Here is a 113,523-nt window from a genome sequence, read left to right as displayed (position 1 = left end):
CCCGTCCACTTCGGCCACCAGAAGTAGAAGCCGGCGAACATCGCGAACACGACCGTGCCGAAGACGACGTAGTGGAAGTGGGCGACGACGAAGTACGAGTCGGAGAGGTGGAAGTCCAGCGGCGGCGAGGCGAGGATGACGCCGGTGAGGCCGCCGAAGACGAACGAGACGAGGAAGCCGAGCGAGAACACCATGGGCGTCTCGAACGTGACCGAGCCGCGCCAGAGCGTGCCGATCCAGTTGAAGATCTTCACGCCGGTGGGAACCGCGATCAGCATCGTCATCAGCGCGAAGAAGGGCAGGAGCACGGAACCCGTGACGTACATGTGGTGGGCCCACACCGACACCGACAGGGCCGCGATCGCGATCGTCGCGTAGACCAGGGTCTTGTATCCGAAGATCGGCTTGCGGCTGAACACCGGGAAGATCTCGGAGACGATGCCGAAGAACGGCAGGGCGATGATGTACACCTCGGGGTGGCCGAAGAACCAGAAGAGGTGCTGCCACAGGAGCACGCCGCCGTTGGCCGGGTCGTAGATGTGCGCACCGAGCACGCGGTCGGCCGCGGCCGCCAGGATCGCCGCGGCGAGCACCGGGAAGGCCATCAGGATCAGGATGCTGGTGACCAGCGTGTTCCACGAGAAGATCGGCAGACGCCACATCGTCATGCCGGGCGCGCGCATCGTGATGATCGTCGTGATGAAGTTCACGGCGCCGAGGATCGTGCCGAAGCCGGACATGCCGAGCCCCAGCATCCAGAGGTTTCCTCCGGCACCCGGGGAGAACGTCGCGCCGGCGAGCGGCTGGTAGGCGAACCATCCGAAGGCGGCGGCGCCCTGCGGCGTGAGGAAGCCCGCGACGGCGATGACCGAACCGAAGATGAACAGCCACAGCGCGAAGGCGTTCAGACGCGGGAAGGCCACGTCGGGGGCACCGATCTGCAGCGGCAGGATCGCGTTGGCGAAGCCCGCGAACAGGGGCGTCGCGAACATCAGCAGCATGATCGTGCCGTGCATCGTGAAGAGCTGGTTGTACTGCTCCTTCGTGGGAAGGATCTGCATGCCCGGCTCGAACAGCTCCGCGCGGATGATGAGGGCCATCACGCCGCCGAGGAGGAAGAAGATCACCGAGGCGATGAGGTACATGTACCCGATCGTCTTGTGGTCAGTGGAGGTGATCCACTTGACGATGATGTTGCCCTTCTGCTCCACGCGGGTCGAGCTCATGAGCGCGGCCTGACGCGGGGGCAGAGTGGTCGGGCGAGAGGAGGTCTCACCCTGGAGAGGAAGCGTCGTCGCCATCAGTGTTCTCCCTCGGCTTCGGTGGAGGCGCCCGTACCCGGGAAGTTCTGGAGCCGGTCGTAGGCCTTGTTGATGTCACCGGTCTGTCCGGCAGCGCGCAGACCCGCCAGGTACTCCTGGTACTCGGCCGGCTCGACGACCTTCACCTTGAAGAGCATCATCGAGTGGTACTGGCCGCAGAGCTCGGCGCACTTGCCGTCGTACTCGCCGACACGCGTCGGCGTGAAGGACCAGTAGTTGTCCTTCCCGATGTACATGTCCTTCTTGTACAGGAAGTCGATGATCCAGAACGAGTGGATCACGTCGCGCGAGGTCAGCTTGAGCTTGACCGTCTCGTTGACCGGGAGGACGAGGGTCGGCAGTTCGCTGGTGATGTCGCCCTTGGCGTCGGTCTGCGCCTGGACGCCCATGGTCCAGACGGCGTCGTCGCCGGCCTGGCAGTCGGCCGTGTCGTCGTTGTACTGGAAGTCCCACGCCCACTGCTTGCCGATCGCGGTGACGCACACGTCGGGGTTGTCGTACTGGGTCTCCAGGATCGCCTGGTCACGGGCGGTGAAGGCGAAGAAGCCGAGCACGAGGATCAGCGGGACGACCGTGTAGAAGATCTCGACCGGCATGTTGTAGCGCAGCTGCACCGGCAGACCCCGCTGGCCGCGACGGCGACGGTACGCGATGGCCGCCCATCCCATGAGGGCCCAGGTGATCACACCGACGGCGAGGAGGACGATCCACGAGTTGACCCACAGCCCCGACACCATCTCGGTGTGGTTCGTGGCCTGCGTTCCATCGTCGGTGAAACCCGGCAGGAAGCCGTTCAGCTCGGTGGGAGTGCATCCCGCGAGGGCGATCGCCGAGGCGATCCCGATCGGGATGACGGCGAGCCGGAGTCGGCGTTTGACGCGCACGGTGCACCTTTCGGGGTCATGAAGGTCGAACACCGTTCAGTCTAGGGCAACCTCCCACACGATTCAGGCCATCCGCCCAGGATGTCTGCCACTATCGGAGGGGTTTTCCCGGCCTGATCTGCGCCGACGTCAGGACTCAGTGGAAGCTGTCACCGCACGCGCAGCTGCCGGCCGCGTTGGGGTTGTCGATCGTGAAACCCTGCTCCGAGATGGTGTCCTTGAAGTCGATCGTCGCGCCGTCGAGATACGGCACCGACATGTCGTCGACGATGACCTCGACACCGTCGAAGTCGACGGCCTGGTCGCCGTCGAGGAAGCGCTCGTCGAAGTAGAGCTGGTAGATGAGGCCGGAGCAGCCGCCGGGCTGCACGGCGACGCGCAGACGCAGGTCGTCGCGTCCCTCCTGCTGCAGGAGGCTCTTGACCTTGTCGGCCGCGGCATCCGTGAGCAGCACGCCGTGGGCGGCCTCGGTGGCGGTGGCGGGGGCGTTCGTGGCGATGTCGGTCATGGCACTCTCCGGAACCTCGGTGATCGAAGCCGTGATGAGACGGCGGGTCTGCTCGATTCTACGCCGCGGGAGCCGACCGGGGCCCGGTCCGGCTCAGCCCTCCGCTGCCGTCCGGCCGTCCAGTTCCTCCAGCAGCAGCGCCTCCGACACGAGCGCGTGGCGGAACGTGTCCAGGTGCAGCGACTCATTGGGGCTGTGCGCACGCGCGTGGGGGTCCTCGACGCCGGTCACCAGGATCTCGGCGCCGGGGAACTCGCGCACCAGGTCGGCGATGAACGGGATCGACCCGCCGATGCCGATGTCGACCGGCTCGACGCCGTAGCCCTCGCGCAGGGCGGTGCGCGCCGCGGTGACCGCGGAGCCGCTCGTGTCGACGAGGAAGGCGTCGCCGCAGTCGACGTCGCGGAACGTCAGCTCCGCACCGAACGGCGCGTGCGCGCGCAGATGGGCCTCCAGGGCGGCGTACGCCTCCCGTGCGGGCTGGCCGGGGGCGACGCGCATGCTGATGACCACCGAGACCTCCGGCGCCAGCGTGTTCGACGCGTTCTTCACGCTCGGCGCGTCGATGCCGGTCACCGTGATGGACGGCTTGTTCCAGATCCGGCTGAGGATCGTCCCCCGCCCGATCGGGCTCACGCCGTCGGGCAGGCCGGCCTCGTCGCGGAGCGTCTCCTCCGTGTACTCCGGCGTCGCGGCATCCCTCTCCGCCAGGCCCGCCACGGCGACGGCGCCGTCGCCGTCCCAGAGGGTCGACAGCAGCGTGATCGTGGCGAGCATCGCATCGGGCACGGCTCCGCCGAACATGCCCGAGTGCGAGGCGTGCTCGAGGGTGCGCACCGTGAGGGTGAAGCGGGCGTTGCCGCGCAACGAGACGGTGAGCGCCGGTGTGACGGCGTCCCAGTTGCCGGAATCGGCGACGACGATGACGTCGGCGCGCAGCGCGTCGGCGTTCTCGCGGAGGAACGCCGCGAACGACGCGGAGCCGGCCTCCTCCTCGCCTTCGATGAACAGGTTGACGCCGAGGTCGACGTCATCGCCCAGGACCTCCACGAGCGCACGGAGCGCACCGACGTGGGCCATGATCCCGGCCTTGTCGTCGGCGGCGCCGCGCCCGTAGAGGCGTCCGCCGCGCACCGTCGGCTCGAACGGCGCCGTCTCCCACAGCGTCTCGTCGCCCACGGGCTGCACGTCGTGGTGGGCGTAGAGCAGGATCGTGGGGCGGCCGTTGCGCGCCGCGCGGGAGGCGAGCACGGCCGGCATCCCCTCGATGCCCGTCTCGGGGACCACGGCGGTCTTGACCTCGACGCGGTCGAAGATGCCCAGGTCGTCGAGGAGCTCCTTGACGGCCTCCGCGCTGCGCGCCACCTCCGCACGATCGAAACCCGGGAAGGCGACGGAGGGGATCCGCACGAGGCGCCCCAGATCGGCGAGGGCGGCGGGGACGGCCGCTTCGGCGGCGTCGCGGACGGCGTGACGGCGGGACAGGTCCGAACTCATGCGGGTAATCTTAGGGGGCAGCTCTCGCGCATCCACGTGCGTGCGCACCACCCGTGAAGACAACGAGGATCCACATCGTGGCCAAGAACCCCGCCGCCCCCGACGCCGCCGCAGACGTCCCCACCGGTCCCGGCAAGAACCGCCCGACGCCGTCGCGCGCCGAGCGGGAGGCGGCCCGCAAGCGCCCTCTCGTCGCCGACACGAAGGAAGCGCGCGCCCGCGCGAAGGCCGAGCTCGCCACGCAGCGGGAGAAGGCGCGGATCGGCATGGCGAACGGGGAGGACCGCTATCTCCCGGCCCGCGACAAGGGCCCGCAGCGCCGGTTCGTCCGCGACGTCGTGGACGGCGGCTGGCACGCGGGCGAGCTGCTGATGCCCCTGATGCTCATCGTGATCCTGCTCAGTCTCACCCCGAACACGGCGATCGTGTACTACGGGTTCGCGGCCCTGTGGCTCTACATCCTCTTCGTCGTCATCGACATGGTGATCACCAGCATCCGGGTGAAGAAGCTCGCGCGCGCGAAGTTCGGCGACCGCATCGAGAAGGGCCTCGGCTGGTACGCGGCGATGCGCACCATCCAGATGCGCTTCATGCGTCTGCCGAAGCCGCAGGTCAAGCGCGGCGGCCGTCCCGCCTGACGTGCCGGTGCGCCCGGACCGCAGCTGGCGTCGCTGGTTCGTCGTCGCTCCGGCGCTGGCCGGGCTCGCGCTCGTCATCGTCGGCATGACGCTGGCCGCGCGGGATGCCGACGGCTTCCCGGCCTACCTCAGCGTCATCGTCGGCGGATGGGCGCTCGCCTTCGCCGCCGTCAACTCCCTGAGCGCACTCCCCCCTCGCCGGCAGTGGACGCTGCACGTGATCCTGGCCGTGTGCGCGATCGCGCTGCTGCCCACGAGCATGGCCGTGCTCGACGCGATCCGAGGCCTTCCCGAGCCGTGGCGGCGTCCCCTCTTCCAGGCGGCGCTCGGCGTCCCCCCGGCCGCCGGCTGGGTGCTCGTGACGCTGCTGGGACGGGTGTCGAGTCAGATCGACCGCAGCGCATCCCGTCGGGCGCGGGCGATGGCGACGCCCGCCTGGGGCGGAGCCGACAGCCGTCCGGAGCTCACGGTCACGGCATCCCGGCTCTCCCCGCGGCGGCTGACCGCCCTCATCGTGGGGGCTGTCGCGCTGGGCGGCGCGCTCGCGCTGACGATCGTGATCCTCGCCGAGCGGTGGGTGCTGCGCCTGCCGCCGCTGATGCTGGTCGTCCTGTTCGGCGGGCTCATCGCCCTCCCCCTCTACGCCGCGGTGCGCGCCCTCGTCAACCGCCGCCGCTCACGCCTGACCGTCCGCTGGAGCACGGGCGCGATCGAGGTGCACACGGCCGCCGGACCGCCCTGGGTGGTCCCGTTCGCGATGATCCGACGGCTCGTGTGGTGCGCACGCGGCGACATGGCGCGGCTCGAGATCCACACGGCGAGCCGGAGCGAGACCTTCCTCGTCGGGATGGTGCGCCAGGATGCCGGTGCGGCGTCCGAGCTGCCGCCGCTGCAGCACCGCATGACCCGTGCGCTCGAGCACGCGGGACTGCGCCCGCGTACCCGGCGGGAGACGGCGCGCTTCGATCGGGCGCCCGAAGGCCGGCCGAGCGTCAGCGTCGCCGACGCGCAGCCAACCCCCGGTTGATCTGACGCGCCCAGAGCGGCCCGCGATAGATGAAGCCCGTGTAGCCCTGCACGAGGTTCGCACCGGCATCCAGTCGCTCCTGCACGTCGTCCGCGGTCTCGACGCCGCCCGCCGCGATGATGCAGAAATCGTCGGGCACCGCGGCACGGACGATCCGCAGCACCTCGAGGGATCGGCGGCGCAGCGGGGCCCCGGACAGTCCTCCGGCGCCCATCGCCGCGACGGTGCGGGCATCCACGGTCAGTCCGTCCCGCGCGATGGTCGTGTTCGTGGCGACCAGTCCCGCCAGGCCGAGATCGACCGCGAGACGGGCCACGGCGGCGACCTCGTCGTCCTCGAGGTCGGGCGCGATCTTCACCAGCAGCGGCGTGGAGCCCGCGGCATCCCGCACCGCCTCGAGCAGCGGGCGGAGCGTCTCGACGGCCTGTAGGCCGCGCAGACCCGGCGTGTTCGGCGACGACACGTTGACCACGAGGTAGTCCGCCTCCCCCGCGACGAGCTTCGTGCTGGTGACGTAGTCGGCGGTGGCGTGCTCGACGTCGACGATGCGGCTCTTGCCGATGTTGGCGCCGAGGACGGTGCGCCGAGCCCGGCGCCGCGAACGCTCCAGCCGCGCGGCGGCCGCCGCGGCCCCGGCGTTGTTGAAGCCCATGCGGTTGATCAGCGCGCGGTCGGGGATGAGGCGGAACAGTCGCGGGCGCGGGTTGCCGGCCTGCGGGACCGTCGTGACGGTGCCCACCTCGACGTGCCCGAAGCCGAGCGCGTAGAGCCCCTCGCTCATGACGGCGTTCTTGTCGAAGCCGGCCGCGACACCGAACGGCGAATCGAAGACGCGCCCCAGCGCGGGCGTCCGCAGCACGGGGTCGGGCGCCGTCAGCGCCCGGACGATCGGCCGCAACGGCCACACGCCGAACGCGCGGATGACGGGGATCACGAGGTGGTGGGCACGCTCGGGATCCATGTGGGCGAACACGGTGCGGAAGATGAAGGGGTACATCGGCTCCCAGCCTAGGGCTCGCGTCCCGGCGTGCCGCGCGCGGGCGCCGTGTCTAGTCGGCGGCGTCGCGCGCGTGGTCGGCGCGCAGCTGGGCGATCGAGGCTTCGAAGTCCTCCAGCGAGTCGAACGCCTGGTAGACGCTGGCGAATCGCAGGTAGGCGACCTCGTCGAGATCGCGGAGGGGACCGAGGATGGTCAGCCCGATCTCGTTCGTGTCGATCTGCGACGCGCCGGTCTGGCGAACCGCCTCCTCGACCGCCTGAGCGAGCACCGCGAGGTCGGCCTCGGTCACGGGGCGACCCTGGCAGGCCTTGCGCACGCCCGACATGACCTTCTCACGACTGAACGGCTCGATGACCCCGGAGCGCTTGATGACGTTGAGGCTCGCGGTCTCGATGGTCGTGAACCGACCGCCGCATTGCGGGCACTGCCGGCGGCGGCGGATGCTGAGTCCGTCGTCGCTCGTGCGGGAGTCGATGACGCGCGAGTCGGCGTGTCGGCAGAAGGGACAGTGCACGAGCTACTCCCCCGCCCGCACGTCGGCGAATCGGGCCGTCACGGCTTCGCCGTGCGCCGGCAGCTCCTCGGCGACTGCGAGGGCCACGATCCCGTCGTGCACGGCGCGCAGGGCCTCACGGTCGTACGCGATCACCTGCTGCGGCCGCAGGAACGTGGATGCCGACAGCCCGGCGGCGTACCGCGCCTGACCACCGGTGGGAAGCACGTGGTTACTGCCCGCGAGATAGTCGCCGAGGCTCACGGGCGAGTTCTCGCCGACGAAGACCGCTCCCGCGTTGACGAAGTCCTCGGGCCGCGGGGCGCGCAGGTGCAGCTCGAGGTGCTCGGGGGCGTAGGCGTTGCTGAACGCGGTCGCCACCGCGAGGTCGTCGACGAGGACGACGGCGGACTGGGGGCCGTTCAGCGCCACGCGCGCGCGAGCTCCGTTGCGCGTGCGCTCGACGCGCTCGGCGACCTGCGCCCGCACGCTCTCGGCGAGCTCGGGCGACCAGGTCACGAGCACCGCGGACGCCTGCTCGTCGTGCTCGGCCTGGCTGATCAGGTCGACGGCGACGAGCGCGGCATCCGCCGACTCGTCCGCGACGATGAGGATCTCCGTCGCGCCGGCCTCGGAGTCGGTGCCGACCAGGCCGCCGACGGCGCGCTTCGCGGCGGCGACGAAGTTGTTGCCCGGGCCCGTCACGACATCCACGGGATCGAGTCCGATGCTCTCCACGCCGTACGCGTAGGCCCCGACGGCCCCGGCACCGCCGATCGCGTACACCTCCGTGACGCCCAGCAGCCGTGCCGCCGCCAGGATGTCGGGGTGCACCCGCCCGCCGAACTCGGCCTGCGGCGGCGACGCCAGCGCCACCTCGCCGACGCCGGCCACCTGCGCCGGGACGACGTTCATCACGACGCTCGACGGGTAGACCGCCTTCCCGCCGGGCACGTACACGCCGGCGCGCCGCACCGGTTGCCAGCGCTGCTCGACGCGTGCTCCCGGCCCCAGATCCGTCGTCGTGGGGGGCGGCACCTGCGCGGCGGAGGCGATGCGCACGCGGCGGATCGCCTCCTCGAGCGCACGCCGGACGGTCGGGTCGAGGTGCTCGAGCGCCTCGTCGAGGTGCGCGGCGGGCACCCGGATGTCGTGGTCGGTGACGCGGTCGAAGCGGGCAGCCTGGTCGCGCAGCGACGCCTCCCCGCGCTCGCGCACGTCCGCGACGATGTCGGAGGCGGCCTGCAGCGCCTCGGCGCGGGCGGCCTGTGCACGCGGCACGGCCGAGAGCAGCTGCGCGGTGGTCAGGTCACGACCGCGCAGATCGATGGTGCGGAGCATCCGTCCAGGCTACCCGCGTGTGACGCCGGAGACGTCGGTGAGGTAGCCGATGCGTCCGTCTTCGTGGCGCACGACGTACGTGTCGCCGCGATCCTCGATGACGAGCGCCCACGCCGTCGGTCCGATGCGGAACAGCGGGGCGCCGTTCTCATCGACGACGTCGCGCTCGACGGGGGCGAGAGCCCAGAACGCCTGCGACGCGGCGGGGGCGACGACGGTCTCGTCGAGGACGGTCGTCTCGGTGACGGGCTCGACGACACCGGTGGCGGTGCCCGCCGCCGCGTCGGCGCCGGTCTCCGCGGCGGTGGTCGGTGCGGCGGCGAAGGCGGGACGGGCGGCCGCGGGCCGCGCGACGACGGGACGCGCCGGGCGCGCGTAGCGGTGGGCCGGAACCTCGGTCCGGTAACGGAAGTCCTCCCCGACCGTGGGCAGCAACGGCGCGAACACGGTGAGTACGACCCCGGCGAGCATGAGGATGAACTCCACCCAGACGACCCAGGTGGCCAGGAAGACGCTTCCGCCGCCGAGCGAGACGAACGAGCTCCACAGGATGCCGAGCCAGACGACGGACGAGACGGTGAAGGCCACCGAGGCGAACTGGTCGATGCCGAGCGAGCCGACGCGACGGATGCCCTGCGGCGAGAGCCGGCGCAGACCGATCAGGAAGACGGCCACGGTGGGCACGCCGATCGTCAGCACCCAGTCGATGCCCGTCCAGACCGAGGGGCCCCAGCCGCGGTTGCCGTAGCTGTAGATCGGGAAGAACGAGACGACGAACGCCACCAGCCAGATCGCGCCCAGCGAGACCTCCCGCACCGAGAAGGGACCGACGCCGTACTGCGGCGACGCGGCCTCGTCGACGCCGTCGGGCCCGTCGGTGATCGCCTGGAACGCCTCGGAGAAGGTCGCGTAAGACACGTCGGGGTCGTCGTCCGACGCCGCGGGCCGGGCAGCGGGCTGCTCGTCGGACTGCGCGGCGGGCTGCTCTGCGGGCTCCGTGGCCGGCTGCTCCGCGTGCGCGGCCGTCGGCTCGTCGTCCGGGCCGGCCGCCGCAGGGACGGAGACGGTGGCGTCCTCCGTCGCGCTGTCGTCGGCGGGGTCGGGGGTGGGCTTATCGTCGGTCACGTGACGCATCCTTCCGGATCAGAACTCGACTGCGATCCTACTCGGACCGTCGCGGCGTCAGCCGAGACATTGCGGTCCGAGAAGGCCCTTCAGCTCACCGTAGAGATCGACGGTCACGCGCACCTGGGCGGGCACCTCGAACACCTTCGCCACGCCGCTCTTGTGGAGCTTGAGCGTCACCTCGGTGTCGCCCGGATGCCGCGAGAACACCTGGGCCAGTTCGGTGACGATCCGCTCGGTGGCGCGATGTTCCGGCATGAGGAGCACGAGCGAGCCGGTGGCGTCCACGGAGCCGAGATCGGGCGAGAACGCGGACTGACCGTGCAGGTTGAGGCCGTCGTCGCGCCGCGACACGCGCCCCCGCACGACGAGGATGCTGTCCGCCACGAGCATCGACTGGAACTCCGTGTAGGTCTTCCCCATGAACATCACGGTGACCTCACCGTCGAAGTCTTCGACGGTGATCATGCCGTACGGGTTGCCGCTCTGCTTCGCGACGCGGTGCTGCACGCTCGTCACGAGCCCGGCCACCGTCACGATGTCGCCGTCGTTGATGTCGTCGGAGGAGAGCAGATCGTGGATCGAGAGCGACGCGTGCTTCGCGAGCGGGATCTCCAGGCCGGCCAGCGGGTGATCGGAGACGTACAGGCCGAGCATCTCGCGCTCGAAGGCCAGCTTGTCCTTCTTCGTCCACTCGGGCCGCGGCGGCACCTTCGGCGGGACGACTTCCTCGGCGGCGTCGTAGAGACTGTCGAAGTCGAACCCGATGGCGCCCTGGGCCTCGTTGCGTTTGCGGTCGACGGCGGCCTCGACGGCATCCTCGTGCACCTCGAGCAGCGCGCGACGCGTGTCGCCCATCGAGTCGAAGGCGCCCGCCTTGATGAGCGACTCGACGGTGCGCTTGTTGGCGACGTGCATCGGCACCGTGTCGAGGAAGTGGTGGAAGCTCGAGAAGCCCTCCTCACCGCGCGCCTCGACGATGCCGTCGACGACGTTGGCGCCGACGTTGCGGACGGCACCGAGGCCGAAGCGGATGTCCTCGCCGACGGCCGCGAAGTAGCGGATCGACTCGCTCACGTCGGGCGGGAGCACCCGGATGCCCATGCGGCGGCACTCGTTGAGGTACACCGCCATCTTGTCCTTGGAGTCGCCGACGCTGGTCAGCAGGGCGGCCATGTACTCGGCCGGGTAGTGGGCCTTGAGATACGCCGTCCAGTACGAGACGAGTCCGTAGGCCGCGGAGTGCGCCTTGTTGAACGCGTAGTCGGAGAACGGCAGGAGGATGTCCCACAGCGCCTGGACGGCCGCCTCGCCGTACCCGCGCTCCTTCATGCCTCCGGAGAAGCCCTCGTACTGCTTGTCGAGCTCGGACTTCTTCTTCTTGCCCATGGCGCGACGCAGGATGTCGGCCTGTCCGAGCGAGAACCCCGCCACCTTCTGCGCGATCGCCATGACCTGCTCCTGATAGATGATCAGGCCGTAGGTGGTGTCGAGGATGTCGCGCAGCGGCTCCTCGAGCTCCGGGTGGATCGGAGTGATGGGCTGCTGGCCGTTCTTGCGCAGCGCGTAGTTGGTGTGCGAGTTCGCGCCCATGGGACCGGGGCGGTACAGCGCGATGACGGCCGAGATGTCCTCGAAGTTGTCGGGCTTCATCAGCCGCAGCAGCGCCCGCATCGGTCCGCCGTCGAGCTGGAAGACGCCGAGCGTGTCACCGCGGGTGAGCAGATCGTAGGCGTCGCGGTCGTCCAGGGTCAGGTGCTCGAGGTCGAGCTCCTCCCCGCGGTTCAGGCGGATGTTGTCGAGCGCGTCGGAGATGATCGTCAGGTTGCGAAGGCCCAGGAAGTCCATCTTGATCAGCCCGAGGGCCTCGCACGACGGATAGTCGAACTGGGTGACGATCTGGCCGTCCTGCTCGCGGCGCATGATCGGGATGATGTCCAGCAGCGGCTCGCTGGACATGATGACGCCCGCGGCGTGCACGCCCCACTGACGTTTCAGACCCTCCAGACCCAGCGCGCGATCGAACACCGTCTTGGCCTCGGGGTCGGTGTCGATGAGCGAGCGGAACTCGCTCGCCTCCTTGAAACGCGGGTGGGCGCTGTCGTACATGCCCGACAGCGGCATGTCCTTGCCCATCACCGCCGGAGGCATGGCCTTGGTCAGCCGCTCCCCCATGCTGAACGGGAAGCCGAGCACGCGGCCGGCATCCTTGAGGGCCTGCTTCGACTTGATGGTGCCGTAGGTGACGATCTGCGCGACGCGTTCGGAGCCGTACTTCGCGGTCACGTAGTCGATCACCTCGCCGCGGCGACGGTCATCGAAGTCGACGTCGAAGTCGGGCATGGAGACGCGGTCGGGGTTGAGGAAGCGCTCGAAGATGAGGCCGTGCTCGAGCGGGTCGAGGTCGGTGATGCGCATGGCGTACGCGACCATCGACCCGGCGCCCGAGCCGCGCCCCGGACCCACGCGGATGCCGTTGTCCTTGGCCCAGTTGATGAAGTCGGCGACGACGAGGAAGTAGCCCGGGAAGCCCATCTGCAGGATGATGCCGGTCTCGTACTCGGCCTGTTTGCGCACCTTGTCGGGAATGCCGCCGGGATAGCGGTAGTGCAGCCCCGCCTCGACCTCCTTGATGAGCCAGCTGTCCTCGGTCTCCCCGGCGGGGACCGGGAAGCGCGGCATGTAGTTGGCAGAGGTGTTGAACTCGACCTCGCAGCGCTCGGCGATCAGGAGCGTGTTGTCGCACGCCTCGGGGTGATCGCGGAACAGCTGTCGCATCTCGGCGGCGGTCTTGATGTAGTAGCCGTCGCCGTCGAACTTGAACCGGTTCGGGTCGTCGAGCGTCGAGCCGGACTGGACGCAGAGCAGGGCCTCGTGCGCGTCGGCCTCGTGCTGGTGTGTGTAGTGCGAGTCGTTCGTCGCGACGAGCGGGATGTCGAGGTCCTTCGCCAGCCGGATGAGGTCGGTCATCACGCGGCGCTCGATCGAGAGGCCGTGGTCCATGATCTCGGCGAAGTAGTTCTCCTTGCCGAAGATGTCCTGGAACTCCGCCGCCGCCGCGCGCGCGGCGTCGTACTGCCCGAGTCGCAGCCGGGTCTGCACCTCGCCGGAGGGGCACCCCGTCGTGGCGATGAGCCCCTTGCCGTAGGTCTGGAGCAGCTCGCGGTCCATCCGCGGCTTGAAGTAGTAGCCCTCCATGCTCGAGAGCGAGCTGAGCCGGAAGAGGTTGTGCATGCCCTCCGTGCTCTGGCTCCACATCGTCATGTGCGTGTAGGCGCCCGAGCCCGACACGTCATCGCTCTTCTGGTCGGGCGAGCCCCACGCGACGCGCGACTTGTCGCTGCGGTGGGTGCCGGGCGTGACGTAGGCCTCCAGGCCGATGATGGGCTTGACCCCCGCCGCCTTGGCGGCGTTGTAGAACTCGAACGCGGCGAAGGTGTTGCCGTGGTCGGTCACCGCGATCGCCGGCATCCCGTACTCGGCCGCCGCCTGGGTCATGGCGCCGATCTTCGCCGCCCCGTCGAGCATCGAGTATTCGCTGTGCACGTGCAGATGAACGAAGGAGTCGGTGGCCACCCATCGAGTCTACGAACACCGCCGACATCGCCGGCGGGACGCTCGGGGCTGCGCGTCAGCTCACCTCACCCTCAACCTGAGGGTGAGAGACCTAGGCTGAGCGTATGGCCACCCCCGAGTTCGTCCTGTCCCTCCGCGAGAAGATCGGCGGCGCCCCGCTGCCGCTGGTGGGAGTGACGGCGGTCGTCTTCAAGGACGAGAAGGTGCTGCTCGGAAGACGCGCCGACAACGGTGCCTGGCAGAGCGTCTCGGGCATCGTCGACCCCGGCGAGGAGCCCGCGGACGCCGCCGTCCGGGAGTGCCGCGAAGAGGCCGGTGTCACGGTGCGCGCGACGCGGCTCGCGCTCGTGCAGCAGCTGCCCCGCATCACGTACGCCAACGGCGACCAGGTCGACTACCTCGACCTCGTGTTCCGCTGCGACTGGGTCTCGGGCGAGCCCCATCCCGCCGACGGGGAGCTCACCGAGGTCGGATGGTACGGGCTGGGCGAGCTCACCGACGTGGAGCAGGCCCACGTCCGCAAGATCGCCCTCGCCCTGGCCGAGGACGATCCGGCCGCCTTCGCGGGCGGCCGCTGACCGTCACGGCCGCCGGCGCCGGAGGACCTCCTCGCGCACCTCGCGGCGGATCACCTTGCCGACGAGCGAGCGCGGCAGTGCGTCGAACTCCACGACCGCCCGCGGCACCTTGTACGCCGCCAGATGCGCCCGCGTGAACGCGCGGATCTCGTCGGCGTCGAACACCGACCCCTCCCGCATCACGACGGCCGCCGTGACCGTCTCCGAGCCGTCCGAACGGGGGATCCCCACGGCGGCCGCGTCCGCCACATCCGGATGCAGCAGCAGCGCGTTCTCCACCTCGCTCGGGCTGATGTTGAAGCCACCGCTGATGATCAGCTCCTTGAGCCGGTCGACGACGGTCACGAATCCGTCGGCATCCACGGCCACGATGTCACCGGTGCGCAGCCATCCGCCCGCCAGGAGCGCGGTCGCCGTCTCGCCGGGCTGGTTCCAGTACCCCTGGAACACCTGCGGACCGCGCACGAGCAGCTCCCCCTCCTCACCGACCTGGAGGTCGCGTGCCGGATCGGCGGGGTCGACCACGCGGATCTCGGTGCTCGGGAACGGGACGCCGACCGTTCCGGGCCGACGCCGCGGCCCCATCGGGTTGCCGAGACTGATCGGCGACGACTCCGTCATCCCGTAGCCCTCGACGATGAGACCGCCCGTGGCCTCCTCCCACCGCAGCACCGTGGACGGCGGCAGCGACATCGCCCCCGAGATCGCGTTGCGCAGGCTCGAGAGGTCGACGCCCTCGCGCGCCGTCGCCCGGGCGAGGGCGTCGTAGATCGGCGGGACGGCGGCGAGGAAGGTCGGCGGCGTCCGTCGGATCGCGTCCAGCGTCATCCCCACATCGAAGGTCGGGAACAGCACGATGCGGGCGCCGACCGACAGCGCCGTCGTGAGGCACAGCGTGAGCCCGTAGGCGTGGAAGAGCGGGAGGACCGCGTAGAACACCTCGCGCCCCGGCACGAGGTCGGGCACCCACGCGGCGGACTGCGCCGCGTTCGAGCGCAGATTGCGGTGGGTGAGGATCGCGGCCTTCGGAGTCCCCGTGGTGCCGCTGGTGAACTGGAGCGCGGCGACGTCGTCCACGGCGGGACGGGGGTGTCGCCGCGCGAGCGGACGCGACGAGGCGAGCTCCGCCCACGTGCGCACCCCCTTCGCCCGGGGACGCGCCGAGAGTGCGTTCCGCGCGTCGCGCGCCTTCTTCACCGGCAGCCGCAGCGCCAGGCGGGTGCGGCGCGGCATCGCGTCGATCATGCGCACGGCGACGATGTGGTTCGGACGGATGTCCGCGGGGAAGTCGGCGACGGTGTCCGCCACGGCATCCCACACGACCGCCACGCGCGCGTGGTGCACCTCGAACTGGTGCCGCAGCTCCGGTGCCGTGTAGCGCGGATTGTGCTCGACGACGATCGCCCCGAGGCGCTGCACCGCGTAGAACGCGACGATGTGCTGAGGGCAGTTGGGCAGGATCAGCGCCACGCGGTCGCCGGCGACCACGCCGAGTCTGCGCAGGCCCTCCGCCGCACGCGCGACCTCACGCCCCAGGTCGCGGTACGTCGTCACGGCCCCGAAGAACTCGAGCGCGGGCCGGCTCGGATGCGTGCGGACCGCCTCGTCGAGCATGTCCGGAAGGGTCTGCGTGACGGGCTCGATCTCCGACGGCACCCCCGGCGCATAGGAGGACAACCAGGGACGTTCGGAGAGAGTCACTCCTCCAGGCTAGGCACCGGCATGTACGCCGGTCGGCATGGGACCGGCGTCCGACCCCGCGTCAGCCGCGCAGCACGTCGAGCGCGTGGGCCAGGTCGGCCGGGTAGTCGCTCGAGAACGTGACCCACTCCGTCGTGGCGGGGTGCGAGAACGACAGCTCGTGCGCGTGCAGCCACTGCCGCGACAGGCCGAGCCGCGCCGAGAGGGTGGGGTCGGCCCCGTACAGCGGATCGCCGACGCAGGGATGCCGGTGCGCCGCCATGTGCACGCGGATCTGGTGGGTGCGTCCCGTCTCGAGGTGGATCTCCAGCAGCGCGGCCGACGGGAACGCCTCGAGCGTCTCGTAGTGGGTGATCGAGTCCTTGCCGTCGGGGGTCACGGCGAACTTCCACGAGTGGGAGGGATGGCGGCCGATCGGCGCATCGATCGTGCCCGCGAGGGGGTCGGGGTGGCCCTGGACGACGGCGTGGTAGATCTTGTCGACCTCGCGCTCCTTGAAGGCCCGCTTGAGCGCGGTGTACGCGCGCTCCGTCTTGGCGACGACCATGAGGCCGCTCGTACCGACGTCGAGGCGATGGACCACACCCTGGCGTTCGGCGGCGCCCGTCGTGGCGACCCGGAAGCCCGCCGCGGCCAGCGCGCCCAGGACCGTGGGCCCCTCCCAGCCGAGCGACGGATGCGCCGCGACACCGGCGGGCTTGTCGACGACCACGATCTCGTCGTCGTCGTAGACGATCCCGAGGTCGGGCACCGCGAGGGGGACGATCTCCGGCTCGCGGCGGTCTTCCCACTCGAGCTCGAGCCATCCCCCGGCGCGCAGACGATCCGATTTACCGAGCGGGCGCCCGTCCATCCGCACGCCGCCGGCTTCGGCGACCTCGGCCGCGAAGGTGCGCGAGAACCCCAGCATCTTGGCGAGGGCGGCATCCACCCGGACGCCGTCGAGACCGTCGGGGATGGGAAGGGTGCGTGACGGCATCAGTCCTCGCGCAGCCCGGTGGGCGCGTCATCCGCGTCGGACGCCGCTGGCGCGGTCGCGTCGCCGCGGCGCTCACGCGTGCCGTCGAGGCGCACGCCGACGACCACGAGCAGGGCGACACCGATCATCATCGTCACGATGAACATGTCGGCCACGTTGTAGATGGCCGGATTCATGCCGAGCCACATCCAGGGCGTGTTGATGAAGTCGACGACGTGACCGACCAGGAACCCCGGGTCGCGCAGCACGCGATCGGTGAGGTTGCCCAGGATGCCGCCGAGCAGCAGGCCGAGGACGATCGCCCAGACACGGGAGCGCACGCGCATCACCGTGAGCGAGACGATGACCAGCGCAGCGAGGGTCATCACGACGGTGAAGATCCACGTCTGACCCTCGAGGAGCGAGAACGCCGCGCCCGGATTCCTCGTCAGATAGAACTGCAGGACATCGCCCCACACCGCCACCGGTTCCTGATACGGCAGCGACGTGAGAGCCAGATGCTTGGTGAACTGGTCGGCGGCCAGCACCAGCGCCGCGAGGATCGCGACGAGGGCACCGGCCGCCGCCCTATTCAGGGTCTTGTGCTGAGGGGACGGGTCCGTCACCGGGCTCAGGAAGCCGAGACCGGCGAGGCGCCCGAGGTGGTGCCGGCGACGTCGAGGTCGCGCAGCTTGTCCTCGATGAAGCCGCGCAGCTGCGAGCGGTAGTCGCGCTCGAACTGGCGCAGCTCGCTGATGCGGCTCTCCAGCGTGACGCGCTCCGCCTCGAGGCGGGCCATCTCGTCGCGGCCCTTGGCCTCGGCCTCGGCCAGGATGGACGCGGCCTTGGACTGGGCCTCGGAGATGAGCTTGTCGCGCTGGGCCTGGCCTTCGGCAACGTGCTCGTCGTGCAGGCGCTGAGCGAGCTCGATGATGCCGGCGGATGCCGCGACGCCACCGGCGGCGGGAGCCTCCGCAGCGGGCACGGCCTCCACGACGGCGGGAGCCGGCTCCTCGACGACCGCAGCCTCGACGACCTCGGCGGGAGCGGCTTCACCGGACTCGTACGCGGCGAGCTTGGTCTTCAGCTCTTCGTTCTCGGCGATGGTCTTGCGCCACTCGACGACGATCTCGTCGAGGAAGTCATCCACCTCGTCGGGGTCGAAGCCCTCCTTGAACCGCACGTGCTGGAACTGCTTGGTGACGACGTCTTCCGGGGTCAAAGCCATGGTGTTTCCTCTTTCGGGGCTCACGACGCGGGCCGATTCGGTCGGCCCGCCATCGGCGAACCGTACTGATCAAGCATAGTCGGCGCTCGTGGGGCGTGCGACGGGGGCTACAGGCGCTCGATCACCCGGACGATCGTGAGCAGCACGAAGCAGCTGAGCATCGTCACCGGGAATCCGAGGTCGAGAGCGATGGGTCCGAGCCGCAACGGAGGGATCAGCCGACGGAAGAACCGCAGCGGCGGATCGGTCAGCGTGAAGACGGCCTCGGCGAGAACGAGCCCGAAGCCCCGCGGCCGCCACTGACGGTTGAACATCGGGATGTACTCGAGAACCAGCCTCGCCAACAGCAGGAGGATGTAGATGAGGAGAAGGACGTCGACGACGAAGGCCGCCAGGCGCACGATCTCCACGACTACTGCGAGAAGGGTGCGGACTCGGGGTCGGCGTTCGCCACCGACCCGTCACCGGAGATCGCGACGTTCTCGGGCGACAGCAGGAAGACCTTGCTGGTCACGCGCTCGATACGCCCGTACAGGCCGAGGGAGAGTCCGCTCGCGAAGTCGATCAGTCGACGCGCGTCGGCGTCGCTCATCTGCGACAGGTTGATGATCACCGGGATGCCGTCGCGGAAGTTCTCCGCGATGATCTGCGCGTCGCGGTACTGCTTGGGGTGCACCGTGAGGATCTCGCTGACGGTGCCGGCGGTCGGCTGGCGGACGACGGCGGGACGGTGCAGGGGCGTCACGGGAGCCGCCTTCTCGATCGGGCGGTCGCTCGTGCGCTCACGGCGCGCAGGCGTCTCGGCGGCGGGCTCTTCGTAGACCTCTTCCTCGTCGGCGAGGCCCAGGTACACCATGGTCTTCTTGAGCGGGTTCGACATCGCATTCCTCCGTTTGCTCGTCTGGTCTGAGGCTAGCCGCGGTCCGGTCGCGGTCCCGTGATTGCCGTGCCGATCCGCAGGTGTGTCGCGCCGGCGGCGATCGCCTCGGCGAAGTCGCCCGACATCCCGGCGGACATCCACGACGCGTCCGGGACGACGCGTCGTACGGTCTCGCCCGCCGCCGCGAGACGCGCGAACGCCGCGCCCGGCGCCTCGTCGAGGGGTGCGACGCCCATGACGCCGCGCACGCGCAGCGACGGACAGCGATCGGCGGTGTGTGCGGCGAGGGCCTCGACCTCCGACGGCGACACGCCTCCGCGGCCGGGGTCGGCGGTGAGGTTGACCTGGAGGAACACGTCGAGCGGCGCCCCCTCGGGATCGGCGGCGTGCAGCGCGTCGGCGACGCGGTCGCGGTCGACGGAGTGGACGCAGTCGGAGGCCACGCGCACCGCGCGGGCCTTCTTGGTCTGCAGCTGCCCGATGAAATGCCAGCGCAGCCCGTCCAGCGCGGAGCCCTCGAGTTCGGCGCGCTTCGCGGTGAGCTCCTGCTGGCGGTTCTCCCCCACATCGCGCACGCCGAGCGCGGCGAGATCGGTCACGAGGCGCGCCGGGTGGAACTTCGTGACGACGATCCGCGTGATCTCGCCGGGGTCGCGCCCGACCGCCCTGGCCGCGTCCGCGAGGCGGGCGTCCAGGGCGGTCAGGCGTTCGGCGAGAGAGGTCACTTCAGGAAGTCGGGGATGTCCAGGTCGTCGTCGCCGTAGACCGAGTCGTACGACTCGGCGACCGGTGCCGACACCGTGACCGGCTGCTTCTCCTCGACGGCGGCGATCTCGCGCGCGGCATCCTCCGCGGGCACGGACGGCAGCACGGGCGCCGCGGCCGCCGGGCGCGCCGCCGTGATCGGCTCGATGCGCGTCTGCGGTTCGCCCCCGTCGAAACCGGCGGCGATGACCGTGACACGGACCTCGTCGCCGAGCGTGTCGTCGATGACCGTGCCGAAGATGATGTTCGCCTCGGGGTGGGCGGCTTCCTTGACCAGCTGGGCCGCGTCGTTGATCTCGAAGATGCCGAGGTTCGATCCACCCTGGATCGAGAGCAGCACACCGTGCGCACCCTCGATCGACGCCTCCAGCAGAGGCGATTCGACGGCCAGCTCGGCGGCCTTGATCGCCCGGTCGGCTCCGCGCGCGGAGCCGATGCCCATGAGAGCGGAGCCGGCGCCCTGCATGACGCTCTTGACGTCGGCGAAGTCGAGGTTGATCAGACCCGGCGTGGTGATGAGGTCGGTGATGCCCTGCACACCGGCGAGGAGCACCTGGTCGGCGGTGGCGAACGCCTCGATCATCGAGATGCCGCGGTCGCTGATCTCCAGCAGACGGTCGTTCGGCACGACGATGAGGGTGTCGACCTCTTCCTTGAGCTTCGCGACGCCGGCCTCGGCCTGGCTCTGGCGGCGCCGACCCTCGAAGCTGAACGGCTTGGTGACGACACCGATCGTCAGCGCGCCGATCGACTTGGCGATGCGGGCGACCACGGGGGCACCGCCGGTTCCCGTCCCACCGCCCTCGCCGGCCGTCACGAAGACCATGTCGGCTCCCGCGAGAGCCTCCTCGATCTCCTCGGCGTGATCCTCGGCGGCGCGGCGGCCGACCTCAGGGTCGGCCCCGGCGCCGAGCCCGCGCGTGAGCTCGCGGCCCACGTCGAGCTTGACGTCGGCGTCGCTCATCAGCAGCGCCTGGGCGTCGGTGTTCACCGCGATGAACTCGACACCCCGCAGCCCGAGCTCGATCATCCGATTGACGGCGTTCACGCCGCCGCCGCCCACACCCACGACCTTGATCACCGCGAGGTAGTTCTGGTTCTGGCTCATGCCGGCCTCCATTGTGTCCCGAACCCTGACTGCTAAACCTTGAACCTCTAGTTGAGGTTTAAAGAATTGCTCAGTATGCAATTCCTTGATTGAAGGTATGCGGCAGCGAGGCCCGCGCCCGCCAGGCACGGGGCGTGTCGCGCAGAAACGCGTCGTGACCGCGTGTCAGCGCACGACGACGGCCGTGGCCGACGAGACGTCGTAGCTCGACACCTCGGACGGCGGCCGGGCGGCCATGATCGCCGCGAGGCTCTTGGCCTTCAGCACGGAATCGTCGGCGTTGCCCCAGACGACGGTCGTGCCGGTGCCGCCCAGGGTGAGCGTGACGTCGTTCGCCGAGGTCGCGCTCATCGCGGTGACCTGGTCGCGGATGTCGGTGGGCAGCGTACGGAAGACGGTCCCCACGGCGGTGAAGGCGGGCGAGGAGAGCCCTCCCTCCACCGAGAGCATGGGATGACCGGCGGCAGGTTGCGGGGTCGTGGAGAGCGCCACCCCGGCGGCGTCGACGAGGGTGTAGCCGGCCGACGACGGGATCGAGCCGATCGGCGTGCGCTCGACGATGCGGACGACGAGCTCGTGCGGCGGCCGGGCCTCGAGCGTGTAGGACTCGACGAGGGGGAAGGTCACGAGCGCCGCTTTGACGGCCGAGGAGTCGACGAGGGGAAGAGGCGTGCCGATCTGGCCGGCCAGCGCCTGCTCGACGGCTCCGGCGTCGAGGGTCGAGGCGCCCACGACGCTCACCTTCTCGACCGCGAAGAGCGGGCTGTACGCGGCGCCCAGCGTGCCGAGCACCAGCAGGAGGACGGCGGCGCCGACCCCGAGCCAGATCATCCGACGGCGGCGCTGACGCGCCGTGAAGCGCCGCACCTCCGCACGCAGGGCGCGCCGCCGGGCGCGTGCCGCCGACCACACGTCGCGCACGCCGATCGCATCGGCGTCCTCGGCGGCCTCGGGTGTCGACCCGGGCGTCGCCTCGGTCACCGTCGACATCGGCGCACGCTCGGACGATCCCACCCACAGCGGGGTCAGCGGGGCCGTCGCATCGGCGTCCTCCACGAGGTCGGCAGCGGCACCGGCATCCTCGCCCCGACGCGGCGGATCGACACGGCGCACGGTCGACGCGTCGACCTCATCCGCGGTCGCCTTCGCGGCGGCCGGGTCCTGCTCCGGCGCCGGCAGCGGCGTCGGCCGACGCATCGGCTATGCCTCGGCCTTCGTCGCGGACAGCGCCCCGAGCACCTGAGGGATGATCTGGTACACGTTGCCGCAGCCGAGGGTGATGACGTAGTCGCCGGCGCGCGCCACCGTCGCGGTGTAGTCGGCCGCCGCCTGCCAGTCGGGGACGAAGTGCACCTTCGCGGGGTCGCGGAACGCGCCGCTGACGAGCTCGCCGGTCACGCCGGGCACGGGGTCCTCACGGGCACCGTACACATCGAGCATGACCGTGTGATCGGCGTACTGCTCGAGGACCTCGGCGAACTCGCGATACATCTCCTGCGTGCGCGAATACGTGTGCGGCTGCTGGATCGCGATGATGCGCCCCTCGCCGACGACGGTGCGCGCGGCCGCGAGCGCCGCGGCGACCTCGGTCGGATGGTGGGCGTAGTCGTCGTAGACGCTCACCCCGCGCTCCACGCCGTGCAGCTCGAACCTCCGGACGGTGCCGCCGAATCCCTCCACCGCGCGTAGCGCCGGCTCGAGGGCGTATCCGAGCGTGAGGAGCACGGCGACCGCGCCCGCCGCGTTGATGGCGTTGTGGGCGCCCGGCACCGCCAGCCGGCCCGGAACGCTGACGCCGTCGTGCGTGAGGGTGAACGAGACCGGACCGTCGGTCACGATGTCGCTGACGCGCACGTGGGCCGCGGCATCCTCGCCGAACGTCACCACCGTGGGGTGATCGAGCGCGGCCGTCACGCGGCGGGCGCCGGCGTCGTCGGCGGAGATGACGACCGCCTCGCGGGCCGCGTCACCGAAGCGCACGAAGCCGTCGTAGAACGCGTCGCGCGACTCCCAGTGGTCGAGGTGATCGGGGTCGACGTTGGTGATGAGGGCGACGGAGGTGTCGTAGAGGAGGAACGTGCCGTCCGACTCGTCTGCCTCGATGACGAACAGCTCGTCGGATCCCGTCGCACTGGACACGCCGAGGTCGGCGATCACTCCCCCGTTGACGAACGTCGGCGCCGTGCCGAGCGCACGCAGCGCGGTGACGATCATGCCCGTGGACGTCGTCTTCCCGTGCGCGCCCGCGACGCTCACGAGGCGGCGGCCGCCGATGAGCCAGTGCAGGGCCTGCGAGCGGTGTATGACGTGGAGGCCGCGTTCCTTCGCGAGCAGGAACTCCGGGTTCTCGGGCCAGATCGCCCCGGTGTGGATGACGGTGTCGGCGTCGTCGGGCAGGTGCGCCGCGTCGTGGCCGACGTGCACGTCGGCACCGCGCGCCGCGAGGGCGCGCAGGGCGGCGCCGTCGGCGCGGTCCGAGCCCGACACGCGGATGCCGCGGTCGAGGAACATGCCGGCGAGCCCGGACATGCCCGATCCGCCGATGCCGATGAAGTGCGCGGCGGAGATGTCCTCGGGAATGGGCAGGCTGAGATCGGGTCGAATCATGGCTCGACAAGTCTAGGTCGGCTCTCCCTGGGGGGATGCTGCGGCGCGCTGCGCGGCGGTCCGGGGCCTTGACTTATTGATACATTGCATGATACAAAAGCGGGATGCAGATGGTCATCGACCCGGCATCCCCCGTCCCGCCCTTCGAGCAGCTGCGCCGCCGGCTCATCGACGCGATCGACACGGGCGAGCTCGCTCCCGGGGCCCGACTGCCCACGGTGCGACGGCTGGCGGAGGACCTCGGCCTGGCGCCCGGCACCGTGGCACGCGCCTACCGTGAGCTGGAGGCCGCCGATGTGATCGAGACCCGGGGGCGCAACGGCACGTTCGTCGCTCCGCAGGGCGATGCGGCGCTGAAGGAGGCGCAACGCGCGGCATCCGCGTTCGCCGCGCAGATCCGCGCGCTCCGCCTCGATCCCGAGCAGGCCCTCGCCCTCGCCCGCGCCGCCCTTCGCGACGCGCCGTCGACCTCCTGACACGCGTTCGTCCGTCCCGTCCTGCCGCATCGCCGACGCGATACCGGCACGAGGGGACGGGTGAGCGGGGGGGTCAGCGCAGCGCGCCGTCGAGCATCGCCATGACGTTGGCCGTGCCCGCCCGCGCCGCCGCGGAGCGTGAGGCGGCCGCCGCGCGCATCGCGCCGAGCGCGGCCCCGTCGCCCAACAGGGGCACGATCTCGGTACGCACCCGGTCGGCGGTGAACTCGGCATCCGGGATGATCCGTGCGGCGCCCGCCGCCACCGCGTCGGCGGCGTTGAGCGCCTGCTCGCCGTTGCCGACCGCGTAGGGCACGTACACGGCGGGAACACCGAGCGCCGACAGCTCGCTGACCGTCGCGGCACCGGCGCGCGACACGACGAGATCGGCCAGCGCGAGCGCCAGATCCATCCGGTCCAGGTACGGGACGATGCGGTAGTCGGGATGCCGCGGGTCGACGATCTCGTCGCGCTCCCCCGCCGCGTGCAGCAGCTGCCAGCCCGCGTCGACGATCGAGGACCACGCCTGGGCGAAGGCCTGGTTGAGTCGGCGGGCGCCGAGCGAGCCGCCGAAGACGAGGAGCACGGGCCGCGCCGGGTCGAGCCCGAAGGCCGCGGCGGCCTCCGCCCGTGCCGCGACACGATCGAGCTCGACGATCTCGCGCCGCAACGGCATCCCCACCGTCTGCGCGCCGCGCAGCGGCGTCCCGGGGAAGACGGCGCCCACCGCGGCGGCGCGCCGGGCGCCGAGGATGTTGGCGAGGCCGGGGCGGGCGTTCGCCTCGTGGACCACGTACGGGATGCCCTCCCGCCGCGCCGCCACGTACGCCGGCGCCGACGCGTACCCGCCGAAGCCCGCGACGACATCGACCCGTCGCGTCCGCAGGTGCGCGCGCACCTGGCGGACGGCGCGCGTCCACGCGGCGGGGAAGCGCACGGCGGCGAGGTCGGGACGGCGCGGGAAGGGCACCTTGTCGACGAACAGCAGCTCGTAGCCGCGCTGGGGCACGAGGCGGGCCTCCAGCCCCTCCCTCGTACCGAGGACGAGGACACGGGCCGCGGGGTCGCGCTCGCGCAGGCCGTCGGCGACGGCCAGGAGCGGGTTGACGTGGCCGGCGGTGCCCCCGCCGGCGAGCAGGTACGTCGTCGATTCCGGGGCGGTCGTCACCCGATCGAGCCTACCGTCGAGCCCTGTCAGCGGCGGCCGGGGCGGCGCTCGGCGGGCAGCGCGACCGAGGGCGCCGGAGCGACCGGGAGCGTCCGGGCGAACGAGAGCAGCACGCCGCATCCGATCAGGACGGACAGCAGCGACGTTCCGCCCTGCGACATGAACGGAAGCGGCACGCCGAGCACGGGCGCCAGCCGCAGCACCACCGCGATGTTCAGCAGCGCCTGGCCGACGATCCAGACCGTGATGCCGCCGGCGACGATGCGGATGAACGGATCGTGCGTCTTGCGGATGATGTGGAACGCGCCGACGGCGAAGAGGGTGAACAGGGCGAGCACGACGAGGCATCCGATGAGCCCCAGCTCTTCGCCGAGGATCGCGAAGATGTAGTCGTTGGACTGGGCCGGCAGCCACCCGTACTTCTCGCGGGAGTTGCCGAGTCCGAGCCCGAAGATCCCCCCGTTGGCGAGGCCCCATACGCCGTGCAGCGGCTGGTAGCACGTGGTGTCGTAGCAGGAGAGCGTGTCGACGTCGAGGAAGCTCATGATCCGCGCCATGCGGTTCGGGCTGGTCACGGCGAACACGCCGGCCGCCCCCACGACGAGGATCAGCGGGATCAGGAAGATCCGGAGCTTGACGCCGGAGAAGAACAGACACGCGAGCAGGATCACCATGAGGATCATCGCCGTGCCGAGGTCGTGGCCGGCCATGACCGTCCCGATCACGAGGGCACCGACCGGCACCACCGGGATGAAGACGTGCCGCCACAGGCCCAGGAGCGTCTGCTTGCGATAGAGGACGTACCCCAGCCACAGCGCGAGGGTCACCTTGAGGAACTCGGACGGCTGCGCCTGGAAGCCCGCGATCTGGATCCAGTTCTGGTTTCCGTCGTTGGCCACGCCGAGTCCCGGAACGAACACGAGCAGCTGGAACAGGGTCGCGAGGATGAGCCCCGGCCAGGCGACCCGTTTCCAGAAGGTCACCGGCAGCCGGCTCGCGACGAACATCAGCGGGATGCCGATGACGGCGAACACCGCCTGCTTCATCACGACCTCGAACGGGCTCTGGCCGCCGGCCAAGGCGGTCGCCATCGTCGCGGAGAGGACCATCGTCAGACCGAATCCGGTCAGCAGCAGCGCCGTCGAGGCGATCAGCAGGAACTCGCTGGGGACGGGCGCGAAGACCCTCCCCAACGAGACGCGCGCGGCGAACCCGGTGGACGCCGCGTCGTCGGCGCCGTCAGCGGCCGGACGGGTCGGCGGGGTCGTCGTGGTCATCGGCTCCCCCTGCGTCTGTCGTGCCGGTCTCGGTCGGTGTCTGCGTCGCCGCGTCGGGTGGCGTCCAGGCCTGTACGGCGCGGGCGAACCGGTGTCCACGGTCGGCGTACGAGTCGAATTGGTCGAAGGATGCCGCGGCGGGGGCGAGGAGGACCACGTCTCCGTCACGGGCGATCTCCGCCGCCGCTGCGACGACGTCCGCCATGACGTCTTCAGTCTGTGCGTGGTCCACTTCGAAGACGGGAATGGTCGGCGCGTGTCGCGCGAACGCCTCGGTGATCGGCGACCGCTCGACCCCGATCACGATGACCGCCTTCACGCCCGGGCCGCGCGCCGCGATCAGCTCGCCGATGTCGACGCCCTTCAGGTCGCCGCCGACGATCCACACGGCGCCGGGGAACGCCGCGAGCGACGACGCGGCGGCGTGGGGGTTGGTCGCCTTCGAGTCGTCGATCCAGGTGATGCCGCCGACCGTCGCGACCACTTCGATGCGGTGCGCGTCCAGGCGGAAGGCGCGCAGAGCGGAGGCGATGTCCGCGGGGGCGACGTCGAGCGACCGCGCGAGCGCCGCCGCGGCCAGGATGTTGGCGACGACGTGCGGCGCCGCCAGCCCGTGCGCGGCGAGTTCGCCGACCGTGGTCAGCTCCAGCGCGCTCGTGCGACGGTCGTCGAGGAACGCACGGTCGACCAGGATGCCGTCGACGATGCCCAGATCGCTCGGGCCGGGCACACCGAGGTCGAAACCGATGGCGCGGCATCCGTCGACGACATCGGCCTCCTCCACCATGACGCGCGTCGCGACGTCGGACTTGTTGTAGACGCAGGCCACGCGCGTGTGCTGGTAGACGACCGCCTTCGCGTCGCGGTACGCGGCGAACGACCCGTGCCACTGCAGGTGGTCGTCGGCGAGGTTGAGGCACACGCTCGCGTGCGGGGAGACGGGCTGCGTGCCCTCCTGCAGCGAGAGGTACCAGAGCTGGTGGCTCGACAGCTCGACGACCAGCGCGTCGAACCCGCCGGGATCGCGCACCGCATCGAGGATCGGGACGCCGATGTTGCCGCACGGGGCGGCGCGCAGCCCTCCCGCGACGAGCATCGATGCCGTGAGCTGCGTGGTCGTCGTCTTGCCGTTGGTCCCCGTGATGAGCAGCCACTCGGCGGGGGTGCCGTCGGGCCGCACGACCTTGTCGCGCACGCGCCAGGCCAGCTCGATGTCGCCCCACAGCGCGATGCCGTTCGCGCGGGTCCACGCGACGATCGGGTGGTGGGGCGCGAAGCCGGGCGAGGCGATGACGACCTCGGGTGCGAACTCGACGAGGGCATCCGGCACGGAGCCCAGGGATCCGAGATGCAGCCGTGCGCCGATGACGGGCAGCAGCCGTGCGTACTCCTCCGCGGCGGTCTCGCTCAGCACGAGCACGTCGGCGCCGAGCTCGGCAAGCGTGTCGGCGACGGAGAAACCGGTCACCGACAGGCCGAGCACGGCGACGCGCAGCCCACGCCAGTCCGCGTGCCAGCTGCGCAGCGCATCCAGGTCGCGCACCCCGCTCACAGCGCCGAGAGCCATTCGACGTAGAAGAGCGCGACGCCGGTGACGGCGAGCATGCCGGCGATGATCCACATCCGCACGACGATCGTGATCTCGGGCCAGCCGCGCATCTCGAGGTGGTGGTGGAACGGACTCATCAGGAAGAGGCGCTTGCCGCCCGTGGCCTTGAAGTACATGCGCTGCAGGATGACCGAGCCCGGGCCGATGATGAAGACGCCGGCGATGATGACCGACAGCAGCTCGGTGCGCGAGAGGATCGCCATCGCGGCGATCACGCCGCCGATCGCCATCGATCCCACGTCGCCCATGAAGATCTTCGCCTTCGGCGCGTTCCACCACAGGAAGCCCACGAGAGCGCCCACGAAGGATGCCGCGATGATCGTGAGATCCATCGGGTCGGGCGTCGGGTAGCAGCCGTTGACATACGCCGTGACGAGCGCCCCGCTCGCGCACCGCTGCTGGAACTGCCAGAACGTGACGAGGCTGAGGGCCGACACCGTGAAGATCCCGGATCCGGTCGCGAGGCCGTCCAGGCCGTCGGTCAGGTTGGTCGAGTTCGACCAGGCCACCGAGATGAAGGTGATCCACACGAGGTAGGCGATCCATCCGACGACGGCGCCGAGCGCGAGGAAGGACAGCATCGGGATGTCGCGGAAGAAGGAGATGTAGGGCGACGCGGGCGTCTCCCCGCGGGCGTCGGGGAAGTTCAGCGCCATGATGCCGAACGGCACCGCGACCAGCACCTGGCCGACGATCTTGCGCCACCCGGACAGACCGAGGCTGCGCTGCTGACGGACCTTCATGAAATCGTCGATGAAGCCGACCACGCCGAAGCCGACCATCATCCAGATGACCAGCAGACCGGAGATCGACGGCGGCGCTCCGCCGGTCAGCGTGCCGACGAAGTAGCCCACGATCGAGCCGACGATGAACACGATCCCACCCATCGTGGGCGTGCCGCGCTTGGTCTGATGGCTCGGGTTGTTCACGTTCTCCGGCGTGCGGATCACCTGACCCCAGCCGAGCTTCTCGAACAGCCGGATGAACAGCGGTGTGAGAAAGAGCGTGAACGCCAGGGAGATCGTCGCAGCCGCCAGCAGGGATCTCACGAGAACGATTCTCCCAGACGATCGCCGAGGTGCCGGAGCCCGGCGGAGTTCGACGACTTCACCAGCACGCGATCGCCGTCGCGCAGCTCGTGGAGGAGGTAGTCGAACGCCTCGTCGGCGGTCTCGAAGAAGACGGCCTCCCCGTCCCACGACCCCTCGCCGACGGCGGCGAGGAAGAGGCGGCGCGCGTCGCGCCCCACGACGACGATGCGCTCGATGCGCAGCCGCACCGCGAGCAGACCGACGCGGTCGTGCTCCTCGCCCGCGAACTCGCCGAGCTCGCTCATGGCGCCGAGGACGGCGACCTTCCGCTCGCCCGGGCCCGCGATCTGCGCGAGCGTGCGCAGCGCGGCCGCCATCGAGTCGGGGCTCGCGTTGTAGGCGTCGTTGATGATGCGCACGCGGTCGGAGCCGAGCGGCTGCATCCGCCAGCGCTCCGCGATCTCGAGCGTCTCCAACCGAGCGATGGCGGACGGCAGCGGCACGCCGAGCTCGCGGGCGGCCGTCAGCGCGGCCAGCGCGTTCATGACGTGGTGCTCGCCGAGAACGCGGAGCCGGAGCGGGAAGCGCTCGTCCCCGGCCACGATCGTGCACGTCGTGCCGGCGGCCGTGACCTCGACGTCCTCGGCCCGGATCTCCGCGGCGGCGCCGCGACCGAACCAGCGGACCTCGACGTCGCGCGACGCGGCGACAGCCGCCATCGTGACGACGCGAGCGTCGTCCGCGTTCAGCACCGCGACACCGCCGGGGCGGACCGCCTCGACCAGCTCGGTCTTCGCCTTCAGTGTCTCCTCGACGCCGCCGAAGCCGCCCGCGTGGGCCAGGCCCACCATCAGCACGACGCCCACGTCCGGGGAGACCAGACCGGCCAGACGCGCGATCTCGCCGGGTCCGGAGGCGCCGAACTCGCTGACGAGGAAGCGGGTCTGCGCGCGGACGCGCAGCATCGTCAGCGGCGCGCCGACCTCGTTGTTGAACGAGCCGCGCGGCGCGACGGTGTCGCCCTCGTCCTGCAGGATGCGCGCCAGCATGTTCTTGGTGGTGGTCTTGCCGTTCGAGCCGGTGATGCCGACGATCCGCAGCTCCCCGCCGGCACGGACGGAGGCCACGACCACCCTCGCGAGGTCGGAGAGGGCCGCGACGGCATCCGCGACGACGATCTGGCTGACGGGCGCGTCGACGCGTCGCTCCACGATCGCCAGCACCGCGCCGGCCTCGACGGCGGCCTCGACGAAGTGGTGGCCGTCGGTGACCTCGCCGGGTTTCGCGACGAAGATGTCACCCGCCCCGATCATGCGGGAGTCGGTGTCGACGTCGCCGTCGACGAACGTCTCAGGAGTGTCGTGGTGTGCCGGGTGCAGAGTTCCCGTCACGGCGGCGGCCACCTCGGCCAGCGTCATCCGGATCATAGGGTTGGTTCCTCACGCGCGGTGGCGCGTCGCGGTCTCGTCATTGTGTCACGGGCAGCAGAGGGGTGTCCGAGCCCGAGGGCATGACGCGGTAGTGCGTGAGCACCTGCGTCATGGCCTTCTTGAAGACGGAGCGGTTGGCCGAGGACATGGTGTTGGTCTTCGGCTCGTTGAACAGGGTCAAGACAACGTACTGCGGATCGTCCGCCGGGGCGTAACCGGCCAGGGACGTCATGTAGAGGTTGTCCTTGTACCCGCCGTTGCCGTCGGGCACCTGCGCGGTACCGGTCTTCACCGCGAGCCGATAGCCGGGGATGCGGATGTCGTCGGCGAGCGTCCCCTGTGCGTAGACGTTCTCGAGCATCTGCGACACCTCGGCGGCGGTCTCCGGCTTGATGACCTGGACGGGGTCGGGCAGATCCGGTGTCACGACCGTGCCGTCGGGCTTGGTGCACGACTCCACGAGCTGGGCCGGCATCCGCACGCCGCCGTTCGCGATCGTCTGGAAGAGGCTCGTGACCTGGGTCGGCGTGACCGTGAAGGCCTGACCGAACGTCGTCGTGTAGTAGGTCTGGTTGTCCCACGTCGACGGGTCGCGGATCTCGCCGCTCGGCTCCGCCGACCAGTCGAGCGCGGTGCCGCCGCCGACGCCGAACTTCTTCAGGTAGTCGTAGCGGACCTCGGGGCTCACGAGCGAGCCGAACTGCGACATCGCCACGTTGGACGACTCCACGAGCCCGCCGGTCAGCGTGAGGTTCTGCGTCGGGTGGCTCTCCGAGTCGTTGATCACGGCACCGTTGGGGAACCGGATCCGATCGGGCGTCTCGACGGTGGATGTCGGGCTCAGGCCGGCCTGCTCGATCGCGGTCGCCGCTGTGACGGGCTTGAACGTCGATCCGGGCTCGTACGACACGCGCAGCAGGCGCGACCCGCGGTTGTCGGGGTCGGAGGCGCCGGGGTCGTTGGGGTCAACGGTGTTGGTCTCCGCGAGCGCGCGGATCTTGCCGGTCTTGGCCTCCATGACGATGATGCCGCCCCAGTCGGCCTGGTAGCGCGCCGTCTCCTCGGAGATCAGCTGCTGCATGAACCACTGCAGGTCGCTGTCGATCGTCAGCTTCAGCGTGCCGCCGTTGACCGCGGGGTCCTCGACCTCGGTGCCGGGGATGATGACCCCGTCGGCCCCGCGCTGATACGTGAGGGTGCCGTTGGTGGCCTGCAGACACGAGTCCTGCAACGACTCGAGCCCCTCCAAGGGGGTGCCGTCCGAGCCGACGAACCCGATGAGGTTTCCGGCGACGGCGCCGTCGGGGTAGGTGCGGGCGGGGTGGAGCGGGAAGGTCAGGAACGGCAGCTTCAGCTCGGCGAGCGCCCGGTACTCCTCGGTGGAGACGTACCGCTTCACGTAGGCGAATCGGGAGCCCGCGTCGGCGGCGAGGGCGTCCGCGACGATCTTCTCCACGTCGGCGGCGGACTGGCCCGTGATCGCCGCGATCTTGGGCGCCACCTCGCTCCACGGGGTCATGACGTTCTTGCCGTCGTCGTCCTTGATCGTCCTGCCGTCGGCGTCGACCGTGGCGACGCCCTGCGCGGCGAGGAGCGGATCGATCTGCACGTCGTACAGCGTCGTGCTGCTGGCGAGGACGACGCCGTTGTCGTCGACGATCTCGCCGCGCGCGCCGTAGAGGGTGCTCTTGGCTCCGGTCGCGTAGGCCTGCGAGTCGTCGATGTGCTCGCGCGCGTTGACGACCTGGATGTCGACGAGGCGCACGACGAAGGCGCAGAGCACCGCCAGGACGACGGCGAGGGCGACGACGGTGCGCCGACGAGGACTGCGGGTGGCTCGTGTCGTCATGAGATCAGTGTGTGGCGGGGGTCGGCAGACCGTCGGCGATGGCAGGGGGTGTCGGTGTATCGACGATCGCCTTGTCGACGACCGAGGTCGTGCCGCCGCCGAGGCTGGCGGCCGGATCGCCGACAAGCGGCTGGCCGCTGACGAGGGCGTTGCCCACGGCCGCTTTGCTGAGGGCGTTGACGGCGCTGGCGCCGGTGAGACCGGCCGCCGTGCCGATGATCGCGTTGTCGCTCAGACGCAGATAGGTCGGTGCCTGGCCGGTGACCATGCCGAGGGCTTCCGCATTGGCGGCGAGGTACTGCGGCGAACTGAGGCCCGCGATGCTGTCCTGCAGCATCTGCTTCTGCCAGTCGAGGTCACGCTGCTGGTCGCTCAGCGTCGACAGTTCGTACGACGACTGGGTCGTCAGGATCGACAAGCCCATCTGGGCGCCTCCGATCAGCAGGGCGCCGGTCACCGCGATGATGCCGTAAACCAGACGCGGGCGGCGCCGCGGCTGCGGCTGCTCCAGCGCCTGCAGCCGACGCGCGGGTTCGCGACGCGGCGCGGACGGCAGGGCGGGCAGCCCCGCGAAGGGGTCGAGTGTGCTCTCTGCGGACATGCTCATGCCGCCTCCCGGATGCGTTCGGCCGCGCGAAGCCGCACGGGGGTGGCACGCGGGTTGCGCGCCCTTTCGTCGTCGGAGGCGAGCTCCGCTCCCTTCACGACCAGACGGAAGCGCGGGGCGTGCTCGGGCAGCTCGACGGGAAGCCCGGCGGGCGCGGTGGATGCCGCGGCATCCGCGAACACGCGCTTGACGAGCCGGTCCTCGAGCGACTGATAGCTCATGACCACGATGCGACCCCCGACGCGGAGGAGGTCGAGACCGGCCGGCAGGGCGCGCTCGAGCACCGACAGCTCGGCGTTCACCTCGATGCGAAGCGCCTGGAAGACCCGCTTGGCGGGATGCCCGCGCCCCTCGCGCTGCACCGCCACCGGCGTCGCGGCGACGAGCACGTCGACGAGCTGACCGGAGCGTTCGATGGGAGCGACGCCGCGCGCCGCGATGATCGCCCGCGCGTAGCGGCCCGCGAGCTTCTCCTCCCCGTAGCGCTCGAAGATGCGCCGGAGATCGCCCTCCCCGTAGGTCGCGACGATGTCGGCGGCGGTCGTCCCGGAGGTCTGGTCCATCCGCATGTCGAGGGGGGCGTCCTGGGAGTATGCGAACCCGCGGTCGGCCTCGTCGAGCTGCAGCGAGGAGACGCCGAGGTCGAAGAGGATGCCGTCGACGCGGTCGACGCCCGCTCCGCGCACCGCCGCGGCGATCCCGTCGTACACCGTGTGCACGAGCGTCACACGGTCGCCGAAGCGCGCGAGCCGCTCCCCCGCGATGCGCAGGGCGTCGGTGTCGCGGTCGAGGCCGATCAGTCGGACGTCGGGGAAGCGCTCCAGCAGGGCCTCGGAGTGACCGCCCATGCCCTCGGTCGCATCGACCAGCACGGCATCGGGCCGCTGCAGCGCCGGGGCGAGCAGCTCGACGCAGCGCTCGAGCAGGACGGGGGTGTGGATCTCGGAGTAGCTCATGATTCTTCGGGTCGGTGGTCCGGAGTCGTGATCCCCATCCGCCTGACCTGACACCGGGGAAGTGCGTCAGGGCGTGCGGCTGGGAGTCACGGCCACGGCTCAGAAGAGGCCCGGGATCACCTCCTGCTCCATGTCCGAGTAGCTGTCCTCGTTGCTGTCGGCGTAGGCGTTCCACGCCTCCGCGTCCCAGATCTCCGCGTGGGCACCCACACCGGTGACGATCAGTTCGCGGCCGAGGTTGGCGTAGGCGCGCAGGTGCGGCGGGATGGTGATGCGGCTCTGGCTGTCGGGCTTCTCGTCGCTCGCGCCCGAGAGGAACATGCGCTGGAAGTCACGCGACTGCTTGTTCGTCAGCGGTGCCTCGCGGATCTTCTCGTAGACCCGCTCGAACTCCTTCGTGCTGAACACGTAGAGGCAGCGCTCCTGACCGCGGGTGACCACGACACCGTCACCCAGGTCGGTGCGGAACTTGGCCGGCAGGATGACGCGGCCCTTCTCGTCCAGCTTGGGGGTGTAGGTGCCCAACAGCATCGACCACTCCCCCTTCCTCCGGCCCGATCCAGGTGCGCACCACTTTACTCCACTTTCCTCCACCTGACTATGGTTTCGTGGGCGCAGCGCTCCCCCGGCGCTCCCCGGCGTCCTCTGACGGCGGGGAGCGTCGCGCAGCGGGCCGCGAAAACAAGAAAGCACCGGCCCGATGGGCCGGTGCTTTCTTCTCGTCGCCGAAGCGACGTCAGCTGGGGGTCAGGCGCCGTCTTGGCGGCGGTCCCAACGATCGTTCATGCGATCCATGAAGGAGGACGAGGATGCTGCGCCGGACGTCTTGCGCTGACCCTTGGGCTCTCCCGCCGGGCGCACCGCGGCGACGCCCTTGGCCGGGGTCGCCGCGAGGACCACGCCGGCGACCATCACGAGGAAGGCGACGACGCCGATGGCGATGATCCCGGACGAGACGCCGGCGATCAGCCCCCCGAGACCGACGAGCACCAGGACGGTGCCGTAGACGATGTTGCGATAGCTGAGGGAACGGCCGTCTCGAGACGCGCTGACCACATCTGCGTCCTTGTTCATGAGATGGCGCTCCATCTCATCGAGCAGACGCTGCTCCTGCTCTGACAGCGGCATGCTGCCCCCTCCTCGCCGTTTCGGACCGGCATCGTGTGCGGTCGATTGTACGCGTGCAGTCGAGAACTAGGCTAGGCCCGTGGACGCTTCCCTCGACCCGATAGAGCCGGTTTCTCAGCGACTGGGAAGGTTCGTCGAGGCGCAGCGGTCGTCATGGGCCGATGCGGGCCGTGAGACGCAGCTGTTCCTGGACGCCGCGGCCCGCACTCTGGAGGGCGGCAAGCGGCTGCGCGCGCGCTTCTGCGTGACGGGATGGCAGGCCGTCGCCGAGGCGAGGGGTCCCGTCGCCGCCGCCCCCGACAGCGTCCTCGACGCCGCCGCCGCCCTGGAGATCTTCCATGCGGCCGCGCTCGTCCACGACGACATCATCGACAACTCCGACACGCGCCGCGGCCAGCCGGCGGCGCATCGCGGACTGGAAGCCGCCCATGCCCGCGCGGGCTGGGCGGGCGACGCCGCGGCCTTCGGCCGCTCGGCCGCCGTCCTGCTCGGAGACCTCCTCGTGGCATGGAGCGACGACCTGCTCGAGCAGGGGCTGCGGGCGGCCGAACACGCGGCATCCGCTCGCGAGGTCTACGCCCTGATGCGTCGCGAGGTCACCGTCGGGCAGTTCCTCGACATCGCGGAGGAGGCCGCCTTCACGACCGCACCCGATGCGGAGCACGCCGAGCGGGCGCTGCGGGTCGCCTCGCTCAAGTCGGCCCGCTACAGCATCCAGCATCCGCTTCTGCTCGGGGCTGCGCTCGCCGGCGGCGACACGGCGCAGACGGCGGCGCTCGCGGCCTTCGGTCACCCGCTCGGTCTCGCCTTCCAACTGCGCGACGACGTGCTGGGCGTGTTCGGCGACAGCGCCGTCACGGGCAAGCCGTCGGGCGACGACCTGCGCGAGGGCAAGCGCACGCTGCTGATCGCCTACGCCCGCGAACGGCTCGACCGCCCGACGAAGCGACTCGTCGACGAGCTCATCGGCGATCCGGGGCTCGACGCCGCGCAGATCGCATCGTTGCAGCAGACGATCATCGACACCGGCGCCCTCGACCGCGTCGAGACGGCGATCTCCCACTACGCGGCGGAGGCCGACCGTGCACTGCGCGGCGCCCCCCTGTCGACGCCGGCGGTCGGAGCGCTCCGCGATCTCGCCCAGGCGGCGATCGCCCGTTCCTCGTGACGCGCGTCGCCCGGCGCACCGGGCGGCGACGGCGGCGTCAGGCGAGCGTCTGAGCGACCCGACGCACCTCGCTCTTGCGCCCCTGACGAAGCGCGGAGATGGGAGCCTGTCCGATCGACTCCTCCTCGGCGAGCAGCCAGTCGATCACCTCGTCGTCGCTGAACCCCGCATCCTGCAACACGATGATCGTGCCGCGGAGGGCGGAGAGGGGTCGGCCCTCGGCGATGAAGATCTCCGGCACCGCGAACGCACCGCCGCGGCGAGAGCCGACGAGGTGCTTCTCGTCGAGGAGGCGGCGGACACGACCGAGCGGTTCGCCGAGGACCTCGACGAGTTCGGGGAGGGTGAGCCAGCCGGTGGACGCGGGGACGATGTCGTCGGTCACCCCTCCACTATCGCATCCCCCGCGCCCGACGTCGGCCCCCTGTGCGAATCACACTGGTCACAAACGTCACAGCAGCCACTCCTTATAGCACCAGTTGACACGACTTGCCTTCCGTGACACGGTGACGTGGGTGAGAACACACGTGCACACCGCTTCCGCCGGCTTCCTCGGCACGCTCGGCACGCTCGCGCTCGCACTGAGCACGACGCCCGCGGCCGCGGCCGAGAACCGCGCCGCCGCCGAGCGCCATCCCGTCGTCGACCTCCGCGCACGCACCGCCGCGCCGTCACCCGACACCTACACCGTGCAGGACGGCGACACCCTCTGGGACATCGCCCGCACGCACGGCGTCGATCTCGGGAGCCTGCGCGCGGCGAACGGGCTGCAGGACTCCTCGCTGATCCACGCGGGACTCGTGCTGGTGCTGCCCTCCGAGGGCGCCGCGTCCGCCACCGCGGCCCCCGCGGCCCCCGCCGCACCCGCGCCCGCGCCCGCGCCCGCCGCGGCGTACGAGGTCGGCGCCGGCGACACCCTCTGGGCGATCGCCGAGGCGCACGGACTCACGCTCGACGCCCTCCTCGGCGCCAACGGCCTCACGCGCGACGCCATCATCTACCCGGGCCAGGTGCTCTCGCTGCCGGCGGCGCCGCTGGTCGCGACGCTCGCCGCCGTCGAGGCGCCCGCACCGGCCACGTCTGCGGTCACGGGCCTCGATGCCGAGCAGACCGAAAACGCCCGCATCATCATCGAGGTGGGCCGATCGCTCGGCGTGCCCGACCGCGGCATCGCGATCGCGCTGGCCACCGCGATGGTCGAGTCCTGGATCCGCAATCTCGACTGGGGCGACCGCGACTCGCTCGGCCTGTTCCAGCAGCGTCCGAGTACGGGCTGGGGCACTCCCGACGAGGTGCGCGACCCGCACCGTTCCGCCGAGGCGTTCTTCACCGGGGTCTCCGGCCCCGACGGCATGCTGACGCGCGGACTCCTCGACGTCCCGGGATGGGAGTCGATGGACTTCGGCGCGGCCGCCCAGGCCGTGCAGGTGTCGGCGTACCCCGAGCGCTACGGCCCGTGGGAGCAGGACGCCTACGCCTGGCTGGCCGCACTCGGCTGACCCCGGCGGCGTGCGCCGCACCCCCGTGGTCGCTGCGCACATGCCGTGAGGGGTGAGGCGCTCCCGGGACACGGCGCTCCGGCTCCCTAGAATCACAGAGTGAGCACGAGTCAGCAGACCGACCCGCTGATCGGCCGTCTCGTCGACGGCCGATACCGCGTGCGTGCTCGCATCGCCCGCGGAGGGATGGCCACGGTCTACGTGGCGACGGACCTGCGACTGGAGCGCCGCGTCGCCCTGAAGGTGATGCACAGCCACCTCTCCGACGACACGGTCTTCCAGAGCCGCTTCATCCAGGAGGCACGCGCCGCGGCCCGCCTCGCCGACCCGCACGTGGTCAACGTGTTCGACCAGGGCCAGGACGGCGAGATGGCCTATCTCGTCATGGAGTACCTGCCCGGCATCACGATGCGCGAGCTGCTGCGCGAGCAGAAGCGACTCAGCATCCCGCAGACGATCACGATCATGGATGCCGTGCTGTCGGGCCTGGCCGCCGCGCACCGCGCGGGCATCGTCCACCGCGACGTCAAACCCGAGAACGTGCTCCTCGCCGAGGACGGCCGCATCAAGATCGGCGACTTCGGGCTCGCCCGCGCCACCAGCGCGAACACCGCGACGGGGCAGATGCTGCTCGGGACGATCGCGTACCTCGCGCCGGAGCTCGTCACGCGCGGCACCGCCGACGCCCGCAGCGACATCTACGCCCTCGGCATCATGCTCTACGAGATGCTCGTCGGCGAGCAGCCCTACAAGGGCGAGCAGCCGATGCAGATCGCCTACCAGCACGCCACCGACTCGGTGCCGCGTCCGAGCGCACGCAACCCCGGCATCCCGGAGCAGTTCGACGAGCTGGTGATGTGGGCGACGGAGCGCAACCCCGACGAGCGCCCGGTCGATGCGCGCGCGATGCTCGACCGCCTGCGCGAGATCGAGAAGGAGCTCGGCGTGTTCCCGCACGTCGTGCGGGCGCCGAGCCCGGGCATCGTCGCGGTCGACGACGGCGTGGACTCCGGTGAGCTGACGAAGGTCATGCCCGGCACGTTCACGGCCCCGACCGTGACGGAGCAGGTCGACAACGCCACCCGGCTGCGCGTGCGGTCGCGGCGGCGCGCACGGGCGGGCGGCTGGCTGGTGGTACTCGTGCTGCTGCTCGCGGCGGTCGCGGGCGGTGCCGGCTGGTGGTTCGGATCCGGGCCGGGCTCGCTCGTCGGCGTTCCCGACGTGTCGGGGTCCTCGCTCGACGAGGCGACCTCGCAACTGGCCGAGCTCGGACTCAGCGCGGTGCCCGCGCAGGACTACAGCCGCGACGTGCCGATCGACGCCGTCATCCGCACCGACCCCGGCGCCGGGACGCGCGTCGACAAGAACAGCGCGGTGACCGTCGTGGTCTCGCTGGGCCCGGCATCCCACGAGATCCCCGCCCTGGCCGGGCAGAGCCTCGACGCGGCGACGTCGTCGCTGTCGGAGATCTACATCTCCCCGTCCGGCGACCCGGCGCAGGTGTTCACGGATGCCGCGCGCGACACCGTGGTCAGCGCCTCGATCACCCCGCCCGGCGGCGGCGAGGCCGTGGACTGCTCGCAGGGATGCACGGCGCTGGAGGGATCGACGGCATCGTTCGAGATCTCGCTCGGCCCGGTGCCCGACGTCGCCGGCCAGAGCGTCGACAAGGCCACCGCCGCGCTCGAAGCCGTTCAGCTCGGCGTGACCACGACGCAGGCCTACGACGACGACGTCGCCGAAGGTCGTGTCATCCGCATCGCGGACCGCGACGGCGGCGGACTCTTCCGCCCCGGCGACACCGTGACCCTCGTCGTCTCGAAGGGACCGCAGCCGATCGAGGTGCCCGACGTGACGGGTCAGACGGTGGCCCAGGCGATGGAGCAGCTCCGTGCGGCCGGATTCGAGCCGGGCACGGCCCTGCCCGAGATCGTCTGGGGCATCTTCACGGTGTCCAGCACCAGCCCCGCCGGCGGCACCATGCAGTTGCCCGGCACCAAGATCACCGTCCGCTCGACGGGCTGACGCACGCGCGGCGGCGCGCCGGGGCGCTCACCCCGCGTCTGGGCACGGCAGCCGTGCCCAGACGCGATCGGTCAGCGCTTCTCGAGCTCTTCGGCGACGAGGAAGGCGAGCTCGAGGCTCTGCATGTGGTTCAGACGCGGGTCGCACAGGCTCTCGTAACGCGTCGCGAGGGTGGCCTCGTCGATGTGCTCCGATCCGCCGAGGCATTCGGTGACGTCGTCGCCGGTGAGCTCGACGTGGATGCCGCCCGGGAACGTGCCGACCGCGCGGTGCGCCTCGAAGAACCCGCGCACCTCGTCGACGACGTCGTCGAAGCGACGCGTCTTGTAGCCGGTGGGCGTGGTGATGCCGTTGCCGTGCATCGGGTCGGTGACCCACAGCGGGGTGGCACCGGAATCGCGGACGGCTTCGAGCAGCGGCGGCAGCGCGTCGCGGATCTTGCCGGCGCCCATGCGCGTGATGAAGGTCAGCCGGCCCGGCTCGCGCTCGGGATCGAGCTTGTCGATCAGCTCGAGCGCCGTCTCCCGCGAGGTCGACGGGCCGAGCTTCACGCCGATGGGGTTGCGGATCTTGGAGAAGTAGTCGACGTGGGCGCCGTCGAGCTCCCGCGTGCGCTCCCCGATCCACAGGAAGTGGGCCGAGGTGTTGTACGGCGTGCCCGTGCGGGAGTCGATGCGCGTCATGGGGCGCTCGTAGTCCATCAGCAGGCCCTCGTGACCCGTGTAGAACTCGACGCGGCGCAGCTCGTCGAAGTCGGCGCCCGCCGCCTCCATGAACTTGATGGCGCGGTCGATCTCCGTGGCGAGACGCTCGTACTGCTGGTTGGCGGGGTTCTGGGCGAACCCCTTGTTCCAGCTGTGGACCTCGCGGAGGTCGGCGAAGCCGCCCTGCGTGAAGGCGCGGATGAGGTTGATGGTGGACGCCGCCGTGTGGTACCCCTTCAGCAGTCGCTGGGGGTCGGCGGTGCGCGAGGCCTCGGTGAAGTCGAAGCCGTTGACGATGTCGCCGCGGTACGCGGGCAGGGTGACGTCGCCGCGGGTCTCGGTGTCGCTGGAGCGCGGCTTGGCGAACTGGCCGGCCATCCGCCCCATCTTCACGACGGGCATCGACGCACCGTAGGTCAGCACGACGGCCATCTGCAGCACGGTCTTGATGCGATTGCGGATCTGCTCCGCCGTCGCGCCGGCGAACGTCTCGGCGCAGTCCCCACCCTGGAGCAGGAATGCACGCCCGGAGGCGGCGCGGGCCAGGCGATCGCGCAGGTTGTCGACCTCGCCGGCGAAGACGAGAGGAGGCAGCGTCGCGAGCTCGGCGGAGACGGCCGCGACGGCGTCGAGGTCGGTCCAGGAGGGCTGCTGTTTGATCGGGAGCGTGCGCCAGTGATCGAGATCGGCGTGCAGGGTGGGCATCCGCTCAGTCTAGCGGCGCGCCAGGATGCCGCGGCCCCGCGCGCCGCTACCCTTTCGCGAGCCGCCATCCTTCGGGCGAGCCGCCATCGCGCGGCCCGCCCGAAGCATGGCGGCTCGGCCGCGGCATGGCGGCTCGCGCAGATCAGGCGCGGGCCGCGCGCTCCTTCACCGTCGACGCGTACACGTCGTCGTACTGCTGTTCGCCGAGCCGCTGGAGGGCCACCATGATCTCGTCGGTCACCGACCTCAGCACGTAGCGATCGGACTCCATGCCGTGGAACCGCGAGAAGTCCAGCGGCTCGCCGATCACCATGCCGACGCGACCGACGCGCGGAATGGATCGGCCGATGGGCATGACGGCATCCGTGTCGACCATGACGACGGGGATGACGGGCACACGGGCCTCCAGCGCCATGCGCGCGAGACCGGTGCGACCCCGGTAGAGCTTGCCGTCGGGGCTGCGCGTGCCCTCGGGGTAGATCCCGAGCAGGTCGCCGCGGCCGAGCACCTGCAGGCCCGTGTTCAGCGAGGCCTCCGACGCCTTGCCGCCCGTGCGATCCACCGGGATCTGGCCCGTGGCCTTCATGAACATCCGGGTGGCCCAGCCCTTCAGCCCGGTCCCGGTGAAGTAGTCGCTCTTCGCGAGGAAGCTCATGGGCCGGTCGATCATGAGCGGCAGGAAGATCGAGTCGCTCACCGACAGGTGGTTGCTCGCGAGGATCGCCGCGCCGGAGGACGGCACGTGGGAGCGGCCCACGATCCACGGGCGGAAGATCGCCTTCACGATCGGCCCGATCACGATGTACTTCATGACCCAGTAGAACATCAGGCTCCTCCCCCGCTCATCGGCGTGGGCGTCTCATCGGCTCCGCAGGCCCGCGAGGTCGGCGACGCCCACGAGCCCGGCGTCGTTGCCGAGCGTGGCCACGGTGAAGCGGGCGGTCGGCCGATCGCCGAAGCCGGGAAGCGACGTCTCGTAGGCGATCCGCGTCGGCTCCAGCAGCACCTCGCCCAGATCCGCCACCCCACCGCCGATGACATAGAGGTCGGGGTCGAGCACCGCCTGGAAGGCGCCGCAGGCCTCGCCGAGCGCCGTGGCGACACGGCGCACGGCCTCGACCGCCCCGGCATCCTCTTCGCTGAGCAGGAGCGCGAGATCGGCTGCGGGGACGATCCCGTCCGCGCCGCGATGCGCGGCCAGCCGGGCGCCGATTCCGCCGCCGTCGGCGATGTCGCCCAGCTCCCGCTGGAGCGCACGGCCCGACGCGTACTGCTCGAGGCAGCCGTTCTGTCCGCACCCGCAGGGGCGCCCGCCGCGCACGAAGCGCAGGTGGCCGAGCTCCGCGGCGCTGCCGTTCGCGCCGATGAGCAGTCGCCCGTCGTTGATCACGGCACCGCCGACGCCCGTGCCGAGGGTGACCATGACCATGTCGGTCGATCCCCGGCCCGCTCCGAAGCGGTACTCGCCCCAGCCGGCGGCGTTCGCGTCGTTCTCCAGGGTGACCGGACGGCCGATCCGCGCCTCGAACTCGGCGCGCAGCGGTTCGTTGTGCCAGTCGATGTTCGGCGAGTGCAGCATGACCGACCGCGTGCGGTCGATGTAGCCCGCGGCGGCGACGCCCACCGCGCCGACGTCGTGCCGCGACGCGAGGTCGTGGACCATCGCCGCGACCGCCTCGGCGAGGGCGCCGGTGTCGACGGGCGTCGCGACGCGCGTGCGCTCGATGATCGCACCGGTGTCGTCGACGACACCTCCGGCGATCTTCGTCCCGCCGATGTCGATGCCGACGTTGAGCACGGCGCTCCCTTCCGGCCGGCCCGGGCGGCACGGCATCCGAGAGTCTAGTGTGGACAGGACAGACCTACGGTCCGGGCAGACCGTGCTTTTGGACGGACCCTGTCCACTGTGGGACTGAGTGTCACCAGCAGTTAGACTCGATTCCAGCCGTCGATCGCCGACGCCACCCGGTACCGAAGGAGTTGCCGCCCATGAGCGCCGTACAGTTCGAAGTCCCCGCGGTCGTGCCCGCAGACCCGCAGGCCAATGTCGCCGACCTGCTCGTCGAGCGGGTGAAGGCCACGCCGTCCCTCGCGCTCTTCGCCGTCCCCGACGGTGACGGATGGCGCGACATCACCGCCGCCGCGTTCGAGCGTGAGGTGATCGCGCTGGCGAAGGGCTTCGCCGCGGCCGGCATCGCCCCCGGCGACAAGGTGGGTTTCGTCGCCCGCACCACCTACGAGTGGACGCTCGTCGATTTCGCCCTCTTCTTCACGGGCGCCGTCATGGTGCCCATCTACGAGACCAGCTCGGCGGCGCAGATCAGCTGGATCCTCTCCGACTCCGGCGCGATCGCCGTGATCGCCGAATCCGCCGAGCACGCCGCCCGCATCGCCGAGATCCGGTCGGAGGTGCCCCTGGTGCGCGACGTCTGGACCATGGCCGACGGCGACCTCGACACGCTGCGCGCCGGCGGGACGGGCATCGAGGATGCCGAGATCGAGCGCCGCCGGAGCATCGCGGTGGGCTCGGACATCGCCACGCTCATCTACACCTCCGGGTCGACGGGACGGCCGAAGGGATGCGTGCTCACGCACAGCAACTTCGTGGAGCTGTCCCGCAACGCGGCGAAGGCCCTCGCCGAGGTCATGAACACGCCGGGCGGCGCATCGACGCTGCTGTTCATCACGACCGCGCACGTGTTCGCGCGGTTCATCTCGATCCTCGACGTCCACGCGGGCGTGAAGACCGGTCACCAGCCCGACACGAAGCAGCTGCTGCCCGCGCTGGGCTCGTTCAAGCCGACGTTCCTGCTGGCCGTCCCCCGGGTGTTCGAGAAGGTCTACAACTCCGCCGAGCAGAAGGCCGAGGCCGGCGGCAAGGGCAAGATCTTCCGCGCCGCGGCCCACACCGCGATCGAGCACTCCCGCCTGCTGCAGGACGGCAAGAAGATCCCGCTCGGCACCAAGATCAAGTTCGCCCTGTTCGACAGACTCGTCTACTCGAAGCTCCGCGAGGCGATGGGAGGCCGCGTCACCTACGCCGTGTCCGGCTCCGCGCCGCTCGGCCCGCGTCTCGGCCACTTCTTCCACAGTCTCGGGGTGACGATCCTCGAAGGCTACGGCCTCACCGAGACCACCGCGCCGGCGACCGTGAACCTCGCCACGAAGTCGAAGATCGGCACCGTGGGTCCGGTGCTCCCCGGCGTGGGCGTGCGTCTCGCCGACGACGGCGAGATCGAGGTCCGCGGCATCAACGTGTTCAAGGAGTACTGGCGCAACGACGAGGCGACGGCCGCCGCCTTCGACGACGGGTGGTTCAAGACCGGCGACATCGGCTCGTTCGACAGCGAGGGCTTCCTCACGATCACGGGGAGGAAGAAGGAGATCATCGTCACCGCGGGCGGCAAGAACGTCGCCCCCGCCGCACTCGAGGACCCGATCCGCGCCAACCCGATCATCGGGCAGGTCGTGGTGGTCGGCGACCAGAAGCCCTTCATCTCGGCGCTCGTCACGCTCGACCCCGAGATGCTGCCGACGTGGCTGGCCAACAACGGGCTGCCCGCCGACATGTCGCTCGCGGAGGCGGCGCAGAACCCGGAGGTGCGCGAGGAGGTGCAGCGGGCCGTCGACATCGCGAACAAGAACGTGTCGCGCGCCGAGTCGATCCGCAAGTTCACGATCCTCGGCTCGGAGTGGACCGAGGCCAGCGGTCACCTGACTCCGAAGATGAGCATCAAGCGGAACGTCATCCTCAGCGATTTCGCCGATGCCGTCGACGACATCTACACCGTGCCGGTCACCACGACGAACGTCTCGCTCGGCTGAGCGTCGCGTCCGCAAGGAATGGGGCCGGTCGCGCACGACCGGCCCCATTCCTCGTCAGAACCAGTTCGACTCGCGGATCCGGCGCATCGCGATCTTGCGCTCTTCGGGACTCAGACGCGAGATGTAGAGCATCCCGTCGAGGTGATCGGTCTCGTGCTGCAGCGCCTGGGCCATCAGCCCCTCCCCCTCGAGGACGAGCTCGGCACCGTCGAGGTCCATGCCCACGACGCGGGCCCAGGGGTAGCGCAGTGTGTCATGCCACAGATCGGGCACCGACAGGCAGCCCTCGCCGACGAGCTGCGGCTCGCCGGCGACGTCCGTGAGCACCGGATTGAGCACGTATCCGATGTCGCCGTCGATGTTGTAGCTGAACGCGCGCAGCCCCACGCCGATCTGCGGCGCCGCCACACCGGCCCGCCCCGGCAGCTCCACGGTGTCGAGCAGGTCCTGCACGAGGCCGCGGATGCCGTCGTCGACGACCTCGATGGGCGCGCTGGGTGCGCGCAGCACCGGGTCGCCGAACAGGCGGATCGGCCGGACGGCCATCAGGCGGCGGCCCGCTGACGCAGGCTCTCGACGACGATCGCGGCGAGCTCGCGCGCGGCCGCCCGCGTCTCGGGCTGCAGGTCGCGGAAGACGATGGCGCTGCCCGACGCGATGTGCGGGTCGTACGGCATCCGCACGACGCGCCCCACGCGGGTGGCGAAGTGCGCCTCGAGCTCGTCGGCGCGCACGAGCGGCGCCCCCGGGCGGGCCGTGTTGAGCACGACGACCGCTCCGCGGACGAGATCGGCGAAGCCGTTGCTCTCCAGCCACGTGAGGGTCTCCGACGCGAGCCGCGCCTCGTCGACGCTCAATCCCGCGACCACGATGATCTGGTCGGCGCGGTCGAGCGTCGCGCCCATGACCGCGTGGACGATGCCGGTGCCGGTGTCGGTGAGCACGAGCGAGTAGAAGTGCGCCGCGACGTCGGCGACCGCGTTGTAGTCGGAGTCGTTGAACGCCTCCGACACGTGCGGGTCGGTGTCCGACGCGATGACGTCGAGCCGGGTGTGGTCGCGGGCGACGATCTCCGAGATGTCGTTGAACCCGCGCACGTCGGCGTGGGCGCGGACGAGGTCGCGCACGGTCTTGCCGCTCGAGCGGCCGATGCGCTCGGCGAGCGTGCCGCGGTCGGGGTTGGCGTCGACGGCGATGACGCGATCCTCCCGCGCATCCGCGAGCGCCATCCCGAGCAGCGTCGTGACGGTCGTCTTCCCGACGCCGCCCTTGCGCGAGAGCACCGGCACGAACTTGGCTCCGCCGTGCAGCGGAGCCGCGATCCGGCGATCGAGATCCTTGCGCGCTCGGGCGCGCTTGCCGTCACCGAGGTTGATGCGCCGCCCCGACAGCGTGTACACCAGGTGCTGCCAGGTGCCCTCCGGCTCGGGCCGCGTCGCGCGGGCGGGGTCGAGCAGACGGTCGGCCGTCAGCAGGTCCGAGCTCTCGCGGCCCGCCTCGAAGTCGCCCAGCCGGCGCGACTGCAGCGTCACCTCGGACGTGCGCGGACGCACGCGTTCGTGATGCGCGAGATCGGTGGATGCCGCGACCGCGACCGTGACGGCGGCGATCTCGTCGGCGTCCTCGACCGTCGGAGCCTCGGCCGGCCCCTCGGCCGTCGTCGACGGGTGCTCCTCGTCGTCGTCCTCGTCGTCGTCGTCCACGACGGCTTCGTGGATTTCGTCGTCGGCGACGAGGTCGGAAGCCTCGACGCTCGCCGGCGCCGCGGCGGCGGCGGCGTGGGTCAGGTCGTCGTCCAGCACGACGTCGTCGTCGAGGTAGTCGTCCTCGTCGGCCGCGACGGGCAGGGCGACATCCACCTGAGCGGTCGCACCGTCGACGATGCCGATGCCCGTCGTGTCGATGCCGGCAGGCGTCTCCAGCACGCCGTTGTCGACGTCCTCGGTCGCGTTCTCGTTGCGGTCAGGCACGGATGCACACTCCAGATTCAGGCCGTCACCGCGGCGGGCGTCGGCCGGTTCGGGGCCCTCGTGAGGACCGCGCGATCGCGGCGTCGCCGCCCGATCGACGGGTCGATCCCCGACCCCCATGGCTCGCGGGACGTCACGCGCCCCCGACCCAGGCTACTCGGCGGGTCGGACGACGAGCAAAAGGTCGCCCGCCTCGACGGGCGCCGGCGACGCGATCGCCAGCCGCTCCACGACGCCGTCGACCGGCGCCGTGATCGCCGCCTCCATCTTCATCGCCTCGATCGAGGCGACCGGCTGCCCGGCCGTCACCCGCTCTCCGATCCCGGCCGCGAGGGTCACCACCCCCGAGAACGGCGCGGCGACCTGGCCCGGGATCGACGTGTCGGCCTTCTCTGCCTGCCGCGTCTGGACCGCGATCGCGCGGTCGCGCACGAACACGGGACGCAACTGGCCGTTGAGGGTCGTCATGACGGTCCGCATACCCTTGTCGTCGACCTCGCCGATCGCCTCGAGCCCGACGTAGAGCTGCACCCCGCGCTCGATCTGCACGACGTGCTCGGTTCCCGGCGTGAGGCCGTAGAGGTAGTCGGCGGTGTCGAGGACGCTGAGGTCGCCGTAGGTCTCGCGCACCTCGCGGAACGCGGCCGTCGGCGCCGGGAAGAGCAGGCCGTTGAGGGTGGCGCGTCGCGTCGCCGAGTCGGCATCCAGCGCGGCGGCCTCCTCCGGCGAGATCTCCGTGACCCCCGTGCGCACCTCGCGGCCGCGCAACACCTTGGTGCGAAAGGGCTCGGGCCAGCCTCCGGGCAGGTCGCCGAGCTCGCCGGCCATGAAGGCGACGACGGAGTCGGGCACGTCGTACTTCTCCGGGTTCTGCTCGAAGTCGGCGGGGTCGGCGCGGACGGCGGCGAGGTGGAGTGCCAGGTCGCCGACGACCTTCGACGACGGTGTGACCTTTGGAACGCGTCCGAGGATGGCGTCGGCGGCGGCGTACATGTCCTCGATCAGCTCGAAGTCGTCCGACAGGCCCAGCGCGATCGCCTGCTGCCGGAGGTTGGACAACTGGCCGCCGGGGATCTCATGGCGGTACACCCGCCCGGTGGGTCCGGGAAGGCCCGACTCGAAGGGACGGTAGAGATGGCGGACGGCTTCCCAGTACGGCTCCAGGTCGGAGACCGCGTCGAGGTCGAGGCCCGTGTCGCGCTCCGTGTGGGCCAGGGCGGCCACGAGGGCCGACAGCGACGGCTGACTCGTCGTGCCCGCCATCGGGGCCGCCGCGGCATCCACCGCGTCGGCACCGGCGGCGCCGGCGGCCAGCAGCGTCGCCAGCTGTCCGCCCGCCGTGTCGTGCGTGTGGACGTGGACCGGGAGGTCGAAGCGCTCGCGGAGGGCGCGCACGAGGCGCGCGGCCGCCCCCGGGCGCAGGAGCCCGGCCATGTCCTTGATGGCGAGCACGTGCGCCCCGGCATCCACGATCTGCTCCGCGAGGCGCAGGTAGTAGTCGAGGGTGTAGAGGTCTTCCGACGGCGAGAGCAGGTCGCCGGTGTAGCAGAGGGCGACCTCCGCGACGGCGGTGCCCGTCTCGAGCACGGCATCGACGGCGGGACGCATCTGGGAGACGTCGTTGAGCGCGTCGAAGATGCGGAAGATGTCGACGCCGGATGCCGCGGCCTCCCGGACGAAGGCGTCGGTGACCCGGGTGGGGTAGGGCGTGTAGCCCACGGTGTTGCGTCCGCGCAGCAGCATCTGGATCGCGACGTTCGGCAGCGCCTGTCGGAGCGCGTCGAGACGCTCCCAGGGGTCCTCCCCCAGGAAGCGCAGCGCGACGTCGTACGTGGCGCCTCCCCAGGCCTCGACCGACAGCAGCTGCGGGGTCAACCGGGCCACGTAGGGCGCGACCGTCACGAGGTCGCGCGTGCGGACGCGCGTGGCGAGCAGCGACTGGTGGGCGTCGCGGAACGTCGTCTCGGTCACCGCAAGGGCCGTCTGCTCGCGCAGGGCCCGGGCGAAGCCGGTGGGGCCGAGCTCGCGCAGGCGCTGGCGCGAGCCGGCGACCGGCGCGGCCGACAGGTCGATGCGCGGCAGCTTCGTCGCCGGCTCGACCGTCAGCGGGTTCTCGCCGTTCGGCCGGTTGACGGTCGTGTCGGCGAGCCAGGCGATGATCTTCGATCCGCGGTCCTTCGACTCCCGCCCCCGCAGCAGCTCGGGCCGCTCGTCGATGAACGCGGTACTGACATCGCCCGCCACGAACGCGGGGTCGTCGAGCACCGCCTGCAGGAACGGGATGTTGGTCGAGACACCCCGGATGCGGAACTCGGCGAGAGCGCGCCGCGAGCGCACGACGGCCGCCGCGAAGTCACGTCCCCGGCACGTGAGCTTGGCGAGCATCGAGTCGAAGTGCGGGCTGACCTGCGAGCCGGCCGCGGTGGTGCCGCCGTCGAGGCGGATACCGGCGCCTCCGGGCGAGCGGTACGTGGTGATCTTGCCGGTGTCGGGCCGGAAGCCCTGCGTCGGGTCCTCGGTCGTGATGCGGCACTGCAGGGCGGCTCCGCGCAGGCGGATGTCCTCCTGGTGCAGCCCGAGGTCGGCGAGGCTCTCCCCCGCGGCGATGCGCATCTGCGACTGCACGAGGTCGACGTCGGTCACCTCCTCCGTCACGGTGTGCTCGACCTGGATGCGGGGGTTCATCTCGATGAAGACGACCTCACCCGTCCGCGGGCCCGCCGTCTCGAGCAGGAACTCGACGGTGCCGGCGTTCTCGTACCCGATCGAGCGGGCGAACGCGACCGCGTGACGGTGCAGGCTCTCGCGGACGTCGTCGGCGAGGTTGGGCGCCGGGGCGATCTCGATCACCTTCTGGTGCCGACGCTGCACGGAGCAGTCGCGCTCGAACAGGTGCACCGTCTCACCGGTCTTGTCGGCGAGGATCTGCACCTCGACGTGGCGGGGCCGCTGGACGGCCTGCTCCAGGAAGACCCGGGCGTCGCCGAACGCGCTGTCCGCCTCGCGCATCGCCTCGGCGATGGCCGGTGCGAGCTGCTCCTTCTTCTCCACGCGACGCATGCCGCGGCCGCCACCGCCGGCGACGGCCTTGACGAAGATGGGGAAGCCGATCCCGTCGGACTGGCTGACGAGCAGCTCGACGTCGTCGGATGCCGCGGTCGAGCGCAGCACGGGCACTCCCGCGGCGATCGCGTGCTCCTTCGCCGTGACCTTGTTTCCGGCCATCTCCAACGCCCGCGACGGCGGCCCGATGAAGACGATGCCGTTCTCGGCCGCCTTCGCGGCGAGCTCGGGGTTCTCGGACAGGAATCCGTACCCGGGGTAGATCGCGTCGGCGCCGGACTCCTTGGCGACGCGGATGATCTCGTCCACGTCGAGGTAGGCCCGCACCGGCTGACCGGCGGCGCCGATCTGATACGCCTCGTCGGCCTTCAGACGGTGGAGGGAGTAACGGTCCTCGTAGGGGTACACCGCGACGGTGCGCGCGCCGAGCTCGAACGCCGCGCGAAACGCCCGGATCGCGATCTCTCCGCGATTGGCCACCAGGATCTTGCGGAACATGCGCACCTCTTCTCCGAGCGGCCCTCGCGTGCCGAGAGACCCTGATTCCCCGACGGGCCCACTTTTCACGAGGGCCTGAGTGTCCTCACAGCCTAGGGGACGGTAACGTAGAGCCTCGTGCACGTACTCTCCGTCTCCTCGCTCAAGGGGGGTGTCGGCAAGACCACCGTGACTCTCGGCCTCGCCTCCGCGGCGTTCGCTCGGGGAGTGCGGACTCTCGTCGTCGACCTCGACCCGCAGTCTGACGTGTCGACGGGCATGGACATCCAGGTCGCGGGACGCCTCAACGTCGCCGACGTGCTCGCCAATCCGAAGGAGAAGGTGGTCCGTCAGGCCATCACCTCCAGCGGGTGGGCCAAGGTGCATCCGGGCACGATCGACGTGATGATCGGCAGCCCGTCCGCGATCAACTTCGACGGTCCGCACCCCAGCGTGCGCGACGTGTGGAAGCTCGAGGAGGCCCTCGCGACGATCGAGGCGGACTACGACCTCGTTCTCATCGACTGCGCTCCCTCGCTCAACGCGCTCACGCGCACCGCCTGGGCGGCATCCGACCGCGTCGTCGTGGTCACCGAGCCCGGCCTGTTCTCGGTCGCCGCCGCCGACCGCGCCCTGCGCGCGATCGAGGAGATCCGCCGCGGCCTCTCGCCGCGGCTGCAGCCTCTGGGCATCGTCGTGAACCGGGTGCGCCCGCAGTCGATCGAGCACCAGTTCCGCATCAAGGAGCTCCGCGACATGTTCGGCCCGCTCGTGCTGTCGCCGCAGCTGCCGGAGCGCACCTCGCTGCAGCAGGCCCAGGGCGCCGCCAAGCCGCTGCACATCTGGCCCGGCGACTCCGCTCAGGAGCTCGCGGGCGACTTCGACGCGCTGCTGGACCGCGTCATGCGCACCGGCCGCATCACCGCCGGCGAACAGCGCGCCTGACCCTCACCCGCCCGCTCGTCGAGCGAGCGCCCCACCGGTCGTTGAGCGAGCGCCCACCCGGTCGTCGAGCGAGCCACCGGTCGTTGAGCGAGCGCCCCACCGGTCGTTGAGCGAGCGCCGCACCGGTCGTTGAGCGAGCGCCGCACCGGTCGTTGAGCGAGCGCCCCACCGGTCGTTGAGCGAGCGCCGCACCGGTCGTTGAGCGAGCGCCGCAGGCGCGAGTCGAAACGCAGCGAGTCGAAACGCAGCGAGTCGAAACGCAGCGAGTCGAAACGCAGCGAGTCGAAACTCCCCCCGCGTCGACGCGTCTCAGGCGGACTTGACCGCGCGGCGGGCGGCGAGCTCGTCGACGGGGTCGGGAGCCTGCGGGTCGAAGTCCAACAGCGTCGACTCCACCTCGTGCAGCACCTTGCCGACCGCGATGCCGAACACGCCCTGACCGCGGCTGACGAGGTCGATGACCTCGTCGTTGGAGGTGCAGAGGTACACCGACGCCCCGTCGCTCATCAGGGTGGTCCCGGCGAGGTCGCGGATGCCGGCGGCGCGCAGCTGATCGACGGCGGTGCGGATCTGCTGCAGCGAGATGCCGGTGTCGAGCAGGCGCTTGACGAGCTTCAGCACGAGGATGTCGCGGAAGCCGTACAGCCGCTGCGATCCCGAGCCGCTCGCACCGCGCACGGTCGGCTGCACGAGCTCGGTGCGTGCCCAGTAGTCGAGCTGACGGTAGGTGATGCCGGCGGCGCGGGCGGCGACGGCTCCGCGGTAGCCGACCTCGTCGTCCATCTGCGGCAGGCCGTCGGTGAACAGCAGGTCGGTGGCGAACCGGATGTCGCCCGGCGCATCGTCGTGCGCGGTCATGCTCGCCTCCCACCGATCTGTCTGTCGTTTCCTCCACGGTAGATCAGCACCGTGCCCGCGGCAACGACATCCGCTTCCACGGCCGCGGCGTGTCGCGCGCGCGTCACGGCACGATGCGGTCGAGGGCCGCGTGCACGAACGCCGTCCGCACTTCGTCGAGTCGTCGCAGCAGCTCCGGGGCGAGCTCGCCCGCCCGGGCGCGAGACGCGGCATCCATGCGCCGCAGCAGCGGGGTCAACGCGCTCTCCACGAGCGCGACCTCCCGCTCGGCGGCCTGGCGGACGCCGCGGACGTGTCGGGGCTGGATGCCGTGGCCGTCGAGCGCCACGAGTGCGCGCAGCACGCCCAGGGCCTTCTCGTCGTAGCTCTCGGAGGCCGGGACCAGGCCGGCGCGCACGGCGTCGTTGAGCAGGGCTGCAGGCGCCGAGGCCGCCTGCAGCAGCTCGTCGCGGCGGTAGCGGCGCGGCGCGGTCACGATCGACGCCGGTGCGGGCGGCGCCACCGTCCCGCCCTGCTGCTGTTCGTCGAGGTACTCGCGGATGCGGGCCAGCGGCATGTAGTGGTCGCGCTGCAGCGTCAGCGCCGTGCGCAGCCGGTCGACGTCCAGCGGCGAGAACTTGCGGTAGCCCGACTCCGTCCGCAGGGGCGTGACGATCCCCTGGACCTCGAGGTAGCGGAGCTTGCTCGCGCTGAGGTCGGAGAACTCCGGGGTGAGGCGGGCGAGGACCTGACCGATGCTGAGGTAACCCGTGGACGACGCGCGTCCACGGGGCGATGCGGCCGGGCTCACCCGCTCGTCACCTGTGCACGGTCGACGGGCGACGCGAAGAAGTTCAGCCGGAACTTGCCGATGCGCACCTCGGACCCGTCGACGAGCACGGCGCGGTCGACGCGCTCCCCGTTGACGTAGCTGCCGTTGAGCGAACGCTGGTCGACCAGCTCGAAGACGCTGCCGGTGCGGGTGATCTCGGCGTGACGACGCGACACGGTCACGTCGTCGAAGAAGATGTCCGCCTCGGGGTGCCGGCCGACCGTCGTGACGTCGGCGTCGAGGAGGTACCGGGCGCCCGCGGTCGGACCCGACCGCACGAGCAGCAGTCCCGCACGAGCCGGGAGGGCCTCGATGGCCTCGCGCTCGACATCGGTCAGATCGGTGCCGAACGGGACGAAGGAGAGGTCGGAGTCATGGCCGAACGTCTGCGTCGAGTCGGCGGAACCACCGTCCCCGGCGTCGCGTCGGATGCCGCTGCCACCAGCGTCTCGCGCATTCTCTTCCACCATGGCCTCCTTCCCTTTCACCCTAACGGATCGGCTCGCGCTGCGAACCCCCGACCGCGAGTCGGTTTCGTCGATCGACCCGCATCCGGGGCGCCCCGTGTGTCGTCGTGTGACGGCGAGCGGGCGTCCGCGGGAGGACCGACCTAATCTGGCACGACCGCCTCCGCATTCCCGCGTCGGCGCCCGAGGAGAGGAACACCCCGTGTCCACGCCGCAGAACCGCCTCACGCCCGCCCCGGTGCGTCAGGACGCGATCTGCATGTGCGCGACGGGCGGAGCCTGCTCCTCGTTCGCCCCGGGCCACGCCGTGCACCTCATCCAGGCGCGCCTGGTCTCCGCGACGCCCACCGAGTGGGTCGACGCGATCGTCACGCACACCGATGCGGACGGCACGGTCGTCGTCGCCTCGCTCGACGGCGACGTCATCGAGCTCTGGAACGGCGCCGGGGCCGCGGCGGAGCTCCCGACCGGCTCACCGGTCGCGTACCACCGCCGCTACCACGTGCTGAACGCGGGCGGTCGCCTCTTCAACGCCCTGCCCCTCTAGACCTCTGCGGGAGAGCGGGGCCGCTCAGGCGGCCGCCATCATGGCGTCCTTGACCGCCATGCAGGCATCCATGCACGCCCGGCAGGCCTCGGCGCACATCGCACACACGGGGCTCTGGTCCGCGTGCATCATGCACATGTCCATGCAGGTCTGACACATCGCGATGCAGGCGTCGAGCATCGCCATCATCGACGCCGGCGTCATCCCCGGCATCCGCAGCATCGCGCGCATCATCGTGTTGCACATGTCGGCGCAGGTCATGCAGGCCGAGGCGCAGTCCATCATGTGCCCGTCCATCATCTGCACCGAGCAGATCGTGCACGCCTGCTCGCACGCGGCGCAGGCGTCCATACACGCCTGCATCACGGCAGCATCCATCTCCGGCATGCCCGACATCGAGGTCATCTCCGCCGACATGGCATCCATCATCCTGGCGTCCATCACGCACCGTCCTCCCGGTCACGGCGAGCGGCGTGCCCGCCTGCCGCCATGCTAGGACGCGGGGCGCCCCGGCGACACCCGCGGATAGGCTCGGGAGGGTGATGTCACACAGAGTTCACACGTTCCGCCCGCTCGCCCTCGCGTTCTCCGCCCTGCTCGCGGGCCTGTTGTCGCTCGCCGTCGCCACGCCCGCGTGGGCGCACGACGAGCTCATCGGCTCCTCCCCCGCCGCGGGCGCCCAGGTGGACGCGATGCCGGACGAGCTCACGATGACCTTCAGCGGGGTGCTGCTGGACGAGCCGGGAGCCACCGAGGTCGTCGTGACGGATGCCGCGGGCTCCTCGCTCACCGACGGCGACCCCCGCCTCGACGGAACGCGACTGACGCAGCCGCTGTCCGGCACGGCCAGCGGCGCCGTCACCGTGATCTGGCGCGTCGTGTCCAGCGACGGCCATCCCGTCTCTGGCCAGTACAGCTTCACGGTCGGCACCGCCGGGGCGGGGTCGGAGACGGCACCGAGCACTCCCGCGGCCTCGCCCTCCGCGGCGGTGTCGGCGGAGGCGGACGGGGGCGTTCCCGTGCTGGTCTGGATCGTCCTCGGCATCGCCGTGGCGGCGGCGCTCGGAGCACTCGTGGCGGTGCTCCTGCGGCGGTCCGCGCCCACCCCCGAGGACTAGGCTGGAACCATGCCTCATTTCAACGTCGTCGTCCTCGGTGCCGGCCCTGGTGGCTATGTCGCGGCGGTCCGCGCCGCTCAGCTCGGCCAGTCCGTCGCCATCATCGAAGAGAAGTACTGGGGCGGTGTCTGCCTCAACGTCGGCTGCATCCCCTCGAAGGCGCTCCTGAAGAACGCCGAGATCGCCCACACTCTGAAGCACAAGTCCGAGTTCTTCGGCATCTCGGGTGAGTTCACGCTCGACTTCGGCAAGGCGTGGGATCGCTCGCGCGTCGTGGCCGACGGCCGCGTCAAGGGCATCCACTACCTGATGAAGAAGAACAAGGTCACCGAGTTCGAGGGTCGCGGCTCCTTCACGGGCCCCAAGGCCATCACCGTGACGAAGTCGGACGGGTCGACCGAAGAGGTCACCTTCGACAACGTGATCATCGCGACCGGCTCCACCGTGCGCCTGCTGCCGGGCGTGACGCTGAGCGAGAACGTCGTGACGTACGAGGAGCAGATCCTCACCCGCGACCTGCCGGGATCGATCGTCATCGTCGGCGCCGGTGCCATCGGCATGGAGTTCGCCTACGTCCTCACCAACTACGGCGTGAAGGTCACGATCATCGAGTTCCTCGACCGCGCCCTCCCGAACGAGGACGCGGACGTCTCGAAGGAGATCGCGAAGCAGTACAAGAACCTGGGCGTCGACATCCTCGTCTCCACCAAGGTCGAGTCGGTCGTCGACAGCGGCGACAAGGTCACGGTCACCTACACCGACAACAAGAGCGGTGCGCAGGGCTCGATCGAGGCCGACAAGGTGCTCATGTCGATCGGCTTCGCCCCCCGCGTGGAGGGCTTCGGCCTGGAGAACACGGGCGTGAAGCTCACCGACCGCGGTGCCATCGAGATCGACGACTTCATGCGCACCAACGTCGAGGGCATCTACGCCATCGGCGACGTCACGGCCAAGCTGCAGCTCGCCCACGTGGCGGAAGCGCAGGGCGTCGTGGCCGCGGAGACGATCGGCGGCGCCGAGACCATGGCGCTCGGCGACTACCGCATGATGCCGCGCGCGACCTTCTGCTCGCCGCAGGTGGCCTCGTTCGGCTACACCGAGGCGCAGTACAAGGAGACCGGCCGCGAGTACAAGGTCGCGACGTTCCCCTTCATGGCCAACGGCAAGGCCCACGGCCTGGGCGAGCCGGTCGGCTTCGTGAAGCTCATCGCGGATGCCGAGCACCTCGAGCTCGTCGGCGGCCACCTCATCGGCCCCGACGTGTCGGAGCTGCTGCCCGAGCTGACGCTGGCGCAGAAGTGGGACCTCACGGCCCTCGAGCTCGCGCGCAACGTGCACACCCACCCGACCCTGTCGGAGGCGCTCCAGGAGGCCTTCCACGGCCTCGCCGGTCACATGATCAACCTGTGAGCCCAGGAGTACGCTGACTCCTGCGACTGACGCCGCCCCATCCGAAGCCGGGGGCGGCGTCAGTGGTTTCCGGCATCCGTGCGCGTTCGTCCGTCCCGCGATGTCGCGATCGCGGCGCGATACCGCCCACACGGGACGGACGAAGGCGCGTCAGAGACCCAGCGCGCGGGCGAGTTTCGAGTCGGATGCCGCGGGGCAGCCGCCCGCGGCGGTGACCGCGGCGGCGGCGGCCGCGAGCAGGGCGGCGCGGGCGGCGGGTGCCGTCGGCGCCGCGGGGCCGAGCTCGAACTCCCATTCGCGCCACCTGGTCTCCACGCGCCGGCGCTCATCGGTGGCGATCACGTGGTCGTCGACGAACTCGGCGACGACGCCGCCGTCGGCGTCGCGCAGCAGATAGGCGTGGCGGTCGTTGCGGATCCGCGCGATGGGCGCGAGAGCCCCCGGGACGAGGTGTGCGACGGCGGATGCCACGGCATCCGGAACCGCGATGTCGTCGAGGCCCGCGCCGTCCAGCGGCCAGTGCGTCTCGATGCGGCCGCCGTCGGCCCCCTTCGGCCCCTTGATGTGCCAGCCGGCGTCGGGACCTCCCGTGCGACGTCGGACGGCATAGCCGGCGCGACCGAGCGCGTAGCCCTCGACGTCGAGGTAGCGGGCGTCGAGCTCGCGCCGATCCGGACCGTCGACGACGGCGACACCCGGCAGACCCGACAGGTCGGGCAGCGGGGTGTCGCCGTGGACGTCGAAGGTGAGCTCGATCTCGAGCGAGCGGGAGGGCTCCGTGCTCACTCGTCCCGGCCGTCGGGGTCGGGATCGATGTCGTCCTCGGCCTCGACGAAGTGGAAGTCGGCCGACGTCGGGCCGTCGCCCTCGCCCGTGTTCTCCGCGGCCCCGGCGCGCTCGTAGACGATCTGGGTCTCGCTGTAGGGCATGATCAGGCGGTCCTGGCTCTCGTCGTCCAGGGGAAGGACCTGCCCGTCGAGCGGGCCTCCGTGCAGTCGTGCGATCGCCATGGTGTACCTCCGACGATGAAGCGGAATGTGGACTCCCAGCCTATCGCCGGGGGCTCAGTGCGTCGGGAAGCCGAGGCTGATCTGGCTCTCGCTCGGGTCGGGCCAGCGCGTGGTGACGACCTTGCGACGCGTGTAGAAGTTGAACGCCTCCGGCCCGTACATGTGCGTGTCGCCGAAGAGCGAATCCTTCCAGCCGCCGAACGAGAAGGCGCCGATCGGGACCGGGATCGGGACGTTCACCCCGACCATGCCCACCTCGATGTCGTACTCGAACTGTCGCGCCGTCTTGCCGTCGCGGGTGAACACCGCCGTGCCGTTCGCGTAGCGGTTGCCGTTGACCAGGGCGACCGCCTCGTCGTAGCTCGCGACGCGGACCACCGACAGCACCGGGCCGAAGATCTCCTCGTCGTAGACGCGCATCCCGGGCGTGACGCCGTCGACGAGCGAGGGGCCGATGAAGAACCCGTCCGCGTCGACGGAGAGGTCGCGGCCGTCGACCACGACCCGCGCGCCCTCGCCGGCGGCGCCCGCCACGAACCCGCTCACGCGGTCGAGGGCGTCGCGGGTGATCAGCGGCCCCATGTCGCTGTCGGGGTCGGTGCCGTCGCCGACGACGAGTCCGCCGATGCGCTCGGCGACCTTCGCGATCAGCGGGTCGGCGACGTCGCCGACCGCGACGACGACCGAGACCGCCATGCAACGCTCCCCCGCCGAGCCGTAGGCGGCGGACACCGCGGCATCCGCGGCGGCGTCGAGGTCGGCATCCGGCATGACGATCATGTGGTTCTTCGCCCCGCCGAGCGCCTGCACGCGCTTGCCGTTCTCGGCGGCCCGCGCGTAGATGTACTTCGCGATCGGCGTCGAGCCGACGAACGACACGGCGCGCACGATCGGATCGTCCAGGATGGCGTCCACGGCTTCCTTGTCGCCGTGGACGACGTTGAGGATGCCGGCGGGAAGACCGGCTTCCGCGAACGCGTCGGCCAGCCAGACGGCGGCCGAGGGGTCGCGCTCGCTGGGCTTGAGGATGACCGCGTTGCCGGCGGCGATCGCCGTCGTCACCATCCACAGCGGAACCATCGCCGGGAAGTTGAACGGCGTGATGCACGCGACGACCCCGACGGGCTGGCGCACCTGATGGACGTCGACGCCGGAGGCGACCTGTTCGGAGTAGTCGCCCTTGAGGTGATGCATGAGGCTCGTGCAGAACTCGACGTTCTCGAGTCCGCGCGCGACCTCGCCGAGCGCGTCGTCGACCGTCTTGCCGTGCTCGGCGGTGATGAGGCGCGCCAGCTCTTCGGCGCGTGCCGCGACGATCTCGCGGAGGCGGAACATCACCTGCTGGCGCTTGCCGAGGCCGGTGTCGCGCCATCCGCGCTGCGCGGCCGCGGCGACGCGCGCCGCCTCGTGCACGAAGGCGGCCGAGGCCAGGGCGACCTCTCCGGTCTGCCGGCCGGTGGCGGGGTTGAAGACGGGACCGGTCCGACCGTCGCCGGTGACGCGTGCGCCGCCGACGACGTGCGGGATGGCGGTGAGAGTCCCGGCGGTGGACGAGGCGGTTGACGAGGCGGTGGAGGCGATGCTCATGAGGATGCTCTCTCGGGATCGGTGGCGGGCAGGTACGGGGGGTCAGGCCACGGCGGCCGCGCCGTCGCGCGCCGGGTCGTAGCCGCGGAGGGTGCCGTCCGGCGAGGCGAAGCGCGCGACGAGCGTGCAGTCCTTGCCTCCGAGTCCTTCGGCGATGAGCTCGTCGAGCTGGCTCAGCGCGAGACGCGCCGCCGGCAGGTGCACGCCGGTGTCGTCGCCGGCCTGCACGGCCAGGCCGCAGTCCTTGCGGGCGAGGTCGACCGAGAACGTGGCGTCGAAGTTCTTGTTCGCGGCCGCCTTCTCCACGATGCCCGGCACCGGGTACCAGGTGCGCAGCGCCCACGAGTCGGCGGACGAGACGCGGGCGACGTCCCAGAACACCTGCGGGTCGAGCCCCAGCTGCTCCGCGAGCTGGGAGCCCTCCGACACCGCCATGACCGAGATGAAGAGCATCATGTTGTTCACGAGCTTCGCGGCGATGCCCGCACCGGCCTCGCCGCAGCCGATGACGTTGCCCGCCATCGGCGCCACGATCCCCCGGGCCCGCTCCACGTCGGCGGCGTCGCCCCCGAGCATGAAGGTCAGCGTGTGCGCTTCGGCTCCCGCGGTGCCGCCGGAGATCGGCGCGTCCACGAAAGCGAGACCGCGGTCCGCGGCTTCCCGGTGGCACCAGCGGGAGGTCTCCACATCGACGGTGGAGGTGTCGAGCAGAAGAGTGGATGCCGCCGCGTGCGCGAGGATGCCGTCGGCTCCCCCGTACACGGCGCGGACGTGCTCCGGCTTGGGGAGGGACGTGATCGCGGCATCCGCGCCGTCGAGCGCCGCGGCCACGGACGCGACGATCTGCACCCCGCGCTCGGCGGCGGACGCTGCGGCCGCGGGGTTGAGATCGACGCCGCGCACGGTGTGGCCCGCGGCGACCAGGTGGGCCGACATGGGGGCGCCCATGTGGCCGAGTCCGATGAAGGCGATCGTGGACATGACAGCTCCCTTCGACCGGCGACGGTCGTCGTCGCGGGCGGCGGCCGTCGTCCTCGAGGGCCGCCACCGTCAGCGTAGGCAGCCGCGAGTCATCGATCAATGCACACGTCAGCGGCAAACTTGCACCACTGGTGTGCACTGGTGCACACTCGTCGGCATGCCCCTCGCTCCCCCCGACCCGCCGCTGGACGCGCTGATGACCTTCCTCTCGGTCGCGCGCCTCGGCCGCTACACCGCCGCCGCCGAGGTGCTCGGCGTCAACCACTCGACCGTCTCCCGCAGGATCGCGGCACTGGAGAGCGCGATGGGCGGGCGCGTGCTCGTGCGGACGGTGGGCGGATGGGAGGTCACCGACCTCGGTCACCGCGCGGTGACCATCGCCGAGCGCATCGAGGCCTCGCTGCGGGAGCTCGTCGACGGCGACGACACCGACGCCGTGCACGGCATGGTGCGCATCTCCGCCCCCGACGCCTTCACGTCGGTGTTCCTGGCGCCCGCGATGACCGCGCTCCGACGCGAGCACCCCCAGCTGGCGGTGGAGCTGCTGTCGGCGACGCAGCGCGTGCGCCAGAACCGCTCCGGCGTCGACCTGGAGATCGTCGTCGGCCGGCCGCAGGTGCTGCGCGCGTACGCGACGCCGGTGTGCTCCTACGCGTTGCGTCTGTACGCCGCCCCCGACTACCTCGCCGCCCAGGGCACCCCCGCCGCCGTCGCCGACCTCTCCGCCCACCCGCTCGTGTACTACGTGGAGAGCTCGCTGCAGGTCGACGAGCTCGATCGCGCCCTCCAGGAGCTGCCCGACTCCCCCGCGTCGGTGCGCTCGACGAGCGTCTTCGCGCATGTCGAGGCGACCGCGGCCGGGGCGGGCGTCGGCATCCTGCCCGACTTCCTCGGCGATGCGGACCCCCGCCTCGTGCGCGTGCTCGACGGCGCCTACGCGCACCCGCTCGCGTACTGGGCCGTCGCGCGCGACGAGGGCCCGCGCAACCCCGCCGTCGCGGCGACGCTCGCGGCGATCACGGCCTACATCGAGCAGGGCCGGCGATGAAGCCGTTCCTGCTGCTGGCGACGCGGGCCGAGGATCTGCCCGCCGACGAGGAGTACGCCCTCTTCCTCCGCTTCACGGGACTGTCGGCGAACGAGCTGGTGCGGGTGCGGATGGAGGCGGGGCCCCTCGGCGAGGTCGATCTGGACGAGTATTCGGGCGTCTTCGTCGGCGGCGGCCCCTTCAACGCCTCCGATCCGCTCGAGAAGAAGTCCCCCGTGCAGCGGCGGGTCGAAGCGGAGATCGCGGGGCTCCTCGACGAGGTCGTGGCCCGCGACTTCCCGTTCTTCGGCGCCTGCTACGGCGTCGGCACGGTCGGCGCGCACCAGGGGGCGGTCATCGACGGCACCTACCGTGAGCCGATCAGCGTGATCGAGGTGGAGAAGACGGATGCCGGGCGCGACGACCCGCTGCTGGCGACGCTGCCCGACGGGTTCACCGCGTTCGTCGGGCACAAGGAGGCGATCTCGCGACTGCCGGAGTCGGCCACCCTGCTCGTGCGTGGCGAGGCGTGCCCCGTGCAGATGTTCCGGGTGGGCCGGAACGTGTACGCCACCCAGTTCCACCCGGAATGCGACGTCGAGGGCATCTCGACACGCATCCGCGCCTACGCGGACTACGGCTACTTCGGCCCCGGCGAGCTCGACCTCACGCTCGCGGCCGTGCGGCGGCTGCCCGTCGTGCACACAGGCGCCCTCCTGCGCGCGTTCGTCGAGCGCTACGCCCGCTGACACCGCGTTTCGACTCGTCGCTGCGCTCCTCGCTCAACGACCGGGACGCGGGGCGTGGGGGGGCGCGGCGCGTGGCCGCGGCTGTGTGCCGCGGCCCGGCCGCGAGCCGAAATGCAAGGGATGCCGGGCGACACGCCGCCGCATCCCCCACGGACACGGCGTGCCGGGCAGCCCGCCTTGCAGTTGCGGACAGGGCGGGGCGGGGGCGGGGCGGGGCGGGGCGCGGCTATTTGCCGTCGCCAGGTCGCGAGCCGAAATGCAAGGGATGCCGCGCGACACGCCGCCGCATCCCCCGCGGACACGGCGTGTCGGTCAGAGCGCCTTGCAGTTGAGGACGGGGCGGGGCGTTTCGACTCGTCGCTGCGCTCCTCGCTCAACGACCGGGGGCAGGGCGGGGCGCGGCGGCTGCGGGGCGCGGCCGCGGCTGTGTGCCCTGGGCCGGTCGCGAGCCGAAATGCAAGGGATGCCGCGCGACACGCCGCCGCATCCCCCGCGGACACGGCGTGTCGGTCAGAGCGCCTTGCAGTTGAGGACAGGGCGGGGCGTTTCGACTCGTCGCTGCGCTCCTCGCTCAACGACCGGGACGCGGGGCGTGGCGCGGGGCCGCGGCTGCGTGCCGTGGCCCGGCCGCGAGCCGGAATGCAAGGGATGCCGCGCGACACGCCGCCGCAACCATCGCGGAGGCGGCGTGTCGGTCAGCGCGCCTTGCAGTTGAGGACGGGACGGGACGGGGCGGGGCGTTTCGACTCGTCGCTGCGCTCCTCGCTCAACGACCGGGACGCGGGGCGGGGCGCGGCGCGGCGCGTGGCCGCGGCTGTGTGCCGTGGCCCCGTCGCGAGCCGAAATGCAAGGGATGCCGGGCGACACGCCGCCGCATCCCCCGCGGAGGCGGCGTGTCGGTCAGAGCGCCTTGCAGTTGCGGGCAGGCAGGGCGCGCGGCGGCGCGTTTCGACTCGCTGCGCTCCTGCTCAACGACCGGGACGCGGGGCGGGCCGGTCGTCGAGCGAGCGAGCGCAGCGAGCCGAGACGCGCCCGCGTCAGAGGATCGGCGGGGTGTGCCAGATGCGCTCGATGTAGTCGCGCATCGAGCGATCGGACGAGAAGAACCCGCAGCGGGCGACGTTCAGGATCGCCGAGCGCGTCCAGGCATCCTGATCGGTGTAGGCCGCATCCACCCGTGCCTGCGCGGCCACGTAGGAGGAATAGTCCGCGAGCACCATGAAGCGGTCGTCGTAGAGCAGGTTCGACACGATCGGCTCGAACACGCTGCGGTCGCCGCCCGAGAACGCGCCGGAGGCGATGAGATCCATCGCCCGGCGGAGGTTCTCGTCCCGCTGATAGAAGTCCGCCGGCTTGTAGCCGCGGGCCCACAACGCTTCCACCTCGGGCTCGCTCATGCCGAAGAGGAAGAAGTTCTCGTCGCCGACCAGCTCGCGGATCTCGACGTTCGCGCCGTCGTCGGTGCCGATCGTCAGCGCGCCGTTGAGCGCGAACTTCATGTTGCCGGTGCCCGAGGCCTCCTTGCCGGCCAGCGAGATCTGCTCGGACAGATCGGCAGCCGGGATCAGCCGCTCGGCGAGGGTGACGTTGTAGTTCGGCGGGAACAGCACCTTCAGGCGCCCCTCGACCCGCGGGTCGGCGTTGACGACCTCGCCGACGGCGTTGATGAGGTGGATGATGCGCTTGGCCATCACGTAGCCCGGAGCCGCCTTCGCCCCGAAGATCACGGTGCGCGGGAGGATCTCGGATGCCGCGACCCGGCCCGACACGATGCTCTCGTACTGCGTGACGACGTGGAGCAGCTTCAGCATCTGGCGCTTGTACTCGTGCAGGCGCTTGACCATCACGTCGAGCATGTGGCCATCGCTGATCTCGAAGCCGTCACGGGCGCGCAGCACCTCGCCGAGGCGCCGCTTGTTCGCCGCCTTCACGTCGGCGAAGGCCTGACGGAACTGCGGATCCTCCGCGTACGTCTCGAGCTCACGCAGGCGCTCGAGATCGGTGAGCCAGCCGGTACCGATGGCCTCGGTGATCAGCTCGGAGAGCCCCGGGTTCGCGAGCCGCACGAAACGGCGCGGCGTGATGCCGTTGGTGACGTTGGTGAACTTGCCCGGGAAGAAGTCGTTGAAGTCGGGCAGCACCTTGTCGCGCAGCAGCTGCGAGTGCAGCTCGGCCACGCCGTTGACCTTGGCGCCCGCGACGGTCGCCAGGTACGCCATCCGGACGCTCCGCTCGGGGAACTCGGAGATGATCGACATGTTGCGGATGCGCATCTCGTCGTCGCCGTAGCGTTCGCGCACCGCGTCGAGGAACTCCTCGTTGATGCGGTAGATGATCTCCAGATGCCGCGGCAGCAGGCGCCCGAGCAGGTCGACCGACCACACCTCGAGCGCCTCGGGCAGCAGCGTGTGGCACGTGTACGCGAAGCACTGCTGCGTGATCGCCCACGCGGCATCCCACTCGAGCTTCCTCTCGTCGATGAGCACGCGCATGAGCTCGGGCACGCCGATGACGGGGTGGGTGTCGTTGAGCTGGAAGATCACGCGATCGGGCAGCTTCTCGAGGTCGAAGTCGTCCGGCAGCGTGTTCTCCAGGAAGTCGCCGATGGATGCCGCGACGAAGAAGTACTGCTGCTGGAGGCGCAGCTCCTTGCCCTGCGGGGTGGAGTCCTCCGGGTAGAGGACCTTGGAGATGTTCTCGGCGAACGTCTGGGCGCGCACGGCCTCCTCGTAGTCGCCGGAGTTGAAGACGCGCAGGTCGAACGAGTCTGTGGCCTTCGCGCTCCACAGCCGCAGGGTGTTGACGCGGCCGTTGAGGTATCCGGGCACCATGTAGTTGTAGGGCACCGCCTGAACGTGCCAGCCCGGAACCCAGCGGTTGCGGATGACGCCGTCGTCGTCGTAGGTCTCGGTGTGTCCGCCGAAGGAGATGCGGCGAGCGGCCTCGGGGTGCGGGAACTCCCACGGGGAGCCGAGGGTGAGCCACGCGTCGGGCTGCTCGACCTGCTGACCGCCGACGAAGGTCTGACGGAAGATGCCGTACTCGTAGCGGATGCCGTAGCCGACGTTCGGCACGCCCATCGTCGCGAGCGAGTCGATGAAGCACGCGGCGAGGCGTCCCAGACCGCCGTTTCCGAGGCCCGGCTCCACCTCCTGCGCCCGCAGCTCGTCGATGTCGATGCCGCAGGCGGCCATCGCCTCGGTGGCGATCTCGGTCAGACCGCTCGCGAGCAGGTTGTTGTCGAGCTGGCGGCCGAGCAGGTACTCCGCCGAGAGGTAGCACACGCCCTTCGCCTGCGCGACGCGCTGACGGCGCAGGTCTTCCAGCCAGCGCGCCATGAGGTAGTCGCGCACGGTCATCGCGAAGGCGAAGTAGCGGTCGTTCGGGCTGGATGCCGACAGCGGCACGCCCCGCTCGTAGTTGAGGTTCCGCAGGAACTGGCGGACGAATCCGTCGACCGAGCTCGCCGGACCGGTCACCGGCGCGAGAGCCAGCGGGTGCGTCGCGTGGAGCGGGTGGGGCACGGAGGTGGGACCGGTCACAGATTCGGGTTCTGACACAGTTCACACGCTAACGTGCGCCCCCGCCCGATGCACATCGGCGGGGGTCTTTTCACGCGGCTCTTACCTGGCCGTTACACGCGACCGTCAGGACGCTCCGGCGCCGTCACGTTCCTTCTGCTCCGCCCGCCGGGCCTCCTCGAGTTCGGCGGCCGCGAGAGCGAGGACGTTCTCCGCGGAGCGCACGCGTCGCTGAGCGAACGTCGCGGCGCCGTGGCGCGCACGTACGCGGTCGTCGCCTTCCTCGACGAGCGTGAAGATGTACGCCGTGGCGATCAGGATCACCTGCGCCGAGAGGTTGATCCACAGCAGCAGCGCGATCAGCGCCGCGAAGGACGCGAGAAGCGGGTTGGACGCGGCGCCGCCGACGAACAGCCCGGACAGCTGCTGGAGGACCGTGAGCCCCACCGCGGCCAAGAGGGCGCCCGTCCAGAGCGCCTTCGCGGGGGCGCGCACACCCGAGAGCACGCGGAACAGGACCGCCACCGCCGCGGCATCCAGAACGAAGGTCACCACGATCGCGAGCACCCGCGTGCCCCAGGCGATGGCGGGGTCCTCGCGTGTGAGACCGAGCCACTGTGCCACGACGTCCAGGCCGGCGGTCCCCAGCATCGTGACGACCGCGGAGGCGAGCAGGGCGCCGCCGACGGCCACGGCGAGACCGACGTTTCGGAGGAGCACGATCCAGATGGGCACGTCATCGGTGAGCTTGTCGCACACGACGCGCATCGCCGTGCGCAGCGACCCGATGGCACCGATCGCCGCGCCCACGAGACCGATGAGCGAGAGCACGCCGGCCACCGAGAGGCCGACCGACAGGTCGATCTCGTCCACCTTGATGAGGCCGTTCTCGCCCACGAGGCCGGGGATGGCCCGGTCGACCGCCGCGATGAGCGCCTGCCACGCCTGCGGGTCGCCGGAGAGCCACAGGGCCGCGACGGAGAAGCCCAGCAGCGCCGCCGCGAAGACGCTGAAGAGCGTCCGATAGGTGACGCTGTCGGCCAGCATCGCGCCGCGCCGCTCGCCGTAGCGCAGGAACGCGCGGACGGGCGTCAGCGACAGCGCGCGGGCGATGACGCGGGAGATGTCCATCCCGCCAGGATAGGCGGCGACCTCCGCCGGCCGCGGGGCCTTGACAGCGACCGGCCGGGGTCACACCCCTTCGGCGAGGACCCCGATCCAGGTTCCGGCGACGAGGAAGGGCCCGAAGGGGATGCGCGTCGACCGGCTCGCCCGGCGGGTCACCAGAAGCGCGACGGCGACGACGCCGCCCAGCAGGAAGGCCGCGAGGACGCCCAGCACGACCGCCGACCACCCGGCCCAGCCGAGGAGGACGCCGACCAGCGCGGCGAGCTTGACGTCGCCTCCGCCCATCGCCCCGCCGCCGAGCATGCGCAGGAGGAGGAAGAGCACGAACAGCACGGCGCCGGCCGTGAGCGCCCGCAGGAGCGCGCTCCAGGGCGCGCCGAGCAGGCAGGATGCCGCGAGCAGCGCGACGGTGACGGCGAGCGCGGGAAGGACGATGGCGTTCGGCAGGCGATGCGTGCGCAGGTCGACGACGGCGAGGACCACGCCGACGACTGCCGCCCCGAGGTAGGCCGCCGCGACGAGGACCACGGCCGCGTCAGCCATGGAGCACGTCGAGTCGGACACGCACGCTGCCCGCGGTGTCGATGCCCTCCGCCTCACGCACCGCTCGCTTCAGCGGCAGCACGTAGCGTCCGCGCTCCGCGTCGGGGAAGACGGAGGTGCGCCACTGCGAGCCGCCGATGACCACGTCGACGCGCACGGCGCCGAATCCGCGCGGCGGACGCGGGAGCTCGCGGATGTCGGCGCTGACGGCGGCGGGCAGCTCGACGAAGTACCAGTCCTCCCGTCGGGCGGACCAGCGGAAGATCTCACCGTCGAAGTCGAAGCGCACGCGGTCATCGTAGCGACCTCGCCTCGGGGTCTCCGTCCGCCTGTGCACAACCCGGCGGGCCCGCACACGGCAGCGCGCGCGAGGCATCCTACGGGGAGACGATGACGGGTGTTCCCGGCGGCAGCTGCGCGAGCCGATCGGTCGCGGCCCCGTCCAGATAGATGCAGCCGAACGACGTCGCTCCCGAGCGCTCCCGGTAGTAGTGGAACGCGGTCACCGCGACCGTGCCGCCGTCGAATCCGGCCATCGACGACGACTGCACGCCCAGGTAGACGAGCGGATGGCCCTGGGTGTACGCGAACTCCGGCACGACGCGCGTCAGCATCACGAACGTGCGGCCCACCGGCGTGGGCGTCGACGGCTTACCCCACGCGAAGTCGTCGGCGACCCGCTCGACACCGGATGCCGAGACGATGTCGATCGTGTGCTGCGCCAGGTGCACCTCCACGTACGCGGTCACGGGCGTGAGCTCGACATCCGCGGCGCGCAGCCAGCCGACCGTCTGCGCGGGGTTGCCGTCCGGCGGAACGCCCTGCCGGCCCGCGAGCAGGACCTTGACCCAGTGCTGCTGGCGGACGACGACCGGCACCGTCGTCCCGCCGTAGGCGGCGTCGCGCGGGAGGTATCCCAGCGGCTCGCCGGCGGGATCGGCGAAGATCGGCGCCGCCGTCACGGGGCGCGCGAGCTCTCCGGTCATCGGCGCGAAGGGCGCATCGTCGACGGGGATGCCGGGCGTCACCGACCACACGTCGATCTGGGGCAGGGCGGCGATGTCGTAGGCGGTCATGTTCTCCGGGGCATCCGCGGGAGCATCCGTCGCCGCTGTGCCCGCCGCCGTCGCGGCCGGCGCCGTCGCCGCGGGTGGAGCGGCGTCCGCGGTGGGGCGCGGGTCCTCGCCGGCCGTCCCCGCCACCGCGACGGCGGTCGCGACGGCGATGCCGCCGACCACGGCGAGCGCCGTCACGACCCAGGGGGCGATGTCCCCGACCCGTACGCGGCGCGGCCTGTGCATGGGTCCAGGGTACGGAGATCGTGCGGGCACGGAGAAGGGGGCCGGGTATGCTCCCCCGACCCCCCTCGTTCCGCAGCGTCGATCAGGCGCTGGCCTTGGCCTTCTTGGCCGCTCCCTTGGCGGGCGCCGTGCGGACGGTTCCCGTCACGGCCTCGCTCTCCGCGTGCGCGACCTTCCGCGCGGCGCGGACCTCGGCGAACGACGTGCCGTAGTACGCCGCCTCCATGAGGGTCTTCATGTCCTCGATCATCGGCATCCGCGGGTTCGCCGGGGCGCACTGGTCGCGGTAGGCGGCCAGGGCGAGATCCTGCAGGCCCGAGATGAAGGTGGTCTCGTCGACGCCCTGCTGCTGGAACGAGCGCTCGATGCCGACCCGGTCGCGCAGCTCCTCGACGGCGCGGGCGTAGCTCTCGACGCCCTCCTCCGGGGTGGATGCCGGCAGGCCCAGGTGCTTGGCGATCTCCTGGAACCGCTCGGGGGCGATGTAGCGCTCGTACTTCGGCCAGCTGGTGAGCTTCGTCGGGACGGTGCCGTTGTAGCGGATGACGTGCGGCAGGTAGACCGCGTTCGTGCGGCCGTGCACCAGGTGGTACGTCGCACCGGTGACGTGTGCCATCGCGTGCACGATCCCGAGGAACGCGTTGCCGAAGGCCATGCCCGAGATGGATGCCGCGTTGTGCATCTTCTCGCGGGCCTTGATGTCCTCGGCATCCGTCGAGTTCGGCTGGGCCTTCGTGCTGCGCTCGATGTTCTCGAAGATGAGCTTGATCGCGTGCAGGCACAGGCCGTCGGTGTAGTCGTTGGCGTAGACGGAGACGAACGCCTCGGTGGCGTGGGTCAGGGCGTCGAAGCCGGCGTCGGCGACCAGGAAGCCGGGCAGCACCTTGGTGAGCACGGGGTCGATGATCGCGACCGACGGGGTCAGCGCGTAGTCGGCGAGCGGGTACTTCATGCCGCTCTCGTCGTCGGTGATGACGGCGAACGGGGTCATCTCGCTGCCCGTGCCCGACGTGGTCGGGATGCAGACGAGCTTCGCCTTCTTGCCGAGCTCGGGGAACTTGAACGCGCGCTTGCGCACGTCGAAGAACTTCTCGCACATGTCGGAGAACTCCACCTCGGGGTTCTCGTAGAGCAGCCACATCACCTTGGAGGCGTCCATCGGCGACCCGCCGCCGAGGGCGATGATCGTGTCGGGCTGGAACTGACGCATCAGGTCGGCGCCGGCACGCACCTCGGAGACCTTGGGCTCCGGCTTGACCGTGTTGATGAGCTGCACCTGCACGCGGTTCTCGCGACGGTTCAGCACATCCATGATCTTGTCGACGTAGCCGAGCTTGGTCATGGTCTCGTCGGTCACGATCGTGACGCGCTCGACACCGCGCATGTCGGCGAGGTAGCGGATCGCGTTCGGCTCGAAGTAGGTCTTCGCGGGGATCTTGAACCACTGCAGGTTGTTGTTGCGACGACCGATGCGCTTGACGTTCAAGAGGTTCACCGCCGAGACGTTGTTGGAGACCGAGTTGTGACCGTAGGAGCCGCAGCCGAGGGTGAGCGACGGCATGAAGGCGTTGTAGATGTCACCGATGCCGCCCAGCGCCGACGGGCTGTTCTCGATGATGCGGACGGCCTTGACGACCTTGCCGAACTCGGCGATGACGTCCTGGTCGTTGGAGTGGATGGCGCCGGAGTGGCCGAGACCGTCGAAGTCGACCATCTGGCGGGCCAGATCGATGCCCTCGGCGGGGCTCGAGGCGCGCAGCACGGCGAGCACGGGTGCGAGCTTCTCCCGCGTCAGGGGCTCGTGGGGACCGACCCCGGAGACCTCGGCGAGGATGATCGACGTGTTCTCGGGCACCGTGAAGCCGGCGTGCTCGGCGATCCACTGCGGCGACTGGCCGACGACGGTGGGGTTGAGCTTCGCGCCGGCGCAGTTCTCGCTGCCGGCGGTGACGCCGAAGATGAACTCCTCCAGCATCCGCTTCTCGTCCGCGGTCGCCATGTAGGCGTGCAGACGGGCGAACTCGGCGAGCGCCTCGGCGGCGATCGGCTCATCGAGGATGACCGCCTGCTCGCTGGCGCAGACCATGCCCATGTCGAACGACTTCGACAGGACGATGTCGTTGACGGCGCGACCCACCTTGGCGGTGCGCTCGATGAAGGCGGGCACGTTGCCGGCGCCGACGCCGAGGGCGGGCTTTCCGCAGGAGTAGGCGGCGCGGACCATCGCGTTGCCGCCGGTGGCGAGGATGAGCGCCACACCCGGGTGGTTCATGAGCTCGCCGGAGGCCTCCATGGAGGGCTCCTCGATCCACTGGATGCAGTTCTCGGGGGCGCCGGCGGCGACCGCGGCGTCCCGGACGATCTTCGCCGCGGCCACGGAACACTTCTGGGCGGCGGGGTGGAAGCCGAAGACGATGGGGTTGCGGGTCTTCAGCGCGATGAGCGACTTGAAGATCGCGGTCGAGGTCGGGTTGGTGACCGGCGTCAGCGCGCAGATGACGCCCACGGGGTCGGCGATCTCGGTGATGCCGGTGATCTCGTCGTGCGAGATGACGCCGACGGTCTTCTGGTTGATGATCGAGTTCGTCACGTGCTCGCAGGCGAACATGTTCTTCACGGCCTTGTCCTCGAACAGACCGCGACCGGTCTCCTCAACAGCCATGAGGGCGAGTTCGCCGTGGAAGTGCAGGGCCGCGACGCTCGCCTTGCGAACGATCTGGTCGACCTGCTCCTGGGTGAAAGATGCGTACTCTGCGAGCGCGGCTTGTGCGCCTTCGACCAGAGCATCGATCGAGGTGGACATTGTGGGTCTCCTACCCGGCGCGGACACGGTGTCCGCGTCATCGCTTTCCGGGTCCGAGGGCTCTCGGGCCTGTCTGCGATCAGTATGGCAGATGTGGTCTGACCACACAAGGCCCGCGCCGCTCGGCCACTAGGCTCCGGCCATGAGAAATGATCGCGCCCGTGTCCGCCGGCGCCACCCGATCGCGCGCGCGATCCTCGTCGTGACGGCCCTCGTGCTCGCGTGCGTGGCCGCCGTGGTCGGCGCGCGGCTCATCGGCGACGACATCGAGCGCCGCGACGAGGCCGCGTTCTACGTCGCGCCGGCGGGGGCGACGGACGGCCCTGCGGGCACGCTCGTGCGATCGGCGGAGCTGGTGGGGGTGCCGTTCGACGCCCGCGCCTGGCGGGTGATGTACCGCACGACCGATGTGCACGGCGCCCCCGTCCTGTCCACCGGCATCGTCGTCTCCCCGCGCGAGGGAGCGCCTCGCGCGGGGCGGACGGTGCTCGCCTGGGGGCATCCCACCACCGGCGCCGCCGCGGACTGCGCACCCTCTCGCGCGTTCGACCCGTTCGAGCTGATCGAGGGGATGCGCGCGCTGCTCGACCGGGGCTACACGATCGCCGCGACCGACTACGTCGGCATGGGCACCGCGGGTCCCGACTCCTATCTCGTCGGCGACACCGGCGGCAACGCCGTGCTCGACGCCGTGCGGGCGGCGCGGGAGCTCTCCGACGCCCAGGCATCCGACCGGGTCGTGCTGTGGGGCCACTCGCAAGGCGGCCAGGCCGTGCTGTTCGCGGCGCAACGCGCGGCGGCCTACGCGCCCGAGCTCACGATCGAGGCCGTCGCCGTCGCCGCACCCGCGGCGGATCTCACCTCGCTGCTCAGCGCCCACCTCGACGACATCTCGGGGGTGACGATCGGCGCGTACGCCTTCACGGCGTATGCCGGGGTGTACGCCGACCGCGGCGCCGACCTGGACGGCATCCTCACCCCCGCGGCGCAGGAGATCCTCCCCGAGATGAACGGACTGTGCCTGCTGACCGACATCTCGCGCCTGCACCGGATCGGCCAGCCGGTCGTGGGGCGGTTCGTCACGGCCGACCCGGCCACGGTGCAGCCCTGGGCCGGCATCCTGGCCGAGAACTCGGCCGGCGGGGCGGCCTTCGCCGCTCCCCTGTTCGTCGCGCAGGGGCTCGACGACACGCTGGTCGTGCCCTCCGCGACGGAGGCGTTCGTGGCCCACGAGAGGGCGCTCGGGATCGACGTGGAGTTCCACCCCGTCCGCGACGCCGACCACGGCACGATCGCCTACCTCGCGCTCCCGGCGCTCCTGGAGTGGCTCGACGCCCACCGCCTGTGAGCGCATCGGGTTTGTCACGCCGATGCGGCGAGCGCGCGCCATCCCGTCCGATCAGACTGTCGGCATGCGGAAGATCCCCGTGTACTACTATTCCTCGTCGTCGAACCTGACCGGCCGGTTCGCCGAGGCGCTCGCGCGGATCGACGGCCGACGGGTGCTCAACCTCGCACGCTCGGACGTGCGTCGCACGGAGCCGACCGGACCGTGGGTACTGCTGACGCCGTCGTACAAGGCGGGCAACGCCGAAGAGGTGACCCTGCCCGCGGGGGTGCGGGCGTTCCTGCGCTCGCCCATGACGCGCCGACGGATGGTCGGGATCATCGGGTCGGGCAACCGCAACTTCGGCGACTACTACCAGGCCGCCGCCCGCCAGCTGTCGCAGACGTCGGGTCGGCCCGTGCTGTTCGAGTTCGAGCTGTCGGGCACGCGGGAGGACGTCGAGCGGTGCGCGGCGATCCTCGCGACCCTCGACGCGGCCCTCGACGACGTGCGCAGCACCGGATGAGCGGGCCTGCGCGCTAACGTCGCTCCTACGACGCCGAGGGAGGCGCCGCCGGGAGGAAGGGACGCGCCGTGGCCGCATTCGATTCGATCGTCATCGGTGCCGGGATCTCGGGGCTCGCCGCGGCGCGCCTGCTGACGGATGCCGGACGGCGCACCGTCGTCCTCGAGGCGCGCGATCGCATCGGCGGCCGCGTCTGGACCGATCGGTCCGACGGGCGCGTCACCGACCGGGGCGCCTCGTGGATCCACGGGATCACCGACAGCCCGGTGGCCGCCGCGGCGAGCGCATTCGGCATGCGCACCGTGGAGTTCACGGTCGGCGGCTACCAGCCCGACAGTCGACCGATCGCGCACTACTCCCCCGACGGGCGGCGATTGAGCACCGACGAAGCGGCCGCGTACGTGGCCGACATCCGGGCCGTGGATGCCGCCCTGGTTCCGCTGATCGCGGCATCCGCGCCCGACGCCACCTACCGCGACGTGACCGAGGCGGCCCTCGCCGCCCAGGGCTGGGAGGCGGAACGGGCCGAGCGCGTGCGCGAGTACCTGGCGCACCGCAGCGAAGAGCAGTACGGCGCGGCGATCGGCGATCTCGCGGCCCACGGCCTCGACGACGACCAGATCGACGGCGACGAGGTCGTCTTCCCCGACGGCTACGACGCCCTCGCCACGGGCCTGGCGCGCGGGCTCGACATCCGGCTCGCCCACGTCGTCTCCCGCGTGCGATGGGGCGCCGACGGCGTGACGGTGACGACCGACCGGGGCGCGTTCACCAGCCGGGATGTCGTGGTGACCGTGCCGGTCGGCGTGCTGCAATCGGCCTCGTTCGCGATCGAGCCGCCCCTGCCCGAGCCGGTGGCCGGCGCGCTCGGCTGGCTGCGCATGAACGCGTTCGAGAAGCTGTTCCTGCGCTTCCCGGAGCGGTTCTGGGACTCCGACGTGTACGCCGTCCGCCAGCAGGGGCCCCAGGGGCGGTGGTGGCACTCCTGGTACGACCTGACCGCGCTGCACGGCGAGCCGACGCTGCTGACCTTCGCCGCCGGACCGGCGGCGGTCGCGACGCGGCACGAGGCGGATGCGGAGGTCGTCGCCTCCGTGATGGCGCAGCTGCGACGCCTGTACGGGAGCGACGTCCCCGATCCGGTGGCCGTCCAGCGCACCGCATGGCAGGACGACCCCTACGCGCGCGGCTCGTACGCCTACATGCGTCCGGGGTCGACGACCGACGACCACGACACCCTGGCCACACCGGTCGGCGGTGTGCTGCACCTGGCCGGCGAGGCGACGTGGACCGACGACCCGGCGACCGTCACGGCGGCGCTGTGCTCGGGGCACCGCGCCGCGCAGAACGTGCTCGGCACGGGCGTGCCGATCGAGCAGCTGTGGCGCGCCCGCGAAAACCTTCAACACAACTGAAGGATTCGGCGTAGAGTGGCGGCATGCTTCCACTTTCCATCGTCATCATCACCGCCGCCCTCGTCTTCTACAGCGTCGGCGTCTGGGCGGAGCGGATCCAGCGCACGCTGCGCTGGTGGCACGCCGGCATGTTCGCCCTCGGCCTCGCCGCCGACACCACCGGCACCCTGCTCATGACGCAGATCGCGGCCGACCGGCGCGCGGACGGCGTCGCCGAGACGGCCGCGGGAACGCTCATGGCCTGGACCGGAACCGCCGCGATCGTCCTCATGGCGATCCACCTGATCTGGGCGATCATCGTGCTGGTGCGGGGCCGCGAGAACGAGAAGCGCGCGTTCCACCGCTTCAGCATCGTCGTCTGGGCGATCTGGCTGATCCCCTACGTCGCGGGCGCGGTCAGCGCGATGGCGGGCTGACGTTCGACGCGGCATCCGTGCCGTCGGCGGCATCCGCGCCCTCGGCACGAACCGCCGTGCGCCGGGAGGCGACCGCGGTGGATGCCGCCAGCGCCGCGATCGTCACGATCGCCCCGAGCACGAGCGCCGCCTGCTCCCCCGCGGTGAGCGCTCCCGTCTCGGCTCCGATCGTGGCGGCGGCGATCGGGACGCCGAGTTGGGCGGCGGCGATCACGGCCCACAGCGGACGCTGCCGCAGCAGCACCCCGGACAGGTGCGCGAGGAGCGCACCCGCCCCCAGCAGCACACCGAGCCAGAGGTACGCGGGCGCGTCGACGAGGCTGCCGAGCGAGAGCGACGCGCCGAGCCACACGAAGTAGAGGGGCGAGAGGAAGCCCTCCGTCACCGCGAACAGCTGTCGGGCGAGCCGCCGCGGCTCCCCGGCGCTGGCGACCGCCAGGCCGCCGGCGAAACCGGCGAGCAGCACGGAGACGTGCGAGACGGTGGCGAGGGCGCCGAGTGCGCAGACCAGGATGAGGCTGACGCGCAGCTCGATCGCGAGCTCGTGCGTCTTGCTGGTCTCGCGCAGGCGCTTCCACCGGTCGCCGCGCGCGCCCCACCGCAGCCCCAGCGCCAGCAGGAGCGCCACGGCGGCGATGCCGAGCGCGCCGAGGGCCGCGACCGGTGCACGCTCCGGGTCCATCGCGAGGGGCAGCGCGACGATGCAGGCCGTGTCGGCGATCGCGACCTGCGCGATGGTGGCCAGCAGCGGCGGACCTCCGAGACGCGTCTGCTGGACGGCGGGCAGCACGAGCGCGGCGGAGGACGACGCCATGACCACGGCGTAGACGGCGGCGTGCCCCGTGTCGAACAGCGTCGCGAGTCCCCAGCCGGCGAAGGCGGCGACCACGCCGACCACGACGGCCTGCAGCGCGCCCCGGCCGAGCGCCGGGCGCAGGCGCGCGTCGCGAAGCGGCACGTGGGTGCCCGCGACGAACATCGTGAGACCGAAGCCGAGCGTCGCGAGGAAGCTGAACGTGCGGTCGGTGGGGTCGACCAGGTGCAGCCCGGAGACGCCGATCACCATGCCCGCGACGAGCTCACCGATCACGACCGGTACGCGCCACCGACTGCCGGCGGACAGCAGCGGACCGAGCAGCGCGACCGCACCCACCAGCGCGAGCGTCTGCAGGTTCATGCGTTCACGCCGCGGCGGCGTCCGGCCCGACGATGCGGCACGGGATCTCCGTGTTCTCGTCGAGGTACCAGCTGGCGCAGACGCGGTGATAGCCGTCGGCGATCTGCGCGGGCAGCCCGCGCGTGAGGTCGCCGTGGACGATGAGCACGGGCGACAGCGGCTTGCCCGCGCGCACCTTGCGGAGGTCATCGGCGACGTGCGGGTTGTCGATCGGAAGCAGCGGCAGGTTCGCCGCCCGCAGGATGTCCTTCGCCTTCTTCACCACCGTCGCCCGCGTGCGCAGGGCCGCGACGAGAGAACGGGCCCGCTCGGGATCGGCGACGAGGCGGAGATAGTCCTCCGCCGCGGGGAAGTCATGCTCGTCGGGGTCGTTCTTCCAGATGGGGTCGGCCATGAGGACATTGTGCTCCGCGGCGGGGCCGGCGCCCGGCGCGACGCGTCACGAGTCCTGCGCCGCTGCCCCGTCGCGCTGCAGCGCGAAGTCGCCGAGGGCGGCGGAGGTGGGCAGATCGACCCACAGCCGGAGGCTGCCGGGGCGCGCTCCGGCGCCGTTGATGATCGCCGCGCCGCCGATACGGCGCAGGAGCGGAGCGATGGACGCGGCGACCTCGCGCGGAAGCGAGCCGACGCCGCGGCCGTTGGAGGTCACGGCCACCGTGGTCGTGTCGTGCCGGGTCGAGGCGACATGGCGCATCACGTAGGTGCGCCGCTCCTCACCGCGACGCTCACGGTCGTTGACGAGGAAATGCGTCTTCTCGAGAGCGACCCGCCGCGTCTCGAGCCCGCGCAGATCGGGGAGATCGTCGTGCCGGCTGACACGACCGGTCACGACATGGAGCACTTCTTCCCACCACGCTGGCATGGCACCTTCCTTTCGGGTCGGTATGCCATCACCGCAGTGGAGCATGTGTCCACCGTCTCACACCGGACTGTGGGAGTGCTGACCGCCTCAGTCCCGGGTCGATCGGACCGTCGGCACCGTCGTGTTCGGCATCATCCGGCAGCGGTCACGGCGCGCTCGAAGCTGACCGACGCGGCGAGGGCCACGACGGCGGCGGCGCGCTCGCGCTCTCCCTCGGCCGTCTTCTCGTCGCGCAGGGCGGCCGCGTCGCGGCGCTCGACGGCGCGGTCGCTGATCTCCGCGAGCCGGTCGGCGAGCACCGTTCCGAGACCGTCGCGCAGCTCCTCGAGGTTGGTGTTCGCGATCTCCAGGCGGCGATCGGACACCGTCAGCTCGACCACGGGGTATCCGTTGCGGATGAGCATCTCGCGCGTCTCGTCGCTCAGCAGATCGGCGATCTCCTCGCGCTGCGGCCGACGGGTGAACACCGCCTCGACGGTGTAGCGGGCCGGGGCATCCGCTGTCATCAATGCGGACGGCAGCGAGCCCGCCAGCACCGATCCGAGGCCGAGGGCGGCACTGTCGGACGGGCTCTTCGTCGTGCTCTGTGTACTCATGACCTGACGGTACGCCCCGAAGATGTGCGCCTCACAGCTTCGGGGCGTACTCCCGCGCGTCGCTCAGGCGTCGGCGCGGGACGGCAGGACCCACCCCGCACGCGGGAAGTGGCACGTGTAGCCGTTGGGGTAGCGCAGCAGGTAGTCCTGGTGCTCCGGCTCGGCCTCCCAGAACGCACCCAGCGGCTCGATCGTGGTCACGGCCGGCGCCGGCCACAGCCCCGACGCATCGACGTCGGCGATGGTCTCGCGCGCGACGTGCTCCTGGTCGGGCGTGACGGGGAAGATGGCGGAGCGGTAGCTCGTGCCGATGTCGTTGCCCTGGCGGTTCAGCGTCGACGGGTCGTGGATCTGGAAGAAGAACGCCAGGATGTCGCGATAGCTGGTCGCATTCGGGTCGAAGACGATCTCGACCGCCTCGGCGTGCCCCGGGTGATGACGGTAGGTCGCGTGATCGTTCTGACCGCCCGTGTAGCCGACGCGGGTGCTGATCACGCCGGGCTGACGGCGGATCAGATCCTCCATGCCCCAGAAACAGCCGCCCGCGAGGATGGCCGTCTCGGTGCCGGCCGGCTGGGTGATGGCTCCGGTGTCGCTCGGTCCGCTGGTCATGCTGCATCCTCCTGAGGGGTGGGGTCGGTGGTGGGGGCGTTCGGGAAACGGTCGAGGTACTCACCGTAACCCTGGGCGGCGAGGTCCTCGACGGGCACGAACCTCAGCGCGGCCGAGTTCATGCAGTAGCGCAGGCCGCCCTCCGCGCGGGGGCCGTCGTCGAACACATGGCCGAGGTGGCTCTCGGCGCCCGACGAGCGCACCTCGGTGCGCGTCATCCACAGCGTGCGGTCGGTCGTGGTGACCACGGCATCCGGCTCGATCGGGCGGGTGAAGCTCGGCCATCCGGTGCCGCTGTCGAACTTGTCGGTCGATGCGAACAGGGGCTGGCCCGAGACGATATCGACGTAGATGCCGTCGTCGTGCAGGTCCCAGTAAGCGTTGCGGAACGGGGGCTCGGTGCCCTCTTCCTGTGTCACGGCGTACTGCTGATCGGTGAGGCGGCCGAGCGCCTCGGGGGTCTTGCGGTAGTCCTTCGACATGATGTCTCCTCTGCGACACCGCTGGCTGCGGCGTCACCTGATCAAACAGAGGATGCGCCCGATTTGGTCCCGCCAGGCTGGATGCCGGCTGTGAGTTCCGGCGAGGCGCCGCCCGCCGACCGATCGGAGATCGCCCGCACGACGGCCGCCATGTCGAGGTCGCCGTCGCCGCGCGCGACGGCGTCGGCGTACAACTCCCGAGTCACGTCGAGGAGCGGGCTCGCGATGCCGGCGGTGCGCGCGGACTCGGTGATCAGCTCGTTGTTCATCAGCACGTCACGGATGGATGCCTGCGGCGTCCAGTCCTCCGCCGCGAGCTTGGCGGTCTTCACGCGAGAGATGGGCGAGGACATCTGCCCGGCATCGAGCACCTGCCGCAACAGGGTCGCGGGCACGCCGTGCTGGGCGGCGAAATGGAAGGACTCGGCCAGCCCCGTGACCACCGCGATGAGGAAGACGTTGACGGAGAGCTTCATCGTCAACGCCGACGGGACGTCCCCGCAGAAGGTGAGCGCGCCGCACAAGGGCTCCAGGATCGGTGTGACGCGGGCCACCGCATCCTCGGGCCCGGCGAGCATGCCGACGAGAGTCCCCTCCTCCGCCGGGCGTCGCGACCCCGACACGGGCGCCTCCACGAAGACGCCGCCGGCGCCGGTGATCTCGGCGGCCAGCCGGGCGGAGTACTCCGGCGGCACGGTGCCCATGTTGACCACCGTGCGCCCGGTGAGCATCTCCGCGCGCCGGGCGCCGTCGGGACCCAGCACGTCGTCGATCGCCGACGTGCCGGCCAGCATGAGGATGACGATCTCCGACCGCGCGAACACCTCCGCCGGTTCCGCCGCGGCCGTCGCCCCGGCATCCACCAGCACCCTTCGGGCGCGCTCCGACCGGTTCCACACTGTCAGCGCCACGCCAGTGCGCACCAGGTTGAGCGCCATGGGCTCCCCCATGATCCCGAGGCCGATGAATCCGACTCGCGCTCCCACGCTCACGGCGTCGACGATATCTCCGACGCCGGCACGGAGAGCGAGGCACGCGCGTCGCGCACCGATCTGGCAGGAATGCGACGAGGCTCGACGCCCACGCGGCGGCCGGTGCGCATCGGGCGCGCGGAGACTGGAGGCATGCACCTCACCGACTTCCGCGCACCCGACACCCTCGCCGCGCGAGGAGCGCTCGAGCTCGCCCGCCAGTACCAGTCCCCCGCGATCACGGCCCACGCGCTGCGCTCGTGGCTCTGGGCCGAAGCGTTCGCGCGCGTCGACAGCATCGCCGAGGTGGACCACGAGCTGCTCTACGTCGCGGCGGTGCTGCACGACATCGGCACCGTGACCGCGTTCGACAACCACACCGTCTCATACGAGCACGCCGGCGGACACGTGGGCGTCGCGCTCACCGCGGGGGCCGGCTGGCCCGCCGAGCGACGCACCCGGGTGCTCGAGGTCATCATGCGGCACAACTGGCCGCAGGTCGACCCGGCGATGGATGCCGAGGGCCACCTCCTCGAGATCGCCACCGGCCTCGACATCTCCGGCGCGCGACCCGACGCCCTTCCGGAGTCGTTCGTGCGCGAGGTGCTCGCGGTGTACCCCCGCGGTGGACTCGCGGCGGAGTTCGGCGCGTGCGTCGCGGACCAGGCCGCGCGCAAGCCCGACACGGCCGCGCGGCGCCTGCTCGACGGCGGCATCGTCGCCAAGCTGGCCGCCAACCCGTTGGAACGGATGTAGCGGTATCCCGAGAGTGCGGATGCCGAGGTCAGGCGACCGGGCGCGACAGGACCTCGGTGAGGGCCTCCGCATGGGTCAGCTGCGGGTGGTGACCGGCACCCGGAAGCGACACGATCTCCACTCGGGGACCGAGGTCGTCCCGGAAGCGTGCATCAAGCGGATCCTGGCTGCCGACGACGATACGCACGGGCCCGTCGAACCCCCTCAGCGCGTCCCGCAGCTGCGCCCGCCACCTCGCCGAGCCCGCGCGCGACAGCTGGGCCGCGGCGTGCTTCGCGCCGGTGCGCCTCAGGTCGCTCACGCTCGACTCCAGCGCCGCCGCCCCCGCGTCGGTTCCGGTCAGCCGGCGCGACAGCCGCACCGCGTCGGCGTGCCTCAGGAACGCGCGCACGACAGGTGAGATCCGTGCCGCACCGCGTGGCGGGACCTGCAGGAAGAACGGCGACACGAGCGTGAGCGACCGGAGACGCCCGGGGAATCGCCGGGCGACCGCGAGCGCGGCGGCGGCGCCCAGAGAGTGGCCGATGAGCTCGAGCGGCTCCCCGCTCGTCAGACCCGCCAGCCACCGGGTCCAGTCCCGAAGACCGGTACCTCCGGACAGGCCCAGGCCGGGAAGGTCGACCGCGCGAGCCCCCGTGCCTGCGGCGACCCGCGCCCAGGTGTCGGCGTTCACGGGCAGGCCCGGCAGGATCACCCGACGCGAACCCGCGCGTCCGATCTCGAACGTGCGGATGCCGCCGTGGTCGACGAATCGCCGGTCGCCGCCGGGCGCGTCGCCGAACCGGTGCGCGACCAGGTGATCCGCCCACCGGTGAAGCGACAGCCGCACGTCGGGCGTCGAGATCCCGTGGGCGGCGGCGAGCGCGTCCGCGGACCCCGTCGGATAGCGGTCGGAAGACATGAAGGACAACGTCTCGGGGTCGACGCGGGTCACGCGCGCCGGGAGACGCCGGATGACACCGACCGGGACCGTGAGCCGCGGTATCGGCACGCCCAGGTGGCGCCCGACCGTCGAGAGCAGATCTCTGAGCGGCGGGGTGTCGTCGTCGAGGAGCCAGTAGGCCCGGCTCTCCGCCGCCGGATCGACGGCCACGCGTTCCATGAACGCGGCGAGGTGGTCGACGGTGACGACGGGGAGGAAGGTCGCGTCCCCTCCCGGCAGGGCGGCCATCCTGCCGCGCCAGAGCTGCTGGATCGTGTCGGCGAGGCCGATCTGCTGGTCGGATTCGCCCGTGACGCTGTCGCCGATCACGCTGGCGGGATTGACGATCGTCCACGGGATCCCACGCTCGCTCGCGCGCGCCTGGAAAACCGCGTCGGATTCGACCTTGGACGCTTCGTAGGCGCCGAGGCGTGCATAGACCGCTGCGCGATGGTCGTCCGACCACGGCACCGTCGCGGGATCCTGGCCGCCGACACGGTAGCCGGACACGTGGACGACGCGGCGCAGCGCAGGAAGCCCCGCGGCGACGTCGATCAGCCTCTCGACGATGCCGACGTTGGCCTCGCGCGCCTCCTGCGCGGACATGCCGAATCGGTAGGAGCCCGCGCAGTTGTGGATCTCGGTGACCGTGGCGAGAGCCGACCGGTCACCGGGCACGAGCTCCGCGGAGGCGAAGTCGACGATGACGGTCGCCACCGGTCGTGTCACGCCGTGCTCGCGGAGCCAGTGCTGCAGGCGAGCTGCCGACGCGGGCGTGCGCACGGCCGCCGTGACCTCTCCCCCGGCACCCGCAAGGGCACGCAGGAGGTGGCGGCCGACGAACCCGGATGCGCCGAGGACCAGCGCGTGTCGACCGTGGTCGGGGACGCTCACGAGGTCGACGCCGAGACGCGCTGAGCGATGAACGCCGCGATGCCGTCGGCCGCATCCATCAGCGGCCCCGTGCTGCGCAGGGCGCGCGAGACGATCACGGCCCCCTCGATCATCGACACGACGACGGTGGCCATTCCCCGCGCCTCGGTCGGGGAGAGCCCGTCGGCCTCCAGGAGCGCCGCCGCCGACGCGATCCACGATTCGAAGGCGTCGGCACAGGCGCGGCGCAGTCGCTCGTTGTGCGCTCCCATCTCCAGGGTGACGACCGACACCGGACACCCCAGCTGGAAGTCGCTGCCTGCGACGAGATCGGCCACCCCCGCGATGACGGTGCGGGCGGCCTCGGCAGCTCCGGCTCCGGATGCGGCGGCATCCGTGATCAACGTCTCGAACTGCGCGGCCGCGAGTTCGATCGCCGCCGCACCGAGCCCTTCCTTACCGTCCGGAAAGTGGAAGTACACGGAGCCTTTGGGGGCCGAGGAGTGTGCGATCACGGCGTTGACGCCAGTGCCGCTGTAGCCGTGGGTCTGGATCAGTTCGAGCATGGATTCCGAGAGTCGGGCTCTCGTGCGGGTGCCTTTGGTCGTCACCTCTCGATAATAGACCGGTCTATATATTTCCGCGCAATCCGGAGACGGGACCGCGGACGCCGTCCGCCCCGAGGCCCCGCCCGGCCTGAACGACGCTCACGACGTCGGCGATCCCATCGCCAGCCATTGCTCGCCCGTGACCTCGGGATGATCGAGCCAATAGCTCCCGTAGTAGTCGATGAACGGCGCGTACCCGTCGAGGATGCGGCGAAGCTCGGCGACGGCATCGAGCCCCTGCGGAGCGAGATCGACGCGGAGATCCAGACGATGCCGACGCTGTCCGCGGACGGCTGTGATCATCGACGACGACAGGTGCTGGCGCCCTTCCCCACCCGCGCCGAGTCCCGCCTCCAGGGCGCGCATCAGCCGCTCTTCGAACGGCACGTCGGTGCACTCTCCGAACGATTCCTCCATCGCCACGAGGACTTCGGGGCCGACCAGCCCGTTCCCGAGGACGGCATAACCCTCCCCCACGCGGTGACCCGCGTACAGGCCGGGCTCGACGTGATCCCCGGTGTGGGCGGCGACGCGGCCGTCGTCGAGGACGACGCCGATCTGACGGTAGTGGTCCAGCGCCCGGAGCCCCAGCCTCCAGTCGGAGTGCCACTGGCTCGTCACCGCCGCCTCCCCCGATACCTGCGGGCACCGCGATGCGAGTGCGATGGACCCCGTGCCCTGGCAGACGCCGACCGCGCCGGTCAGCGGGTCTCGAGCGACGATGCTGAAGGTCATTTCGACGTGATCTCCCATCGCACGACGACCTTGCGAAGCACCCGCACGATGAGGTTCAGCACGATGCCGAGCACCGACAGGATGATGAGGAGCGCGAACACGGCCGCCGTCTCCATCCGACCCTGGGCTTGCAGAATCAGCACGCCCAGGCCCTTCTGCGCGCCGACGAACTCGGCGACGATCGCGCCGATCATCGAGTTGGCGACGGCCAGCTCCAGGCCCGAGAAGATCTGCGGGAGGGCAGCGGGGAGCATGAGACGCGTCTGGATCTGCCAACGCGTGGCACCGTTCACCCGGAAGAGGTCGACCTGGTCGCGATCCACCCCGCGGAAGCCGTGCAGCGCGTTGACGAGCATGGGGAAGAAGGCGAGCAGCACGACCACGACGACCTTCGAGGGCATCCCGAAGCCGAACCAGATGATGAACAGCGGAGCGATCGCGACCTTCGGAATGGACTCGATCGCCACGATGTAGGGGAACACCACGGCGTACACGGTGGGGAACTGCGCCAACACGACCGCCAACGCCAGGCCCGCTGCGACGCCGATCGCGAGCCCCGTCAGAACGATCGTCATCGTCGAGGCGGCGTTCTCCACATAGCGGGGGAACGCCCTCGGGTCGAAGAGGGCGGAGAGCACATCGCTCAGCGGCGGCACCACGTACTCGGGGGTGTTCGTCCAGCCGGGCACGAACTGCCAGACCAGGAGCAGCAGAGCCAACAGGCCGAGCGCGCCGACAGCGCGCTTCGTCGGCGTGTTCACCGCGCGACGCCTCGTCGTCACGATCTGAGTGTTGACGGTCATGAGTTCACCTCGAAGTGGCGTCGGATGTGGGAGGTCAGAGCGGCGAACTCGGGGTCGCCGAGCAGGTCGGGGGTACGCTCCTTGCCGAACGGCACCTCGACGATCTCCGCGATCCGTCCGGGCCGGGGAGTCATCACCACCACTCTCTCGGCGAGGAAGACGGCCTCGGCGATGCTGTGGGTGATCAGCACCGCGGTGGTGCCGGTCTCCCGCCAGATCCGATTGACTTCGACGTTCAGGGCGTCGCGGGTCATGGCGTCGAGTGCTCCGAACGGTTCGTCCATGAGAAGCACGGCGGGGTCGTGCACGAGTGCGCGACAGATGGCGGCGCGCTGCTGCATACCACCGGAGAGCTCGTGCGGGTGCTTACGGAGAAAGTCCTCGAGCCCCACCATCGTCAGCAGAGCGGTGGCATGGCGGCGATCGGATGCCGTCACGCGTCGCTTCAGGCTCAGCGGAAGCAGCACGTTGTCGAGGATGTTCAGCCACGGCAGCAGCGTCGCCTTCTGGAACACCATGCCCGCCTCGCCCCGCGGCGCTCCGATGGGCGTTCCGGAGATCGTGGCCTCACCCTCGGTGTGGCCTTCCAGCCCGGCGAGGATCCTCAGCAGCGTCGTCTTGCCGCATCCGCTCGGACCGAGGATGGAGACGAACTCGCCCTCCCCGATGCTGAGGTCGACGTGCGAGAGAGCCGTGACCGTGCCGGTGCGGGTCTGATAGACCTTCGACAGATCAGTGATCTCGATGAGGTCGTTCACGGAGCCTCCAACCCATAGACACGACAAAGGTTCTCGTTGAGCACGCGGCCCGCCAGCCACTCGGCCTGGGTGGTGCTCCACAGGCGGTCGGACACCCCGGCGGCGAGCGCGCGATCCAGAAGCAGCCGCCCGCGCGCGGTGGCCGCGACGTGGAACTCGGGCTGGCCGGTGTCGGTGCCGAACATGATCTTGTTGGCGGGCAGCAGCTCCAGCCACTCCTGCAGCATCCGCTCGAGAGCGTGATGGTGGAGGTACGGCATCCACGAATAGTCGACGTACACGTTGCCGTGCGCCTGCGCGATCGCCGCCAGGTAGGAGGTGTACGGGTAACCGCCGTGGATGAGGATCACCCGCAGCCGGTTGAGCGCCGGGTCGGACAGCAGCGGCTCGAGGTTGCGCGGGTCGGCGCCCGTGAGCAGCAGTCCGGGCTCGGCGTGACCCATGCCGGTGTGGATCTGCACCGGCAGCTCGCGTTCGACGGCCAGCTCGGCGATCGCGAAGACGAGGAAGTCGGCGACGATCGTGTGGGCCTCGCCCCGCAGCGCGGCCGGGTCGGTGCGCAGCTGCTCGTAAGCCGCCGTAGCCTCCTCCCGCGACCGTCGGACGAAGTGGAGGGAGCGCACGTAGGCCGAGGCGATCTTGAGCCCGACGAAACCGCTCTCCTGCCGGCGGATGATCGAGGACCGGACGAACGCCACGTACTCCCCCAGCGTCGCGGGTGGCGACGCGAGGCCCTGTGCGCTGAGCAGATCGGCGAGGATCGACGCGAACACGCGCTGGAAGCGCGGGCTGTCCGAACCCCGGCGCCGGAAGGGCGGGTGCCCGAACGGGTAGAGATAGGGATCGATGCGGGCGACCGGCTTGTACTGCGCGTGGGGCCACAGCGCGGAATCGATCCAGGGGATGTCGGTGAGCACCGCCGCTGTGTGGGAGAGCTCCAGCGCCTGCCCGTAGAGCCCCGGGAAGTCGGCCCGGCGGCGCTCCGCGCTCAGGCGCACCTGCTCCGCGTGGGGAATGTCGCCGTAGAGCGCCCGGCTTCCGTCGGCCAGGGCGACCGCGTGCACGGTCGTGGCCTGGAAGGCGATGCTCTCCTCGAACAGCGCCCGGATGCCGTGTTCCCGGTCGAGCCGGTCGAGTTCCTTCCCGTCGCGGCGCCCGCGCGCGGCGACGAAGGCGTCGAACACGTCGACCGGAAGCTGCGCCTCCACGTGTCCCATCGCGTTCTCCCGTTCGAGGGCGTCGATCCCCTCCAGCTCCTCGCCGGGCCGGACGTAGCCGGCGTGGGAGTGGTGGTCGATCGCGGGAACCCCCGCGGTGTAGGTCAGGGTCGTCATCCGGCAGCGCTCCAGTTCTTCGCCTCGGCGATGACGGCGTCGCCGTCGAAGTCGTTGTAGGCCTCGACGAAGGTGTTCGGCGCGGCGGCGACGGCGTCGACGGCGGAGTCGATGATCCCCGCGTCGAGGGCGAAGCTCGCCCAGGCGTTCAGCGCCGACTCGTCGTAGGCGCCCCAGGTGCGAGAGCCCTCCGGGTCGCCGGCCGTGAGTAGTTCGATGCGACGCTTCAGCGCCACCAGGTCGATCGCGAGCTGGTCATCGATGGAGTTGCCGGCCACGAGGGTGTCGGGGTACTTGTCGTACATGATGCGCAGCGCTGCTTCGGGGTTCGTCGCGGTGAACAGGGTGGCCTTGGCCATGGCGCGACCGAACCCTTCGATCGTCGCAGCGTTCTTTTCCGCATAGTCGGTGCTCGTGAAGTAGGTCGTCGAGAAGAGCGAGGCCACCTCGTCCGTCGTGAAGTAGCGCAGCGGCGTCCCCTGGGCCTCGAAGGCGGCGTACTCGGTGTCCCAGAGCGACAGCGCGTCGACCTGTCCCGTCTTCAGGGCCTGCAGGGCCGCCGCGCCGGTGCCGACCGCGAGGTGCGAGTAGTCGACGTCGGGAGCAAGACCGACCGAGGCGAGGATGCCCTCCGACAGGAGCATGTTCGAGGTGCCGAGGCTGGCCTGGCCGATCACGGCCCCGCGGAAGTCCTCGAGCGACTGGATGGGGCTGTCGTCGAGCACCGCGAGTGATCCGGTCTGCTTGCGGATGTAGTTGTAGACCAGCTGCAGGTCACTGCCCTTGGTCATGGCCTGCAGGATCGGCTCGGGAGGCGTGCTGCCGATATCGAGCGACCCGGCGTCGATCCCCTGGACGATCGACGTCGAGTCGCCGGTGACGACGATCTCGACCTTGAGCCCCTCGTCGGCGAAGTATCCCATCGCCTCGGCGACGGCCATCGGCGAGTTGTTGGCCCCCATGTTGGTGGGTAGGCCGAACTGGATCGTCGTGGAGGCGCTTTCGGCGCCGGGCGATGCGCTCGCGCACCCGGCGAGGGCGGCGGCGAGGGCAGCGGTGGCGAGCAGGGCGGCGGTACGGCGGACGTGCATGATGTTCTCCTAGCGCGGGACGGGTGGTGCGCGGATCCGGGAATCCGGGGAGGGAATGGAACTCGGACGGGGCGGTGCGTAGTGGAGCAGGTGAAACGGGTGGCGGTGCTGTTTTCGGCATCGCCGATCACCGGTGCCATGCGAACATCGCATCGGCGCCGGGAGTCTGAGGACGTGGTTCAGTCCACGGCGGGAAGCGGGGCGTCGGAGGGCGGGGTGACCACCCACAGGGCCTCGCCGGGAACGTCGCCGATGTTGACGATGCTGTGCGGCGTCGAGGATCGGTAGTCCAGGCTGTCGCCCGTCTCGAGGATGTAGTCCTGGTCGCCGAGGTGGAAGCGGAAGCGACCGCGCAGGATCACGCAGACTTCCTGCGAGTCGCCGTGGGTGTAGCTCTCGCTCCCCTCGCCGTGACCGGGCTCATACTCCGACACGAGCACTTCGACGTTGCCGAGCGGCGGTTGGGTGATGCGGAAGTGCCGCACGGAGTTGCCTGCCGCGAGCATCGGTCGCTCGGCGCGACGGAGGACGGTGCCCAGCGCGGGTTGCGCGCTGAAGAGCTCGGTCCACGGAACGCCGAACGCGGCGGCGATCCGTCGGACGACGTCCAGGCTCGTGTTGGCCTGGCCGTTCTCGATCTGACTGACATAGCCCGCGCTGATCGACGCGCGCCGCGCCAGCTCGCGCGTCGACATCTGGCGCAGCATGCGCAGTTCACGCACCCGGGCACCGAGATTGCTGTCGTCCACGGCGATCCTCTCATCACTAAGCAGCATGTTTACGTTGAGTAAGCACACTGTATACCGGGCCCGCTTTCGCAACAATGACCGCCGTGTTTCCGTGATGTAAAACGCTGTCGGAGCCGGCCGGATGCTGAGGATGTCGCGGTCGCGCAACGCGAGCGCGGCGCGACCTGGCAGGCGATCGGCGGCGCCTTGGGCGTGAGCCGGCGGCGGCGTTCCAGCGGTTCGGCAAGCCCATCGACCCCAGGACGGGAGAACTCATGAACACGACACCTTTGAGCGACGGTGCGGAGCTGGCTCGATCCGTCATCGACGACCTCGTCGCGGGCCGATGGCAGCTCGTGTCCGCGCGCTTCGATCCGACGATGCGCGAGAACCTGTCAGACGACGCGCTCGCGGCAGCCTGGGCGCAGATCGTGGCCACCTCGGGCGCGTTCGAAAGCCACGGCGATCCCGTCGTGACGCGAGCCGCCGACGTCACGGTCACGAGCACGGGCGGAGCGGGCCGGCTCCGTGGAACCGACATCCGTTCCATCGTGATCTTCGTCGTGATCGCCTTCGCCCTCGCCTGGCTCGTGGCGCTTCCGCTCTGGCTCGGCGACGGACTCGCAAGCCCGGCGTTCCCGATCATCGCGGTCGCCATGATGGCGACACCCACCCTCGCGGCGCTCACCGTGGTGGTCTTCGTCGAACGGCCGCCGTGCAAAGCCCGAGCCCTCGGGCCAGCAGACCATCACCGCGCAACTGCAGGCGCTCGGCAGAAACGAGCTGCCGCTCCCGATCGGCGTGCTCGTCTTGCTTCAACTCCTCGCACTGCCGATGGCAGCGTTCATCAACCTGGTCCCGGCGCTCGGCGAAGAGCTCGGCTGGCGCGGATGGCTTCTTCCGAAGCTCATGCCTCTCGGGGCGATCCCCGCGATCCTCACCTCGGGCGTCATCTGGGGACTGTGGCACGCGCCGCTCATCCTCCTCGGATACAACTACCCGGGCGTTCCGGGCTGGCTCGGTCTCACCGCGATGAGCGGGATGTGCATCGTCTTCGGCGCGATCTTCGGCTGGCTTCGCCTCCGATCCGATTCCGTCTGGCCCGCCGCTCTCGCCCACGCCGCATTCAACGGCGCCGGCGGCACCTACCTCCTGTTCGCGATGGCCGGTGAGCGCATCGACACCACGCAGGCGACCGTCCTCGGCTGGAGCGGCTGGATCGTGCCCCTCGCCCTCGTGATCGTCCTCGTCGCCACCGGCCGGTTCCGCCGTCCGTCGCCCGCACCGCTCCCGGACGAGCGGTCAACCACCCGTGCCGCGGCGGAAGCCTCCTCCCCGGAGAAGGCGAGCGGGCGATGAGCGGCAACCGACTCACCATCACCGATCGCCTCGTCCTCACCGTGACGAAGCCTCAATCCACGTAGAGCGACAGTCCGAACGGCAGGAGCACGGCGAGCGAGTCCGGATCGAAGAGCACTCCCCGCGCGAGTTCTGGGCCTGAGAGCGCCAGATGGAGGCGAAGTTCTCCGACGCCGAGCACGCCTCCCGGGCGCCCTGGCACCTGGATGCTGGTCAGGGCATTCGCGACGCCGCGGAGGAAGGCTTCGAACGCAGCCTGCCGCGCGACCGCGTCGTCTTCGACGATGCGCGCCGACCTCACGACGACCCCCTGCCACGAACCCCGCGTGAGCACTCTGCCGGCGAGCGCATCGGAGACGACGGCGACGACAGCGTGGTCTTCCGACCACCACATCGCACTGACGAGAACAGTCGGCTGCGCGTCGTCATCGGTCACGAGGGAGTATCCATCCGTCGCCGCTCTCTGTGAGGCGCTCCCGCGTCGTGCGCGTCGCCGGCCGTCGCGAGTCGCTGCGAACCGTGCGGAGGCTGCGGGCACGCCATCGCCCGTCACTGTGGTCGACGGCGATGGGGTGCTCGAAGGTCTGACTCACGAGGTCGGTGGTGAGCGTGTCGTGCACGGGTCCGGCGGCGACGACGGCGCCACGGGCGAGCAGGAGGGCGTGGGTGGCGGCTTCGGGGATCTCTTCGAGGTGGTGGGTGACCAGCACGGACGCGAGATCGGGATCGCTCGCGGCGAGTCGGTCGACCGTCTCCAGCAGCTGCTCCCTGGCGGCGACATCGAGTCCGGTCGACGGCTCGTCGAGCAGCAGGAGCGCGGGCTCGCTCATCAGCGCGCGGGCGATGAGCGCCCGCCCCCGCTCGCCCTGGGAGAGGGTCGGCCATCGTTCTTCGGCCTTCCCGCCGAGGCCGAGCAGGTCGATCAGCTCGGCGGCTCGGCGGCGCTCGGCGGCGGTGGGCTGCCAGCGCATCATGAGCTCGGTGGTGCCGGTGACCCCGGTGAGGACGACGTCGGTGATCGTGAGCGGCGAGTCGAGCGGATGCCGCGGGTCGACGTGCCCGATGCGGCGACGCAATGCGAGCAGTTCGACACGACCCACACGATGGCCGAGCACATCGACGGTGCCGGTGGTGGGGAAGGAGCGCGCGCCGAGAAGGCCGAGGATCGTGCTCTTGCCTGCCCCGTTCGGGCCGATCAGCACCCAGTGCTCGCCCGGCGCGATCCGCAGCGAGACGCGGTTCAGGATGCTTCTCCCGGCCCTGCGGAACGTCACCTCGTCAAGCACCACGACGGGCTCGACGACCGCCGCACTCACGCGAAACCCGCCTTGAGGGCATCGAGATGGGCGCGGCTGGCGCGGGCCGCGACATCCGGCATCCGGTCGGCGACCGCGGCGACCACGACGACGTGCGCGTCGTGATCCGCGTGCGTGTCGGGCACGGGGCGGAGGCGGAGCATGTCGACCATCGCGCGCCGCACCCGCGGCACGAACCCGTCGAACAGCTCGGTCAGCACCTCGTTGTGCGCGGCGACCACGATCGCGCGGTGCAGCGCCATGTCGGCATCCACATGCTCCTCGACGCTCTGCCCAGGAGCGGTGCGCAGGTCAAGCGCCCGTCGGATCGCGCGCAGATCGGACGGCGTGCGGCGCGTCGCTGCCAGGCTCGCCGCCTCGACCTCGATCGCGGTGCGGGCCTCGAGCACGGTGACGATGTCGGTGCGGCGCAGCACCTGCTCCCAGTCATCGGGCGCCTCCAGCGCCGTCACATACACCCCCGACCCCTGACGGGAATCGAGGATGCCGCGGCCGGCGAGCTGGCGGATCGCCTCCCGCACGGTGGACCGTCCGACTCCGAGCTGCGGCGCCAGCGTCGTCTCGCCGGGGAGCTTGGCGCCGAGCGCCCACTCCCCCGCGCGGATGCGCGCGAACAGCGCGTCGGCGGCCTGGTCCGCCAAGGGGACACGTCTGAGTTGAGTCATCTCGTCTCCTCTACTTGTCTGAGGACTTCTGCTAGATTCTACCCGTGCTCACCGCAAACCTCCTTCTTCTTCGCCGCCACGGCGGGGCGTAGCCGGACCGGCTCCCCGCCGTGGGGCTGAACACTGCGCCGGTCTTCCCCACGAGACCCTGAAGGACTCCTTGTCATGACCACCACGATCGCCCCCTCCTGGAATCGGCAGCGCCCCTCCGGCATGCCCTCGCACCGCTACACCGACGCCTACTCCCGTGTCGACGTGCCCCTGGGCGCAGACCGGCAATGGCCGAACCGACGGCTCACCCAGGCGCCGTTGTGGGTCCCCGTCGATCTGCGCGACGGCAACCAGGCCCTCGCGGAGCCCATGGACCCCACCCGCAAGCGCCGGTTCTTCGAGTTGATGGTGCGGATGGGCTACACCGAGATCGAGGTCGGCTACCCCTCCGCGTCGCAGACCGACTACCACTTCGTCCGCCTCATCGCCGAGACCGACATCGCCCCCGACGACGTCACGATCGTCGTGTTCACCCCTGCGCGCCGCGACCTGATCGAGCGGACCGTGGAATCGATCCGCGGCATCCGCAACGACGTCGTCATCCACATGTACACCGCGACCGCCCCGACCTGGCGCGACACCGTGCTCGGCAAGGACCGCTACGAGCTGCGGGAGCTGATCCTCGCCGGCGGACGGGACGTGCTCCAGTTCGCCGGCGACCTGCCGAACGTGCGGTTCGAGTTCAGCCCGGAGGTGTTCAACCTCACCGAGCCCGACTACGTCATCGAGATCTGTGACGCGATGACGGAGTTGTGGGATGCCAGGCCCGAGCGCCCCGTGATCCTGAATCTCCCCGCCACTGTCGAGATCGCCACCCCCAACGTGTACGCCGACCAGATCGAGTACATGCACACCCACCTCGCCCGCCGCGACGGCGTCATCCTCTCCGTCCATCCCCACAACGACCGCGGCACGGGGATCGCCTGCGCCGAGCTCGCCGTCCTCGCCGGCGCCCAGCGGGTCGAGGGCTGCATCTTCGGCAACGGCGAGCGGACGGGCAATGTCGACCTCGCCACCCTCGCCCTCAACCTGCACGCGCAGGGCGTCGACCCGATGATCGACTTCTCCGACATCGACGAGATCCGCCGTACCGTCGAGTACTGCAACCGCATCGACGTGCACCCTCGACACCCCTATGTCGGCGATCTCGTGCACACCGCGTTCAGCGGCACCCATCAGGACGCCATCAAGAAGGGCTTCGCCGAGCATCGCGCCCGCGCTGCAGCCGAAGGGCGCGACGAGAGCGAGATCGCCTGGCGGGTTCCCTACCTGCCCATCGACCCGGCCGACATCGGCCGCAGCTACGACGCCGTCATCCGCGTGAACTCCCAGTCGGGCAAGGGCGGCATCGCCTACCTGCTCCAGACCGAGTACGGCATCGAGCTCCCCCGCCGGCTCCAGATCGACTTCGCCCGCCACGTGCAGCATCACACCGACACCACCGGCGGCGAGGTCACCGCCGAACAGCTCTGGGGTGTCTTCTGCGCCACCTACCTCACCACCCCCGTCGACGCTCCGATCCAACTCGTCGACGTCGTGACGACCGACAAGAACACCCGCATCACCCTCCGCGCCGGCGGCATCGAGGACACCACCACCCACGACGGCAACGGACCCGTCGACGCACTCACCACGGCGCTTGCACGATACGGGTTCGCGATCGAGATCCTGAGCCTCTCCCAGACCAGCATCGGCACCGGAGCAGACAGCGAAGCCCTCACCCTCATCGAATACCGCCGCGGCTCACGTACCGCATGGGTCGCCGGCAAGGACCGGTCTGTGCTCACCGCCTCGTTGACCGCCGTCATGAACGCGATCGCGAGCGCCGAGGATCGGATGCGGCCGGGGTCCATGGTCACCTCAGCCGTCACGCCGGATCGACGCGAAGACGCCCGGGAGTGACGCGACCCGGGCCTCTCAGTCGAACACCTCGTTCAGGAAGGTCTTCATCGCCGTCCAACTGCGGCGCTCGGCGGTGGCGTCGAAGAGGGCGCCGTGCTCCGGTGCGTTCGCGTCGGGGAGGGTGAAGGCGTGCATCGCATTGGCGTACGTGACGACCTGCCAGTCGATCTCGGGAGCCGTCCGCAGATCGTTCTCGAAGGCGAGCAGCGCATCGTCCGGGGCGACGGGGTCGGCCGCCCCGTGGAGGACGAGCACCTTGGCTGTGATTCGCTTCGCCTCCCCCTCCGGACCGGTGAGCAGGCCGCCGTGGAAGCTCACGACGGCGCCGACGGAGGCGCCCGTCCGGGCCAGCTCCATCACAGAGGTTCCGCCGAAGCAGTAGCCGATCGCCGCGGTGCGCGCGGGATCGACGGACGGCTCGGCGAGCAGCCGCTCGAACGCGGCCGCGAGCCGCTGTCGCCACAGCGCGCGATCCTGGTAGAAGCCACTGGCGACGGCGGCGGCATCCTGAGGTGCGGGGCGGATGTCCGCACCGTAGACGTCCGCGGCGAACGCCACGTAGCCGAGACGGGCCAGCATGTCGCAGCGCATCCGGACGTAGTCGGTCACACCGAGCCAATCGTGTACGACGAGAACGCCTGGGTAGGGGCCGCCCCCGGCGGGACGGGCCTGGTACCCACGAAAAGCGACACCGTGCGCGACGTAGTCGACGTCGCCGGAGACGACCCCGCCCGCGGGAAGAGCCTCGCGGTCGAGGATCTCGTTCAGGTTCTGGGCGTAGGTGGTCATCTGGTGCTCCTCTGCAAGGGAAGACAAGGCGGCGTCCGCGCGTAGGCGACCGTGACTCCCATCCTCCAAAGGATAGGAGTCACGCACGGGCCCTTCTTCCGATCAGGGACCCTCGTACGATCAGCACGATGAGCGCCACGAGACTCAGCGGCACCGAAAAGAACGCGAGATCGAAAGAAGCTCGCCAGCTCCCCTGCCCCCAATACTCGTAGTCCCAGTACGCATCAGCGAACGCCGTCACCGGCCACACCAACGAGCCCCACACGAAGAGCACGAGAAAGGTCACGTGATCCCCGCGCACGCGTCGGTCGAGAACGTGCAGATGCCAGTGCAGAACACCGATGACGGAAGCCTGGAAGACGGCGACGAGCGCAACTTGCCCGAAAAGGTACTCCCGCTCGCCGGCCGAGAACGTCGCTGCATTGCGAAGGACGAGGAACTGATCGGGAACTCCTTGGAGCACGAAGATCGTCGCGAAGACCACGAACGCGACCACCGCGATCAACCACAGACTGGGGCGTGGCACCGACATCCTCTCCCTCCTCACCCGCGCATCGCTATCCACGGGACACGTTTCAGGCCGCGCAGTTCGCGCGGCGCCGGTCGCCCATCACGTCAGTGAGATGCGCCATGATACCGACACCGTGCCGTACAGCCCTGCCCTCCCCTCCTCGGGCAAACTACCTTCTGGATGGAGGAAATCAGTGTCTCAACGACCTCGAGGTGGCCGCGAACGTCGAGTACGGCAGCTACCGATGCTGAGCAGATTCCTGGGCCCGGCGGTGGCCTGTACCGCGGGAGCACTTGGCCTGACGGGGTGCGAGACGGGTGCGGGTTATGGAGTCGCTGCTCTGCGCCAGGCGAGCGGCGACTCAATCCGAGTCGCCATATGTGCCCCGACAGACGCAAGCAGATTGAGTTTCAGCGTCCGCGACCTCACCGCGGCGAAGGACTGGACGATCGTCGCCGAGTACGAAGGGAAGCACACGTTCACACGTGGAGAGGAGATTGAGCTCGGCGAACCAGTCGCCGGCATGCAGCTGACCCATAGCGCGCAGCTCTCCGCCCAAAGCGGTCAGGAGTACACCCTTCTCGTCGACGGGCAGTCCGAGCGGATGGTGTATTGGAGCGCTGTCGACTGGACCAGCGTCGGAAGCGGTTGGCTCCAGGTGAATCACTCGGCGAACCTGCCGGCCGTGACGGCCCACGCATGCCCGGACAGGTGACGCAGTTTCGAGCAAGCCGTTCTAGCCCGAGGGTCTCGTGGATTCTCAGGATTGTGGTGAATCACCACCGGGAGGGAGATCGATCTCGGTACGCGGCAACGCTGAGCGGATTCCGGCATCACGACGACGCCGCCGCCTGTACCGGTGGCAGGCCGAGAGCGCCTGGTCCATTCCAGGCACGTTCGACGGTCCGCGCCGGCCCTTGGCGAGGGGACCGGAGGGGGCTAAACGGAACCGGTCGCCAGACACGAACCATCCTCGCAACGCTTGCCGACACCGGAGCGAGGTGTCCCGGAAGTCAGGCCGCTTCAGCCGCACTCATGCGCAGCGAGCCGCGCTCAGCTGGGTAGCCATTCGGCCCCGCCGCGGAGAGGCCTCCACCCGAACCGAGCTCGCTCCAACTCAACTTCGTCGGAGTCGCGGGGCAGCCACTCGACACCCCACTCATCGAGCAGCGATGCGACCTCATCGTTGCCTTTGAAATACATGTCACCCGGAACTCCGGCCACGGGCGGTGGGTCCACCACCAACGTCCACCACTCGATCATGGTGTCTGGGTAGACGAACAGAAGGCGGCCGACCCAAGGGCCGGATGTCACGCGCCCTATTCGGCCCTGATGACCCCAGAAGCTATTCGTTAGTTCCATGTCAGAACCTTCTCGGGTAGATCACGTGGAGATTTGCGTACTGGGTGTTGCCGCGGAAACCATACGTCAGATCGGAGGAGGCCCCAAACCTCCCCATCCAGGCAGAAGCGCGATACCCGTTCAACGCATCCTGGTGCGCTTCGTGGCCGACGACACGGAAGCGGAGCGGTGCATTCCATCCGCGGACGGATCGAGATCGAGCGATTGGACAACCCAGTGCCCACCCTCAGATACGACGAAGCCCCGACGAGAAACGATTCCTCATCAGGGCTTCAGACCGTCGGGATGACAGGATTTGAACCTGCGACCCCTTGACCCCCAGGTAGACGGTTCGGCCTGGTTCCTTGATTTTCCGGGGACCCCTGCGACTCAAACGGCGTCATTTCACGTCATGGATTGCATGGTTTGCATGCTTCAGGTCCCGGCCAGGTCCCGGCTCTTGGCAGCTGGCAACAACTCCGTCGGCGTTTTCGGGGGGTTTATGGAGGAACTCTCGAAGAGCGTCACACAGGAAGGTGCGTCCCGGGTCGCGCGTGATCAGAGGAGTTCGCGCGCGTTCCTGTTCCTCTTCTATAGAGAGCGGTGAATAGGGAGGTTCCCCTTCGCGCCCGCTTACACAGAGGTGTGCCAAGGTCTCGCGACGATTGAAAGCCGCTCAGCCGAAGGCGCCGCCGACGGCGAGCGATGTGAAGGCTTCCACGACTCCGCCGACGGCAGCGGTGAGCACGGGCAGCCCGATCTTGTCGGCGGCGGCCCGCAGTTTGCCGACCTTCCTGACAACCTCACCCGTTTCCGGCGCTTCATGCTCGGCTGCAGCGCGCAGTTCCTCAACCGCACGGAGCAGCTCGGCACTGTCGGTGCCGGGGACCTGCTCGGCGGCTGCGCGCACCCCGTCGAGCAGCTGAATCGCTTCCTTGAGACTGATCCCCTTAGTACTGGCACGAGCCTCGGTACCGATCGCCGTCGGGCCGTTGGAAGCGTGGATCGTCGTGTTGTACTGCGTGCCGATGTGCTGACTCACGGCGGCATCAACCTGATCCTTGCGAGGCAGTTCGGTGAGCGGGGTGGAGGCCGTCAGGTCGGCTATGACGTCGACGAGCTGGGTTCGAATCTGGCCGAGCACGCCAGCGATGGCCGATCCGGAGATCGTGAAGGACATACCGATGATTTGTTGGAAAGGCGATTCGAGCTCCTGGTTCCACACCATCTGCGCATACGCCAGGCCGGCGCTCGTGAATGAGACATCGCCCAGGGTCACTAGTCGTTCGAGCTCCTCAACGGGTTGCCGTAACGGAAAGTGCTCGGGCACACCCTTCTGAGCCTTCTGAGGCAGCTCGATGCGATGGAACTTCTGGCCCTGGACGTGGGTGTTGCCGCTGATCGAGTTGACGGAGATCGGCGGAGTGGGGAGGCTCCGGTAGGGCGGTACGTCGACGCCTTCTTCGTAGCCATTCAGCTCGTTCCGTGCCCATTGGCGCAGGGAGTCCGACCCCGTCTCGGCGCCGAGCAGCAGGCACTTGCGCAGCAGGCCGGCGAGCGGCTCGGACTCATCGAGCGCCGTCTCGCGGAGGGCACGCAGCAGAGAGTCGGTCATGTCGGCTTCCTCCCTCTGTGAGTCGAGGCTGACTCTATCGGCAGACTCGAGTCCTGGGGCACGGTGTTGCCCTTCGCGCGAAGTGGAGTTCTGCGCTCATCCGTCGGCTAAGGTCTCTTCATCGCTGACTCCCTCTGGGAGGGCGCGCTGCTCGGTGGTGGCGGTCTGGATCCAGTCGCGAGGGACGAGGGCGTCACCGTCCCGCCAGGCTTCGATGATGGAGTCTTGGAACCAGTCGTCGCTGAAGTCGGCGTGGTCGAAGGCGATGATCTGGAGCTTGCCATCCAGCTCCTGAACGGTGTCGAACATCAACTTGTAGAGCTTGCGCGTGTTGTGGCGGTCAGTGTCGTTGAGTTCGGTGAGGTCGCCGCCGCTTTCGCGGTCGCGGGGGAAGAACGCCTGGCTGGGCTGGTCCAGGACGATGAAGCGAGGCACTGGGCGGTTCGTTTCGATGAAGAAGTGCTGAAGGGCGAGGTAGGCGGTCAGGTGGTAGCCGACCCAGCTCATGCCGCTGCCGATGGCTCCGGCGTCCATGTAGGCCGGGCCCTCTGGTGTGTCGGCGACCACCGTGAGCCGGTAGGGGTCGATGCGAACGCTGTGGTCGGAATGCTCGAGAGGTAGGGATCGCGCAAGCTCTGTCATCCGCCGTCCGACTATGGCCAGCTGTGAGTCCACTCGCGATCGCAGCGCCTCGGGGTCGAGGGCGTCTGAGAGCCGCTCGGCCTGCGCTTCGAGGGTTTCGATCGTGCGCTCCAGCGACTGGATGGTGTCGTCCGTCTCCAGGGTCGTGGTGTCGAGGTACTGGGCGATGCGGCCGCGGACGAAGCTCTGGTGGTCCCAGGCGCGTTGCGCTGCCGCGCGGATGTCATCGGTTCGGGCCAGGGCGTCAAGGGCGGCCTCGATGTCGGTCAGCTCGGCGCGCACTTGCGCGCGTTCTTGGACGAGGCCGGCGCGCGCGGCGCTGACGCGGGGTTGGTCGCGCTGAGCGAGCTCGAGCCGGCGGGAGACTCGTCCGAGGTTGTGCTCGAGGGCATCATGGACGCCGGGATCGCTCAGCGGTGTCTGGCAGATCGGGCACGCGGGGTGCTCGTCGATCGCGTCGGGGATCAAGCCGATGGAGGCCAGACGGGCACGGTGCTCGTTGAGCTCGTCGCTGTAGTCGGAGTCGACTCTGGCGAACTCCTCGAGGCCGTGGATCTTGTCGTTGAGCTCGCGCACACTGTTCCGCAGCGTGGTGCGCCGTTCGAGGAGGCCGTTGGCTTCGGAGGCACTGTCGACGGTGTCCACCCTGGGTGGCGGTTCCTCGGCGTTCAGGATCTCGGTGAGCAGCCGGAACGCCTCACCGGCGTCGGTGGGGACGGTGTCGATAGGGAGCAGTCCGGCGTCTTTCGCGTCGGCGATGAGCCCGGCGGCGCGGCCTACGCCGAGCTGCCGGGTGAGGCGGGCTTCGTCGAGCTGGAGGCTGTGTCGCCGGATGTCGCGGCGCAGTGCGGCGAGATCCTCTCGCTTGCGCAGCGCGTCTGGGTCCTGTGCGCCGAGGAAGTACGGCAGGGTGTCGCGGATGGCCTGCTTCTGGAATTCGCGGTTCTGATGGTGGAAAAGGATGTCGGGGTTAGCGACTTCCCCTTGACCTTGGAAGACGTAGTAGAGCGCGTGGCGCAGGTTGGCCGCCAAGGCTCGGCGAGTCTGCCCTTCGGCAGGGACGTGCAGGTTCTCCTCGATGCCGATGAGGCCGCCGAGGTAGTCGACCAGGTCGTCGGTGTTCGAGTTGGTGTCGAGCTCTTCGAAGGGCGGGGCTTGGTCCTGGCCGACGATGAGCATCACTTGTGCGGTGGTTGCCCCGTGCGCAGGTGCGGGGCGTCCGATGAAGAACTTGGTGTCATCGACGTTAGCGAGCAGCCCGTACCAGGCGACGGCGCTCTGGATGGGACCGAGCGGCACGTGGGGGCTGTCGCCTCCGAGGAGGAAGCGGAGGATGCCGATCAGGCTGCTCTTTCCGGTACCGGATTCGCCGCTGATGATGTTGAGCTCGCCGGGCCGAAATTGGAGTTCTCGGGTTTGCCCGGTTCGGCTGTAGAGGACGAGGGTGTCCAGTTGCATCATGGTCGCACTCCCCACTGGGCGAGGGTCGTGGGCTCGTCGGCATCGGTGCCGGCGAACCATTTGCCGAGGAAGCCAGCAGCCTTCTGACACGCGATCCAGTCCGCGGTGGGCTGAAGATTAGCGCGCCGGCGACTGAGCGTCCCCGCGGCGATCGTCCCGGGGCCACTGTTGAGGATCGTGTGAGTAAGGCCATAGATGATAGCGGCGGCGGTGTAGGGGCGGAAGCTGCGAGCCCGGTCGGGAAGGTCCATCAGCAGCAGCGGGTGGTCACGCAGCCACGGCCACATCGATGCTGAGGTCCTCCCAGGAAGGGCGTCCCGCGTGGGCTTGTGCAATGCGCTGGGCAAGATCAGGAAGGCGTAGACGATGGGGAGCGCTTGCTGCGCCTTCGCCGCGTACTCGGTGCACGCACGCTGGAGTAGTACCGAGCAGAAAGCGGGGTTGAATAGCGCGCTGGATTCGGAGTCCAGCGCGGCGGGGACGGCAGCGACGGTCATGCGGCACCCTCGGCTGCGCCAGCGAGGCGGACTTCATCGAGGCGGTGACGGAGCAGCTCGACCCAGTCGGGGTGCCAGCCGATCTCGAGCCTGTCGGCGAGGATGTGGAGCGAGCCGAGCGGGATGTAGCCGGAGCGGACATCCCTGCGAATCTCGGGGAGGTCGCGTCCCTGGAGGATCATGTATTGCTCTCGAGCGCGGCGGTGCTTGTCGGCGTCGGCGTCGGCTTGTTCCGGGACGGATTCGCTAACTGGGAGGAACACCCGGTTCCATTCTTCGATAAGGCGTCGGTCGTAGGTGTCGAGTTCTCCGATGTTCAGCAGTTGCTCGCGCTGCCAGCGGGAGCGTTGCAGGAAGGCGCGGTTGTGATCGTAGACGGCATGCCGAATCCGGTCATGGTGCAGCAGGATGAGCTTGAGCTGCTCGACGAAGATCCGGTCATCCTCGTGGACTTCCTGTTCGGTCGGCTGAGGGGCATCCCCGAAGTCGAGCGGAAGGTTGTCGTCGCGCAGGGAGTCGGCGATCAGCAGCAGACGTGCCTCGATCTCCTCCAAGTCGATCCAATCCGCCGTCCCACCGGCGACACGGGTGAGATGGTTCATCGCCCGTCCGTGCCACCAGCCACGCAGGCGCTCCACGAGCGGCAGTCGTCGCGGCGCCGTTGTGGTCTTTCGCACTGTGCCGAGAAGCCGTTCGGTGAGGGTCGCAGCGTCGACGGCGGCGTCAAGCACGGTGACCCGGGCCAGCAACGCCCGCCGCTGATCTTCATTCAGCGAGAGATACTTAGCGTGGTAAGCGGCGTGCCCCTGATTGCCCCCCGCGCGGGCGACCGTATCAAGCTTCGCCCGCGCCGCGGTGACGTCGCGATCGCTACGGTCAGGGGCGAGCAGACTGGAGGCGGATCCGGGTGGCGCGGTCGTGGTAGTCAGGAGGAAGAAGGCCGCGTTGTCGCCGTCGGACTCGATCCAATTGTGCAGGGTCTTCCAAAGGTCGGTGCTGGCGTCGCTCAGGGAGCCTCGGCTATTGACATGGTGCTTGATCTGCCAGAGCTCGCGAGCGTCGCCGTCATCTTCGAAGGTGATGTCGTCGATCGTCTCTAGCGAGATGCGGAAACTGACCTCGCCCTCCATTCGCTGTAGCGGGATCAGCAGAGCATACTCAACCTGCGCGAGATAGCCGAGAGCAGACCCGGCCGCGCTGAATCGGTTGGGGGCGGCGATGCTCATGAGCATGACGGTAGCAGCGAGCTCCGTCATGCCGCGGTCCCTCACTGGTGCGTGTCGCTGCCACCCCGAACTATTGCAGACAGCTCCCCTAGCGTCCCTTTTCTTGCTTCCGCGGTCGCTTCATCGTGTCGCTCGACTCCCACACAGCATGCCGAGACCATCGCCGACACCGGAGGGGTGATCCTCACGATCTGCGGCGAGGGCACGCGTGCATGAGATCGCGCTAGACGGAAGCTTGCGTGGAGTCAGCCTCCGTTGCGAGGACGTTGACGAGGTCCGCTGTGTTGCTGAGCAGCACGGTGTCGTAACGCTGATCAACGTGGCCCTGACGCAGCCGGTGGACCCACTGCCGCTCGGTGACGACAACGTCGCAGTACACCGCCGCGACAGGAAGGGCAACAACATCGATGAAATCGTTCGGCTCCCACTTCTGCTCGGTCTGGCGGTGCTTATCGGAGCGCATGACGTTGCTGACGTAACGAGTGGGCAGGTCGTCCATGAATCTCATCAGGTCAGCAACGGTGGCGTGGTCGACAAACTCGTCCCAGGTAACACCGATGCGCCCGAGCGCCTGGGTCACCGCCGGTCGGATGTCTCCGAGGTCTGCGCCGCGAACCGCTTGGTCGACGGCTCCTCCCGTCAGCCCGTATTCCGCGATGGAGGCGGCAACCTTGTTCTCGAACTCGACGAAGCGCTTGCCGTGGTCGGCGGCGGCAAGATCGAAGCCCGCAGCGCGGAACGTGTCGGGACCAGCGCGATGCAGGTGTTCTTCGATCACTTCGATGAGAGCGAGTTCCAAGTGCGATCGTCGATCGCCAGGAATCGATGCACCACCGCCCGGCAAGGCACTGTAGTCGGGCTCGGGCCAGTTGATCCGGTCTCCGGTGATGTGCCGTAGCCCGGTTCCGAAGACCGTCTGCTGGCGCAAGCTTTCAGGGCGTCCGAAGCGGCGCTGTAGCGCAGCATCCAGTTCCATATCCAGGATCCCCAGAGGGAGCGCCATGGTCTGCTGCTGAGCAAGTTCGCGCATCACATCTACGACGTCATTCCGAGATCGATCGTGGCTACGCTTGCTCGTCTCCCAGTAGCGGTACAGATCGAGGGGGAACACCACCGTGCCTGCTACTACCGCGGCGCGTGCGGCAGCCAGAGCCTCGATGAACGCTGTGCCCTGGGGGTGACCTGTCGCTGCGCGAGCGAGGTCGATCCACTTGTTCTGGTCGAGGTAGACGCGCAGCACGCCCTTATACTGACGTCCGCAACCGTGGCTCTGCTGTCAGACTTGCCGACGTCTTCAGCCTCTCGGATACATATCTGATTCGCCGCCCGCTGGCGCCGGTAACGCGATCTGAATCGGCCTGACTTTCGTTCCTATCGGGAGGCTTGTCCGGCAGGTGCCGGTTGGCCTGATTCTTGGTCAGCGTAGTACGCGTCCTCGACCTCGATCGGGGTGCGCATGTCGAGCTCTCCGTGGAGGCGCTCCCCTATCGCGACGCAACGGAACCCGGCCCCCGAAGGTCCCCGTGAACCCTCAGACACCAACGACGAAGCCCAGGCAAGAAACGTGCTCTCACCTGGGCTTTTCTGTCGGGATGACAGGATTTGAACCTGCGACCCCCTGACCCCCAGTCAGGTGCGCTACCAAGCTGCGCCACATCCCGTTGTTGAATTTTCGAGGCTGTTCGTGACCGTCGAGGACAACGTGTCCCCCAGTCAAGTGCGCTACCAAGCTGCGCCACATCCCGGTCTGTCGTCCGCTCGCGGACAACTCCCCTATCCTACCGGTTTCCCGGAGTGCTCGCGAACGCGTGTCCGTGACCGGGAGTACGGTCTGGTCATGAGCCAGATCGAGATCGTCCCGGCATCCGCCGATCGCTTCGCCGATGTGGAGCACGCCCTCACCGGCGGAGGCGACGGCGCCTCCTGCTGGTGCCAGTGGTGGATGCTGCGCAACAAGGACTTCCAGTCCGCGACGTCCGCCGAGCGGCGCGAGCTGCTCCGCGGCGACCTCGCCGCCACACCCGCCTCCGCGCTCATCGCCTACGTCGACGGTGAGGCGGCCGGCTGGGTCAAGGTGTCGCCGCGCCCGGCGCAGCCCCGCCTCGCCGTGACGCGTGCGTTCCAGCAGTCGCCGGAGCCCTTCGACGATGCGTCGGTGTGGGCGGTGACCTGCTTCGTCGTCCGCCGGGAGTTCCGCGGCGACGGCCTCGCGAACCGCCTGCTCGACGCGGCCGTCGACCACGCCCGCGCACACGGCGCGCGCGTCATCGAGGGCTACCCGGTCGACACCGATGCCGGCAAGACGTCGTCGAACAACCTCTTCCGCGGCGCCCTCTCGAGCTTCGTGGATGCCGGATTCGTCGAAGTCGCCCGCCCGAAACCGGCGCGCCCCATCGTCTCGCTGACGGTGGCGTGACCTCGCGGCTTCGACACGGCAGAATCGAGAGGTGAGCGAACCGTCCGTCCGCGTGGACTCGTGGCTCTGGGCGGTCCGCGTCTACAAGACCCGCTCCGCCGCGACGACCGCCTGCCGCGCCGGCCACGTCCGCATCGGCGGCGAGAAGGCCAAAGCCGCGCAAGCCGTGCGCGTCGGAGACGAGCTGCGGGTGCGGATCGCGGGATTCGACCGCATCCTCGTGGTGCGCCAGCTGCTCACCAAGCGCGTCGGCGCGCCCGTCGCGGCACTCGCCGCCGAAGACCGCACACCGCCGCGCGAGCCCGTCGCCCAGCTCGCCGTCCGCGATCGCGGTGCCGGCCGTCCCACCAAGCGCGAACGGCGCGAGATCGATCGCCTCCGCGGGCGCGATGCGCTCAGCGGCCCCGGCGACGAGAGCGACTCCTGACCGCAGCGCGCGTCAGACGGAGCCCGGTCAGACGGCGTCCAGCCACGACGTTCCCCGACTGATCGCGCCGTGGACGGCGACACGCTCGCGCAGCTCACGGTCGCTCGTGACCACGACGACCGACCGCCCCGCCGCGGCGAGCGCCGCCGCCTCGGCGACGATCGCGTCGTCGCCCTCTCCGACCGCGCGCACGACCGCGATGCCGGGAACGTCGTCGACGGCCCGCGCCTGACCCTCGACCACGACGCGCACCTCGGGGAACCAGACATCCCCGGGCAGCTCCAGCCGAGCGGCAGCCATGCCCTCGACGACCAGCGGACGCAACCGTTCGAGCAGTCGCCCCGTCGCCGCCGCACGATCCTTCCACCAGCCGTCGGGCACGGATCCCACCACGTTCGCGGCATCCACCACCACAGCCGGACGCACGTCGAGCAGTCCGCGCAGCATCGGCCACGACGCGGCGAAGCCGGGGTGCAGCGGATACGAGTCGACAGCTTCCACCGGCACCCACGCGAGCTCGCGGCTCTCGGGATCGCTGATCACCGGCGTGAACGGCTCGACGACGTCGGCGACCACCGTCGCGTACGTCCACACGCCCACGTCGTACACGCTGATCAACCGCGGCCGTACGGCCGACGCGGGAACCCCGGCTTCCTCCGCCGACTCCCGCAACGCCCCGTCGCACGCCGACTCGCCCTCGTGCCGCGCGCCTCCCGGGAGCCCCCAGGTGTCGCCGAAGTGGCTCCAGGCGACCCGGTGCTGCAGCAACACCCCTCGCTCAGCGTCGACCGCGAGCAGACCCGCGGCCCCGAACCGGCCCCAGTACCGGGCGCCGTCGTCGGCGACGACCCAGGCGTCGCCGGGATCGCGCGGCCCGTCGGGTCGGCGCGGCTCGCCGGGAGCAGGAGGCACGATCGTCACCCGTTCAGCCTGTCACACCCCCGGCATCCCGCCGCCTCCGCGTGACGAGATTTTGCACGGTGCATCACTCTCCGACACGCCCACATCTGGGCACGACAGCCCCCACAGACCCCACATATTGTGGTCAGACCAAGCCCACCCCACGAGATATCGAAAGCAGGATCCCCATGTCCTCCTCCCCCAGCGACACCGTCGTCTCGGCCCGCGCCACGATCGACGAGTATCTCGCCCGCTCCGACTGGCGCATCAACGCGAACGCCAACCAGGGCTACTCGCTGGGCGGAATGATCCTCAACTCCGCCGGAAAGCTCGTCGCGAACTACTGGCTCGACGAGGTCTACGACCCCGCCGCCGGCACGGCCCACCGCGAGGGCGACCTGCACATCCACGACCTCGACGTCTTCGCCGGCTACTGCGCCGGCTGGTCGCTGCGGATGGTGCTGGAACAGGGCTTCAACGGTGTCGCGGGCAAGATCTCCAGCACGCCGCCGAAGCACTTCTCCAGCGCGCTCGGCCAGCTCGTCAACTTCCTCGGCACGCTCCAGAACGAGTGGGCCGGTGCGCAGGCGTTCAGCTCGTTCGACACCTACCTCGCCCCGTACGTGCGCGTCGACGCGCTGAGCTACGACGACGTGCACCAGGCGATGCAGGAGTTCGTCTTCAACCTCAACGTCCCCTCCCGCTGGGGCACCCAGACCCCCTTCACCAACCTCACGTTCGACTGGGTCTGCCCCGACGACCTGCGCGCGCAGCATCCGCTCCTCGGCGGCCGGGTGCAGGAGTTCACGTACGGCGAGCTGGCGCCGGAGATGGCGATGATCAACCGCGCGTTCATCGACGTCATGACCACGGGCGACGCCGACGGCCGCGCCTTCACCTTCCCCATCCCCACCTACAACATCACCCGCGACTTCGACTGGGAGGGTGAGAACGTCGAGGCCCTGTTCGCGATGACCGCGAAGTACGGCCTCCCCTACTTCCAGAACTTCCTCAACTCCGACCTCGACCCGCACATGATCCGTTCCATGTGCTGCCGCCTGCAGCTCGACCTCACCGAGCTCCTCAAGCGCGGCAACGGCCTCTTCGGCTCGGCGGAGCAGACCGGCTCCATCGGCGTCGTCACGATCAACTGCGCGCGCCTCGGCTTCCTGCACTCCACCGGCACGGGCGACGACACCGCGGCGCTCGCCCGCCTCGACGAACTGCTCGACATCGCCCGCGACAGCCTCGAGGCCAAGCGCGAGGTGATCGGCCACCATCTCGCCGGCGGGCTCTTCCCCTACACGCAGCGCTACCTCGGCACCCTCGAGAACCACTTCTCCACCATCGGCGTCAACGGCGTGAACGAGTACGTCCGCAACCTCACGCGCGACGCGCACGACATCACGACGGATGCCGGGGCCACCCTCGCCACGCGCCTGCTCGACCACGTGCGCGCACGTATCACCGCGTTCCAGCAGGAGACCGGACACATGTACAACCTGGAGGCGAGCCCCGCCGAGGGCGCCACGTACCGCTTCGCCAAGGAGGACATCGCCCGCTTCGGCTCCGCTCAGGATGCCGCGACGAGCGCGGACGGCACCGACCCCGGCATCCGGCACGCCGGCACCCGGGCGAACCCGTACTACACGAACTCCTCGCAGCTGCCCGTCGGCTACACGAGCGACCCGTTCCTCGCGATGGCGATGCAGGAGCCGCTGCAGCAGAAGTACACCGGCGGCACGGTGCAGCACCTCTACCTCGGCGAGGCGCTGCCCTCGGCATCCGCCTGCCGTGACCTGGTGCGCCGTTCGCTGGAGCGCTTCCGCCTGCCGTATCTGACGATCACCCCAACCTTTTCGATCTGCCCGCGCCACGGCTACCGCTCCGGCGAGCACGAGACCTGCCCCGACTGCGGCGCCGTGTGCGAGGTGTGGACGCGCGTCATGGGTTACTTCCGGCCGATCGCCGGGTTCAACATCGGCAAGAAGGGCGAAGCTCAGGAGAGGACGTACTTCGTCGCGCCCCACGACGGCGCGGCGACGGCATCCGCGACACCGCAGGAGGAGTCATGGTCCGCACCGCTGCAGCCAATGAGCTGAACATCGCCGGGGTCACGGCGTTCTCTACCGTCGACTGGCCCGACACGATGACCGCGACCGTGTTCCTGCAGGGCTGCCCGTGGAACTGCTTCTACTGCCACAACCCCGCCCTCATCGACCCGCGCGCCGAGGGCGCCGTCACCTGGGCCGACGTCACCGACCTGCTATGCGAACGCATCGGGCTGCTCGACGGCGTCGTGTTCTCCGGTGGCGAGCCGACGCTCCAGCGCGCCCTCGTCCCGGCGATGCGGATGGTGCGCGCGCTCGGATTCCGGGTGGGGCTGCACACGGCGGGGGCCTATCCCGGGCTGCTCGCGCAGGCGCTGCCGTTCGTGGACTGGGTGGGCCTGGACATCAAGGCTTCGCGAGAGGACTACGCCGCCGTCACCGGTCGCGGCCCGAGCGGCGGCCACGCGTGGCGTTCGCTCGAGCTGGTGCTGGGCAATCGGCTGCTGCGGGCCGGCTCCGACCACCCGCTCGACTACGAGGTGCGCACCACGGTGCACCCCGCGGCGATCGACGACGCGGGGCTGCGCGAGCTCGGATGCCGGCTCGCCGACGCGGGCGTCGACCACTGGGCCGTGCAGCGGTTCCGCGAGACGGGGGCCCGACAGCCGCTCCCCCGTGTGGCGGATGCCGAGGCACCGGTGCTCCGGCTCGACGACCTGCCGACGGAGCGGTTCCGCTCGCTGGTCATCCGCTGACGGGGCCGCGTTTCGACTCGCGGCTGCGCCGCTCGCTCAACGACCGGGACCGGGGTCGAGCGCGCGTGGCCCCGTCGCGCTGGCCGGGCGCGGGCGCGGGCGCGGGTCAGCGCCACCCGCCCGAACTGCCTGACCTCCGCCCGGCTGCCTGTTGTCCCGCGCGCCTGTCCGCCCACCCTCCCGAACTGCAAGGGATGCGGGGCGACACGCCGCGGCATCCGCGCCGCACACCGCGTGTCGGCGCAGAGGCCTTGCAGTTCGGGTCGGACCGGCCGGCGCCGTCCACTCGACGACCGGTACGACGCACCAGTCGTGATCAACCCCCGCGAGCCGACAGGCCAGCCGACTCGGCGGAGCCCGCTCGGGGCGCGGCTCGTCCGCCCACCCTCCCGAACTGCAAGGGATGCGGGGCGACACGCCGCGGCATCCGCACCCCACACCGCGTGTCGGCGCGGAGGCCTTGCAGTTCGGTCCCCGGCGCAGACGGCCCGCAGCAGCCCAGCCGCCTCAGCGCTGGCGACGCTCGCGCACCCGCATGTTGGTGACGATCGGCGTGCCCTCGAAGCCGAAGATCTCGCGCAGACGGCGCTGGATGAAGCGCCGGTACCCGGGGTCGAGGAAGCCAGTGGTGAACAGCACGAACGTCGGCGGCCGGGTGCCGGCCTGCGTGCCGAACAGGATGCGCGGCTGCTTGCCGCCGCGCAGCGGATGCGGGTGCTCGGCCACCAGCTCGGCCAGGAACGCGTTGAACTTGCCGGTCGGGATGCGCTGATCCCACGACTCGAGCGCCGTCTCGAGCGCCGGCACGAGCTTGTCGAGGTGACGGCCGGTGCGCGCCGAGATGTTGACGCGCGGCGCCCACGTGACGTGGGCGAGGTCCTGCTCGATCTCACGCTCGAGGTAACGGCGACGGTCGGCGTTCTCCATGTCGTCGTCGTTCAGGCGATCCCACTTGTTGAACGCCAGCACGAGCGCACGGCCCGACTCGAGCACGAGGTCGATGATGTTGAGGTCCTGCACGCTGATCGACTGCGACACGTCGAGCACGACGACGGCGACCTCCGCCTTCTCCAGCGCCGCGGAGGTGCGCAGCGACGCGTAGAAGTCGGCGCCCTGCTGCAGGTGCACGCGGCGGCGGATGCCGGCGGTGTCGACGAAGCGCCACAGCTTGCCGCCGAGCTCGACGATCTCGTCGACGGGGTCGCGGGTCGTGCCCGCGAGCTCGTTGACGACCACGCGCTCCTCGCCGGCGGCCTTGTTCAGCAGCGACGACTTGCCGACGTTGGGGCGACCGAGGATGGCGACACGACGCGGCCCGCCGAGCTCGCCCTTGGCGACCGCCGAGACCTCCGGCAGCACCTTCATCACCTCGTCGAGCAGGTCGGCGACACCGCGGCCGTGGATCGCGGAGACGGGGTGCGGCTCGCCCAGACCGAGGTTCCACAGGGCCGCGGCCTCGGGCTCCTGCCGGGCGTCGTCGATCTTGTTCGCGACGAGGAAGACCGGCTTCTTCGTCGTGCGCAGGAGCTTGACGACGGCCTCGTCGGTCGCGGTCGCGCCGACCATCGCGTCGACGACGAACAGCACGACGTCGCACAGCTCGATCGCGACCTCGGCCTGCGCGGCGACGGAGCGGTCGATGCCGCGCGCGTCGGGCTCCCACCCGCCGGTGTCGACGAGGCTGAAGCGGCGGTCCATCCACTCGGCCTTGTACGTCACGCGGTCGCGCGTGACACCGGGGGTGTCCTCCACGACGGCCTCGCGACGGCCCAGGATGCGGTTGACCAGCGCGGACTTGCCGACGTTGGGCCGTCCTACGATCGCGACGACCGGCAGCGCCGGCAGCATCTCGACGACCTCGCCGCCGGCGGTGAAGCCCGCGAGCAGCTCATCGTCCTCGTCGTCGAGCTCGTAGTCGGACAGGGAGGCGCGCAGCGCCGCGGCCCGCTGCTCGGCGAGCTCCTCATCGAGGTTCGCGAGCTTCTCCTCGATCTGGTCGGGTCCGGCCTCGTAGTCGTCTTCAGCGGCCATCGGGATTCTCCTGTGCAGTGGGGGCGACTGCGGAGATCACGTCGAGGACGGCCTCCACGGTCTGCGTGAAATCGAGTTCGGTGGAGTCGACGACCGTCACGCCGTCTGCGGCGGTGAGGAAGTCGACCACGGTGCTGTCGGCGGCATCCCGTCGGTGCAGCGCCGCGGCGACCGCGTCGGCGTCGTGCGCGCTCAGCTCCGCGCTGCGACGCGCGGCGCGCACCTCGGGCGCGGCGGTGAGGAGGATGCGCACCGGGGCGTCGGGCGCGACGACCGTGGTGATGTCGCGGCCCTCGACCACGACGCCCGGGCGACCCGACTCGCGCACGAGGCGGCGGAACAGCGCGTTGACCTGTTCCCGCACGGCGGGCACGCGTGCGACGCCGCTCACGGCGTCGGTCACCCGCGGCTCGCGGATCGCGGCGGTCACGTCGGCGTCGCCCACACGCACCCAGTAGTCGTCGGGGTCGAGCGAGATCGCGTAGGGGAAGTCGGATGCGGCGGCCACGACGGCCGTCTCGTCGGCGGTGTCCTGGGCCGACCCGGTGCCGCGCGCCAGCACGTGCCACGCGAGGGCGCGGTAGGCCGCCCCGGTGTCGAGGTAGCCGTAGCCGAGTGCGCGCGCGGCCTGCTTGGAGACGCTCGACTTGCCGGAGCCGGCGGGCCCGTCGATGGCGATCGTGACGGTCATGAGGGCAGGCTCGCAATCTTCCAGCCGCGCGCCACGAGGCCCTCCTCGGCCTGGCGCACGATCGTCGGGTCGACACTGATCTCGGCGAGGCCGAACTGGGCGCCCGGTGAGTGCTCCAGCCGCAGGTCCTCGACGTTGACGCCGAGCTCACCCAGCTCTCCGAACAGGCGGCCGAGCTGGCCCGGGGTGTCGTCGACCATGACGACGAGGCTCTCGAAACGCCGGTTCTGGCCGTGCTTGCCGGGCAGGCGCTCCACACCGTCGTTGCCGCGGCGGATGGTGTCGGCGAGGGCACGCCGCGCGCCGGGGGCCTCGGGGGCGCGCAGGGCGTCCGCGACGGCGCGCAGGTCGTCGGAGAGAGCGTCGAGCACGTCGACGACGGGTGCGGAGTTCGCACCGAGGATCTGCACCCACAGCTCCGGTGCCGAGGCCGCGATGCGGGTCGTGTCGCGCACGCCCTGTCCGGCCAGCCGCAACGAGCCGTCGGGCGCGTCGACGAACCGGCCCGCGAGCAGCGACGCCACCAGCTGGGGCACGTGCGACACGAGCGCGACCGCGCGGTCGTGCTCGTCGGGAGTCATCTCGATGGGCGTCGCGCCGAGATCGAGCGCGAGCCCCTCGACGAGCGCGAGATCGGATGCCGGGGTCTCCTCGTCACGGCACACGACCCAGGGGCGGCCCACGAAGATGTCGGCGCGCGCCGAAATGGCGCCGCCCCGCTCGCGCCCGGCCATCGGATGCGAGCCGATGTAGTGCGTGAGGTCGACGCCGCGTCGGCGCAGTTCGCGGAGCGGGTCGAGCTTCACGCTCGCGACATCGGTGACGACGGCATCCGGGAACGCGGCGAGCTCGCGCTCGACGACGTCGGCGACGACGTCGGGCGGAACCGCGACCACCACGAGCAGCGGGCGGTCACCGTCGGCGGCCGCGCGACCCGCGCCGTAGTCGACGGCGAGCCGCAGCTGCGCCGGCGACGCGTCAGCGAGCGCGACGTCGACACCGAGCGCGCGCAACGCATGGCCGATGCTGGCGCCGAGCAGCCCGGCACCGACGATCCGGACCGTGCCGGAGGTGCGAGCCGCACGCGCGCGTGCATCGGCAACGGCCTGTTCGGTCACTGTTCTCCGCCTCAGCTGTCCCCGGGCGGCGTGGGCGCCGCCTGACGCGCCACCGTGAGCAGCGCGCCGCGTTCCACTGTAGTCAACTCCCGCGCCCGTCCCGCCGGGAGGGTTCCCAGGTGGAGCGGTCCGAACTGTCGGCGCACGAGCTCGACGACGGGGTGACCGACGGCGGCCATCATGCGCCGCACGATGCGGTTGCGGCCCGAGTGCAGCGTCAGCTCGACCAGCGACGTGTCGCCCGAGGTGTCGAGCAGACGCGCCTTGTCGGCGGCGATCGGGCCGTCGTCGAGCTCGACGCCCTTCGTCAGCCGCGCGATGGTCTGCGGGGTCACGCGACCGGTCACCTTGGCGATGTACACCTTGGTGACGCCGAACGACGGGTGGGCGAGCACGTGCGCGAGCTCGCCGTCGTTGGTCAGCACCAGCAGCCCCGACGTCTCGGCATCCAGTCGCCCGACGTTGTAGAGCCGCTCGTCCCAGTCCTTCGTGAAGCGGCGGAGGTCGGGGCGGCCCTGCTCGTCCTTCATCGACGACACGACACCGGTGGGCTTGTTGAGCATCACGTAGCGCTTCGTGGTGTCGAGCTGGATGGCGGTGCCGTCGACGTCGACCAGATCGGATGCCGGGTCGATGCGCCGCCCGAGCTCGGTGACCACTTCGCCGTTGACGCGGATGCGCCCCTCGACGATGTACTGCTCGCAGACGCGGCGGGAGGCCACGCCCGCGTTCGCGAGCACCTTCTGCAGCCGCACGCCCTCGGCATCCGGGGTGTTCGTCGTCATCGGAGCACCTCCGCGTCGAAGCCGTCGGATCCGTCGTCGAGCAGCGGCGAGATGTGCGGCAGCTCGTCGAGCCCGTTGATGCCGAGGTTCACGAGGAACGCCTCGGTCGTCCCGTAATTGATGGCGCCGGTCTCCGGATCGGTGAACAGCTCGGTGATCAGCCCTCGTGCCAGCAGGGTGCGCACGACCGAGTCGACGTTCACCGCGCGGATCGAGGCGACCTGGCTGCGGGTGACCGGCTGCTTGTAGGCGATGACCGCGAGGGTCTCCAGCGCCGCCTGCGACAGGCGCGACGGGGCCTGTCCGCCGACGAAGTCCGCGATCAGGTCGTCGTGCTCATCGCGCACGTACAGGCGCCAGCCGCCGCCGACCTCGCGCAGCTCGAAGCCGCGGCGCGGACCGCCGGTCTCGCCGTCGTAGTCGGCGACCAGGCCCGCCACCGCCTGCCGGACGGCGGGCACGGGCGCTCCCACGGCGGCGGCGAGCGCGACGAGGCTCTGCGGCTCGTCCACGATCAGCAGGATCGCCTCGATCCGGCGCGCGACGTCGGCGGGCTCCGGCGAGCGCGGCGGCGCGTTCGTGTCGGTCTCGGTGTCAGCGGTCATAATCGGCTCCCAGGGTGGCGAGGTTCTCTTCGGACCAGCGTTCGGCGGTCCAGCGCAGGGTGAGCTCGCCGAGCGGTTCCAGCTGCTCGAACGAGAGGGCGGCGTGGCGGTACAGCTCCAGCACCGCGAGGAAGCGGGCGACGACGACGCCGGTCTGGGCGACCCCGGCGACGAGCTCCCGGAAGTTGAGGGTTCCCGCGTCGCGCAGCAGGGTGACGACGATCGCGGCCTGCTCGCGGATGGACACCAGCGGCGCATGCAGATGGTCGAGCCCGACGTGCGGGATCTCCTTGGGCGCGAAGGCGAGCATCGCGAGCGCCGCGAAGTCCTCCTTCGACAGCGTCCAGACCAGTTCCGGCACCGCGCGG

108 protein-coding genes, 1 tRNA gene and 1 pseudogene (2 of these 110 cut by a window edge) are annotated in these 113,523 nt (G+C 70.3%); 27 read left to right on the top strand and 83 right to left on the bottom strand.

Features of this window, described 5'->3' with window-relative positions; all coding sequences use genetic code 11:
• The 4 genes from ctaD to KY498_RS01045 all read right to left on the bottom strand — a co-directional run.
• Positions 1-1,301: the 5' portion of a cytochrome c oxidase subunit I gene (gene ctaD, locus KY498_RS01060; protein ID WP_060958731.1), read on the bottom strand. It extends 463 nt beyond the left edge of the window; 1,301 of the gene's 1,764 nt are visible here — the first part of the coding sequence; it begins with the start codon at positions 1,299-1,301; its stop codon lies off the left edge, out of view.
• Positions 1,301-2,206: a cytochrome c oxidase subunit II gene (gene coxB, locus KY498_RS01055; RefSeq protein ID WP_060958732.1), complete on the bottom strand. Its 906-nt coding sequence runs from the start codon at positions 2,204-2,206 to the stop codon at positions 1,301-1,303. Before coxB ends, ctaD begins: the two co-directional genes overlap by 1 nt.
• A gap of 136 nt (positions 2,207-2,342) precedes the next feature.
• A complete protein-coding gene (gene erpA / locus KY498_RS01050) occupies positions 2,343-2,714 on the bottom strand; it encodes an iron-sulfur cluster insertion protein ErpA (protein WP_060958733.1) in 372 nt (123 codons plus the stop codon).
• 93 nt (positions 2,715-2,807) lie between these two features.
• Entirely contained in the window at positions 2,808-4,211 is a 1,404-nt protein-coding gene (locus KY498_RS01045) for a dipeptidase (protein ID WP_191008690.1), read from the bottom strand.
• Between the two features lie 77 nt (positions 4,212-4,288).
• Between KY498_RS01045 and KY498_RS01040 the strand changes: the two genes are divergently transcribed.
• Complete coding sequence (locus tag KY498_RS01040; RefSeq protein ID WP_191008691.1) at positions 4,289-4,849, top strand: DUF3043 domain-containing protein; 561 nt, start codon at positions 4,289-4,291, stop codon at positions 4,847-4,849.
• Positions 4,850-4,856: 7 nt separating this feature from the next.
• The gene (locus KY498_RS01035) at positions 4,857-5,876 is read left to right on the top strand and encodes a hypothetical protein (RefSeq protein ID WP_219879428.1); all 1,020 of its coding nucleotides are present in this window, start codon (positions 4,857-4,859) and stop codon (positions 5,874-5,876) included.
• Here the strand turns inward: KY498_RS01035 and KY498_RS01030 are convergent.
• Genes KY498_RS01030 through dnaE form a run of 5 tightly spaced genes read right to left on the bottom strand, consistent with a single transcriptional unit; the run spans position 5,842 to position 13,363 of the window.
• Complete coding sequence (locus KY498_RS01030; protein ID WP_101306474.1) at positions 5,842-6,873, bottom strand: quinone-dependent dihydroorotate dehydrogenase; 1,032 nt, start codon at positions 6,871-6,873, stop codon at positions 5,842-5,844. The two genes, KY498_RS01035 and KY498_RS01030, sit on opposite strands and share 35 nt — an antisense overlap.
• A 52-nt stretch (positions 6,874-6,925) precedes the next feature.
• Positions 6,926-7,390 (bottom strand): transcriptional regulator NrdR, encoded by a 465-nt coding sequence (nrdR, locus tag KY498_RS01025; RefSeq protein WP_101306475.1) that lies wholly within the window; start codon positions 7,388-7,390, stop codon positions 6,926-6,928.
• Between the two features lie 3 nt (positions 7,391-7,393).
• The gene (hisD, locus tag KY498_RS01020) at positions 7,394-8,710 is read right to left on the bottom strand and encodes a histidinol dehydrogenase (protein ID WP_060958738.1); all 1,317 of its coding nucleotides are present in this window, start codon (positions 8,708-8,710) and stop codon (positions 7,394-7,396) included.
• A 9-nt stretch (positions 8,711-8,719) separates the two neighbouring features.
• On the bottom strand, positions 8,720-9,835 hold the full coding sequence (locus KY498_RS01015) for a hypothetical protein (RefSeq protein ID WP_191008693.1): 1,116 nt from the start codon (positions 9,833-9,835) through the stop codon (positions 8,720-8,722).
• 57 nt (positions 9,836-9,892) lie between these two features.
• Complete coding sequence (dnaE, locus tag KY498_RS01010; RefSeq protein ID WP_231734929.1) at positions 9,893-13,363, bottom strand: DNA polymerase III subunit alpha; 3,471 nt, start codon at positions 13,361-13,363, stop codon at positions 9,893-9,895.
• Positions 13,364-13,515: 152 nt separating this feature from the next.
• Between dnaE and KY498_RS01005 the strand changes: the two genes are divergently transcribed.
• Positions 13,516-13,989 (top strand): NUDIX domain-containing protein, encoded by a 474-nt coding sequence (locus tag KY498_RS01005; protein ID WP_060958740.1) that lies wholly within the window; start codon positions 13,516-13,518, stop codon positions 13,987-13,989.
• A gap of 3 nt (positions 13,990-13,992) precedes the next feature.
• Here KY498_RS01005 and KY498_RS01000 read toward each other — a convergent pair whose 3' ends face one another.
• From KY498_RS01000 to murC, 10 genes are all read right to left on the bottom strand, one after another.
• Complete coding sequence (locus KY498_RS01000; protein ID WP_061781713.1) at positions 13,993-15,690, bottom strand: long-chain-fatty-acid--CoA ligase; 1,698 nt, start codon at positions 15,688-15,690, stop codon at positions 13,993-13,995.
• Positions 15,691-15,751: 61 nt separating this feature from the next.
• Entirely contained in the window at positions 15,752-16,669 is a 918-nt protein-coding gene (locus tag KY498_RS00995) for an RluA family pseudouridine synthase (RefSeq protein ID WP_061781712.1), read from the bottom strand.
• Entirely contained in the window at positions 16,669-17,274 is a 606-nt protein-coding gene (locus KY498_RS00990) for a signal peptidase II (protein ID WP_174524644.1), read from the bottom strand. Before KY498_RS00990 ends, KY498_RS00995 begins: the two co-directional genes overlap by 1 nt.
• Positions 17,275-17,279: 5 nt before the next feature.
• Positions 17,280-17,876: a DivIVA domain-containing protein gene (locus tag KY498_RS00985; RefSeq protein WP_060958744.1), complete on the bottom strand. Its 597-nt coding sequence runs from the start codon at positions 17,874-17,876 to the stop codon at positions 17,280-17,282.
• A 107-nt stretch (positions 17,877-17,983) separates the two neighbouring features.
• On the bottom strand, positions 17,984-18,286 hold the full coding sequence (locus KY498_RS00980; protein WP_191008695.1) for a YggT family protein: 303 nt from the start codon (positions 18,284-18,286) through the stop codon (positions 17,984-17,986).
• A 2-nt stretch (positions 18,287-18,288) separates the two neighbouring features.
• On the bottom strand, positions 18,289-18,756 hold the full coding sequence (locus KY498_RS00975) for a cell division protein SepF (RefSeq protein ID WP_060958746.1): 468 nt from the start codon (positions 18,754-18,756) through the stop codon (positions 18,289-18,291).
• 32 nt (positions 18,757-18,788) lie between these two features.
• Positions 18,789-19,481 (bottom strand): YggS family pyridoxal phosphate-dependent enzyme, encoded by a 693-nt coding sequence (locus KY498_RS00970; protein ID WP_191008696.1) that lies wholly within the window; start codon positions 19,479-19,481, stop codon positions 18,789-18,791.
• A complete protein-coding gene (gene ftsZ, locus KY498_RS00965; protein WP_060958862.1) occupies positions 19,478-20,629 on the bottom strand; it encodes a cell division protein FtsZ in 1,152 nt (383 codons plus the stop codon). The genes KY498_RS00970 and ftsZ overlap by 4 nt, the downstream gene beginning before the upstream one ends.
• A 165-nt stretch (positions 20,630-20,794) precedes the next feature.
• On the bottom strand, positions 20,795-21,826 hold the full coding sequence (locus KY498_RS00960; RefSeq protein WP_191008697.1) for an FtsQ-type POTRA domain-containing protein: 1,032 nt from the start codon (positions 21,824-21,826) through the stop codon (positions 20,795-20,797).
• A 3-nt stretch (positions 21,827-21,829) separates the two neighbouring features.
• Positions 21,830-23,236 carry a UDP-N-acetylmuramate--L-alanine ligase gene (murC, locus tag KY498_RS00955; protein ID WP_191008698.1) on the bottom strand — a complete coding sequence of 469 codons (1,407 nt, stop codon included), beginning with the start codon at positions 23,234-23,236 and terminating at the stop codon, positions 21,830-21,832.
• Between the two features lie 104 nt (positions 23,237-23,340).
• Between murC and KY498_RS00950 the strand changes: the two genes are divergently transcribed.
• Positions 23,341-23,712: a GntR family transcriptional regulator gene (locus tag KY498_RS00950; protein ID WP_060958750.1), complete on the top strand. Its 372-nt coding sequence runs from the start codon at positions 23,341-23,343 to the stop codon at positions 23,710-23,712.
• A gap of 73 nt (positions 23,713-23,785) precedes the next feature.
• Here the strand turns inward: KY498_RS00950 and KY498_RS00945 are convergent, their stop codons facing one another.
• The 10 genes from KY498_RS00945 to KY498_RS00900 form a co-directional block, all read right to left on the bottom strand.
• Positions 23,786-24,880, bottom strand: a complete 1,095-nt coding sequence (locus tag KY498_RS00945) for a glycosyltransferase (RefSeq protein ID WP_223848943.1) — start codon at positions 24,878-24,880, stop codon at positions 23,786-23,788.
• Between the two features lie 26 nt (positions 24,881-24,906).
• On the bottom strand, positions 24,907-26,157 hold the full coding sequence (ftsW, locus tag KY498_RS00940; RefSeq protein WP_101306482.1) for a putative lipid II flippase FtsW: 1,251 nt from the start codon (positions 26,155-26,157) through the stop codon (positions 24,907-24,909).
• Positions 26,120-27,724, bottom strand: coding sequence for a UDP-N-acetylmuramoyl-L-alanine--D-glutamate ligase (gene murD / locus KY498_RS00935; RefSeq protein WP_191008700.1), 1,605 nt, complete (start codon positions 27,722-27,724; stop codon positions 26,120-26,122). The genes ftsW and murD overlap by 38 nt, the downstream gene beginning before the upstream one ends.
• Positions 27,706-28,815 (bottom strand): phospho-N-acetylmuramoyl-pentapeptide-transferase, encoded by a 1,110-nt coding sequence (mraY, locus tag KY498_RS00930; protein ID WP_191008701.1) that lies wholly within the window; start codon positions 28,813-28,815, stop codon positions 27,706-27,708. The genes murD and mraY overlap by 19 nt, the downstream gene beginning before the upstream one ends.
• The gene (murF, locus tag KY498_RS00925) at positions 28,812-30,224 is read right to left on the bottom strand and encodes a UDP-N-acetylmuramoyl-tripeptide--D-alanyl-D-alanine ligase (RefSeq protein ID WP_191008702.1); all 1,413 of its coding nucleotides are present in this window, start codon (positions 30,222-30,224) and stop codon (positions 28,812-28,814) included. Before murF ends, mraY begins: the two co-directional genes overlap by 4 nt.
• A 40-nt stretch (positions 30,225-30,264) precedes the next feature.
• Positions 30,265-32,076: a penicillin-binding protein 2 gene (locus KY498_RS00920; protein ID WP_060958756.1), complete on the bottom strand. Its 1,812-nt coding sequence runs from the start codon at positions 32,074-32,076 to the stop codon at positions 30,265-30,267.
• Between the two features lie 4 nt (positions 32,077-32,080).
• Entirely contained in the window at positions 32,081-32,683 is a 603-nt protein-coding gene (locus KY498_RS00915; RefSeq protein WP_060958757.1) for a hypothetical protein, read from the bottom strand.
• Entirely contained in the window at positions 32,680-33,639 is a 960-nt protein-coding gene (gene rsmH / locus KY498_RS00910; RefSeq protein WP_191008703.1) for a 16S rRNA (cytosine(1402)-N(4))-methyltransferase RsmH, read from the bottom strand. The genes KY498_RS00915 and rsmH overlap by 4 nt, the downstream gene beginning before the upstream one ends.
• Before the next feature lie 99 nt (positions 33,640-33,738).
• The gene (gene mraZ, locus KY498_RS00905) at positions 33,739-34,170 is read right to left on the bottom strand and encodes a division/cell wall cluster transcriptional repressor MraZ (RefSeq protein WP_060958759.1); all 432 of its coding nucleotides are present in this window, start codon (positions 34,168-34,170) and stop codon (positions 33,739-33,741) included.
• A 216-nt stretch (positions 34,171-34,386) separates the two neighbouring features.
• Complete coding sequence (locus tag KY498_RS00900) at positions 34,387-34,767, bottom strand: DUF3040 domain-containing protein (RefSeq protein WP_191008704.1); 381 nt, start codon at positions 34,765-34,767, stop codon at positions 34,387-34,389.
• Positions 34,768-34,846: 79 nt separating this feature from the next.
• Between KY498_RS00900 and KY498_RS00895 the strand changes: the two genes are divergently transcribed.
• On the top strand, positions 34,847-35,935 hold the full coding sequence (locus KY498_RS00895) for a polyprenyl synthetase family protein (protein ID WP_191008705.1): 1,089 nt from the start codon (positions 34,847-34,849) through the stop codon (positions 35,933-35,935).
• Between the two features lie 37 nt (positions 35,936-35,972).
• Here the strand turns inward: KY498_RS00895 and KY498_RS00890 are convergent, their stop codons facing one another.
• A complete protein-coding gene (locus KY498_RS00890) occupies positions 35,973-36,320 on the bottom strand; it encodes an Rv2175c family DNA-binding protein (protein WP_060958762.1) in 348 nt (115 codons plus the stop codon).
• Between the two features lie 142 nt (positions 36,321-36,462).
• On the opposite strand from KY498_RS00890, the gene KY498_RS00885 reads away from it, so the two are divergent.
• Together KY498_RS00885 and pknB are read left to right on the top strand one after the other, a co-directional pair.
• Positions 36,463-37,434 (top strand): LysM domain-containing protein, encoded by a 972-nt coding sequence (locus KY498_RS00885; protein WP_223848945.1) that lies wholly within the window; start codon positions 36,463-36,465, stop codon positions 37,432-37,434.
• A 99-nt stretch (positions 37,435-37,533) separates the two neighbouring features.
• Positions 37,534-39,459: a Stk1 family PASTA domain-containing Ser/Thr kinase gene (gene pknB / locus KY498_RS00880; RefSeq protein WP_191008707.1), complete on the top strand. Its 1,926-nt coding sequence runs from the start codon at positions 37,534-37,536 to the stop codon at positions 39,457-39,459.
• Between the two features lie 71 nt (positions 39,460-39,530).
• Here pknB and KY498_RS00875 read toward each other — a convergent pair whose 3' ends face one another.
• The 3 genes from KY498_RS00875 to KY498_RS00865 all read right to left on the bottom strand — a co-directional run bounded on the left by KY498_RS00875 (position 39,531) and on the right by KY498_RS00865 (position 42,666).
• Positions 39,531-40,868, bottom strand: a complete 1,338-nt coding sequence (locus tag KY498_RS00875; protein ID WP_061781705.1) for a class II 3-deoxy-7-phosphoheptulonate synthase — start codon at positions 40,866-40,868, stop codon at positions 39,531-39,533.
• 142 nt (positions 40,869-41,010) lie between these two features.
• Entirely contained in the window at positions 41,011-41,694 is a 684-nt protein-coding gene (locus tag KY498_RS00870; protein WP_060958766.1) for a 1-acyl-sn-glycerol-3-phosphate acyltransferase, read from the bottom strand.
• A gap of 33 nt (positions 41,695-41,727) precedes the next feature.
• Complete coding sequence (locus KY498_RS00865) at positions 41,728-42,666, bottom strand: ROK family protein (RefSeq protein WP_060958767.1); 939 nt, start codon at positions 42,664-42,666, stop codon at positions 41,728-41,730.
• Between the two features lie 191 nt (positions 42,667-42,857).
• Here KY498_RS00865 and KY498_RS00860 point away from each other — a divergent pair, with 191 nt between their 5' ends.
• The gene (locus tag KY498_RS00860) at positions 42,858-44,693 is read left to right on the top strand and encodes a long-chain fatty acid--CoA ligase (protein WP_191008708.1); all 1,836 of its coding nucleotides are present in this window, start codon (positions 42,858-42,860) and stop codon (positions 44,691-44,693) included.
• Positions 44,694-44,747: 54 nt separating this feature from the next.
• On the opposite strand, the gene KY498_RS00855 is transcribed toward KY498_RS00860, so the two are convergent.
• The 3 genes from KY498_RS00855 to KY498_RS00845 are packed head-to-tail and all read right to left on the bottom strand — an operon-like array spanning position 44,748 to position 50,224.
• The gene (locus tag KY498_RS00855) at positions 44,748-45,239 is read right to left on the bottom strand and encodes a peptide deformylase (protein WP_060958769.1); all 492 of its coding nucleotides are present in this window, start codon (positions 45,237-45,239) and stop codon (positions 44,748-44,750) included.
• Positions 45,239-46,783 (bottom strand): MinD/ParA family protein, encoded by a 1,545-nt coding sequence (locus KY498_RS00850; RefSeq protein WP_191008709.1) that lies wholly within the window; start codon positions 46,781-46,783, stop codon positions 45,239-45,241. Before KY498_RS00850 ends, KY498_RS00855 begins: the two co-directional genes overlap by 1 nt.
• A 33-nt stretch (positions 46,784-46,816) precedes the next feature.
• Positions 46,817-50,224: a pyruvate carboxylase gene (locus tag KY498_RS00845; protein ID WP_191008710.1), complete on the bottom strand. Its 3,408-nt coding sequence runs from the start codon at positions 50,222-50,224 to the stop codon at positions 46,817-46,819.
• 117 nt (positions 50,225-50,341) lie between these two features.
• On the opposite strand from KY498_RS00845, the gene KY498_RS00840 reads away from it, so the two are divergent.
• Positions 50,342-51,148 carry a ParA family protein gene (locus KY498_RS00840; protein WP_060958771.1) on the top strand — a complete coding sequence of 269 codons (807 nt, stop codon included), beginning with the start codon at positions 50,342-50,344 and terminating at the stop codon, positions 51,146-51,148.
• Positions 51,149-51,457: 309 nt separating this feature from the next.
• Here KY498_RS00840 and KY498_RS00835 read toward each other — a convergent pair whose 3' ends face one another.
• From KY498_RS00835 to KY498_RS00825, 3 genes are all read right to left on the bottom strand, one after another.
• Entirely contained in the window at positions 51,458-52,006 is a 549-nt protein-coding gene (locus KY498_RS00835) for a MerR family transcriptional regulator (protein WP_060958772.1), read from the bottom strand.
• 103 nt (positions 52,007-52,109) lie between these two features.
• The gene (locus KY498_RS00830) at positions 52,110-52,796 is read right to left on the bottom strand and encodes a MerR family transcriptional regulator (protein ID WP_061781703.1); all 687 of its coding nucleotides are present in this window, start codon (positions 52,794-52,796) and stop codon (positions 52,110-52,112) included.
• Positions 52,793-53,287: an FHA domain-containing protein gene (locus KY498_RS00825; RefSeq protein ID WP_174524643.1), complete on the bottom strand. Its 495-nt coding sequence runs from the start codon at positions 53,285-53,287 to the stop codon at positions 52,793-52,795. Before KY498_RS00825 ends, KY498_RS00830 begins: the two co-directional genes overlap by 4 nt.
• Before the next feature lie 199 nt (positions 53,288-53,486).
• On the opposite strand from KY498_RS00825, the gene KY498_RS00820 reads away from it, so the two are divergent.
• Positions 53,487-53,831: a hypothetical protein gene (locus KY498_RS00820; protein ID WP_191008711.1), complete on the top strand. Its 345-nt coding sequence runs from the start codon at positions 53,487-53,489 to the stop codon at positions 53,829-53,831.
• Between the two features lie 24 nt (positions 53,832-53,855).
• On the opposite strand, the gene KY498_RS00815 is transcribed toward KY498_RS00820, so the two are convergent.
• Entirely contained in the window at positions 53,856-54,272 is a 417-nt protein-coding gene (locus KY498_RS00815) for a hypothetical protein (RefSeq protein ID WP_191009704.1), read from the bottom strand.
• 101 nt (positions 54,273-54,373) lie between these two features.
• Between KY498_RS00815 and KY498_RS00810 the strand changes: the two genes are divergently transcribed.
• On the top strand, positions 54,374-54,949 hold the full coding sequence (locus tag KY498_RS00810) for a copper resistance CopC family protein (RefSeq protein ID WP_191008712.1): 576 nt from the start codon (positions 54,374-54,376) through the stop codon (positions 54,947-54,949).
• A gap of 9 nt (positions 54,950-54,958) precedes the next feature.
• Complete coding sequence (gene lpdA / locus KY498_RS00805) at positions 54,959-56,359, top strand: dihydrolipoyl dehydrogenase (protein ID WP_060958777.1); 1,401 nt, start codon at positions 54,959-54,961, stop codon at positions 56,357-56,359.
• 150 nt (positions 56,360-56,509) lie between these two features.
• On the opposite strand, the gene KY498_RS00800 is transcribed toward lpdA, so the two are convergent.
• Genes KY498_RS00800 through KY498_RS00785 form a run of 4 tightly spaced genes read right to left on the bottom strand, consistent with a single transcriptional unit; the run spans position 56,510 to position 59,937 of the window.
• Entirely contained in the window at positions 56,510-57,145 is a 636-nt protein-coding gene (locus KY498_RS00800; protein ID WP_191008713.1) for a CYTH domain-containing protein, read from the bottom strand.
• The gene (locus KY498_RS00795) at positions 57,142-57,369 is read right to left on the bottom strand and encodes a hypothetical protein (protein ID WP_060958779.1); all 228 of its coding nucleotides are present in this window, start codon (positions 57,367-57,369) and stop codon (positions 57,142-57,144) included. The genes KY498_RS00800 and KY498_RS00795 overlap by 4 nt, the downstream gene beginning before the upstream one ends.
• Before the next feature lie 54 nt (positions 57,370-57,423).
• Positions 57,424-58,956, bottom strand: a complete 1,533-nt coding sequence (locus KY498_RS00790; RefSeq protein WP_061781701.1) for a CoA-acylating methylmalonate-semialdehyde dehydrogenase — start codon at positions 58,954-58,956, stop codon at positions 57,424-57,426.
• A 42-nt stretch (positions 58,957-58,998) separates the two neighbouring features.
• A complete protein-coding gene (locus tag KY498_RS00785; RefSeq protein WP_191008714.1) occupies positions 58,999-59,937 on the bottom strand; it encodes an NAD(P)-dependent oxidoreductase in 939 nt (312 codons plus the stop codon).
• A gap of 196 nt (positions 59,938-60,133) precedes the next feature.
• Between KY498_RS00785 and KY498_RS00780 the strand changes: the two genes are divergently transcribed.
• Positions 60,134-60,985 carry a LysR family transcriptional regulator gene (locus tag KY498_RS00780; RefSeq protein ID WP_191009705.1) on the top strand — a complete coding sequence of 284 codons (852 nt, stop codon included), beginning with the start codon at positions 60,134-60,136 and terminating at the stop codon, positions 60,983-60,985.
• Positions 60,982-61,713 carry a glutamine amidotransferase gene (locus KY498_RS00775; RefSeq protein ID WP_191008715.1) on the top strand — a complete coding sequence of 244 codons (732 nt, stop codon included), beginning with the start codon at positions 60,982-60,984 and terminating at the stop codon, positions 61,711-61,713. The genes KY498_RS00780 and KY498_RS00775 overlap by 4 nt, the downstream gene beginning before the upstream one ends.
• 1,037 nt (positions 61,714-62,750) lie before the next feature.
• Here the strand turns inward: KY498_RS00775 and KY498_RS00770 are convergent.
• From KY498_RS00770 to adhE, 6 genes are all read right to left on the bottom strand, one after another.
• Entirely contained in the window at positions 62,751-65,255 is a 2,505-nt protein-coding gene (locus KY498_RS00770; RefSeq protein WP_223848946.1) for a glycogen/starch/alpha-glucan phosphorylase, read from the bottom strand.
• A gap of 105 nt (positions 65,256-65,360) precedes the next feature.
• Positions 65,361-66,365, bottom strand: a complete 1,005-nt coding sequence (locus KY498_RS00765; RefSeq protein ID WP_060958784.1) for a YihY/virulence factor BrkB family protein — start codon at positions 66,363-66,365, stop codon at positions 65,361-65,363.
• 60 nt (positions 66,366-66,425) lie between these two features.
• Positions 66,426-66,905 (bottom strand): A24 family peptidase, encoded by a 480-nt coding sequence (locus tag KY498_RS00760; protein WP_060958785.1) that lies wholly within the window; start codon positions 66,903-66,905, stop codon positions 66,426-66,428.
• Positions 66,898-67,194, bottom strand: a complete 297-nt coding sequence (locus KY498_RS00755) for a DUF1905 domain-containing protein (protein WP_060958786.1) — start codon at positions 67,192-67,194, stop codon at positions 66,898-66,900. The genes KY498_RS00760 and KY498_RS00755 overlap by 8 nt, the downstream gene beginning before the upstream one ends.
• An 88-nt stretch (positions 67,195-67,282) precedes the next feature.
• Positions 67,283-68,206 (bottom strand): L,D-transpeptidase, encoded by a 924-nt coding sequence (locus KY498_RS00750; protein ID WP_191008716.1) that lies wholly within the window; start codon positions 68,204-68,206, stop codon positions 67,283-67,285.
• An 82-nt stretch (positions 68,207-68,288) separates the two neighbouring features.
• The gene (gene adhE, locus KY498_RS00745) at positions 68,289-71,009 is read right to left on the bottom strand and encodes a bifunctional acetaldehyde-CoA/alcohol dehydrogenase (protein WP_191008717.1); all 2,721 of its coding nucleotides are present in this window, start codon (positions 71,007-71,009) and stop codon (positions 68,289-68,291) included.
• Between the two features lie 142 nt (positions 71,010-71,151).
• Between adhE and KY498_RS00740 the strand changes: the two genes are divergently transcribed.
• The 4 genes from KY498_RS00740 (at position 71,152) to KY498_RS00725 (ending at position 74,693) form a co-directional block, all read left to right on the top strand.
• On the top strand, positions 71,152-72,357 hold the full coding sequence (locus tag KY498_RS00740) for a lipase family protein (protein ID WP_191008718.1): 1,206 nt from the start codon (positions 71,152-71,154) through the stop codon (positions 72,355-72,357).
• Between the two features lie 64 nt (positions 72,358-72,421).
• Entirely contained in the window at positions 72,422-72,862 is a 441-nt protein-coding gene (gene nrdI / locus KY498_RS00735; RefSeq protein ID WP_060958790.1) for a class Ib ribonucleoside-diphosphate reductase assembly flavoprotein NrdI, read from the top strand.
• Positions 72,863-72,930: 68 nt separating this feature from the next.
• Positions 72,931-74,277 carry an NAD(P)/FAD-dependent oxidoreductase gene (locus tag KY498_RS00730; protein WP_191008719.1) on the top strand — a complete coding sequence of 449 codons (1,347 nt, stop codon included), beginning with the start codon at positions 72,931-72,933 and terminating at the stop codon, positions 74,275-74,277.
• 23 nt (positions 74,278-74,300) lie between these two features.
• Positions 74,301-74,693: an HsmA family protein gene (locus KY498_RS00725; RefSeq protein WP_036321710.1), complete on the top strand. Its 393-nt coding sequence runs from the start codon at positions 74,301-74,303 to the stop codon at positions 74,691-74,693.
• Here the strand turns inward: KY498_RS00725 and KY498_RS00720 are convergent.
• From KY498_RS00720 to KY498_RS00690, 7 genes are all read right to left on the bottom strand, one after another.
• A complete protein-coding gene (locus KY498_RS00720; RefSeq protein WP_061781699.1) occupies positions 74,674-75,870 on the bottom strand; it encodes a cation:proton antiporter in 1,197 nt (398 codons plus the stop codon). The two genes, KY498_RS00725 and KY498_RS00720, sit on opposite strands and share 20 nt — an antisense overlap.
• Before the next feature lie 4 nt (positions 75,871-75,874).
• Entirely contained in the window at positions 75,875-76,264 is a 390-nt protein-coding gene (locus KY498_RS00715) for a hypothetical protein (RefSeq protein ID WP_060958793.1), read from the bottom strand.
• A gap of 45 nt (positions 76,265-76,309) precedes the next feature.
• Positions 76,310-76,732, bottom strand: coding sequence for a hypothetical protein (locus KY498_RS00710; protein ID WP_191008720.1), 423 nt, complete (start codon positions 76,730-76,732; stop codon positions 76,310-76,312).
• A gap of 131 nt (positions 76,733-76,863) precedes the next feature.
• Complete coding sequence (locus KY498_RS00705; RefSeq protein ID WP_191008721.1) at positions 76,864-77,328, bottom strand: hypothetical protein; 465 nt, start codon at positions 77,326-77,328, stop codon at positions 76,864-76,866.
• A 63-nt stretch (positions 77,329-77,391) separates the two neighbouring features.
• Complete coding sequence (gene msrA / locus KY498_RS00700) at positions 77,392-77,940, bottom strand: peptide-methionine (S)-S-oxide reductase MsrA (RefSeq protein ID WP_060958795.1); 549 nt, start codon at positions 77,938-77,940, stop codon at positions 77,392-77,394.
• Positions 77,937-78,422, bottom strand: a complete 486-nt coding sequence (gene msrB, locus KY498_RS00695; protein WP_191008722.1) for a peptide-methionine (R)-S-oxide reductase MsrB — start codon at positions 78,420-78,422, stop codon at positions 77,937-77,939. Before msrB ends, msrA begins: the two co-directional genes overlap by 4 nt.
• Before the next feature lie 41 nt (positions 78,423-78,463).
• The gene (locus KY498_RS00690) at positions 78,464-79,414 is read right to left on the bottom strand and encodes an NAD(P)-dependent oxidoreductase (protein ID WP_223848947.1); all 951 of its coding nucleotides are present in this window, start codon (positions 79,412-79,414) and stop codon (positions 78,464-78,466) included.
• A gap of 132 nt (positions 79,415-79,546) precedes the next feature.
• On the opposite strand from KY498_RS00690, the gene KY498_RS00685 reads away from it, so the two are divergent.
• Complete coding sequence (locus KY498_RS00685) at positions 79,547-80,149, top strand: HD domain-containing protein (protein WP_191008723.1); 603 nt, start codon at positions 79,547-79,549, stop codon at positions 80,147-80,149.
• 28 nt (positions 80,150-80,177) lie between these two features.
• Here KY498_RS00685 and KY498_RS00680 read toward each other — a convergent pair whose 3' ends face one another.
• From KY498_RS00680 to KY498_RS00645, 8 genes are all read right to left on the bottom strand, one after another.
• Positions 80,178-81,965 carry an alpha/beta fold hydrolase gene (locus KY498_RS00680; RefSeq protein ID WP_191008724.1) on the bottom strand — a complete coding sequence of 596 codons (1,788 nt, stop codon included), beginning with the start codon at positions 81,963-81,965 and terminating at the stop codon, positions 80,178-80,180.
• Positions 81,962-82,510 carry a TetR/AcrR family transcriptional regulator gene (locus KY498_RS00675; protein WP_191008725.1) on the bottom strand — a complete coding sequence of 183 codons (549 nt, stop codon included), beginning with the start codon at positions 82,508-82,510 and terminating at the stop codon, positions 81,962-81,964. Before KY498_RS00675 ends, KY498_RS00680 begins: the two co-directional genes overlap by 4 nt.
• Positions 82,511-82,651: 141 nt before the next feature.
• A complete protein-coding gene (locus tag KY498_RS00670; protein ID WP_191008726.1) occupies positions 82,652-83,287 on the bottom strand; it encodes a DUF1028 domain-containing protein in 636 nt (211 codons plus the stop codon).
• Positions 83,284-84,090: an ABC transporter permease gene (locus KY498_RS00665; protein WP_191008727.1), complete on the bottom strand. Its 807-nt coding sequence runs from the start codon at positions 84,088-84,090 to the stop codon at positions 83,284-83,286. The genes KY498_RS00670 and KY498_RS00665 overlap by 4 nt, the downstream gene beginning before the upstream one ends.
• Positions 84,087-84,848, bottom strand: coding sequence for an ABC transporter ATP-binding protein (locus tag KY498_RS00660; protein ID WP_197425746.1), 762 nt, complete (start codon positions 84,846-84,848; stop codon positions 84,087-84,089). The genes KY498_RS00665 and KY498_RS00660 overlap by 4 nt, the downstream gene beginning before the upstream one ends.
• Positions 84,845-86,182, bottom strand: coding sequence for an amidohydrolase family protein (locus KY498_RS00655; RefSeq protein ID WP_191008728.1), 1,338 nt, complete (start codon positions 86,180-86,182; stop codon positions 84,845-84,847). The genes KY498_RS00660 and KY498_RS00655 overlap by 4 nt, the downstream gene beginning before the upstream one ends.
• Complete coding sequence (locus KY498_RS00650) at positions 86,179-87,273, bottom strand: ABC transporter substrate-binding protein (RefSeq protein ID WP_191008729.1); 1,095 nt, start codon at positions 87,271-87,273, stop codon at positions 86,179-86,181. The genes KY498_RS00655 and KY498_RS00650 overlap by 4 nt, the downstream gene beginning before the upstream one ends.
• A 179-nt stretch (positions 87,274-87,452) precedes the next feature.
• On the bottom strand, positions 87,453-88,022 hold the full coding sequence (locus KY498_RS00645) for a helix-turn-helix domain-containing protein (protein ID WP_060958805.1): 570 nt from the start codon (positions 88,020-88,022) through the stop codon (positions 87,453-87,455).
• 254 nt (positions 88,023-88,276) lie between these two features.
• Between KY498_RS00645 and KY498_RS16610 the strand changes: the two are divergent.
• Positions 88,277-88,441, top strand: a pseudogene (locus tag KY498_RS16610) (hypothetical protein); the annotation flags it as partial.
• Between the two features lie 394 nt (positions 88,442-88,835).
• Positions 88,836-89,360 (top strand): CPBP family intramembrane glutamic endopeptidase, encoded by a 525-nt coding sequence (locus tag KY498_RS16440; protein ID WP_191009710.1) that lies wholly within the window; start codon positions 88,836-88,838, stop codon positions 89,358-89,360.
• A 52-nt stretch (positions 89,361-89,412) separates the two neighbouring features.
• Here KY498_RS16440 and KY498_RS00635 read toward each other — a convergent pair whose 3' ends face one another.
• Genes KY498_RS00635 through KY498_RS00625 form a run of 3 tightly spaced genes read right to left on the bottom strand, consistent with a single transcriptional unit; the run spans position 89,413 to position 91,341 of the window.
• Entirely contained in the window at positions 89,413-89,796 is a 384-nt protein-coding gene (locus KY498_RS00635; protein WP_191008730.1) for a hypothetical protein, read from the bottom strand.
• The gene (locus KY498_RS00630; protein ID WP_191008731.1) at positions 89,786-90,676 is read right to left on the bottom strand and encodes an ABC transporter ATP-binding protein; all 891 of its coding nucleotides are present in this window, start codon (positions 90,674-90,676) and stop codon (positions 89,786-89,788) included. Before KY498_RS00630 ends, KY498_RS00635 begins: the two co-directional genes overlap by 11 nt.
• Positions 90,673-91,341, bottom strand: coding sequence for a FadR/GntR family transcriptional regulator (locus tag KY498_RS00625; protein WP_191008732.1), 669 nt, complete (start codon positions 91,339-91,341; stop codon positions 90,673-90,675). The genes KY498_RS00630 and KY498_RS00625 overlap by 4 nt, the downstream gene beginning before the upstream one ends.
• A 165-nt stretch (positions 91,342-91,506) precedes the next feature.
• On the opposite strand from KY498_RS00625, the gene KY498_RS00620 reads away from it, so the two are divergent.
• Positions 91,507-93,294, top strand: a complete 1,788-nt coding sequence (locus KY498_RS00620; protein WP_191008733.1) for a 2-isopropylmalate synthase — start codon at positions 91,507-91,509, stop codon at positions 93,292-93,294.
• A gap of 15 nt (positions 93,295-93,309) precedes the next feature.
• Here KY498_RS00620 and KY498_RS00615 read toward each other — a convergent pair whose 3' ends face one another.
• The gene (locus KY498_RS00615) at positions 93,310-94,083 is read right to left on the bottom strand and encodes a dienelactone hydrolase family protein (protein WP_191008734.1); all 774 of its coding nucleotides are present in this window, start codon (positions 94,081-94,083) and stop codon (positions 93,310-93,312) included.
• Between the two features lie 79 nt (positions 94,084-94,162).
• Positions 94,163-94,609, bottom strand: coding sequence for a hypothetical protein (locus tag KY498_RS00610; protein ID WP_191008735.1), 447 nt, complete (start codon positions 94,607-94,609; stop codon positions 94,163-94,165).
• Between the two features lie 388 nt (positions 94,610-94,997).
• Here KY498_RS00610 and KY498_RS00605 point away from each other — a divergent pair, with 388 nt between their 5' ends.
• A complete protein-coding gene (locus tag KY498_RS00605; protein WP_191008736.1) occupies positions 94,998-95,309 on the top strand; it encodes a hypothetical protein in 312 nt (103 codons plus the stop codon).
• A gap of 1,302 nt (positions 95,310-96,611) precedes the next feature.
• Here the strand turns inward: KY498_RS00605 and KY498_RS00600 are convergent.
• The 6 genes from KY498_RS00600 to KY498_RS00575 all read right to left on the bottom strand — a co-directional run bounded on the left by KY498_RS00600 (position 96,612) and on the right by KY498_RS00575 (position 103,037).
• On the bottom strand, positions 96,612-97,550 hold the full coding sequence (locus KY498_RS00600) for a hypothetical protein (protein ID WP_191008737.1): 939 nt from the start codon (positions 97,548-97,550) through the stop codon (positions 96,612-96,614).
• A gap of 96 nt (positions 97,551-97,646) precedes the next feature.
• Positions 97,647-99,653, bottom strand: coding sequence for a DUF3732 domain-containing protein (locus KY498_RS00595; RefSeq protein WP_191008738.1), 2,007 nt, complete (start codon positions 99,651-99,653; stop codon positions 97,647-97,649).
• Positions 99,650-100,150, bottom strand: a complete 501-nt coding sequence (locus KY498_RS00590; RefSeq protein WP_191008739.1) for a three component ABC system middle component — start codon at positions 100,148-100,150, stop codon at positions 99,650-99,652. The genes KY498_RS00595 and KY498_RS00590 overlap by 4 nt, the downstream gene beginning before the upstream one ends.
• Positions 100,147-101,376 (bottom strand): ABC-three component system protein, encoded by a 1,230-nt coding sequence (locus KY498_RS00585; protein ID WP_191008740.1) that lies wholly within the window; start codon positions 101,374-101,376, stop codon positions 100,147-100,149. The genes KY498_RS00590 and KY498_RS00585 overlap by 4 nt, the downstream gene beginning before the upstream one ends.
• A gap of 223 nt (positions 101,377-101,599) precedes the next feature.
• Positions 101,600-102,616 (bottom strand): hypothetical protein, encoded by a 1,017-nt coding sequence (locus tag KY498_RS00580; RefSeq protein ID WP_191008741.1) that lies wholly within the window; start codon positions 102,614-102,616, stop codon positions 101,600-101,602.
• A 347-nt stretch (positions 102,617-102,963) separates the two neighbouring features.
• Positions 102,964-103,037, bottom strand: a tRNA-Pro gene (locus KY498_RS00575).
• Between the two features lie 176 nt (positions 103,038-103,213).
• Here KY498_RS00575 and KY498_RS00570 point away from each other — a divergent pair.
• Together KY498_RS00570 and KY498_RS00565 are read left to right on the top strand one after the other, a co-directional pair.
• Positions 103,214-103,792: a GNAT family N-acetyltransferase gene (locus tag KY498_RS00570; protein WP_191008742.1), complete on the top strand. Its 579-nt coding sequence runs from the start codon at positions 103,214-103,216 to the stop codon at positions 103,790-103,792.
• 31 nt (positions 103,793-103,823) lie between these two features.
• Positions 103,824-104,219 carry an RNA-binding S4 domain-containing protein gene (locus KY498_RS00565; protein ID WP_061782526.1) on the top strand — a complete coding sequence of 132 codons (396 nt, stop codon included), beginning with the start codon at positions 103,824-103,826 and terminating at the stop codon, positions 104,217-104,219.
• Positions 104,220-104,246: 27 nt separating this feature from the next.
• On the opposite strand, the gene KY498_RS00560 is transcribed toward KY498_RS00565, so the two are convergent.
• Positions 104,247-105,140 carry an NUDIX domain-containing protein gene (locus KY498_RS00560; protein ID WP_191008743.1) on the bottom strand — a complete coding sequence of 298 codons (894 nt, stop codon included), beginning with the start codon at positions 105,138-105,140 and terminating at the stop codon, positions 104,247-104,249.
• Between the two features lie 167 nt (positions 105,141-105,307).
• Here KY498_RS00560 and KY498_RS00555 point away from each other — a divergent pair, with 167 nt between their 5' ends.
• Together KY498_RS00555 and KY498_RS00550 are read left to right on the top strand one after the other, a co-directional pair.
• Positions 105,308-107,221 carry a ribonucleoside triphosphate reductase gene (locus KY498_RS00555; protein WP_191008744.1) on the top strand — a complete coding sequence of 638 codons (1,914 nt, stop codon included), beginning with the start codon at positions 105,308-105,310 and terminating at the stop codon, positions 107,219-107,221.
• Positions 107,191-107,925, top strand: a complete 735-nt coding sequence (locus tag KY498_RS00550) for an anaerobic ribonucleoside-triphosphate reductase activating protein (protein ID WP_191008745.1) — start codon at positions 107,191-107,193, stop codon at positions 107,923-107,925. Before KY498_RS00555 ends, KY498_RS00550 begins: the two co-directional genes overlap by 31 nt.
• Positions 107,926-108,432: 507 nt before the next feature.
• Here the strand turns inward: KY498_RS00550 and der are convergent.
• The 6 genes in view from der to KY498_RS00520 are tightly spaced (at most 11 nt apart) and all read right to left on the bottom strand, a layout consistent with a single transcriptional unit that may run on beyond the window.
• Positions 108,433-109,956: a ribosome biogenesis GTPase Der gene (gene der / locus KY498_RS00545; protein ID WP_060960696.1), complete on the bottom strand. Its 1,524-nt coding sequence runs from the start codon at positions 109,954-109,956 to the stop codon at positions 108,433-108,435.
• A complete protein-coding gene (gene cmk, locus KY498_RS00540; protein WP_101306533.1) occupies positions 109,946-110,647 on the bottom strand; it encodes a (d)CMP kinase in 702 nt (233 codons plus the stop codon). The genes der and cmk overlap by 11 nt, the downstream gene beginning before the upstream one ends.
• Positions 110,644-111,765 (bottom strand): prephenate dehydrogenase, encoded by a 1,122-nt coding sequence (locus KY498_RS00535; RefSeq protein ID WP_061782524.1) that lies wholly within the window; start codon positions 111,763-111,765, stop codon positions 110,644-110,646. The genes cmk and KY498_RS00535 overlap by 4 nt, the downstream gene beginning before the upstream one ends.
• A gap of 11 nt (positions 111,766-111,776) precedes the next feature.
• On the bottom strand, positions 111,777-112,550 hold the full coding sequence (locus KY498_RS00530) for a pseudouridine synthase (protein ID WP_191008746.1): 774 nt from the start codon (positions 112,548-112,550) through the stop codon (positions 111,777-111,779).
• Positions 112,547-113,155 carry an SMC-Scp complex subunit ScpB gene (scpB, locus tag KY498_RS00525; protein ID WP_101306535.1) on the bottom strand — a complete coding sequence of 203 codons (609 nt, stop codon included), beginning with the start codon at positions 113,153-113,155 and terminating at the stop codon, positions 112,547-112,549. The genes KY498_RS00530 and scpB overlap by 4 nt, the downstream gene beginning before the upstream one ends.
• A protein-coding gene (locus KY498_RS00520) for a ScpA family protein (RefSeq protein ID WP_060960701.1) crosses the window boundary here: on the bottom strand, positions 113,145-113,523 show its 3' end. Its footprint extends 476 nt past the window's final position; only the last 379 of its 855 coding nucleotides appear in the window; the start codon falls outside the window, past its right edge — the gene reads right to left on this strand; the stop codon is at positions 113,145-113,147. The genes scpB and KY498_RS00520 overlap by 11 nt, the downstream gene beginning before the upstream one ends.

Origin of the sequence: Microbacterium sp. PAMC21962 (assembly GCF_019443465.1) — a bacterium.
Classification (GTDB): Bacteria; Actinomycetota; Actinomycetes; order Actinomycetales; family Microbacteriaceae; genus Microbacterium; species Microbacterium hominis.
Note: the sequence above shows the minus strand (reverse complement) of the source record. Positions and strands in the feature narration are given on the sequence as shown.

What these genes read in the sequence shown, in the direction of transcription:
- erpA (WP_060958733.1), bottom strand. Translation starts at nt 2,714, where the DNA reads ATGACCGACATCGCCACGAACGCCCCCGCCACCGCCACCGAGGCCGCC.
- KY498_RS01045 (WP_191008690.1), bottom strand. Translation starts at nt 4,211, where the DNA reads ATGAGTTCGGACCTGTCCCGCCGTCACGCCGTCCGCGACGCCGCCGAA.
- KY498_RS01030 (WP_101306474.1), bottom strand. Translation starts at nt 6,873, where the DNA reads ATGTACCCCTTCATCTTCCGCACCGTGTTCGCCCACATGGATCCCGAG.
- hisD (WP_060958738.1), bottom strand. Translation starts at nt 8,710, where the DNA reads ATGCTCCGCACCATCGATCTGCGCGGTCGTGACCTGACCACCGCGCAG.
- dnaE (WP_231734929.1), bottom strand. Translation starts at nt 13,363, where the DNA reads ATGCTCGACGGGGCGGCGAAGATCGGCGCCATGACCCAGGCGGCGGCC.
- KY498_RS01005 (WP_060958740.1), top strand. Translation starts at nt 13,516, where the DNA reads ATGGCCACCCCCGAGTTCGTCCTGTCCCTCCGCGAGAAGATCGGCGGC.
- KY498_RS00995 (WP_061781712.1), bottom strand. Translation starts at nt 16,669, where the DNA reads ATGCCGTCACGCACCCTTCCCATCCCCGACGGTCTCGACGGCGTCCGG.
- KY498_RS00985 (WP_060958744.1), bottom strand. Translation starts at nt 17,876, where the DNA reads ATGGCTTTGACCCCGGAAGACGTCGTCACCAAGCAGTTCCAGCACGTG.
- KY498_RS00975 (WP_060958746.1), bottom strand. Translation starts at nt 18,756, where the DNA reads ATGTCGAACCCGCTCAAGAAGACCATGGTGTACCTGGGCCTCGCCGAC.
- ftsZ (WP_060958862.1), bottom strand. Translation starts at nt 20,629, where the DNA reads ATGAGCCAGAACCAGAACTACCTCGCGGTGATCAAGGTCGTGGGTGTG.
- KY498_RS00960 (WP_191008697.1), bottom strand. Translation starts at nt 21,826, where the DNA reads ATGCGTCGGCCGACGCCGCTGCCGGCGCCGGAGCAGGACCCGGCCGCC.
- murC (WP_191008698.1), bottom strand. Translation starts at nt 23,236, where the DNA reads ATGATTCGACCCGATCTCAGCCTGCCCATTCCCGAGGACATCTCCGCC.
- KY498_RS00950 (WP_060958750.1), top strand. Translation starts at nt 23,341, where the DNA reads ATGCAGATGGTCATCGACCCGGCATCCCCCGTCCCGCCCTTCGAGCAG.
- ftsW (WP_101306482.1), bottom strand. Translation starts at nt 26,157, where the DNA reads ATGACCACGACGACCCCGCCGACCCGTCCGGCCGCTGACGGCGCCGAC.
- murD (WP_191008700.1), bottom strand. Translation starts at nt 27,724, where the DNA reads ATGGCTCTCGGCGCTGTGAGCGGGGTGCGCGACCTGGATGCGCTGCGC.
- murF (WP_191008702.1), bottom strand. Translation starts at nt 30,224, where the DNA reads ATGATCCGGATGACGCTGGCCGAGGTGGCCGCCGCCGTGACGGGAACT.
- KY498_RS00920 (WP_060958756.1), bottom strand. Translation starts at nt 32,076, where the DNA reads ATGACGACACGAGCCACCCGCAGTCCTCGTCGGCGCACCGTCGTCGCC.
- KY498_RS00915 (WP_060958757.1), bottom strand. Translation starts at nt 32,683, where the DNA reads ATGAGCATGTCCGCAGAGAGCACACTCGACCCCTTCGCGGGGCTGCCC.
- rsmH (WP_191008703.1), bottom strand. Translation starts at nt 33,639, where the DNA reads ATGAGCTACTCCGAGATCCACACCCCCGTCCTGCTCGAGCGCTGCGTC.
- mraZ (WP_060958759.1), bottom strand. Translation starts at nt 34,170, where the DNA reads ATGCTGTTGGGCACCTACACCCCCAAGCTGGACGAGAAGGGCCGCGTC.
- KY498_RS00900 (WP_191008704.1), bottom strand. Translation starts at nt 34,767, where the DNA reads ATGCCGCTGTCAGAGCAGGAGCAGCGTCTGCTCGATGAGATGGAGCGC.
- KY498_RS00875 (WP_061781705.1), bottom strand. Translation starts at nt 40,868, where the DNA reads ATGCCCACCCTGCACGCCGATCTCGATCACTGGCGCACGCTCCCGATC.
- KY498_RS00870 (WP_060958766.1), bottom strand. Translation starts at nt 41,694, where the DNA reads ATGTTCTACTGGGTCATGAAGTACATCGTGATCGGGCCGATCGTGAAG.
- KY498_RS00860 (WP_191008708.1), top strand. Translation starts at nt 42,858, where the DNA reads ATGAGCGCCGTACAGTTCGAAGTCCCCGCGGTCGTGCCCGCAGACCCG.
- KY498_RS00855 (WP_060958769.1), bottom strand. Translation starts at nt 45,239, where the DNA reads ATGGCCGTCCGGCCGATCCGCCTGTTCGGCGACCCGGTGCTGCGCGCA.
- KY498_RS00850 (WP_191008709.1), bottom strand. Translation starts at nt 46,783, where the DNA reads ATGGGGGTCGGGGATCGACCCGTCGATCGGGCGGCGACGCCGCGATCG.
- KY498_RS00845 (WP_191008710.1), bottom strand. Translation starts at nt 50,224, where the DNA reads ATGTTCCGCAAGATCCTGGTGGCCAATCGCGGAGAGATCGCGATCCGG.
- KY498_RS00835 (WP_060958772.1), bottom strand. Translation starts at nt 52,006, where the DNA reads ATGACCGCGCACGACGATGCGCCGGGCGACATCCGGTTCGCCACCGAC.
- KY498_RS00825 (WP_174524643.1), bottom strand. Translation starts at nt 53,287, where the DNA reads ATGGTGGAAGAGAATGCGCGAGACGCTGGTGGCAGCGGCATCCGACGC.
- KY498_RS00815 (WP_191009704.1), bottom strand. Translation starts at nt 54,272, where the DNA reads ATGGACGCCAGGATGATGGATGCCATGTCGGCGGAGATGACCTCGATG.
- KY498_RS00810 (WP_191008712.1), top strand. Translation starts at nt 54,374, where the DNA reads ATGTCACACAGAGTTCACACGTTCCGCCCGCTCGCCCTCGCGTTCTCC.
- lpdA (WP_060958777.1), top strand. Translation starts at nt 54,959, where the DNA reads ATGCCTCATTTCAACGTCGTCGTCCTCGGTGCCGGCCCTGGTGGCTAT.
- KY498_RS00795 (WP_060958779.1), bottom strand. Translation starts at nt 57,369, where the DNA reads ATGGCGATCGCACGACTGCACGGAGGCCCGCTCGACGGGCAGGTCCTT.
- KY498_RS00790 (WP_061781701.1), bottom strand. Translation starts at nt 58,956, where the DNA reads ATGAGCATCGCCTCCACCGCCTCGTCAACCGCCTCGTCCACCGCCGGG.
- KY498_RS00785 (WP_191008714.1), bottom strand. Translation starts at nt 59,937, where the DNA reads ATGTCCACGATCGCCTTCATCGGACTCGGCCACATGGGCGCCCCCATG.
- KY498_RS00780 (WP_191009705.1), top strand. Translation starts at nt 60,134, where the DNA reads ATGACCTTCCTCTCGGTCGCGCGCCTCGGCCGCTACACCGCCGCCGCC.
- KY498_RS00775 (WP_191008715.1), top strand. Translation starts at nt 60,982, where the DNA reads ATGAAGCCGTTCCTGCTGCTGGCGACGCGGGCCGAGGATCTGCCCGCC.
- KY498_RS00765 (WP_060958784.1), bottom strand. Translation starts at nt 66,365, where the DNA reads ATGGACATCTCCCGCGTCATCGCCCGCGCGCTGTCGCTGACGCCCGTC.
- KY498_RS00760 (WP_060958785.1), bottom strand. Translation starts at nt 66,905, where the DNA reads ATGGCTGACGCGGCCGTGGTCCTCGTCGCGGCGGCCTACCTCGGGGCG.
- KY498_RS00750 (WP_191008716.1), bottom strand. Translation starts at nt 68,206, where the DNA reads ATGCACAGGCCGCGCCGCGTACGGGTCGGGGACATCGCCCCCTGGGTC.
- adhE (WP_191008717.1), bottom strand. Translation starts at nt 71,009, where the DNA reads ATGTCCACCTCGATCGATGCTCTGGTCGAAGGCGCACAAGCCGCGCTC.
- KY498_RS00740 (WP_191008718.1), top strand. Translation starts at nt 71,152, where the DNA reads ATGAGAAATGATCGCGCCCGTGTCCGCCGGCGCCACCCGATCGCGCGC.
- nrdI (WP_060958790.1), top strand. Translation starts at nt 72,422, where the DNA reads ATGCGGAAGATCCCCGTGTACTACTATTCCTCGTCGTCGAACCTGACC.
- KY498_RS00725 (WP_036321710.1), top strand. Translation starts at nt 74,301, where the DNA reads ATGCTTCCACTTTCCATCGTCATCATCACCGCCGCCCTCGTCTTCTAC.
- KY498_RS00720 (WP_061781699.1), bottom strand. Translation starts at nt 75,870, where the DNA reads ATGAACCTGCAGACGCTCGCGCTGGTGGGTGCGGTCGCGCTGCTCGGT.
- KY498_RS00715 (WP_060958793.1), bottom strand. Translation starts at nt 76,264, where the DNA reads ATGGCCGACCCCATCTGGAAGAACGACCCCGACGAGCATGACTTCCCC.
- KY498_RS00710 (WP_191008720.1), bottom strand. Translation starts at nt 76,732, where the DNA reads ATGCCAGCGTGGTGGGAAGAAGTGCTCCATGTCGTGACCGGTCGTGTC.
- KY498_RS00705 (WP_191008721.1), bottom strand. Translation starts at nt 77,328, where the DNA reads ATGAGTACACAGAGCACGACGAAGAGCCCGTCCGACAGTGCCGCCCTC.
- msrA (WP_060958795.1), bottom strand. Translation starts at nt 77,940, where the DNA reads ATGACCAGCGGACCGAGCGACACCGGAGCCATCACCCAGCCGGCCGGC.
- msrB (WP_191008722.1), bottom strand. Translation starts at nt 78,422, where the DNA reads ATGTCGAAGGACTACCGCAAGACCCCCGAGGCGCTCGGCCGCCTCACC.
- KY498_RS00685 (WP_191008723.1), top strand. Translation starts at nt 79,547, where the DNA reads ATGCACCTCACCGACTTCCGCGCACCCGACACCCTCGCCGCGCGAGGA.
- KY498_RS00675 (WP_191008725.1), bottom strand. Translation starts at nt 82,510, where the DNA reads ATGCTCGAACTGATCCAGACCCACGGCTACAGCGGCACTGGCGTCAAC.
- KY498_RS00670 (WP_191008726.1), bottom strand. Translation starts at nt 83,287, where the DNA reads ATGACCTTCAGCATCGTCGCTCGAGACCCGCTGACCGGCGCGGTCGGC.
- KY498_RS00665 (WP_191008727.1), bottom strand. Translation starts at nt 84,090, where the DNA reads ATGACCGTCAACACTCAGATCGTGACGACGAGGCGTCGCGCGGTGAAC.
- KY498_RS00655 (WP_191008728.1), bottom strand. Translation starts at nt 86,182, where the DNA reads ATGACGACCCTGACCTACACCGCGGGGGTTCCCGCGATCGACCACCAC.
- KY498_RS00650 (WP_191008729.1), bottom strand. Translation starts at nt 87,273, where the DNA reads ATGCACGTCCGCCGTACCGCCGCCCTGCTCGCCACCGCTGCCCTCGCC.
- KY498_RS16440 (WP_191009710.1), top strand. Translation starts at nt 88,836, where the DNA reads ATGGCAGCGTTCATCAACCTGGTCCCGGCGCTCGGCGAAGAGCTCGGC.
- KY498_RS00625 (WP_191008732.1), bottom strand. Translation starts at nt 91,341, where the DNA reads ATGACTCAACTCAGACGTGTCCCCTTGGCGGACCAGGCCGCCGACGCG.
- KY498_RS00620 (WP_191008733.1), top strand. Translation starts at nt 91,507, where the DNA reads ATGACCACCACGATCGCCCCCTCCTGGAATCGGCAGCGCCCCTCCGGC.
- KY498_RS00615 (WP_191008734.1), bottom strand. Translation starts at nt 94,083, where the DNA reads ATGACCACCTACGCCCAGAACCTGAACGAGATCCTCGACCGCGAGGCT.
- KY498_RS00600 (WP_191008737.1), bottom strand. Translation starts at nt 97,550, where the DNA reads ATGACCGACTCTCTGCTGCGTGCCCTCCGCGAGACGGCGCTCGATGAG.
- KY498_RS00595 (WP_191008738.1), bottom strand. Translation starts at nt 99,653, where the DNA reads ATGATGCAACTGGACACCCTCGTCCTCTACAGCCGAACCGGGCAAACC.
- KY498_RS00590 (WP_191008739.1), bottom strand. Translation starts at nt 100,150, where the DNA reads ATGACCGTCGCTGCCGTCCCCGCCGCGCTGGACTCCGAATCCAGCGCG.
- KY498_RS00585 (WP_191008740.1), bottom strand. Translation starts at nt 101,376, where the DNA reads ATGAGCATCGCCGCCCCCAACCGATTCAGCGCGGCCGGGTCTGCTCTC.
- KY498_RS00570 (WP_191008742.1), top strand. Translation starts at nt 103,214, where the DNA reads ATGAGCCAGATCGAGATCGTCCCGGCATCCGCCGATCGCTTCGCCGAT.
- KY498_RS00555 (WP_191008744.1), top strand. Translation starts at nt 105,308, where the DNA reads ATGTCCTCCTCCCCCAGCGACACCGTCGTCTCGGCCCGCGCCACGATC.
- KY498_RS00550 (WP_191008745.1), top strand. Translation starts at nt 107,191, where the DNA reads ATGGTCCGCACCGCTGCAGCCAATGAGCTGAACATCGCCGGGGTCACG.
- der (WP_060960696.1), bottom strand. Translation starts at nt 109,956, where the DNA reads ATGGCCGCTGAAGACGACTACGAGGCCGGACCCGACCAGATCGAGGAG.
- cmk (WP_101306533.1), bottom strand. Translation starts at nt 110,647, where the DNA reads ATGACCGTCACGATCGCCATCGACGGGCCCGCCGGCTCCGGCAAGTCG.
- KY498_RS00530 (WP_191008746.1), bottom strand. Translation starts at nt 112,550, where the DNA reads ATGACGACGAACACCCCGGATGCCGAGGGCGTGCGGCTGCAGAAGGTG.
- scpB (WP_101306535.1), bottom strand. Translation starts at nt 113,155, where the DNA reads ATGACCGCTGACACCGAGACCGACACGAACGCGCCGCCGCGCTCGCCG.